At 62.0% G+C, this 111641-nt stretch carries 112 protein-coding genes, 1 tRNA gene, 1 rRNA gene and 1 pseudogene (2 of these 115 cut by a window edge); 57 read left to right on the forward strand and 58 right to left on the reverse strand.

Translation table 11 applies throughout. The annotated features are described in order from the left end of the window. A protein-coding gene (locus ALTERO38_RS18635; protein WP_159969290.1) for a bifunctional diguanylate cyclase/phosphodiesterase crosses the window boundary here: on the forward strand, window positions 1-1255 show its 3' portion. It extends 1118 nt beyond the left edge of the window; only the last 1255 of its 2373 coding nucleotides appear in the window; its start codon lies off the left edge, out of view; its stop codon occupies window positions 1253-1255. Window positions 1256-1351: 96 nt separating this feature from the next. Here ALTERO38_RS18635 and ALTERO38_RS18640 read toward each other — a convergent pair whose 3' ends face one another. Together ALTERO38_RS18640 and ALTERO38_RS18645 are read right to left on the reverse strand one after the other, a co-directional pair. Further along, on the reverse strand, window positions 1352-2749 hold the full coding sequence (locus ALTERO38_RS18640; protein WP_102837840.1) for a sigma-54 dependent transcriptional regulator: 1398 nt from the start codon (window positions 2747-2749) through the stop codon (window positions 1352-1354). Then, entirely contained in the window at window positions 2742-4229 is a 1488-nt protein-coding gene (locus ALTERO38_RS18645; protein ID WP_159969291.1) for an ATP-binding protein, read from the reverse strand. The genes ALTERO38_RS18640 and ALTERO38_RS18645 overlap by 8 nt, the downstream gene beginning before the upstream one ends. A 151-nt stretch (window positions 4230-4380) precedes the next feature. On the opposite strand from ALTERO38_RS18645, the gene ALTERO38_RS18650 reads away from it, so the two are divergent. Beyond that, window positions 4381-4773 (forward strand): DUF4168 domain-containing protein, encoded by a 393-nt coding sequence (locus tag ALTERO38_RS18650; RefSeq protein ID WP_148923983.1) that lies wholly within the window; start codon window positions 4381-4383, stop codon window positions 4771-4773. Between the two features lie 68 nt (window positions 4774-4841). On the opposite strand, the gene ALTERO38_RS18655 is transcribed toward ALTERO38_RS18650, so the two are convergent. Continuing rightward, a complete protein-coding gene (locus ALTERO38_RS18655; protein WP_148923984.1) occupies window positions 4842-5300 on the reverse strand; it encodes a DUF1456 family protein in 459 nt (152 codons plus the stop codon). Between the two features lie 272 nt (window positions 5301-5572). On the opposite strand from ALTERO38_RS18655, the gene ALTERO38_RS18660 reads away from it, so the two are divergent. From ALTERO38_RS18660 to ALTERO38_RS18670, 3 genes are all read left to right on the forward strand, one after another. Next, window positions 5573-6304, forward strand: coding sequence for a carbonic anhydrase (locus ALTERO38_RS18660; protein ID WP_148923985.1), 732 nt, complete (start codon window positions 5573-5575; stop codon window positions 6302-6304). A gap of 168 nt (window positions 6305-6472) precedes the next feature. Beyond that, a complete protein-coding gene (locus tag ALTERO38_RS18665; RefSeq protein ID WP_159969292.1) occupies window positions 6473-8092 on the forward strand; it encodes an NAD(P)/FAD-dependent oxidoreductase in 1620 nt (539 codons plus the stop codon). A 236-nt stretch (window positions 8093-8328) separates the two neighbouring features. Then, entirely contained in the window at window positions 8329-11142 is a 2814-nt protein-coding gene (locus ALTERO38_RS18670; RefSeq protein WP_159969293.1) for an AsmA family protein, read from the forward strand. 25 nt (window positions 11143-11167) lie between these two features. Here the strand turns inward: ALTERO38_RS18670 and ALTERO38_RS18675 are convergent, their stop codons facing one another. From ALTERO38_RS18675 to ALTERO38_RS18690, 4 genes are all read right to left on the reverse strand, one after another. Further along, on the reverse strand, window positions 11168-11896 hold the full coding sequence (locus tag ALTERO38_RS18675; protein ID WP_159969294.1) for an ABC transporter substrate-binding protein: 729 nt from the start codon (window positions 11894-11896) through the stop codon (window positions 11168-11170). Between the two features lie 16 nt (window positions 11897-11912). Then, window positions 11913-13256 (reverse strand): diguanylate cyclase, encoded by a 1344-nt coding sequence (locus ALTERO38_RS18680; protein ID WP_159969295.1) that lies wholly within the window; start codon window positions 13254-13256, stop codon window positions 11913-11915. Next, the gene (locus tag ALTERO38_RS18685) at window positions 13253-14020 is read right to left on the reverse strand and encodes an ABC transporter substrate-binding protein (protein ID WP_159969296.1); all 768 of its coding nucleotides are present in this window, start codon (window positions 14018-14020) and stop codon (window positions 13253-13255) included. Before ALTERO38_RS18685 ends, ALTERO38_RS18680 begins: the two co-directional genes overlap by 4 nt. A 328-nt stretch (window positions 14021-14348) precedes the next feature. After that, window positions 14349-15317, reverse strand: coding sequence for an AraC family transcriptional regulator (locus ALTERO38_RS18690; protein ID WP_159969297.1), 969 nt, complete (start codon window positions 15315-15317; stop codon window positions 14349-14351). A gap of 168 nt (window positions 15318-15485) precedes the next feature. Between ALTERO38_RS18690 and ALTERO38_RS18695 the strand changes: the two genes are divergently transcribed. From ALTERO38_RS18695 to ALTERO38_RS18705, 3 genes are read left to right on the forward strand one after another with little or no spacing between them, the layout of a single operon-like run. Then, window positions 15486-17651, forward strand: coding sequence for a TonB-dependent siderophore receptor (locus tag ALTERO38_RS18695; protein WP_159969298.1), 2166 nt, complete (start codon window positions 15486-15488; stop codon window positions 17649-17651). A gap of 48 nt (window positions 17652-17699) precedes the next feature. Continuing rightward, window positions 17700-18017 carry a DUF2218 domain-containing protein gene (locus ALTERO38_RS18700; RefSeq protein ID WP_159969299.1) on the forward strand — a complete coding sequence of 106 codons (318 nt, stop codon included), beginning with the start codon at window positions 17700-17702 and terminating at the stop codon, window positions 18015-18017. After that, entirely contained in the window at window positions 18014-18943 is a 930-nt protein-coding gene (locus ALTERO38_RS18705) for an alpha/beta hydrolase (RefSeq protein ID WP_159969300.1), read from the forward strand. Before ALTERO38_RS18700 ends, ALTERO38_RS18705 begins: the two co-directional genes overlap by 4 nt. A 72-nt stretch (window positions 18944-19015) precedes the next feature. On the opposite strand, the pseudogene ALTERO38_RS21880 reads toward ALTERO38_RS18705, so the two are convergent. Beyond that, window positions 19016-19096 (reverse strand): annotated as a pseudogene (locus ALTERO38_RS21880) (hypothetical protein); the annotation flags it as partial. A 216-nt stretch (window positions 19097-19312) separates the two neighbouring features. Here ALTERO38_RS21880 and ALTERO38_RS18710 point away from each other — a divergent pair. After that, window positions 19313-19759 carry a DUF2147 domain-containing protein gene (locus tag ALTERO38_RS18710; protein WP_159969302.1) on the forward strand — a complete coding sequence of 149 codons (447 nt, stop codon included), beginning with the start codon at window positions 19313-19315 and terminating at the stop codon, window positions 19757-19759. 156 nt (window positions 19760-19915) lie between these two features. Here the strand turns inward: ALTERO38_RS18710 and ALTERO38_RS21595 are convergent, their stop codons facing one another. Next, window positions 19916-20062 (reverse strand): hypothetical protein, encoded by a 147-nt coding sequence (locus ALTERO38_RS21595; protein WP_256663956.1) that lies wholly within the window; start codon window positions 20060-20062, stop codon window positions 19916-19918. Here ALTERO38_RS21595 and ALTERO38_RS21600 point away from each other — a divergent pair. Together ALTERO38_RS21600 and ALTERO38_RS21605 are read left to right on the forward strand one after the other, a co-directional pair. Continuing rightward, window positions 20033-20365, forward strand: coding sequence for a serine hydrolase (locus ALTERO38_RS21600; RefSeq protein ID WP_256663952.1), 333 nt, complete (start codon window positions 20033-20035; stop codon window positions 20363-20365). The two genes, ALTERO38_RS21595 and ALTERO38_RS21600, sit on opposite strands and share 30 nt — an antisense overlap. Then, on the forward strand, window positions 20362-20886 hold the full coding sequence (locus ALTERO38_RS21605) for a serine hydrolase (RefSeq protein ID WP_256663919.1): 525 nt from the start codon (window positions 20362-20364) through the stop codon (window positions 20884-20886). Before ALTERO38_RS21600 ends, ALTERO38_RS21605 begins: the two co-directional genes overlap by 4 nt. 221 nt (window positions 20887-21107) lie before the next feature. On the opposite strand, the gene rrf is transcribed toward ALTERO38_RS21605, so the two are convergent. Further along, a 5S ribosomal RNA gene (rrf, locus tag ALTERO38_RS18720) occupies window positions 21108-21223 on the reverse strand. A gap of 193 nt (window positions 21224-21416) precedes the next feature. Next, on the reverse strand, window positions 21417-21695 hold the full coding sequence (locus ALTERO38_RS18725; RefSeq protein ID WP_102837069.1) for a polyhydroxyalkanoic acid system family protein: 279 nt from the start codon (window positions 21693-21695) through the stop codon (window positions 21417-21419). A 164-nt stretch (window positions 21696-21859) separates the two neighbouring features. On the opposite strand from ALTERO38_RS18725, the gene ubiE reads away from it, so the two are divergent. The 10 genes from ubiE to ALTERO38_RS18775 all read left to right on the forward strand — a co-directional run bounded on the left by ubiE (window position 21860) and on the right by ALTERO38_RS18775 (window position 28306). Beyond that, a complete protein-coding gene (ubiE, locus tag ALTERO38_RS18730) occupies window positions 21860-22630 on the forward strand; it encodes a bifunctional demethylmenaquinone methyltransferase/2-methoxy-6-polyprenyl-1,4-benzoquinol methylase UbiE (protein WP_045422518.1) in 771 nt (256 codons plus the stop codon). Beyond that, window positions 22630-23253, forward strand: a complete 624-nt coding sequence (locus ALTERO38_RS18735; RefSeq protein WP_159969303.1) for an SCP2 domain-containing protein — start codon at window positions 22630-22632, stop codon at window positions 23251-23253. Before ubiE ends, ALTERO38_RS18735 begins: the two co-directional genes overlap by 1 nt. Next, complete coding sequence (gene ubiB / locus ALTERO38_RS18740; protein ID WP_159969304.1) at window positions 23250-24860, forward strand: ubiquinone biosynthesis regulatory protein kinase UbiB; 1611 nt, start codon at window positions 23250-23252, stop codon at window positions 24858-24860. Before ALTERO38_RS18735 ends, ubiB begins: the two co-directional genes overlap by 4 nt. A 49-nt stretch (window positions 24861-24909) precedes the next feature. Next, window positions 24910-25305, forward strand: a complete 396-nt coding sequence (gene hisI, locus ALTERO38_RS18745) for a phosphoribosyl-AMP cyclohydrolase (RefSeq protein ID WP_159969305.1) — start codon at window positions 24910-24912, stop codon at window positions 25303-25305. After that, entirely contained in the window at window positions 25298-25630 is a 333-nt protein-coding gene (locus ALTERO38_RS18750; RefSeq protein ID WP_019340500.1) for a phosphoribosyl-ATP diphosphatase, read from the forward strand. Before hisI ends, ALTERO38_RS18750 begins: the two co-directional genes overlap by 8 nt. A 24-nt stretch (window positions 25631-25654) precedes the next feature. Continuing rightward, on the forward strand, window positions 25655-25885 hold the full coding sequence (gene tatA, locus ALTERO38_RS18755; RefSeq protein ID WP_102837074.1) for a twin-arginine translocase TatA/TatE family subunit: 231 nt from the start codon (window positions 25655-25657) through the stop codon (window positions 25883-25885). A gap of 6 nt (window positions 25886-25891) precedes the next feature. Continuing rightward, complete coding sequence (gene tatB / locus ALTERO38_RS18760) at window positions 25892-26281, forward strand: Sec-independent protein translocase protein TatB (RefSeq protein WP_159969306.1); 390 nt, start codon at window positions 25892-25894, stop codon at window positions 26279-26281. Further along, on the forward strand, window positions 26278-27081 hold the full coding sequence (tatC, locus tag ALTERO38_RS18765; protein ID WP_159969307.1) for a twin-arginine translocase subunit TatC: 804 nt from the start codon (window positions 26278-26280) through the stop codon (window positions 27079-27081). Before tatB ends, tatC begins: the two co-directional genes overlap by 4 nt. After that, window positions 27078-27785 carry a 16S rRNA (uracil(1498)-N(3))-methyltransferase gene (locus ALTERO38_RS18770; RefSeq protein ID WP_159969308.1) on the forward strand — a complete coding sequence of 236 codons (708 nt, stop codon included), beginning with the start codon at window positions 27078-27080 and terminating at the stop codon, window positions 27783-27785. Before tatC ends, ALTERO38_RS18770 begins: the two co-directional genes overlap by 4 nt. Window positions 27786-27886: 101 nt before the next feature. Further along, entirely contained in the window at window positions 27887-28306 is a 420-nt protein-coding gene (locus tag ALTERO38_RS18775) for a UPF0158 family protein (RefSeq protein ID WP_159969309.1), read from the forward strand. 20 nt (window positions 28307-28326) lie between these two features. Here the strand turns inward: ALTERO38_RS18775 and dtd are convergent, their stop codons facing one another. Both dtd and pip read right to left on the reverse strand, forming a co-directional pair. Then, entirely contained in the window at window positions 28327-28764 is a 438-nt protein-coding gene (gene dtd, locus ALTERO38_RS18780; RefSeq protein ID WP_159969310.1) for a D-aminoacyl-tRNA deacylase, read from the reverse strand. After that, complete coding sequence (pip, locus tag ALTERO38_RS18785) at window positions 28764-29735, reverse strand: prolyl aminopeptidase (protein ID WP_159969311.1); 972 nt, start codon at window positions 29733-29735, stop codon at window positions 28764-28766. The genes dtd and pip overlap by 1 nt, the downstream gene beginning before the upstream one ends. Before the next feature lie 77 nt (window positions 29736-29812). Between pip and ALTERO38_RS18790 the strand changes: the two genes are divergently transcribed. After that, on the forward strand, window positions 29813-30244 hold the full coding sequence (locus ALTERO38_RS18790) for a hypothetical protein (protein ID WP_159969312.1): 432 nt from the start codon (window positions 29813-29815) through the stop codon (window positions 30242-30244). A 7-nt stretch (window positions 30245-30251) separates the two neighbouring features. Here the strand turns inward: ALTERO38_RS18790 and ALTERO38_RS18795 are convergent, their stop codons facing one another. After that, complete coding sequence (locus ALTERO38_RS18795) at window positions 30252-30800, reverse strand: isoprenylcysteine carboxylmethyltransferase family protein (protein ID WP_159969313.1); 549 nt, start codon at window positions 30798-30800, stop codon at window positions 30252-30254. 92 nt (window positions 30801-30892) lie between these two features. On the opposite strand from ALTERO38_RS18795, the gene ALTERO38_RS18800 reads away from it, so the two are divergent. The 6 genes from ALTERO38_RS18800 to ALTERO38_RS18825 are packed head-to-tail and all read left to right on the forward strand — an operon-like array spanning window position 30893 to window position 35275. Beyond that, on the forward strand, window positions 30893-31300 hold the full coding sequence (locus ALTERO38_RS18800) for a beta-hydroxyacyl-ACP dehydratase (RefSeq protein WP_148925899.1): 408 nt from the start codon (window positions 30893-30895) through the stop codon (window positions 31298-31300). Continuing rightward, on the forward strand, window positions 31293-32177 hold the full coding sequence (locus ALTERO38_RS18805) for an ABC transporter ATP-binding protein (RefSeq protein WP_159969314.1): 885 nt from the start codon (window positions 31293-31295) through the stop codon (window positions 32175-32177). The genes ALTERO38_RS18800 and ALTERO38_RS18805 overlap by 8 nt, the downstream gene beginning before the upstream one ends. Then, on the forward strand, window positions 32174-33361 hold the full coding sequence (locus ALTERO38_RS18810) for an ABC transporter permease (protein ID WP_159969315.1): 1188 nt from the start codon (window positions 32174-32176) through the stop codon (window positions 33359-33361). Before ALTERO38_RS18805 ends, ALTERO38_RS18810 begins: the two co-directional genes overlap by 4 nt. Next, window positions 33343-33612 (forward strand): acyl carrier protein, encoded by a 270-nt coding sequence (locus tag ALTERO38_RS18815; RefSeq protein WP_148925896.1) that lies wholly within the window; start codon window positions 33343-33345, stop codon window positions 33610-33612. Before ALTERO38_RS18810 ends, ALTERO38_RS18815 begins: the two co-directional genes overlap by 19 nt. Continuing rightward, on the forward strand, window positions 33609-34706 hold the full coding sequence (locus ALTERO38_RS18820) for a beta-ketoacyl synthase N-terminal-like domain-containing protein (RefSeq protein ID WP_148925895.1): 1098 nt from the start codon (window positions 33609-33611) through the stop codon (window positions 34704-34706). Before ALTERO38_RS18815 ends, ALTERO38_RS18820 begins: the two co-directional genes overlap by 4 nt. Continuing rightward, a complete protein-coding gene (locus ALTERO38_RS18825) occupies window positions 34703-35275 on the forward strand; it encodes a hypothetical protein (protein ID WP_148925894.1) in 573 nt (190 codons plus the stop codon). Before ALTERO38_RS18820 ends, ALTERO38_RS18825 begins: the two co-directional genes overlap by 4 nt. Here the strand turns inward: ALTERO38_RS18825 and ALTERO38_RS18830 are convergent, their stop codons facing one another. From ALTERO38_RS18830 to ALTERO38_RS18845, 4 genes are read right to left on the reverse strand one after another with little or no spacing between them, the layout of a single operon-like run. Then, window positions 35276-36274 (reverse strand): BtrH N-terminal domain-containing protein, encoded by a 999-nt coding sequence (locus ALTERO38_RS18830; protein WP_148925893.1) that lies wholly within the window; start codon window positions 36272-36274, stop codon window positions 35276-35278. It lies immediately after the preceding gene. Next, window positions 36271-36681, reverse strand: a complete 411-nt coding sequence (locus ALTERO38_RS18835) for a hypothetical protein (protein ID WP_148925892.1) — start codon at window positions 36679-36681, stop codon at window positions 36271-36273. The genes ALTERO38_RS18830 and ALTERO38_RS18835 overlap by 4 nt, the downstream gene beginning before the upstream one ends. Next, entirely contained in the window at window positions 36671-37834 is a 1164-nt protein-coding gene (locus ALTERO38_RS18840) for a beta-ketoacyl-ACP synthase III (protein WP_148925891.1), read from the reverse strand. The genes ALTERO38_RS18835 and ALTERO38_RS18840 overlap by 11 nt, the downstream gene beginning before the upstream one ends. A 21-nt stretch (window positions 37835-37855) precedes the next feature. Further along, window positions 37856-38770, reverse strand: coding sequence for a dialkylrecorsinol condensing enzyme (locus tag ALTERO38_RS18845; RefSeq protein WP_148925890.1), 915 nt, complete (start codon window positions 38768-38770; stop codon window positions 37856-37858). Between the two features lie 68 nt (window positions 38771-38838). On the opposite strand from ALTERO38_RS18845, the gene ALTERO38_RS18850 reads away from it, so the two are divergent. Continuing rightward, window positions 38839-39270, forward strand: a complete 432-nt coding sequence (locus ALTERO38_RS18850; protein ID WP_256663920.1) for a DUF2141 domain-containing protein — start codon at window positions 38839-38841, stop codon at window positions 39268-39270. 3 nt (window positions 39271-39273) lie between these two features. Here the strand turns inward: ALTERO38_RS18850 and ALTERO38_RS18855 are convergent, their stop codons facing one another. The 5 genes from ALTERO38_RS18855 to ALTERO38_RS18875 all read right to left on the reverse strand — a co-directional run bounded on the left by ALTERO38_RS18855 (window position 39274) and on the right by ALTERO38_RS18875 (window position 44466). Then, on the reverse strand, window positions 39274-39819 hold the full coding sequence (locus ALTERO38_RS18855; protein WP_148925888.1) for a lipocalin family protein: 546 nt from the start codon (window positions 39817-39819) through the stop codon (window positions 39274-39276). A gap of 9 nt (window positions 39820-39828) precedes the next feature. Further along, window positions 39829-40083 (reverse strand): outer membrane protein assembly factor BamE, encoded by a 255-nt coding sequence (gene bamE, locus ALTERO38_RS18860; RefSeq protein WP_148925887.1) that lies wholly within the window; start codon window positions 40081-40083, stop codon window positions 39829-39831. Window positions 40084-40182: 99 nt separating this feature from the next. Beyond that, window positions 40183-40785 carry a DUF924 family protein gene (locus tag ALTERO38_RS18865; protein ID WP_159969316.1) on the reverse strand — a complete coding sequence of 201 codons (603 nt, stop codon included), beginning with the start codon at window positions 40783-40785 and terminating at the stop codon, window positions 40183-40185. Window positions 40786-40788: 3 nt separating this feature from the next. After that, a complete protein-coding gene (locus ALTERO38_RS18870; protein ID WP_148925885.1) occupies window positions 40789-41799 on the reverse strand; it encodes a class 1 fructose-bisphosphatase in 1011 nt (336 codons plus the stop codon). Window positions 41800-42006: 207 nt separating this feature from the next. After that, window positions 42007-44466, reverse strand: a complete 2460-nt coding sequence (locus tag ALTERO38_RS18875; RefSeq protein ID WP_148925884.1) for a glycogen/starch/alpha-glucan phosphorylase — start codon at window positions 44464-44466, stop codon at window positions 42007-42009. 203 nt (window positions 44467-44669) lie between these two features. On the opposite strand from ALTERO38_RS18875, the gene ALTERO38_RS18880 reads away from it, so the two are divergent. From ALTERO38_RS18880 to ALTERO38_RS18890, 3 genes are all read left to right on the forward strand, one after another. Further along, on the forward strand, window positions 44670-45074 hold the full coding sequence (locus tag ALTERO38_RS18880) for a YkgJ family cysteine cluster protein (protein WP_159969317.1): 405 nt from the start codon (window positions 44670-44672) through the stop codon (window positions 45072-45074). Window positions 45075-45205: 131 nt separating this feature from the next. Next, window positions 45206-45658: a thioesterase domain-containing protein gene (locus ALTERO38_RS18885; RefSeq protein ID WP_148925883.1), complete on the forward strand. Its 453-nt coding sequence runs from the start codon at window positions 45206-45208 to the stop codon at window positions 45656-45658. Between the two features lie 251 nt (window positions 45659-45909). Further along, window positions 45910-46698, forward strand: coding sequence for an ABC transporter substrate-binding protein (locus ALTERO38_RS18890; RefSeq protein WP_148925882.1), 789 nt, complete (start codon window positions 45910-45912; stop codon window positions 46696-46698). A gap of 21 nt (window positions 46699-46719) precedes the next feature. Here ALTERO38_RS18890 and ALTERO38_RS18895 read toward each other — a convergent pair whose 3' ends face one another. Beyond that, window positions 46720-47415, reverse strand: coding sequence for a carbonic anhydrase (locus ALTERO38_RS18895; RefSeq protein WP_102837089.1), 696 nt, complete (start codon window positions 47413-47415; stop codon window positions 46720-46722). Between the two features lie 112 nt (window positions 47416-47527). After that, window positions 47528-48436: a glutaminase B gene (glsB, locus tag ALTERO38_RS18900; protein WP_159969318.1), complete on the reverse strand. Its 909-nt coding sequence runs from the start codon at window positions 48434-48436 to the stop codon at window positions 47528-47530. Window positions 48437-48741: 305 nt separating this feature from the next. Here glsB and ALTERO38_RS18905 point away from each other — a divergent pair, with 305 nt between their 5' ends. After that, window positions 48742-49137, forward strand: a complete 396-nt coding sequence (locus tag ALTERO38_RS18905; protein WP_159969319.1) for a hypothetical protein — start codon at window positions 48742-48744, stop codon at window positions 49135-49137. 81 nt (window positions 49138-49218) lie between these two features. Here ALTERO38_RS18905 and ALTERO38_RS18910 read toward each other — a convergent pair whose 3' ends face one another. From ALTERO38_RS18910 to ALTERO38_RS18925, 4 genes are all read right to left on the reverse strand, one after another. Then, window positions 49219-49521: a P-II family nitrogen regulator gene (locus tag ALTERO38_RS18910; protein WP_159969320.1), complete on the reverse strand. Its 303-nt coding sequence runs from the start codon at window positions 49519-49521 to the stop codon at window positions 49219-49221. Between the two features lies 1 nt (window position 49522). Further along, a complete protein-coding gene (locus tag ALTERO38_RS18915; RefSeq protein ID WP_102837096.1) occupies window positions 49523-50464 on the reverse strand; it encodes a sodium-dependent bicarbonate transport family permease in 942 nt (313 codons plus the stop codon). A gap of 66 nt (window positions 50465-50530) precedes the next feature. Beyond that, window positions 50531-52348 (reverse strand): sodium-extruding oxaloacetate decarboxylase subunit alpha, encoded by a 1818-nt coding sequence (gene oadA / locus ALTERO38_RS18920; RefSeq protein ID WP_159969321.1) that lies wholly within the window; start codon window positions 52346-52348, stop codon window positions 50531-50533. 11 nt (window positions 52349-52359) lie between these two features. Continuing rightward, window positions 52360-53775: an acetyl-CoA carboxylase biotin carboxylase subunit gene (locus ALTERO38_RS18925; RefSeq protein WP_159969322.1), complete on the reverse strand. Its 1416-nt coding sequence runs from the start codon at window positions 53773-53775 to the stop codon at window positions 52360-52362. A 250-nt stretch (window positions 53776-54025) separates the two neighbouring features. Here ALTERO38_RS18925 and ALTERO38_RS18930 point away from each other — a divergent pair, with 250 nt between their 5' ends. After that, the gene (locus ALTERO38_RS18930; RefSeq protein WP_178114650.1) at window positions 54026-54973 is read left to right on the forward strand and encodes a LysR family transcriptional regulator; all 948 of its coding nucleotides are present in this window, start codon (window positions 54026-54028) and stop codon (window positions 54971-54973) included. Here the strand turns inward: ALTERO38_RS18930 and ALTERO38_RS18935 are convergent. Beyond that, complete coding sequence (locus ALTERO38_RS18935; protein ID WP_159969324.1) at window positions 54915-55130, reverse strand: PA3496 family putative envelope integrity protein; 216 nt, start codon at window positions 55128-55130, stop codon at window positions 54915-54917. The genes ALTERO38_RS18930 and ALTERO38_RS18935 overlap by 59 nt on opposite strands. A gap of 114 nt (window positions 55131-55244) precedes the next feature. Next, window positions 55245-56111 (reverse strand): transcriptional regulator HexR, encoded by an 867-nt coding sequence (gene hexR, locus ALTERO38_RS18940; RefSeq protein ID WP_148925876.1) that lies wholly within the window; start codon window positions 56109-56111, stop codon window positions 55245-55247. Window positions 56112-56290: 179 nt separating this feature from the next. On the opposite strand from hexR, the gene zwf reads away from it, so the two are divergent. The 6 genes from zwf to ALTERO38_RS18970 all read left to right on the forward strand — a co-directional run bounded on the left by zwf (window position 56291) and on the right by ALTERO38_RS18970 (window position 63089). Beyond that, window positions 56291-57715, forward strand: coding sequence for a glucose-6-phosphate dehydrogenase (zwf, locus tag ALTERO38_RS18945; RefSeq protein WP_372239432.1), 1425 nt, complete (start codon window positions 56291-56293; stop codon window positions 57713-57715). A 657-nt stretch (window positions 57716-58372) separates the two neighbouring features. After that, window positions 58373-58906: a diaminobutyrate acetyltransferase gene (ectA, locus tag ALTERO38_RS18950; RefSeq protein ID WP_102837102.1), complete on the forward strand. Its 534-nt coding sequence runs from the start codon at window positions 58373-58375 to the stop codon at window positions 58904-58906. Then, complete coding sequence (gene ectB, locus ALTERO38_RS18955; protein WP_102837103.1) at window positions 58903-60177, forward strand: diaminobutyrate--2-oxoglutarate transaminase; 1275 nt, start codon at window positions 58903-58905, stop codon at window positions 60175-60177. The genes ectA and ectB overlap by 4 nt, the downstream gene beginning before the upstream one ends. A 10-nt stretch (window positions 60178-60187) precedes the next feature. Then, window positions 60188-60586, forward strand: coding sequence for an ectoine synthase (locus ALTERO38_RS18960; RefSeq protein ID WP_102837104.1), 399 nt, complete (start codon window positions 60188-60190; stop codon window positions 60584-60586). A gap of 69 nt (window positions 60587-60655) precedes the next feature. Beyond that, on the forward strand, window positions 60656-61564 hold the full coding sequence (gene thpD / locus ALTERO38_RS18965) for an ectoine hydroxylase (RefSeq protein WP_159969734.1): 909 nt from the start codon (window positions 60656-60658) through the stop codon (window positions 61562-61564). Between the two features lie 97 nt (window positions 61565-61661). After that, the gene (locus tag ALTERO38_RS18970; RefSeq protein WP_102837105.1) at window positions 61662-63089 is read left to right on the forward strand and encodes an aspartate kinase; all 1428 of its coding nucleotides are present in this window, start codon (window positions 61662-61664) and stop codon (window positions 63087-63089) included. A gap of 42 nt (window positions 63090-63131) precedes the next feature. Here the strand turns inward: ALTERO38_RS18970 and ALTERO38_RS18975 are convergent, their stop codons facing one another. Then, window positions 63132-63941 (reverse strand): cytochrome c oxidase assembly protein, encoded by an 810-nt coding sequence (locus ALTERO38_RS18975; RefSeq protein ID WP_159969326.1) that lies wholly within the window; start codon window positions 63939-63941, stop codon window positions 63132-63134. Then, entirely contained in the window at window positions 63938-64408 is a 471-nt protein-coding gene (locus ALTERO38_RS18980) for a DUF2243 domain-containing protein (RefSeq protein ID WP_218581732.1), read from the reverse strand. The genes ALTERO38_RS18975 and ALTERO38_RS18980 overlap by 4 nt, the downstream gene beginning before the upstream one ends. A gap of 184 nt (window positions 64409-64592) precedes the next feature. Between ALTERO38_RS18980 and yegQ the strand changes: the two genes are divergently transcribed. After that, window positions 64593-65963 carry a tRNA 5-hydroxyuridine modification protein YegQ gene (gene yegQ / locus ALTERO38_RS18985; protein WP_159969328.1) on the forward strand — a complete coding sequence of 457 codons (1371 nt, stop codon included), beginning with the start codon at window positions 64593-64595 and terminating at the stop codon, window positions 65961-65963. A 154-nt stretch (window positions 65964-66117) separates the two neighbouring features. Here yegQ and ALTERO38_RS18990 read toward each other — a convergent pair whose 3' ends face one another. Beyond that, a complete protein-coding gene (locus ALTERO38_RS18990; RefSeq protein WP_159969329.1) occupies window positions 66118-68958 on the reverse strand; it encodes a GGDEF domain-containing phosphodiesterase in 2841 nt (946 codons plus the stop codon). A 285-nt stretch (window positions 68959-69243) separates the two neighbouring features. Here ALTERO38_RS18990 and uvrD point away from each other — a divergent pair, with 285 nt between their 5' ends. The 6 genes from uvrD (at window position 69244) to ALTERO38_RS19020 (ending at window position 77438) form a co-directional block, all read left to right on the forward strand. Further along, on the forward strand, window positions 69244-71433 hold the full coding sequence (gene uvrD / locus ALTERO38_RS18995; protein WP_159969330.1) for a DNA helicase II: 2190 nt from the start codon (window positions 69244-69246) through the stop codon (window positions 71431-71433). Between the two features lie 56 nt (window positions 71434-71489). Beyond that, window positions 71490-72599: a TRAP transporter substrate-binding protein gene (locus ALTERO38_RS19000; protein ID WP_102837110.1), complete on the forward strand. Its 1110-nt coding sequence runs from the start codon at window positions 71490-71492 to the stop codon at window positions 72597-72599. Window positions 72600-72733: 134 nt separating this feature from the next. Next, the gene (locus tag ALTERO38_RS19005; protein WP_159969331.1) at window positions 72734-73579 is read left to right on the forward strand and encodes a Tim44 domain-containing protein; all 846 of its coding nucleotides are present in this window, start codon (window positions 72734-72736) and stop codon (window positions 73577-73579) included. A 400-nt stretch (window positions 73580-73979) separates the two neighbouring features. Then, complete coding sequence (gene selA, locus ALTERO38_RS19010) at window positions 73980-75389, forward strand: L-seryl-tRNA(Sec) selenium transferase (RefSeq protein ID WP_159969332.1); 1410 nt, start codon at window positions 73980-73982, stop codon at window positions 75387-75389. Further along, the gene (selB, locus tag ALTERO38_RS19015; protein ID WP_159969333.1) at window positions 75386-77302 is read left to right on the forward strand and encodes a selenocysteine-specific translation elongation factor; all 1917 of its coding nucleotides are present in this window, start codon (window positions 75386-75388) and stop codon (window positions 77300-77302) included. Before selA ends, selB begins: the two co-directional genes overlap by 4 nt. 40 nt (window positions 77303-77342) lie before the next feature. Then, a tRNA-Sec gene (locus ALTERO38_RS19020) sits at window positions 77343-77438 on the forward strand. Between the two features lie 164 nt (window positions 77439-77602). Here the strand turns inward: ALTERO38_RS19020 and ALTERO38_RS19025 are convergent. Next, window positions 77603-78676, reverse strand: coding sequence for a substrate-binding domain-containing protein (locus tag ALTERO38_RS19025; protein WP_159969334.1), 1074 nt, complete (start codon window positions 78674-78676; stop codon window positions 77603-77605). A gap of 161 nt (window positions 78677-78837) precedes the next feature. Between ALTERO38_RS19025 and ALTERO38_RS19030 the strand changes: the two genes are divergently transcribed. Genes ALTERO38_RS19030 through ALTERO38_RS19045 form a run of 4 tightly spaced genes read left to right on the forward strand, consistent with a single transcriptional unit; the run spans window position 78838 to window position 84124 of the window. After that, the gene (locus tag ALTERO38_RS19030; RefSeq protein WP_159969335.1) at window positions 78838-79347 is read left to right on the forward strand and encodes a formate dehydrogenase subunit gamma; all 510 of its coding nucleotides are present in this window, start codon (window positions 78838-78840) and stop codon (window positions 79345-79347) included. Then, a complete protein-coding gene (locus ALTERO38_RS19035) occupies window positions 79344-80912 on the forward strand; it encodes an NADH-quinone oxidoreductase subunit NuoF (protein WP_159969336.1) in 1569 nt (522 codons plus the stop codon). The genes ALTERO38_RS19030 and ALTERO38_RS19035 overlap by 4 nt, the downstream gene beginning before the upstream one ends. Further along, on the forward strand, window positions 80906-83818 hold the full coding sequence (gene fdhF, locus ALTERO38_RS19040) for a formate dehydrogenase subunit alpha (RefSeq protein ID WP_159969337.1): 2913 nt from the start codon (window positions 80906-80908) through the stop codon (window positions 83816-83818). The genes ALTERO38_RS19035 and fdhF overlap by 7 nt, the downstream gene beginning before the upstream one ends. 45 nt (window positions 83819-83863) lie before the next feature. Beyond that, window positions 83864-84124, forward strand: coding sequence for a formate dehydrogenase subunit delta (locus ALTERO38_RS19045; protein WP_148925860.1), 261 nt, complete (start codon window positions 83864-83866; stop codon window positions 84122-84124). A 230-nt stretch (window positions 84125-84354) separates the two neighbouring features. Here the strand turns inward: ALTERO38_RS19045 and ALTERO38_RS19050 are convergent, their stop codons facing one another. The 4 genes from ALTERO38_RS19050 to ALTERO38_RS19065 form a co-directional block, all read right to left on the reverse strand. Further along, window positions 84355-85245 (reverse strand): carbon-nitrogen hydrolase family protein, encoded by an 891-nt coding sequence (locus tag ALTERO38_RS19050; protein WP_148925859.1) that lies wholly within the window; start codon window positions 85243-85245, stop codon window positions 84355-84357. Beyond that, entirely contained in the window at window positions 85242-85838 is a 597-nt protein-coding gene (locus ALTERO38_RS19055) for a GNAT family N-acetyltransferase (protein WP_148925858.1), read from the reverse strand. Before ALTERO38_RS19055 ends, ALTERO38_RS19050 begins: the two co-directional genes overlap by 4 nt. Further along, complete coding sequence (locus tag ALTERO38_RS19060) at window positions 85838-86245, reverse strand: ketosteroid isomerase-related protein (RefSeq protein ID WP_102837119.1); 408 nt, start codon at window positions 86243-86245, stop codon at window positions 85838-85840. Before ALTERO38_RS19060 ends, ALTERO38_RS19055 begins: the two co-directional genes overlap by 1 nt. Window positions 86246-86421: 176 nt before the next feature. Further along, window positions 86422-86631, reverse strand: a complete 210-nt coding sequence (locus tag ALTERO38_RS19065) for a DUF6434 domain-containing protein (protein ID WP_159969338.1) — start codon at window positions 86629-86631, stop codon at window positions 86422-86424. Window positions 86632-86863: 232 nt separating this feature from the next. Between ALTERO38_RS19065 and cfaB the strand changes: the two genes are divergently transcribed. Beyond that, complete coding sequence (cfaB, locus tag ALTERO38_RS19070; RefSeq protein WP_148925857.1) at window positions 86864-88045, forward strand: C17 cyclopropane fatty acid synthase CfaB; 1182 nt, start codon at window positions 86864-86866, stop codon at window positions 88043-88045. Window positions 88046-88084: 39 nt separating this feature from the next. On the opposite strand, the gene ALTERO38_RS19075 is transcribed toward cfaB, so the two are convergent. The 3 genes from ALTERO38_RS19075 to ALTERO38_RS19085 all read right to left on the reverse strand — a co-directional run bounded on the left by ALTERO38_RS19075 (window position 88085) and on the right by ALTERO38_RS19085 (window position 92004). Then, the gene (locus tag ALTERO38_RS19075) at window positions 88085-88936 is read right to left on the reverse strand and encodes a universal stress protein (protein WP_102837121.1); all 852 of its coding nucleotides are present in this window, start codon (window positions 88934-88936) and stop codon (window positions 88085-88087) included. Between the two features lie 14 nt (window positions 88937-88950). After that, window positions 88951-90438, reverse strand: coding sequence for a SulP family inorganic anion transporter (locus ALTERO38_RS19080; protein ID WP_102837122.1), 1488 nt, complete (start codon window positions 90436-90438; stop codon window positions 88951-88953). A gap of 369 nt (window positions 90439-90807) precedes the next feature. Beyond that, window positions 90808-92004, reverse strand: coding sequence for an HD-GYP domain-containing protein (locus ALTERO38_RS19085; protein WP_159969339.1), 1197 nt, complete (start codon window positions 92002-92004; stop codon window positions 90808-90810). A gap of 202 nt (window positions 92005-92206) precedes the next feature. Between ALTERO38_RS19085 and ALTERO38_RS19090 the strand changes: the two genes are divergently transcribed. Next, window positions 92207-93970 (forward strand): ATP-binding protein, encoded by a 1764-nt coding sequence (locus ALTERO38_RS19090; protein ID WP_148925991.1) that lies wholly within the window; start codon window positions 92207-92209, stop codon window positions 93968-93970. 27 nt (window positions 93971-93997) lie between these two features. Continuing rightward, window positions 93998-95353 (forward strand): sigma-54 dependent transcriptional regulator, encoded by a 1356-nt coding sequence (locus ALTERO38_RS19095; protein WP_159969340.1) that lies wholly within the window; start codon window positions 93998-94000, stop codon window positions 95351-95353. 147 nt (window positions 95354-95500) lie between these two features. On the opposite strand, the gene ALTERO38_RS19100 is transcribed toward ALTERO38_RS19095, so the two are convergent. The 4 genes from ALTERO38_RS19100 to ALTERO38_RS19115 are packed head-to-tail and all read right to left on the reverse strand — an operon-like array spanning window position 95501 to window position 98228. Beyond that, the gene (locus ALTERO38_RS19100; RefSeq protein ID WP_256663921.1) at window positions 95501-96790 is read right to left on the reverse strand and encodes an RNA polymerase sigma factor; all 1290 of its coding nucleotides are present in this window, start codon (window positions 96788-96790) and stop codon (window positions 95501-95503) included. Window positions 96791-96793: 3 nt separating this feature from the next. Continuing rightward, window positions 96794-97150 carry a YciI family protein gene (locus ALTERO38_RS19105; RefSeq protein ID WP_159969341.1) on the reverse strand — a complete coding sequence of 119 codons (357 nt, stop codon included), beginning with the start codon at window positions 97148-97150 and terminating at the stop codon, window positions 96794-96796. A 60-nt stretch (window positions 97151-97210) separates the two neighbouring features. After that, window positions 97211-97678: a nuclear transport factor 2 family protein gene (locus tag ALTERO38_RS19110; protein WP_159969342.1), complete on the reverse strand. Its 468-nt coding sequence runs from the start codon at window positions 97676-97678 to the stop codon at window positions 97211-97213. A gap of 49 nt (window positions 97679-97727) precedes the next feature. Continuing rightward, window positions 97728-98228 (reverse strand): YciI family protein, encoded by a 501-nt coding sequence (locus tag ALTERO38_RS19115; RefSeq protein WP_256663922.1) that lies wholly within the window; start codon window positions 98226-98228, stop codon window positions 97728-97730. Here ALTERO38_RS19115 and ALTERO38_RS19120 point away from each other — a divergent pair. After that, window positions 98227-99420 carry a lactonase family protein gene (locus ALTERO38_RS19120; protein ID WP_159969343.1) on the forward strand — a complete coding sequence of 398 codons (1194 nt, stop codon included), beginning with the start codon at window positions 98227-98229 and terminating at the stop codon, window positions 99418-99420. The genes ALTERO38_RS19115 and ALTERO38_RS19120 overlap by 2 nt on opposite strands. Before the next feature lie 20 nt (window positions 99421-99440). Here the strand turns inward: ALTERO38_RS19120 and ALTERO38_RS19125 are convergent, their stop codons facing one another. From ALTERO38_RS19125 to flgB, 12 genes are read right to left on the reverse strand one after another with little or no spacing between them, the layout of a single operon-like run. Continuing rightward, window positions 99441-100472, reverse strand: a complete 1032-nt coding sequence (locus ALTERO38_RS19125; protein WP_148925849.1) for a hypothetical protein — start codon at window positions 100470-100472, stop codon at window positions 99441-99443. A 14-nt stretch (window positions 100473-100486) separates the two neighbouring features. Then, the gene (gene flgL, locus ALTERO38_RS19130; RefSeq protein ID WP_148925848.1) at window positions 100487-101401 is read right to left on the reverse strand and encodes a flagellar hook-associated protein FlgL; all 915 of its coding nucleotides are present in this window, start codon (window positions 101399-101401) and stop codon (window positions 100487-100489) included. Window positions 101402-101438: 37 nt separating this feature from the next. Then, window positions 101439-102806 (reverse strand): flagellar hook-associated protein FlgK, encoded by a 1368-nt coding sequence (flgK, locus tag ALTERO38_RS19135; RefSeq protein WP_159969344.1) that lies wholly within the window; start codon window positions 102804-102806, stop codon window positions 101439-101441. Further along, window positions 102803-103825 carry a transglycosylase SLT domain-containing protein gene (locus ALTERO38_RS19140; RefSeq protein ID WP_102837132.1) on the reverse strand — a complete coding sequence of 341 codons (1023 nt, stop codon included), beginning with the start codon at window positions 103823-103825 and terminating at the stop codon, window positions 102803-102805. The genes flgK and ALTERO38_RS19140 overlap by 4 nt, the downstream gene beginning before the upstream one ends. Before the next feature lie 5 nt (window positions 103826-103830). After that, the gene (locus tag ALTERO38_RS19145) at window positions 103831-104931 is read right to left on the reverse strand and encodes a flagellar basal body P-ring protein FlgI (RefSeq protein WP_159969345.1); all 1101 of its coding nucleotides are present in this window, start codon (window positions 104929-104931) and stop codon (window positions 103831-103833) included. A 21-nt stretch (window positions 104932-104952) separates the two neighbouring features. Continuing rightward, window positions 104953-105615 (reverse strand): flagellar basal body L-ring protein FlgH, encoded by a 663-nt coding sequence (gene flgH / locus ALTERO38_RS19150; protein WP_178114608.1) that lies wholly within the window; start codon window positions 105613-105615, stop codon window positions 104953-104955. A gap of 8 nt (window positions 105616-105623) precedes the next feature. Beyond that, on the reverse strand, window positions 105624-106409 hold the full coding sequence (gene flgG, locus ALTERO38_RS19155) for a flagellar basal-body rod protein FlgG (protein ID WP_159969347.1): 786 nt from the start codon (window positions 106407-106409) through the stop codon (window positions 105624-105626). Window positions 106410-106423: 14 nt separating this feature from the next. Beyond that, window positions 106424-107152 carry a flagellar basal-body rod protein FlgF gene (gene flgF, locus ALTERO38_RS19160; RefSeq protein ID WP_159969348.1) on the reverse strand — a complete coding sequence of 243 codons (729 nt, stop codon included), beginning with the start codon at window positions 107150-107152 and terminating at the stop codon, window positions 106424-106426. 9 nt (window positions 107153-107161) lie between these two features. Further along, window positions 107162-108349 (reverse strand): flagellar hook protein FlgE, encoded by a 1188-nt coding sequence (flgE, locus tag ALTERO38_RS19165; RefSeq protein WP_159969349.1) that lies wholly within the window; start codon window positions 108347-108349, stop codon window positions 107162-107164. Window positions 108350-108399: 50 nt separating this feature from the next. Continuing rightward, window positions 108400-109083: a flagellar hook capping FlgD N-terminal domain-containing protein gene (locus ALTERO38_RS19170; RefSeq protein WP_159969350.1), complete on the reverse strand. Its 684-nt coding sequence runs from the start codon at window positions 109081-109083 to the stop codon at window positions 108400-108402. Next, on the reverse strand, window positions 109083-109511 hold the full coding sequence (gene flgC, locus ALTERO38_RS19175; protein WP_148925840.1) for a flagellar basal body rod protein FlgC: 429 nt from the start codon (window positions 109509-109511) through the stop codon (window positions 109083-109085). The genes ALTERO38_RS19170 and flgC overlap by 1 nt, the downstream gene beginning before the upstream one ends. A 3-nt stretch (window positions 109512-109514) precedes the next feature. Next, a complete protein-coding gene (gene flgB / locus ALTERO38_RS19180; RefSeq protein ID WP_148925839.1) occupies window positions 109515-109880 on the reverse strand; it encodes a flagellar basal body rod protein FlgB in 366 nt (121 codons plus the stop codon). A 99-nt stretch (window positions 109881-109979) separates the two neighbouring features. On the opposite strand from flgB, the gene flgA reads away from it, so the two are divergent. Both flgA and lafA read left to right on the forward strand, forming a co-directional pair. Then, entirely contained in the window at window positions 109980-110783 is an 804-nt protein-coding gene (flgA, locus tag ALTERO38_RS19185) for a flagellar basal body P-ring formation chaperone FlgA (RefSeq protein ID WP_256663923.1), read from the forward strand. A gap of 340 nt (window positions 110784-111123) precedes the next feature. Then, window positions 111124-111641, forward strand: partial view of a lateral flagellin LafA gene (lafA, locus tag ALTERO38_RS19190; RefSeq protein WP_148925838.1) — the 5' portion only. It continues 325 nt past the right edge of the window; the window shows 518 of its 843 coding nt (coding positions 1-518); it begins with the start codon at window positions 111124-111126; its stop codon lies beyond the right edge, outside the window.

The following is a 111641-nucleotide window of genomic DNA, read 5'->3' on the forward strand; positions in this document are numbered from 1 at the left end:
GTTTCTAGACCTGGACAACTTCAAACAGGTCAACGATCAACACGGCCATGATGCCGGTGATGCGCTGCTGCGGATCTTTGCCCTGCGTGCACAGCGCGCGCTTGAACGGCATTGCGAATCCCGTCCGGAGACCGAAACGGCCTTCGCCCGGCTCTCCGGTGACGAGTTCGCCGTCCTGCTGTTGTCCCCGGCCGCCAACGACAGTCTGACCGAACTTACTGACGCCTTGCTTGGCTTGTGCCGCGGCGGCTTCCGGGTGGACGACCGCCTTTATCAGGTCAGCGTCAGCATCGGCACCGCCCGCTATCCCGACGACGCCGCCTCGGTCACCCAGCTGCTGACGCGCGCCGACAGCGCGATGTATCAGGCCAAGGCCATGGGCAAGAACTTTGCCGTGGCGTTCTCGGCAGAGCTGGAGCAGCGCGATCAGCGCATCCGCCTGATCGAAGAACAGTTGCGCACCCTCAACGGCGACGACCAATTTCGTCTGGTGTACATGCCGGCGGTGGACCGTGAAGGTGCGGTGGTCAGCTGCGAGGCATTGCTGCGCTGGCATTCACCGCTGCTGGGGACGGTCTCGCCTGGCGAGTTCATTCCCATCGCCGAGCGCGCAGGCCTGTTCCCGAAGATCGACAGCTGGGTGATCGACCACGCGTTGGGCGGTTACCCGCAACTGGTCAGCCTGTTCGGCGAGGGCGTCATCCTGGCGATCAACGTATCGTCGGCGCAACTGGACGATGACCGCCTGTGCAGCTACCTGACTGAACGCGCCGCGCACCATGGTATCTGCACCAGCCTCATCGAAATCGAGCTCACCGAAACCTTCGCCGCTGAACTCAGCAGCAGCACCATGGCGGCGGTGAGTGCCATTAGGATGGCCGGGTTCCGTGTCGCCATCGACGATTTCGGGGTCGGCTACACCTCGATCCAGCAATTGCTCGAATACCCGGCCGATACCATCAAGCTGGACATGGCGATCATCGAGCGACTGACCCGCCCGGAGATGCAGCAAAGCCTCACCGCGATCGTCGCGTTTTGTCAGGCCCAGGGCAAACGGGTCAATGCCGAGGGTGTCGACAGCCTGGAAAAACAATCCGCGCTGCTGCAGGCCGGCTGCGACCTGTTCCAGGGCTACCTGATTTCGCCGCCGCGTACGGTAGCGGCGCTGGCAGAGTGGGTAGCGGTGCGTACTCGGTCGGAGACCGAGTTGCGTCTGGAACGGTTGCCGCCGCGCACGGCGGTGCAGCCCAGCTAACCGGTGCCTCACCGCGAGCGACTCGTTTCGGGCGCTTGCGGACGATTACTCTCAGCCGGCGCATTGTCTGCCTTTAAAAGGTCCGGCACTGCTGCATCAGCCATTGTCGTCCTGCTCCTTTTCGCCCAGGCGGCGGTACAGCGTTCGCCGGCCGATGCCGAGCAAGGCCGCAGCGCGGCGCTTGTTGCCCTCGACCCGCTCCAGCACGTGCTGGATGTAGCGCAATTCCAGCTCGTCGAGGGTCGGCAAGAGGGGGCCGTCGATCATCAAGCCGAGCAGTTCGTCAGCCTGGCGCTCTGGCGGGTTGTCCTGAAAATTGCCGATGCGTGCCGGCAGGTGCTCCAGTTCGATACTGCGGCCATGGCAGAAGGTCACCGCCCGCTCCATGGCGTTCTGCAGCTCGCGTACGTTGCCGGGAAAGGGATAGCGCCTGAGCTGCTCCAGCGCCGCGGGGGACAGGCCCCGCACCGGGCGACCGTCACGTGCGGCAAAATGCGCGACGAAGCCGGCGGCGAGCAGTTCGCGGTCTTCCTCGCGATCGCGAAGCGGCGGCACCTGCAGGATGAAGGTTTCCAGACGAAAGAACAGGTCCTCGCGAAAGGACTCCCGGCCGGCGGCAGTTTCCAGCGGCCGGTTGCTGGCAGCGATGATGCGCACATCCACGTTCAATTCGCGCTCGCCACCCACCGGCCGGATGGTGCCCTCCTGTAGCACACGCAGCAGCTTGGCCTGCAGCGGCAGCGGCATCTCACCAATCTCGTCGAGAAACAGAGTGCCGCCATCGGCCTGCTGAAACAGCCCCTTGTGGGCGCGGCTGGCTCCGGTGAAAGCACCTGCGGCATGACCAAAAAACTCACTTTCCAGCAGTTCGGCCGGCAGCCCGGCGCAGTTGATGGCGAGAAACGGGCGCCCGGCCCTTTCGCTTTCGGCGTGCACGGCGCGCGCCACCAGCTCTTTACCGGTGCCACTTTCGCCGATCACCAGGACCGGCCCGGCGGCACGGGCCAACTGGCGGATTTGATCGAACAGCCCGCGCATCACCCGGCTGCGCCCGAGCATGCCGTGGAAACGGTCGTCGCTGAGCAACTGCTGAAAGCGCCGCACCTCATCGCGCAGATGGCGTGTTTCCAGGGCGCGCGATACGGCGAGGCCGAGGTGGTCGAGGTCCAGCGGTTTGGTCAGGAATTCATCAGCGCCTTCCTTGAGCGCCGCCACCGCCTGCTGAATGCTGCCGAAGGCGGTGATCACCAGAAACGCGGGCGCCGCCTGCATCGACTTGACCCGTCGCAGCAGCGCCATGCCATCGGCACCTGGCAGGCGCAGATCGCTGAGCACCAGATCCGGCTCCCAACCCTCCAACAACGGCACCGCCTCCTCGGCGCTGGGCACGGCTCTTACGCTGAGTTCACGATCCTCCAGCTCCTCGACCAGCAGCTGACGCAGGCCATCGTCGTCTTCCACCACCAGCACCCGCTGCGGTGTGCTGTCATCCATTTGCATCGCCATCCTCCTCACCGGCCAGCGCCAACGAAATACGAAATGCCGCGCCACCGAGCGAGCTCTCGACCAGTTCGATCCGCCCGCCGCACTCAGCAACCACGCCGTGCGCCACGGCCAACCCGAGGCCGCTGCCCTGACCCACCGGCTTGGTGGTGAAAAACGGCTCGAACAAAGCCGCACGGTGCTGCTCGGCGACGCCAGGACCGTCATCCTCGACCTGGAACAACAGACAGCCCTCTTCCCGCCACCAGCGCAGCAACACCTGGCCGCCGGGGCTGGCCTGGGCGGCATTGCGCAGCAGATTGGTCAATGCCTGCTCGAAACGAGGCGGATCGACCTCGCAGAACAACGGCTCGGGCGCTGCCTCCAACTGCAGGGTTACGTTCAGGACGGCCAGCTCATCCGCCACCGCGGCAGCCGATGAGTGCGCCAGCACCTCAGCAGGCATGCGTCGAACAGGTCGCCCGGCGGCACGACCGAAGTCGAGAAGCTGGCGGACAATCTCGCTCAGGCGCTGTACCTGGCTGCGGATCTGTAGCAGCCCTTTGCGCTGGCCATCTTCCAGCGTCTCGCTACGCAGCACCCGTTGCGCTTTGCCATCGATCACGCTGAGCGGGCTGCCCAGCTCATGGGCAACGCCTGCCGCCAGCCGCCCCACGGCGGCGAGTTGCTGGGAGCGCCGCAAGCGTGCTTCGAGCTCCGCCTCGCGCGTTTTCTGTTCGGCCATGCGCTGCTCGGAATCGGCGATGCTGTCGAGCATCTGATTCAGCGCCCGGCCGAGCACCGCGATTTCCTGCGGGCCGCTGCGCGGGGCGCGGTGTTTACGATCACCGTCAGCGACACGAGCCATGCTCTGCGTCAGTTGCTGCAGATGGCGGCCTATGGCCGACCAGTGCCCGAGCAGGACGATGCAGACGGCCGCCAGCGCCAGCACCGCCGCCGATATCCCGGCGATGAACCTAAGCCTTCGGGTGTCACGTTCGAAGTCGTTCCAGCGGCGGGTCACCTGCAGCAGCCCGTTGATGCGACCACCGCTCTGCTCTAGCGGCAGAAAGTAGGAATACACCTCACGCCCACGGATGCGCTGATAGCCGCCGCGGCGTTTGCCGTCGGCAGTGAGCTCCTGAATCGAAGTCTGGTCCTGGTCGGGCTCGATGGCGCCGGCGAAGGCCACCAGCTCGCCCTGATCGTCGTAGAGGTAGGCACCGTAGACACGACCAACGCCGAGAACGGATTCCAGCACCTGCTGCGAGGTGCGTTCGTGTTTCTTCTCCAGACTGTCACTCAGCGGCAGCCGAACCGCCCGCGCCACCAGCTCGACCTCTTCCTGCAGACGCCGCTCGCTGTTGCGCTCGACCGTCCACAGCATCAGATAACTGAAGCCGAGCATGATCGCGACCAGGGGAATCACCACCTTCAACAACAGCGCGCCGCGCAGGGTTGAGGTTCTTTGCCAAACTGCTACATGTGCCATTTTGGCACCATACAGAGCACCTCTCAGCCCGTCGAGGCAAACGGGACGAGCGGTGAAACTGCCTGCGAATCAACAGGTTATCTATTTATCATTGAGCTGGCATGGCTGATGCAACGCCCTAATCGTCTTTTTCAGAACCAGGATCAAGCTCATGACCATGCTCAAATCTCGCGTCGTTTCTGCCAGCCTTCTAGCCCTGTTCATGGCTGCGGGCAGCTCTCAGGTGTTGGCGCAGCAGGCCAGCCAGCCGCAGGCGCCGCAGACCGCACCAGCCATGCAGACCTCGGAAATCAGCGATAAGAAACTGGAGAAATTCGCGGAGTCTCTCGATCAGATCATGGAGATCCGCCAGGACTTCACGGCCAAGCTGGAGAAAACCGGCGACCCGGCAGAAGCCCAGCAGCTGCAGCAGCAGGCCAACGAGAAAATGCTGGAGACGGTGCAAAACAATGAGCTGAGCATCGAGGAATACAACGCCATCAACCAGGCGGTACAGAACGACCCTCAGCTGCGTGACAAGGTCATTTCGATGATCCAGAGCTAAGACTCGTCAGCGTGACCAAAAGCCCCGCTCATCAAAGCGGGGCTTTTCCATGGGCGCTCGACAGGCGTTCAGTTGGCCCGCTGTGCCAGGCCCTTGAGGAAGTTACGCAGCAACTGATCGCCACAGACACGGTAGTTGCTGTGCCCGGCCTTGCGGAACAGCGCGTTGAGTTCCGGCTTGGAGACCGGGAAGTCGACCGACTGGAGGATCGCATGCATGTCGTCTTCCTTCAGCTCGAAGGCGACGCGCAGTTTCTTCAGCACCATGTTGTTGGTCACCGGCAGCTCGATAGGCGGCGTCGGCCGGCTTTCATCCTTGCCGCGCTTGTAGATCACAAGGCCATCGAGAAAGTGCGCCATGATCCGATCGGGACAGGGTTTGAAGCCGTCCTCGTCTTCTTTCTTCAGGTAGGCCACCGCTTCGCTGTCGGGAATCTCGCAACCCGTAAGCCGAGTGATCTCGGCGATCTTGGCGTCGTTGACGTTGAGGATGTAGCGCACGCTGCGCATCACATCGTTATTGATCATGGGTCGCTCCGACTTCAGAACCTAAACAAGGCCCGCATGGTGAAGTTCGTTAACCAGAAAGGGAAGCGAAAAGCTCGCCGGCCCAATAACTGCCACACCCCGTCGGATCAGGCGAACACGGCCGGGCTTTGATCGACAAAATAGAAAGCAGTGAAAAAGCTGCAGCACCTGCGCCCCGAAACCATTGCGGCCGTGGATACCAACAGCGGACGACATCGAATATTGCCAGGCCGAAGATGGCAGCGCAGATACCCGAGCCGAGGAGAATCGACATGAAAACAATCACCCCGTCATTGGCCACCCTGTTGTTCTGCACCAGCGCGCTCGCCGTCACCCCCGGCACGCAATGGGATTACTCAGGCGAAAAAGGGCCCGAGAACTGGGCGACGCTCACCCCTGAATTCAACACCTGCGCCGGCGAAAATCAGTCGCCTGTCAACTTGCAGGGCTTCGTGGAAGCGGAGTTGAAACCCTTGGCAGTCGACTACAAGGCCGGCGCCAGCGAGGTCGCTAACAACGGCCATACAGTGCAAGTGGCCTACGAGCCGGGCAGCACGCTCACGCTGGATGGCGAGACGTTCCAGCTCATCCAGTTTCACTTTCATATGCCCAGTGAAAACCACATCAAAGGCCAGTCGTATCCGCTGGAAGGCCATCTGGTGCATGCCGACGAAAACGGCAAGCTGGCGGTCGTGGCAGTGATGTTCAAGGAAGGCCAGCAAAACGCTGTACTCGCCGACCTCTGGAGCGCACCACCGACAGGCGGTACGAAACAGCCCGTGGCGCAACAGGTGAACATCCGCGACATGCTGCCAGCGGATCTGGATTACTACCGGTTCAATGGCTCGCTGACCACACCGCCCTGCTCGGAAGGGGTTCGCTGGCTGGTGCTCAAGCAGCCCATCGTCGCCTCAAGCGCGCAAATCCAAGCCCTGACCGAGGCCGTTGGGCATGCCAACAACCGCCCACTACAACCGGTGAACGCTCGGGTAATCCTGCAGTAGCTTCCCGCTTAGGCGACCGGCCATCGCGTCCGCGGCGGCCGGCCCGCCTCACTCGATCCTCGTTCATGACAGTCTGACCCGCCGCAGCTAAACTGCGCGCCGCGCGAGCCACCCGGTTTCGCTGCGTCGCCACCTCACCTCTGCCGGGGCCACCGGCCAGGACCTGTCATGATTCGCATCAACGAACTGCAACTGCCGCTCGACCATCCCGCCGAGGCCCTTCGCCACGCCATTGTGGCGCGGCTGGGAATCAGCGATACCGAGCTGCTCGACTTCACGGTGTTCAAGCGCAGCTACGACGCGCGCAAGAAGAACAGCGAGATCACCTTTGTCTACATCATCGATGCCAGCATGGCGGACGAGCCGAAGGTGCTGGCGCGCCTGGCCGATGACCGCAACATTCGTGTTTCGCCAGACACCGGCTACTACCCGGTCGGCCAGGCGCCAGAAGGGCTGAGCGAGCGCCCGCTGGTGATCGGCTTCGGCCCCTGCGGCCTGTTCGCCGCGCTGACGCTGGCGCAGATGGGCTTCCGCCCGATCGTGCTGGAGCGCGGCCGTGATGTGCGCAGCCGCACTAAGGACACCTGGGCCTTGTGGCGCAAGAAGGTGCTGAGCCCCGAGTCCAACGTGCAGTTCGGTGAAGGCGGCGCGGGGCTGTTCTCCGACGGCAAGCTCTACAGCCAGATCAAGGACCCGAAGTTCTACGGCCGCAAGGTGATGCACGAGTTCGTCCGCGCCGGCGCGCCGGAAGAAATCATGTTTGTCAGCAAGCCGCACATCGGCACCTTCCGCCTGACCGGCGTGGTTTCAACGATGCGCGAAGAGATCAAGGCGCTCGGCGGCGAGGTGCGTTTCGACAGCCGCGTGGTCGATTTCATCATCGAAGACGGGCGCATCCAGGGCGTGCGCATGGCCGATGGTGAAGAGTTGCGTAGCCGCTACGTGGTACTTGCGCTGGGTCACAGCTCCCGCGACACCTTCCGCATGCTCCACGAGCGCGGCGTCTATATTGAGGCCAAGCCCTTCGCCGTGGGCTTTCGCATTGAGCACCCGCAGTCGCTGATCGATAACGCGCGGCTGGGCAAGTATGCCGGCCACCCGGAACTGGGCGCGGCCGACTATAAGCTCGTCTACCACGCCAAGAATGGCCGCGCGGTCTACAGCTTCTGCATGTGCCCGGGCGGCACGGTGGTGGCGGCAACCTCCGAGCCGGAGCGCGTGGTGACCAACGGCATGAGTCAGTACTCGCGCAACGAGCGCAACGCCAATGCCGGTATCGTCGTGGGCATCAACCCGGACGAGGATTTCCCTGGCGGCCCGCTGGCCGGCGTCGAGCTGCAGGAACGGCTCGAGTCACGCGCCTTCGAGCTGGGCGGTCGGGATTACTGCGCGCCGGGGCAGCTGGTGGGCGATTTCATTCGCGGCAAGCCGTCGAGCGAATTTGGAGAGGTCGAGCCGTCCTACAAGCCCGGCGTTAAGCTGGGCGACCTGGCGCCCTCGCTGCCCGACTACGTGATCGAGGCCATCCGCGAAGCACTGCCGGCTTTCGGCAAGCAGATTCGCGGCTTCGACCGCGCCGATGCGGTGCTCACGGGCATCGAGACACGCACCTCTTCGCCGGTGCGGATCAAGCGCGACAACGAGTCCCTGCAAAGCATCAACACCCGCGGCCTGTATCCCGCCGGTGAAGGCGCTGGATATGCCGGGGGCATCCTCTCGGCAGGTGTGGACGGCATCAAGGTCGCCGAAGCGGTCGCCACGGCAATGCTGGCCGATCTGCAGAGCTGACACCATTCAGCACGGGCGACGGCGATGCCGTTCGTCCGTGCTCCGTTCTCTGTTGCCTGCCCATCAAACCCTTTCGCTGCGCGCGGCGGCGGCGCTAACGGCTGCGCGCAGCGAGACGGCACGGCAAATTTGCAGTGACCTTTTTCGGTCCGTGAGAGGTCGACACCTTTACACGGCTGCTCCCGATGCAGCTGACCCTCTCTAAAAGCGCGAGCGGACCGGATCAGGAGGCAAGGGTGGCGAAGGCAGCAAAAATCATTGGCATCGTGCTGGCGGCCCTGGTGCTGCTGGTGGTAATCGCGGCAGTACTGGTACAAACCCAGTGGGCCCGCGAAAAAATCGAAGCCCAACTGAGTCAACGTCTGGATGGGCGCGCCGTTGAGATCGGCAGCCTCGACGTCGATTGGGGCTTTCCGCTGGGGATCAGCGTTGGCGACGTACAGGTCGCTAATCCCGAGTGGGCCGAACACCCCTATATGCTCAAGCTTGACGCCATGCAGGCAGAAATCGATGTGGGCGCACTGTTGACGGGTAACCTCAGTCTGCAACTGCTTGAGCTCGACAATCCCGAGGTTCATCTCGCACGACAGGAAGACGGGCGCTCCAACTGGGCAGCCTTGACCGGCAGCGAAAGCGACAGCAGCGAGCCGCCCATCCAACCGGAGACGATCCGCATCCAGAACGGCCAGCTGACCTATCGCGACGCCAAACTGGACGCACAGGTAGAACTCGACATCGAGACGACCGATAACGGCCCGGGGCAGCGCCAGTTGTCTATCGAAGGCAACGGCAATGTGCAAGGCAAGCCACTGACCCTGAGCCTGACGGGCGAGCCCCCGTCTCAGGCATTGGCCAGCGGTGCTCCCTATGCGGTATCGCTCGATGCGCAACTGGGCAAGATTCAGGCAAGCTTCAAAGGTGAAGCCAAACAGCTTCCAGCGCTTGATGCCCTACAGGGCAAACTGACGGTGAGCGCGCCAGACTCAGCCGAACTGATGAGCTTCGACAGCCCAGCCATCGACGTGCCGGCCTTCGACTTCAACGCCCAGCTCAAGCGTGATGGGCAGCGTTGGGCGTTGCAGGACATGGACCTCAACACGGGCGAAAGTCACCTCGCCGGCTCGCTCGTCCTGGAGCGTGGCGATACGCCCGAACTGACCGCAAAACTGCAAGGCAACAGACTCGACCTCAACCGTTGGGGCGTGATGCGCTTGCTCGACTCCGCACCGAACGGCGCACAGTCGCAAGCCAAGGACAACGAGCAGTCGCTGCAACAAAGCGCTCAAAACCTGCTGCAGCCTTTGCGTCGCTATCGCGGTGAGCTCGACCTCAATCTGGAGGAGCTCCTGTATGGCGATGCCGCACTGAGCGACATCGTGCTCAAGGCCAATCTGGCCGAGCAGCAGTTGAAGATCGAACGCCTGCACGCAGCTCAAGGCGAAGGGACTGTTGATGCCAGCGGCTCGCTTGATCTGACCAAGAATTCGCTGAGCGGAACGGTCGATCTGATCGTTGAACAGCTGGACTTGGGCCGCGCCCTTGCACCCTTGGGCTATCCCAGGCTCGGTACGCTGGACGGGGAACTGCACACCCGGCTGGCGCAGAACTCTGCCCGTCTCAACGACACGCACCTGCGCTATGAAAACCCGACACGGGATCTGCGGGTCGAGGTCGACGCGACTTCCACCGACTCCGGCCTGCAACTGACGGGCGATGCCTGGCGCAACGACGTACCGCTGCAGTTCGAGATCGATGTCGGCGCGCTGGAGGAACTGTTCGTTGATCAACCCTACCCCGTCGAAGGCACGGTCAAGTCGCGCGAAAGTCGGCTGACCGTAAAGGGCACGGTCACCAATCCATTGCAGTTGGAAGCGGCGGATCTCGCGATTTCGCTTGAGGGGCCGAACCCGGCCAACCTCAATCCTCTGACCGGGTGGAGCCTGCCGTCACTGGCCGGCTATCAGCTGAACGGTCAGCTGCTGTGGGAGAACCAGCAACTGCGCCTGCAGGATCTGCGCGCCAACTGGGGCGATAGCGACGTGAGCGGCGACGTTCGCCTCAGCCTTAGTGGCCGCCCGATGCTCTGGGCCAACCTGCACTCCGACACCCTCGAGACCTCTGATTTGAAGGCGCCCGATACGCCAACAGACCCGAATGACGGCCAGGTATTTTCCAGCGAGCCGCTGGGATTGGATGCCCTTCGCGACCGCGATGCCATCATTCGCTACGAGGCCGATCAGGTACTCGCAGAAGCAATTCCGTTGAATGCTGTCGACTTCAAAGCCGAGCTGGACAACGGTGTCTTGGTTGCCGAACCCCTGACCCTATCGATAGGCAAAGGGAAAGCCAATGGCCGGCTGCGACTGGACGTTCGTCCGCAGCAACCCACGGGCGAGCTGCGCCTGGATATCACCAGCGTCAACCTCTCCCCGATTCTGCGCGAGGCCGACCTGTCCAAGGTCGCGCAAGACTCCGCAGGCACCATCGGTGGGCAGCTGGACGTCACGCTCGAGGGGCAGTCGCTGGGCGAGATGGCGGCCAACCTCGACGGCAAACTGGAACTCGCCATGTCCGGAGGCAAGCTCGACATGCTGGCGGTGGAGCTGCTTGGCCTGGATGCAGGCGAAGCGGCACTCGCTGCCCTAGCCGATTCGGATCAGGTGGATATGAACTGCACATACCTGCGCTTCGACTCAACTGCCGGCACCGCCAAACTGGAGCAGTTCTTTATCAGCACGGCCGACAGCAACATCACCGGCGGCGGCACCATCAAGCTCGACAGTGAACGACTGAATCTTGCGTTCGAAGCTCGCGCCAAGGACTTCAGCCTGCTGTCCGGCAACTCACCCGTAGAACTGCAGGGCACCCTGAGCGACCCGCAGGTCAGCGTTGTGACTGGCGAGCTAGCCGCCCGTGCCATTGCCAGTGTGGTCGGCGCACTGGTCGCGCCGCCGTTGGCCATCTTGCCGTGGCTGGAAGCGGGCCTCGGTGAGGGCTCCGGCATCGGCTGTCGCAAGGCGCTCAATGAATTCGAGCAGAGCGGTAACTGAACCCGCAGACGACAGGTAGCGACGGTCAACGCGAACCGCCCATGAGGCGAGCGAGCGTACCGTCTGCCTGCAGCGTTTCGAACGCGGCCTGCGTGCGCAGGACGGTGGCATCGTCGGTCTGACGGCTGAACGCCATATACAGCTGCGTCGAATTTCCGGGGGAGAGCGTGCGCTCGACCTCGCTAGGATCCAGGCCGGCCTCTTTGCACTGCGCAAGCATGTCTCGCTCGGGCATCGGTATCAGATCAACCTGACCATTGAGCAGGCGTTTGAAGTTGTCGCTGTTGTGCGCCGTCACCACGATCTTCTTGAAACCGTTGGCCTGCAGATACTGATGGCGCACATCGTCGCGCAACACACCGACCCGATAGGCTTTCGCTGCCTCCAGGTCGGGCACCTTGATATCGTCTCGCTCACGTAATTTGTAGAAGTGATAGTCGATGCGCATGATCTCCCCCACCCAGCGGAACAACGCCTCGCGCTCCGAGGTGCGCGCGATGAGGTAAATCAGCACGCCAGGCTCCTGCAGCGCCATGTCGTAGGCACGCGCCCATGGATACAGACCGATCTGGTAATCATCCAGCCCTGCACGCTGCAAGGTCGTCTCGACCACTTCGGTGGCCGCGCCACTGACCTTGCCCGCTTGCAGGTAGCTGTAGGCCGTCTCCTCGGTCACCACCCGCAACGGCCCGGCATGTGCGACCGCGCCAAGTAACCCCAGGGAAACAGCGATCCAGGCAATTGGGCGCATCATGCGGTCCTCGCGATCATCAGTCGGAAATACGGTTGCGGCCCTGCGTCTTGGCTCGATAGAGAGCCTCGTCGGCGCGGCGCAGCAGTTGTTCGAATTGGTCCATGCTGTCCGCGTCGAAGCCGGCGAGGCCAACACTCAGCGTGACATGGGGCGAAACGGCCGAGGCCTCATGTGGCAACGCCCGCTCGGCCAGCCGCTGCTGCAGCCTTATCGCCGAACGATGCGCGGACTCGGCATCCACACCGGGCAGCAGTACGACGAATTCCTCGCCGCCGAGCCGCGCGACCACCTCGCCGGCACGGGCAAACACGTACCTGAGCGTATCGGCTACCCACTGCAAGCATTGGTCGCCCTGCGCATGGCCGTAGTGGTCGTTGTAACGCTTGAAAAAATCCACGTCGCACATCAGCACGGTTAGAGGCTGGCCGAGACGCATCGCGCGGCGGAATTCGACTTCCTTGATTTCGTCGAAATGCCGGCGATTGGCCAAGCCGGTCAGCGGGTCACTACGTGAAAGCTCTTCCAGCAGCACATTGGCAGCCCGCAATTCGGCAGTACGTTCCTCGACCAGCTCGGCGAGGCGGTCGCGGTGCGCGGCCAGTGCCAGCTCGTCCTGATGTTGCCGCTCGAGGTAAGCCGACAGTTTTAGCTGGACACTGTTGATGCCCGACTCCAGCAGGCTCAGCTCATCCTGGCGTTTTACCGACCGATCGAGGCGCAGGGTCTGGTCGAGATTTTCCGGAGTCAGGCGGGTGAGGTGCTGGGCGATCCGACGCACGTGCAGCGTGACCGTGCTGTTGAACATCCACATGATCAAACCGGCCAGCAGGAGCGACTGGATGACCTGGGTGATGATGATCTTGGTCACGTCGTCAACGAGCCGTTTCCAGAGCAGCCCTTCGTCGCCTTCGAGCCTGAGCTCGCCCACCGTCTCGAGGGCCCCGGCGTAGGCTTCGTAGGTCAGACGACGCTGCAGCACCGGCGCGCGGTGCTGAGGCTGCTGCTGCGGGCGTTGGCGTTGGATGACTTCCGGTGCGCGACCGGCGCGGAAGATCCGCAGTTCGACGCGGCCAACCGGCTCAGCCATGGCCACGCTGTCCAGCTGCGTTTCCAGTGCATCGCTGTCCATTTCCCAGATGGCTTTGGCCAGATTGCTCTGAAATACCTGGTCGATCAGCACCAACTCGGCATTCATTGCCGAGCGGCCATCCTCCCAGGCCAGCCAGGTCCGCAAACCCACGGTCGCGGCGGTAAACAACAGACAGAAGCCGAGCGTCGCCAGTACCAGACGACGCCCAAGCGAGCTGCTGGGCCGCTGCGCGCTCGCTGAGGTGACGGAGGCCGGTGTATTGACGTTCATTCCAACCAGCGTGCGGCGATAGTGTCATAGCGGCCATCGGCACGGACCCGCGAGAGCGCCTGGCGAAAGCGCTCGACCACCTCATCCGGCGTGTTGCGACTGAAGGCCATGCACAAGCCGTTCGCGCCGCCGAGGTCGTCCAGATTCAGTTGAGGGACCGCAGTATCGCCAGGGCTGCCACTGGCCTGACGGACCAGATAATGAGCGTTCAGCTCGTTGGAAATCCACAGGTTCACACGCCCAGCCTTGAGCTTTTCGTAGTTGTGCTCGTATTTGTTGCTCGACTGCAGGTTGCGGCCGATGACGAACCCCTTATCGATCAGGTACTGCTCACCGACATCCTCTTTCACGGTGGCGATCTGGTACTGGCGGGCGTCGTCGAGACTCTTGAGGTTGAACTCAGTGCCAGGCAGCGAGAACAGGAACCAGCGCGTGGGCGCGATAACACCTACCCACTTGAACAGACCCTCGCGCTGCGGTGTGCGGGCAATGGAGTAGATAAGAACATTCTCCGAGTTCAGCGCGATGTCGTACGCGCGTGCCCACGGCATCGATTGGATGCGCACAGCCTCTCCCACTTCATCCAGAACAGCCTGCACCACCTCGGTGGCCATGCCGGTGAGCTTGCCGTCAACTGTCATGTTGTAGGGTGGCAGTTCCTCCGTGACGACCGTGACACCGTGTGCACAGGCGGCCTGGACGCCGAATAGCGATGCGACTATCCACAAGGCTAGTGTCAGGCGGCGGAGCGAGGTTCGAAGCATCGGGCGACCTCCCGGACGACTAACGTCCGGCGAGCAACAGGAGAGGGCCATCATGATGGCATCATTCAAACGGCATCTGAGCACTCTTTAGTCGGCACAAGCGGGGCTGACTTGAACGCTGGGACGCTTCTACTTCAAGCCCGGCGACGGGCGGGAGGTGTGATCGTTCGAACGATCTGGAAAGAGCGCCCCGAGGCGCTTCTACACAACTTTACGGACTGCTCGGCCGGTCGCCTTTGCTTAACGCAATGTATGCCGTACCAACGTCACGATGGTCGGCATCCAGGCTCATCCGTCGTCGCAACGAAGTAGCAGCTCCGCTCAGCCCTCACACCCGTGAACGCACCTGCCGCGGACTGATGCCGAACTGCCGCTTGAAAGCAGTAGCAAAGTTGGCTGGGCTGTTGTAACCGGCGCGCCAAGCCGCTTCAGTGACAGTTGCGCCTTCTCGCTCCAGTGCCTCGCGTGCGCTATTCAGACGCCGCCCGCGCTGGTATTCGAATACCGTCATGCCCTTGAGCGAGCGGAACTGGCGCTGCAACGTCGTCGCGTTGACGCCCGTTTCGCGTGCGATGTGATCAAGGCTCCAACTGTCGGCTTCGCCGCTATCAAGCAGATCAACGAGGCGCTGCAGCCGGCGGTATTCCTGGGGCCGCAAACCGTGTTCTACCACGGTCGTCGCCTCGCCAAGGCTGGCAAGCGCTTCGCAGGCAATGTCCAGCGCCCGGCTTTCCAGATACAGGCTGGCCAGTAAGGCGTCGTAGCCCGGTGGATTGAGCATCTGGTCAGCCAATGTCAGCAGGCGCGACGAGGGTTTCCAGACACGAGGCGTCAGGTGACTGCCCATGAAGCGTCGAATTGCTCCGTCTGTCGCACCCACGCCTTCGCCACGCCCTTCGAACCAGTCGGGCGTCAGGCTCACCACCAACTTCCGAATATGACTACCGCGGCGAGCCTGACGGCGGAACTGAACCGGCTCGTTCATCGATACTGCGACGCCCTCAGGCGCATGCCGGCTTGAGGGATGACCGAGCGTCAACGAAAGGTCGTCATAGCTGACCTGACTCTGCCCCTGAAGAAAGAGCACAAAGGACACTCGCGGATCCACGGTGTTTTCGGTAACGAAGTCCTGCAGTTCCTCGCAATCGGACCAGTGCAGGGAAAGACCGTCACGCAGCTGTGCCCATTTCACCCGGCCATAGAACAGGCGGTCATCGCCGCCGTCTGGCAAGTGCAGACCAGTCCGGCTAGTCGCCGGCAGCTCGTCGCCACGGATGATGTGATCGGGTTGGTTCATGCAGCACTGCCTCTCGCACGCAATTGCAAAGCAAATACTCGGTTGCGCAAAGGTTCGCAAACCGGACGCATGGCAGACTACGCGCCGACATCTTTTGATGCAAATCGTTATCATTAAGCGCCGCGAATCTTTGCCATTTGCGCATTGCCCTGCGGCAGGAGCCGACCCATGGACAGAACCCCTCGCACCCTCAGCCTCGGACAACGTTCGCGGCGCCTGCTGCTGGCCGGCTTGCTTGCGCCTTTTCCGCTAAGCGCGCTGGCACAAAGCGTTTCCGTGCAGAACGAGCCGGTCGAATTGGAAAGCATCACGGTCGAGGGCAACCGCCTGTACGACATGCCGTCGTCGGAGCAGACCGGCGGCTACACGGTGCAAGCAGCAACGGTTGGCACAAAAACACCTGCCGAGCTGCGCGATATCCCGCAGTCGATCACCGTTTACACAGACGATTACATCAGGGATCGCCAGTTCGTGAACCTTGACGACCTGGCCAAGTACACCGCGGGCCTACGTACCCTGACCAACGACAGCGGTCGTTCGTCGATCTATGCCCGCGGCTATGAGTACGACGAGTTCAATATCGACGGTCTCCCTGCACCCATGGCCAGCATCCACGGCACGGTTCCATCGCTTTCGCCGTTCGACCGGGTAGAGATCATGCGCGGCCCTTCGGGCCTGTTCAGCAGTACCAGCGAAATGGGCGGCGTCGTCAATATGGTACGCAAGCGCCCAACGAGCGAGTTCCAGGGCAGCCTGACTGGCCGCTACGGCAGTTGGGACCAGAACTATCTGGAAGCCGACCTCTCCGGTCCGCTCGATGAAGCAGGCCACATACGCGGACGCACAGTTGTCTCTCGCGCCGACAGCAATGGCGAGGTGGATTACAACGAGAACACGAGTGAAAGCTTCTACGGCGCGCTGGACATCGACCTGAACGACACAACCTCGCTTTCGCTGGGACTGATTCACCAGACCAAGGACATCGCTCCCCACAATGGCTACCCCACCGATTCGGCCGGAAATTTGCTCGACTGGAGTCACTCGACCTACTTGGGCGTCGACTGGAACGACTTCAACGGTCGCACCACCGATGCAATCGCCGAGCTGACTCACCGCTTCGATACTGGCGGCTATGGCCGACTGGCCGTGCGGGGCTCCACGCGTGACACAGACTATCTGTACGCCTATACCGGCAGCGCTGTGGCGGCCAACGGCAACACGCGAATGGTCGCCGCCGGGCGTGACTTTCAGCAGGACGCACTGGCCGTCGATGCCAGCTACAGCCAGCCGTTCGAGCTGCTGGGCCAGGTCAGCGAATTCGTGGTCGGCAGCGATTTCAAACGCTACGACAGCGACTACCGCAACGGTAGTGCCGTCCTCGGCACGGTCGATATCTTTGGCTATCAGCCCAGGCGCTTTGCCAAACCGAACCTGAGCTATTCAACACGCCTCAGTAGCGACGATCAGGAAGCAGGTCTCTACGCCAAGCTGACGTTCCGGCCGATCGAAAGGCTGGCACTCATCGGTGGAGCTCGCGTCAGCTGGTATGAAGGAGACGCCACCTCAACGAATCTCAAAACAGGCGTCGTTGCCTCGGATGAGCAGCATGAGAACGGCCACGTCACGCCTTACGGTGGCTTGGTGTTCGACCTCGACGAACGGCATTCGCTGTACGTCAGCTACTCACAGGTCTTCAAGCCTCAATCCGAGACCGACGCTAACGGTCAGCTCATCGACCCGCGCGAAGGCGAGCAATATGAAGTCGGCATCAAGGGCAGCTATTACGGCGGGGATCTGAACGCCCGTGTCACCGCCTTTCAACTGACCGACGAGAACCGCGCTACCGATGCCGACGGATTGTCCGGAACTGCCGATTACGCAGCGGCTGGCAAGGCGCGTATCCGCGGTGGTGAATTTGAGGTCAGCGGTTACCTGACGCCTCAGTGGGAGCTGATTGCGGGCTACACCTACATGGAGACTGAAAACCTTGCAGGTGACGAGAACGTTCTGTTCGTACTCATGCCCACACACCAGGCTTCTTTGTGGAGCAAGTACACCCTGGCGGGCGGACCGCTACGTGGATTAGGGCTGGGCGCAGGTATCAGCGCCATGAGCGACTTTTCCTACGAACGCCAAGGGATAACCGTTAGCGCACCGGGGTATGCCGTGGTCGACGCCAAGCTGTCGTACCCGGTCACCGAGCAGCTCACTGCGACTTTCGATGTAAACAACCTGCTCGATCGCGACTACGTTTCGCGCGTTGGCAGCACCTCGACCTTCAATTTTCAGGGTCCGTCACGCAATTTCACCATCGGAGCGCGGTACGAGTTCTGATCCACTCGCCGCCGGCTTAGGTGTCGGCGGCGCTTAACGGAGACATTCATGCCCAAGTTTCATGCCCGCGTCGCAACACCACGCGCATCACGCAACATGACCCGCCTGTTCAAGCACTTTGCCCACAAAGGCGAAGTCCGACTCGAAGATCAACAAGCAGAGGTCGTGTTCGTCTTTGGTGAGTGCCGCATGTTTGCCGGACCTGATCAACTCTTGATCGATTGCCAGGCAGCGGCTGGGGAGGCAGAAAAACGCCTTCGTTTTGTGATAGCCGATCACCTCAACCGTTTTTCCGGTGACGAGGCGTTGCAGGTCGAATGGCAGGATGGCCCCCAGCCGGATGCGCCTGCCGAGTGGCCAGCATGAATGTCTTGATGGCGCTGCTGATTGCCAGCCTGGGACTCGGCTGTGCATCGGCTCGAGCCGCCGAGGCGGGCGGGTGGAAGCCAGTGGTGCTACCGCAAGCTGAACAACGCGACATACATTCGCACAACACCGGCGACGATTACAGGATCTTCATTTCCCAGCCTCAGCAGCCGGCGCCACCGGGTGGCTATCCGGTGCTCTACGTGCTTGATGGCAATGCGTTGTTTCCAATGCTGGCAGTTCAAGCCAATGCTCGTGAAAGCCGCCCGGATCCCGCAACACGCGCGTCGGTGGTAGTGGTGGGTATAGGCTATCCTGTCGACGCGCTGTATGACGTCGACAGACGAGCCAGAGACTACACTCCCCCAGCCCTAGCGGCGAATCATGAAAGGGACGATGCGCACTACGGTGGAGCCGACCAGTTTCTGGCTTTCGTGCAAACCGAACTGAAACCTCTAATCGAAGCCCGATACCCGATTGATCCTCATCGGCAGACGCTGTTTGGGCACTCTCACGGCGGACTATTCACGCTGTATACTCTGATGAACGAGCCTGACGCTTTCCAGAATTACCTGGCGGCCAGTCCCTCGATCTGGTGGAACGATCGTCAGCTGCTAGAACAGAGCGGCCCTCCGCTCTCCGAGTCGAACCTACAATCAAAGCGTCTGTGGATGACTGTCGGAGAGGCTGAGGAACCAGAACCGTTACTGGGTAAAGTTGCTACATCCGAGCGTGAGCAACGCCTTGTTGCCCGACGGATGCGCAGCAACGTCCAGGGATTGTTCGAGCGCTGGGCATCACTGGAGGGCCACGGTCTGAAGCGCACCCTGACCATCCACCCAGGCGCCGGCCATGGCGAGAACGCTACGCTCACGGCAGCCGAAGCGATCAATTTTGCACTGCAAGCTGACGCGCCTCTTCGCTAGGCGCGGTCTGCGAACCTCCAATCGCTCCTCAGCCAGCTGCCGTTCGCCCTGAAGCTCTATAAAGCGCCATTCACGGGCTACCAACTCACCAGGCTCGATGAATTCGAACGCCATGACGTGCAGGATCGCAGCTCGCACAAGCCTCTCCACCACTTCGCAGCGGTCGTGGCGCTGGCCGTTAGGGATCGACAAACACCGGAAGTGAGGTACAGCAAAGTGAGCGGCGTATCGCTGGCACGCTTGCTCGCCATCAAGCAGGTTTATTGCCGAAAGTCCTAGATCTTGGCGGTAACGACGCAAACTTGGGTGGCCAATACCGGTCCCATGTGATGTTAGAGTCGCAGCCCTCAACCATCCGTAGGAGAAACCATGCGCGCATTGTTTACCGCCGCCTTCCTGACATTGCCGATGACCGTTGCGTCGTTTTGCTTTGCCGCCGAATCGCCAGTCGGACGTTGGCAGACCATTGATGATGAAACCGGCAAGCCCAAGTCCGTCGTCCAAATACAGCAGGCGGCTGATGGTTCGCTTAACGGTGAAGTGGCGGAGATTCTGCGCTCCGAGCAGGGCCCGAACCCCTTATGTACGGCGTGCGAAGGTGAGCGCAAAGACAAGCCAATCGCAGGAATGACTATCCTATGGGGCCTGCAGCCGGATGGCGAGGGCGTCTGGAGCGGCGGCACTATCCTCGACCCAGCAAAAGGCAAGACCTATCGCGCCAAGGTCACCCTGCTTGAAGGTGGAGACAAGCTTGAGATGCGCGGTTACATCGGCATCGAAGCGTTGGGCCGCACCCAGACATGGGTACGTCAGTAGCTGGGGAGGCCTCGAGCCCAGCCGGTCATCCGGCATGGCCTGAACAGCTCAGCGGTGCTCCGCACGGCATAGCCGGTTCGCGGTCCAATTTGCATGCATTACTTCCCTTTCGCCCCGAAGCAGAGCCGGCAGGCGACGTATCGTGCTCTATGCATCCTATGCCTGCTCTGCATTGCTCCAACGTCCGTCGCAGACGAGAAGCTTGAAGCAATCGTCGATAATGCTGAACGGCTGGAGCAACTTGAGACGTTGATAGTGGCTCGTCATGGCGAGGTGCTGGCCGAGCGGGGTTACCGCGGTCATCGAACGAACTCTCCGACTAATATAAAGTCGGCGTCCAAGACGATACTCTCAGCCTTGGTTGGGATAGCCATTGATAAGGCTGTTCTTTCAGGCACTGACCAGCCGATCGCTGATCTGATCGGAGGCGATTTCCCAGCGAAGCCGGACGCTCGACTGCTGCAGGTCACTGTAGGCAATCTCCTATCAATGCAGGCCGGCCTCGGCTCACCTCAGGGCCTAATTATGGGTTATGGGTGGCGAGTCCGAACTGGGTACGCGCGGCACTGGCGCGACCGTTTGAGGCTGAGCCTGGCGAGGCAATGATTTATTCCACCGGATCAAGCCACCTGCTGTCAGCAATTCTCACCCGCAGTACCGGAAAAGCCACTCTACAGCTTGCGCGCGAGTGGCTGGCACCACTCGACGGCTTTGAAATCAGCGCCTGGACACGAGATCCGCAAGGCATCTACCTGGGCGGTAACGAAATGGCGATGACCCCTCACTCGCTGTTGGTCTTTGCTGAGCTATATCGACGCGGAGGCATAACAGCATCTGGGGATAGGCTGCTGTCACAGGACTGGATCGAAGCATCCTGGACGCCCCGCACCCGCTCGCGGTACACCGGTCATGGCTATGGTTATGGTTGGTTCATTACCGAGTTGGGCGGCGAAGATATCCGTTATGGTTGGGGCTTCGGCGGGCAGATGCTTTACGTGGTTCCGGGGCTCGATATGTCCGTCGTAATGACCTCTGATACCCGACCTTCCAGTGGCGCCTCAGGGCACCGCTACGCTCTGAATCAGCTTCTCGGCGACATTATTGAGGCGGTGCGCTCCGACAGTTAGAGCACCTAGGAACGGAAGCGCTGAGTTAGCTACAGCGCAACCAACGCCGCTCAACATAACTGTAACGCGCAGCCGCTTTAACTAGCTCAACCCAAAGCGTGCGCCTTCTAGCTGGCCGCGGGCCTTAATGGGACCATGTTCAAGCAAAAATGACCTCATATTTTTTACGCTCAAAGACAAACCCCCGATCCTCTTACGAAGATCGGGGGTTTGGTGTAGAAGCTTGACGATGACCTACTCTCACATGGGGAAGCCCCACACTACCATCGGCGATGCGTCGTTTCACTACTGAGTTCGGGATGGGATCAGGTGGTTCCAACGCTCTATGGTCGTCAAGCAATTCGGTTGGGGAGTCGGTGTTTAGTCGCTTCCCCTAATTGGGTATGTGATGGTGTTNTCCGGAAAACAAATCGTCTGTGCAGCGATGCGCAAGCTGCTGCACATCGCCTATGGGGTACTTAAATCGGGCCAGCGTTTCGACCCTCAACTGGCCCTTGCTCGGTAATGGGGAAGACGGTATCTACGCTACCTCAGGCCTGCAGCGCCTTGTCCAGCGCACGCTCGATCTGCGCCTGAACACTGGCGCCCATGGCCGACATCAGCAGGCCGAGGTTGAGCAACACGCGCACACGGTCTTCCTCGACCTCGATGCGGCCGTCCGCGCCGCTGCGGCGCACTTCCAGTACGTCACCTTGCCACTCGCAGCGCACGCCGAAATCGCGTTCCAGCTTCGCCGCCAGCTGCTCGGCCTTTACACGGGCGGCGTCCCGGCCAAGGCTGTGGTTGCGCTCGACGATGATGCGGGCCATGGCGACTCCTGACTGCTACTAAAAAAGGCGCGCACTATAGCAGCTGCCCAGCTGCCAGCCTGCCTCCGGTCAGCCATAGGCTGCGCTGACTTGCCGCTCGCGGCTTGGCGCTCGACGATGCTTTTAGGTTTAGAATGCGAGCACATTCTTCCGGTGACAGTGACATGACCGATCCCCGCAAAGAGCGTGACGCAGAAGCCACCACCCACTTCGGCTACAAGAACGTACCGGAGAGCGAAAAAGCGCAAAAGGTGGCCGAGGTATTCCATTCTGTAGCCGCCAAATACGACCTGATGAACGACCTGATGTCCGGCGGCGTGCATCGCCTCTGGAAGCGCTTTACCATTGAGCTGTCCGGTGTCCGCCACGGCAATCGCGTGCTAGATATCGCCGGCGGCACTGGTGACCTGGCACGCCAGTTCTCGCGCATCGTCGGCCCGACTGGCGAAGTGGTGCTTGCCGATATCAACGCCTCGATGCTCAAGGTCGGCCGTGACCGTCTGCTGGACAAGGGCGTGGCCGACAACGTCAAGTTCGTCCAGGCCGATGCCGAGAAGCTGCCGTTCCCGGACAACCATTTCGATGTGGTCACCATTGCCTTCGGCCTGCGCAACGTGACGCACAAGGAAGACGCCATCGCCTCCATGCTGCGCGTGCTGAAGCCCGGCGGTCGCCTGCTGGTTCTGGAGTTTTCCAAACCGACCAACCAGCTGTTTTCCAAAGCCTACGACGCCTACTCGTTCAGCCTTCTGCCGATGATGGGCAAGCTGATTACCAACGACTCCGAGAGCTATCGCTACCTGGCCGAGTCGATCCGCATGCATCCGGATCAGGAAACCCTTAAAGGCATGATGGCCGACGCCGGATTCGAGCGCGTCACTTACCACAACATGACCGGCGGCATCGTCGCTCTGCACCGCGGCATCAAGCCCTGATGTTGCGCGCTGCCCTGCTGGCCGGCACTGAGCGCGGCCTCAATGGCGTGTTGCGCCTGGACCCGACCGCCTTGCCGCGGCTGGCCAAGCTCAGCGGTCAGATCATAGAAATCGACTGCACGGCACCGGCGTGGAAGGTCTTCGTCCTGGCCGATGCCGATGGGCTGCGGTTGGCAACGCAATGGGGCAGCGAACCGGATTGCCGCCTGCGCGCTTCCGCCACGGATCTGCTGCGCCTGGCCACAAGCCGCAAAAAGACAGCGATCCTGCATGGTCCGGATGTCGAAATTGACGGCGACAGCGGTGTACTGATGAGCCTCGCCGAAGTGCTGCAGGATCTCGAGCTGGACTGGGAGTACGAGGTGTCGCGCTGGCTGGGTCCGGTCGGTGCGCATCTGCTCGGCTCCAGCGTTCGGCGTCAATCCGAATGGTTGCGACGAAGCGCTGACAGCCTGCAGCAGAACCTGGCTGAATACCTCAGCGAAGAATCACGCGCGCTGGTCGGCACAGACGAAGCTGAAACGCGCTTCGCTGAACTCGACCGCCTCAAGCTCGACCTCGACCGTCTCGACGCCCGCATCGAGCGGCTCACCCACTTCCAGAAACCAGACCGATCCGAATGAAGCTGTTCGCCGCGGCTCGCCGCCTGTTTCGCATCCTGCTGGTGGTGATCCGCTACCGCCTGGACGACATCATTCTTGACCTGCCGATGCCGTGGTGGCTGCGTGCGACCAGTTACCTGCTGCCATGGCGCTGGCTGCCACGCCGGCGCACCGAGCTCTCTCGAGGCGCTCGCCTGCGCCTGGCACTGGAGGGTCTGGGGCCAATTTTCATCAAGTTCGGCCAGATTCTTTCGACCCGACGCGATCTCCTGCCGCTCGACATCGCCGAAGAGCTGGCCATGCTTCAGGATCGGGTACCGCCGTTCGACTCGGCAGTCGCCACAGCGCTCATCGAACGGGAGCTGGGCGCTTCGGTGGGCGAGGTGTTCGCCCGGTTCGACAGCAAGCCATTGGCGTCCGCCTCCGTCGCCCAAGTGCATGCGGCCAAACTGCGCAGCGGCGAAGAGGTGGTGGTAAAAGTGGTGCGGCCGAACCTTCGCCCAATCATCAGCCAGGACATTGCCTGGCTGTTCCTGCTGGCGAAAACCGCCGAACGTGCATCGAACGAGGCGCGCCGCCTGCACCTGGTTGAAGTGGTCGACGACTACGCCAAGACCATCTACGACGAACTCGATCTGTTGCGCGAGGCGGCCAACGCCAGCCAGCTCAAGCGCAACTTCCAGGGTTCGCCTCTGCTCTACGTCCCGCAGGTTTATTGGGATTACTGCCGCCCGCAGGTTCTGGTAATGGAGCGCATCTACGGCGTGCCGGTGACCGACATGAAGCGCCTGGCCGAGCAGCGCACCGACATGAAACAGCTGGCCGAGCGCGGGGTGGAGATCTTCTTCACCCAAGTCTTTCGCGACAGCTTCTTCCATGCCGACATGCACCCCGGCAACATCTTCGTCAGCACGCATCAGCCATGGAACCCACAGTACATCGCGGTGGACTTCGGCATCGTCGGCAGCCTTACTCCAGAAGATCAGGACTACCTGGCGCGCAACCTGATGGCGTTTTTCCGTCGCGACTACCGCAAGGTGGCGCAGCTGCACATCGATTCGGGCTGGGTCCCGGCGGAGACCAAGGTCAACGAATTCGAGGCGGCGATCCGTACGGTCTGCGAGCCGATCTTCGAAAAACCCTTGAAGGACATTTCCTTCGGCCAGTTGCTGGTGCGCCTGTTCCAGGTCGCCCGCCGCTTCAACATGGAGGTCCAGCCTCAGCTGGTGCTGCTACAGAAGACGCTGCTGAACATCGAAGGGCTGGGTCGCGAGCTCTATCCTGAGCTGGATCTGTGGACCACGGGCCAGCCATACCTTGAGCGCTGGATGCGCGAACGGATGAGCCCCAAGCAGTTGCTGAAGAACGCCCAGGTGCAGATCGAACAGCTGCCGCACCTGGCCGGCATGACCCGCGAGCTGCTCGAGCGCATGTCGGGGCCCCATGCGAATAACCTGCCGCCGCCCTGGCGCGAGCACCATCACCACTGGCCACTGCGTCTGGTTGGCGCTGCACTGCTAGCCGGGGGCGCCACGCTGGCCGCAGCCGCTGAAAGCCTTTCCGTGCTGGCGACCTGGCCTGCCTGGTTGATGCTGGCGGCCGGCATCTACATCGTGGTGCGCCGATAGCCAGCGGTCGGGCAGGCTGGCACACTGCGCGTACAGAGGGGAGAATCCGATGAACTGGCTGGACCAAATCAACTGGAACGAAGATGGGCTGGTACCGGCGATTGCCCAGGACCATCAGACCGGTCGCATCCTGATGATGGCCTGGATGAACCGCGAAGCGCTGGAGCTGACGGCCGTGGAGAACCGCGCCATCTATTGGTCACGTTCGCGTGGCAAGCTGTGGCGCAAGGGCGAGGAATCCGGTCATGTGCAGAAGCTTCACGAGCTGCGTCTGGACTGCGACGCCGATGTCATCGTGCTGATGGTAGAGCAGGTCGGCGGCATCGCCTGTCATACCGGGCGCGAGAGCTGCTTCTACCGCGTCTTCGCGAAAGGCGATTGGAAAACCGTCGAACCGGTCCTCAAAGACCCGCAGGCGATATACGCGGAGCCCACACATGAGTGATACCTTTTCCCGTCTGGCTGAGGTGCTGGAAGCCCGCAAAGGCGCCGCGGCAGACAGCTCCTATGTGGCCAGCCTCTACCATAAGGGACTCAACAAGATTCTCGAAAAGGTCGGCGAAGAGTCGGTGGAAACCATACTGGCGGCAAAGGACGCTGCAGCCAGCGGTGACGCCAGCGACCTGATCTACGAAACCGCCGACCTCTGGTTTCACAGCCTGGTGATGCTGGCTGCGCTGGATCAGCACCCACAGGCGGTTCTGGACGAACTCGACCGGCGGTTCGGTCTCTCTGGGCACGCGGAAAAAGCCGCTCGCCCGCAATCCTGAAAACAACTTTCGGAGTACTGCAGCATGGGTTTTGGTGGAATCAGCGTCTGGCAACTCCTGATCGTTCTGCTCATCGTGGTCATGCTTTTTGGCACCAAGCGCCTCAAGGGCATGGGCTCGGATCTAGGCGATGCGATCAAGGGGTTCCGCAAGTCCATGGGCACCGATGAGGAAAAACCCGGTGTTGATGAGAAACAAAACCACACCATCGATGCCGAGGCCCGCAAGGTCGAAGAACCGACGAAGAAGAACTGAGGCGCTATGTTCGATATCGGTTTCACCGAACTGCTGCTGATCGGCCTGGTTGCGCTATTCGTACTTGGCCCGGAGCGGCTTCCCGGTGCCGTGCGTACCGCTGGCCTGTGGATCGGCCGGGCCAAGCGTAGCTTTGCCAACATCAAGTCGGAGGTCGAGCGCGAGATTGGCGCCGACGAGATTCGTCGCCAGCTGCATAACGAACGCATCCTCGACCTCGAGCGCGAAATGAAGCAAAGCATCATGCCCAGTTCGCCCAGCACCAACAGCACGCCGTCCCCGCAATCAGCCACACCGCCACCGGATGCCAGCCATCTCGAAGACGCAGCGCTCGCTGAAGCCAAACCCGCCGATACGGCGCCCGTACCTCGCCCGGACAAATTGCCTGAGCCATGAGCAATACTTCCACTGATGACCAGGAAATGCCGCTGGTTGCCCACCTGACAGAATTGCGCAAGCGCCTGCTGCGCTGTGTGGTGGCCATCCTGTTGCTGTTTGGCGGGTTGTTCTACTTCTCGCAGCAGATTTATGCGTTGGTGGCCGCGCCTCTGCGCGCCTACCTGCCGGAAGGCGCAACGATGATCGCCACTGGCGTGGCCTCGCCGTTCCTGACGCCGTTCAAGCTGACCATGATGGTCGCTCTGTTCCTGTCGATGCCGGTCATCCTGCATCAGATCTGGAGCTTCATTGCCCCCGGTCTGTACAAGCATGAAAAACGCGTAGCGGTGCCCTTGCTGATCTCCAGCATCTTCCTGTTCTACGGCGGCATGGCCTTCGCCTACTTCGTGGTGTTCCCCATCATGTTCGGCTTCTTTGCCAGCGTGACACCTGAAGGTGTGGCGATGATGACCGACATTGGTCAGTACCTGGATTTCGTCCTGACGTTGTTCTTCGCATTTGGTGTCGCCTTCGAGATTCCGGTGGCGACCTTTCTGCTGATCTGGGTAGGAATCGTCGATGTCGCGACCTTGCGCAAGAGCCGCCCCTACGTAGTGGTCGGCTGCTTTGTCGTCGGCATGGTGCTGACGCCGCCTGACGTGTTCTCACAGGCACTGCTCGCCATACCTATGTGGATACTGTTCGAGGCCGGGCTGATCTGCGGCAGCATGGTGAAGAAGCGCGAAGAGGAATTTCGCGGCGACGCCGATACTAGCGAGCCTCACCCCGGCGACCAGCCGCCCGCTTCACGTCCGTGAACCTGTTGCTGCTAGAGGCGGCCGACTTCGTCGCCGCCGATCGGGTAATCCTGCGTGACCGGCGCCTGAAGCACCTCCAGGAAGTTCACCGCGCGGAGGCGGGCGAATCCCTGCGGGTCGGGCTGTTAGGCGGGCAGATGGGCCAGGGGCAGCTGCTACGTCTGGATGCCCAGGAAGCGGAACTTGAGGTCCAGCTGCAGCAGGCACCACCCGCCAAGTTGCCCGTAACGCTGGTGTTGGCCTTGCCTCGACCAAAGATGCTGCGCCGCGTGCTACAGACAGTCGCCAGCATGGGCGTGCCCCGGCTTGTACTGCTCAACAGCTATCGCGTGGAAAAAAGCTTTTGGCAGACACCGTTTCTTGAGCCCCAGGCCATCCGCGAACAGCTGCTGCTGGGTTTGGAGCAAGCCCGCGATACCCTGTTGCCTGAGGTCATCATCGAGAAGCGCTTCAAACCTTTCGTCGAGGACCGTCTGCCACAGCTGGTCGCCGGCACTCTGGGCCTGGTGGGTCACCCAGGTGAATACCCTCCCTGCCCGCGCGCACTGAGCGAACCGGTGACACTCGCCATCGGTCCCGAAGGCGGCTGGATACCCTATGAAATTGAGAAGCTGACCGAAGCAGGGCTGCAGCCCGTGCAGCTTGGTGATCGCATTCTGCGCGTTGAGACCGCTGTCAGCGCCTTGCTGGCGCGCCTGTTCTGAAGAGTCGCTAGCCGAGATGCGACGCAGTACCGATGAACGTAGCGCACGCAAGCGGTGCACACAGGTCAGAACCTGTGAACCCCTCAATCATAGTTGTAGCCATGCGACCTTTGACTATAGATCTTCACCGTTTGGAGTACGCGCTGGAAAACCGTGATGCCAGTGAGCATTACCTGGACTTGGAGTCCGGCCAGATTCAGGCGGTTTTCCCAGGAGAAACCGTCCCGGGGGCCGACGAAAAATATGACGTGCAGGAGGATCGCTACCTGCATATCGAGCCACTCGGGCTGCCCCAGTCTATTGCGATGCGTGAGGCGTTCCTGTTCACCCAACACGACCCCAACGCCCATACCGTTCTCGCTCATGCTCTGCAAGGGCGCAAGCCGCTGCGAACCTTCGATTTCAAGCTGGAAGACTTCCCGGATGTTCGCCAAGCCTGGCTGGACTACCAGACCGTTCAGCTACGCGAGTACGCCATCACCTGGCTGCACGACAACGGACTCGAAGCCTCAAGCCGCTGACCGCCCCTGGCGTCGCTACCTCAGGCCCCCAGCAGGAAGGTCACCGGCCCATCGTTTTGCAGATACACCTGCATATCGGCACCGAAGCGGCCGCAGGCGACTTTCGCGTGCTGCAGGCGCGCCTGAACGACAAGATAATCGTAGAGTTCTTCGCCAAGTGCCGGAGGGGCTGCGGTTGAGAAGCTCGGCCTCAGACCACTGCCTGTGTCTGCCGCCAAGGTAAATTGAGACACCAGCAATAAACCACCACAGACGTCTGACAGCGAGCGGTTCATCTTGCCATCTTCATCGCTGAACACCCGGTATCGCAGTAGTTTGTGCAAGAGCTTATCGGCACGCGCCCGATCATCTTCTCGCTCTACACCGACCAACACCAGCAGCCCCTCATCAATCGAGCCGACCACCTCGTCTGCCACCTCGACCCGCGCCTGTCGCACGCGCTGGATCAATGCCTTCATCAGGCTTCCTCAGGGGGAAGGTCGAGCAGCCGTTGCGCTATATCGGCAGCAGCACGGACCAGCGCATCGCAGATGCCCGACTCGGAAGCCGAGTGCCCTGCTTCACGGATGATCTGCAGCTCGCTGTTGCTCCACGCCTCGTGGAGCGCCCAGGCATTATCCAGCGGGCAGATGACGTCGTAGCGGCCATGCACAATGATGCCTGGCAGGTGCGCGATCTTGTGCATGTCGCGCAAGAGCTGATCGGGCTCCAGAAAAGCCTGGTTGACGAAGTAATGACATTCGATACGTGCCATTGCGAGTGCACGATGTGTATCGGAGAAGCGGTCGACAACCTGGGTGTTTGGCCGCAAGGTGGCGGTACGCCCCTCCCAGCATGACCAGGCTTTGGCCGCATGCATCTGGGCGATCTGGTCGGTCCCAGTCAGACGCTTGTGGTACGCCTGCATCAGGTCACCGCGCTCCTCCGGAGGAATCGGCGCAATGAAATCCTGCCAATAGTCCGGGAACAGTCGGCTGGCACCATCCTGATAGAACCACTCGAAGTCCTTCGGCCGGCAGAGAAAGATGCCCCGCAGGATCAGCGCATGCACGTGTTCTGGAAAAGCCTGGGCGTAAGCAAGTGAAAGGGTTGAGCCCCAAGAGCCGCCGAACAGCACCCACTTATCAACACCCAGGAATTCGCGGATGCGCTCCATGTCGGCGATCAGGTGCGCTGTGGTGTTATTTTCCAGGCTGGCGTGCGGGGTCGAGCGACCGCAACCACGCTGATCGAAGGTAATGATGCGGTAAAGGTTGGGGTCAAAGAAACGACGACTCAGCGCATCACAACCACCGCCTGGCCCACCGTGGACGAAGACCACAGGCAGGCCCTCCGGCGACCCACTTTCGTCGACATAAAGCACATGCGGCGCTTCGACCGCCAGCTCATGTCGGGCGTAGGGTTTGATCTCCGGATACAAGGTTTGCATGGCACACTCCATGATCGGTACGCGGGTGAGGACCGCCTGACGTTTCCGGCATCATAACGAGGTTCGAGAGGTTAGGCATGCCCGTATGGAAATTAGCCGCCGCGTTCGTGGCGGTAGCGGTACTGCTGGTCGGATGTGGTCGCGATGATCCGGAAGCTGCGCTGCTGGCGGCGGTTGAATCGCTGCAGGAAAGCATCGAAAACAAGGACACCTCCGGACTGATGGACCTCATCCACGACGAGTTCAGCGCCAACCGAGAGTTGGACCGAGACTGGGCACGACGCACGGCTGCCTTGATGTTCCTGAGTCACCGCAACGTGGGCGTCATCGCGCTTAATCGCCGAAGTTGGCTAGATCCAACCTATCCGGACAAAGGCTACAGCGAGGCACAGGTCGCACTGACCGGCGCTGAGGGCTGGTTACCGCAGCGCCTCGGGCACTACGACGTGCGCCTCGAGTGGTGGCTTACGGACGGGGATTGGAAATTGGCACGATTGGACTGGGAATAGCTACGCGCTACATGACAAAGGGGATAAAGCGTTTGCTGTGCTGCATGTACCGACGGTAGGGCTCGCCGAAATGTGCCAGGCACTCCTCCTCGTCACGCCTCGCGGTCAACAAGAGGAAGAGGCTCGCGGTGAGCCCGCATAACAGGCCCATCAAGTCGATCTGTTTAAAGAAAATGCCCCATGTCAGCAGCAGCAGCGAGGTGTAGAGCGGGTGGCGGATGTAGCGAAAAATGCCGGTAGTGACCAAGGTCGAGGTTTTCTCGAAGGCGAACAGTTCAGGGTCGGCCCGGCTCCGGTCCGGCTTGCCAAGGCGTTGCAGCAGCGTTAAACCTGCGACCAGCACGCCAATCGAGCTGAACAGCAACGCCCATGAAATCAACTGATGCGGCGCGAAACGGTCTTCGAACCAGACAGGCGCATTGAGCACCAGCAGCGCCAGAATCGCTTCCCAGGCGAAAAATCGATAGAAGCCATGCGATTTCGGCTGCCTAAAGACCGAGCGTGAGAGCCAGACAAGCACGGCCGAACCCACCACGAACACTCCCAACTGCAGCATTGCTTGTCCTCTTCTACGACCGGCCCGGAAGCAAACCCCCTCAAGCCGATCTGCTACACTCCGGCCCCGCCTTTCCCAGCGCAGCCATGACGATGGATCGAACCCGCCTGCTCAGCCTGCTACCGCACCAGGGCCCGGCCCTGTGGCTGGATCGGGTGCTCGAACATGACGCTACCGACATCTGCGGCCTCACCGCCTGGTCATACCTTGAGCCATTCGGCGTCGATGCGTCGCCCTGCCTGCTGTTCGAAGCTGCCGCACAGTTATGCGGCGCGCATGGTGCCCTATACGGTGCCGACAAATCCATCGAGACGGCCCTGGTCGCCAAACTCAGTGCCGTGCAGCTGCATCATGAGCCAGTCGAGCGCCGCGGTGCGCTGCAGGTCAGAGCTAGACAGGAATCCCTGAGCCCGGCCGGCGCGCTCTATGCGTTCAGCATCTACAGCCATGACCGAATGCTCGTCGACGGCCGACTATTGCTGGTGCTGACCCATGCTTGAGCTGCGTGGCGTAGGCTTCAGCTATCCGAATGCCGAGCAGCCGGCCCTGGCCGATATCAACCTGCGGATCGCGCCGGGTGAATGCCTTGGCCTACTCGGCAGCAACGGAGCAGGCAAAACCACCCTGCTTTCGCTGATCGCTGGCTTGCGCCAGCCACAACTAGGTGAAGTTCGCTGGAGTGATCAGCGCAGTATTGGCCTGATCCCTCAGCAGCCAGCGTTCTACGGCGGACTTTCGGTACGTGAAAACCTGCAGCTATTCGCCGACCTCTACGGTTTGCGCAGCGCGAAGCGCGCGGCCCGCCTGGCGGCGTGCTTGCACAGCACGCGTCTGGAAAAGCTGTTGGAGCAGCGCGCCGCCAACCTGTCCGGTGGTCAACAGCGCCGCCTCAATTTCGCTATCGGCTTGCTACAGCCCGCCGCCCTTTACCTGTTCGACGAGGCCACGGTCGGCGTCGATACGCAGTCCCGTCAGCTGTTGCTCGAGGCGGTGGAACAGCTGACCGGCGAGGGTAGCGCTGTGATCTACACCAGCCATTACCTGGAGGAAATCGAGCGCTTGGCACACCGCATCCTGATCCTCGATGAGGGCAAGGTGCGCCTCGATCTGGACAAACGCCAGATGCTCGGCGACGACCACGGCCTTCTGCTCGAATGGCCTGGAGCCGCGCCCGGTGGACTCGATGCGTTGTTCGCCGAACTCAAACTGCTGCCTTTGGCGACGCCCAACGGCTGCCGTATCGAGCGCATTGATGCAGCCCAGTTGGCGTGTCTTTGTCAGTTCATCGCCAGCCAGCCACAACAGCCCAACCTGCTGCGTTTCGGGCGCCCCTCACTGGAACAGCTTTACCTGCATATCAACGGAGGCCAGGTATGAAGCTATGGGCGCTGGTACGTAAGGAATGGCTGCTACTGACTCGCGATTACCATGCCCTTGGCGTGCTGTTTCTCATGCCGGTGCTTTTCGTGCTGTTGATGGCCTCGGCCCTCGGTGAGATCAACCAGGACCGGCTACCCGCGCTACGCCTTACTGTTGAAGTGCCTTCGCCGGGGGAGGAAAGCGCCTTCTTTGACGCTGCACTGCGCCAGCAGCTGGATGACAGCGACGTAGTGGATGGTACAGACGAAGCCATTCCGCGCATCCGTCTCGCCGATAAGTTTGCAGAACAGCTGCTAGATACCGAACGTGTCAGCCTGAGCCTGATCTTTCCCGCCAGCAGTGATGCTATGACCCGCCAGCGCCTGCGTAGCGCAGCCGAGGTCGCGCTGGCACAGACACGCCTGATGGTGTTTCTGCTCGACAGTGGCGAACTGGACCCTGACGCCACGCTCAAGGAGCGGCTGGAGTTGATCAGACAGCGTACTGACATCCGCGTGGACGAGCAGATCCAGCTCGCCAGCGGAGAGCTCGACCACCGGGCCAACGCCACCCAGCATAGCGTGCCGGCCTGGCTGATCTTCGGCATGTTCTTTGTCATGCTGCCCATGGCCAATAGCTTTCAACGCGAGCAGCAAAGTGGAACCCTGCTGCGTTTCCGTAGCCTGGGGCTGGGCATGGGCACATTGGCGCTAAGCAAGCTGTTGCCGTATCTGGCAATCAACCTGTTGCAATTTGTCCTGCTGTTGGCAATCGGCGTCTGGGCTTTGCCGCTGCTCGGCCTGCCAGCTTTGCTATTACCGGGCAGCATCGCGGGCTACGTGCTGCTCGCCTTCAGCTTATCTGCCGCGGCCTGCTGCCTTGGGCTGGCCATCGCCAGTCTTGCCCGCAGCGGCGAACAAGCGTTGATGCTTAGCGGCGGTATCAACCTGATTCTCGCCGCGATTGGCGGCGTCATGGTGCCCAAGAGTGTAATGCCCGACGCCATGGCCCGCCTCGCAGAAGTGTCGCCTATGAGTTGGGCGCTGGACGCCTTTCTGGCGCTGCTGGTCGGTCAGGGAAGCCTGTCCGATGTAGCGTCCGACTGCGCCCGTCTACTCCTGTTCGCAGCCTTGGTCGGCATTGCAGCGCTTTCCCTGTTTAAGAAGAGATTGAACGACACCCAATGGACGACACACGGCTAAAACAAGCACTCAAGCAACTGCTGATTCGCGAATGTGACAAGCAGGACGACATCGACTGGCAAAGCATCGAGGATAGCGAGCCCCTGTTCGGCCAGCAGAGCCGCGTACAGATGGACAGCCTGGATGCCCTGCAGGTATCACTGGCCCTGCAGCAGCATTACGGTGTGCGTATAGAAGGCGCCAAGGATGGCCGCCGCGTTCTCAATACCATCGACAGCATCGCTGCATTCATCCGGCAACAGCAGCCGTGACACCGGTTTATCTGGCATCTGCGCAACTGTACAGCGCGCTGGGCGCCGATCTGCAAAGTGCCGCAGCAGCCTGCATCGAAGGTCGTTTGCCTACACCTGAATGGTTCATGCTCCGCGAGTTCAACCAGCAGCGTCCGTACCTGAGAGCGGTCGGCGCAGGAGTGCCGCTGCGTCAGCGACTGGGGACAATGATTGCCGAGCATGATGATGGCGGATTATCAGACTGCCTGTTGATACTCGCCTCGACTACGCTGGATATCTCAGGCATCGAGTGCCGAGTTGCTGCGGGCGAGACGCTGGGAAACGATATGGCCCCAGCGCTCGATACGCTGGCTGATGAGCTGCGCGGCGCCTGGGGTTTCGCCTCGGCATTTACGCTCAACACCGCCTGCACCAGTGCCGCAAACGGCCTCCTCTACGCTGCGCGTCTTGTCGCCGAAAATCGCTACAGACGTGCCTTGGTACTGGCTTTCGAAAGCCCGAGCCAAGTGACCCGACAGGGCTTCGCCGTGCTCGAGCTGACCAGTGCCAGTGGCGCTTATCGGCCCTTTCATCCCGAGCGCGACGGACTGATTCTCGGCGAAGCCTATGCGGCTGTCATGCTCAGCCGCGAGCCTGGCCAGGCGCCGCTGGGGCGCCTGCTTGGAGGGTTCAGCGCCTGCGATACCAGTAGCCTGACCAGCACCCTCGAAGACGGCAGCCACATCGACTGGGTCATACGTCGAGCATTGCAGGATGCAGAGCTAACGCCAGCGCAAATTGGCGTAGCCAAGCTGCATGGCACCGCGACCCAGGCCAACGACCGTGCCGAGAGCAATGGCATGCGACGCACCTTCGGAGAGGCATTACCGCCGATGTGTGTGCTGAAACCTTACTTGGGCCATACCCTAGGAGCCTGTGGTCTGAGCGAAACCTTGCTGATGCTTCAGGCGCTGCGCCAGGGCCCATTGCCCGCGGTAGGCTATGGCGAGCATGCGCTGTTGCCGCTAACGGCAGAACCACTTCGCGTGCCCGCCGACAGCCTGCTGCTGGCCAACTATTTCGGCTTTGGCGGCAACAACGCGAGCTTGGTGTTGCAGGGAATTGCAGCATGAAGGTGGTAGCCGCCTCACGTATAACCGGCCGAGGCGTTTCCGACGCAGCGCTGAAGCAGGGCCTGAGCCCATACGTATCAAGCCCTCCCCGCCGGATCGACCGTCTCTCGCTGTTGGCGTTACTTGGCGCGGCCCCGCTTAAGCCCGTGCTGCAGATCGACAGCGCGGTCTATCTCGCGGCGACTTACCCGGCGCGACCAAACATGTTCGCCTTGCTCGATGCCGTGTGCGTGCACAACAGGCTTCCCAAACCCTTTGAGTTCGTTAACAGCGTCAGCAATGCGGCCGGGTTTCATGTTGCTCAACAGCTGGGGATCAACGGCCCAAACCTCTTTATTGGTGCGGGGGCTCAGGTGTGGCGCGACCTACTTGAACTCGCCAGCTGCGACCTCGAGTCGGCCCAGGTCCAGCAGGCACTGTTGCTGCTCGTCGACGAAGATCATGACGAGGGGTTCAGCGTGCAGAGCCTGGTGGTCGAAAGCGGTGGGGACGCGCTTGTCAGCGACAGCTTCGAGCGGCTGACCAGGGGTATCGAAGTGCTGCGTTTCGAATTGGGCGGCGACACTTGATCAGCGGCGCTTCACCCAATCAGCCAACTGACGCACCAATGCCCGCTCCTGCAGCGCGATGGCATCAAGCATGGTCGCGATAGCTGCAAAATCTCCACCGCCGTCCTTGTTGCGACACTGCCGGACGCAAGCAGAGGCAAACTGACGCCAGTCATCGCCAATCGCCGTCAGTCGGGCAGCGGCTTCGTTGAGTGTCGCATCACCGAGCAGGGCGCCGGATTCCTGCAGGAAACTCGCGTACATGAAGCGGAAACCGGCACCACCGGTACCAATCTCTTCCTGCATGCGCACGATATGGGTCAGGTAGAGCCGGTTGTGTTTGACCTGGTTCGGGTCGAGCTTGCGAACCTGGGTGGCGAGATGGCGAATTCCACGGATACCGATCCAGGGCAGCGGCATGCCGTCGAGGATACGTGTGGTGGACAACACGCTCCGACGAATCAGACGCTCCCAATCCGGCGCTTGAGGCACGTCATCAACCCAGTACATCAGCCCTTTGGCCGCCAGCGCGCCCTTGGCGAAACGCGCTTTCTGCAAGTCCACTGCAGGACAGCGCACCGGCTCCTCGAACACTGGGTCGCTGAGCAGGTAATCGTCCCCGTCGCGCCCGTAGGCCAGCAGGTTGTGCGCATTGAAATGAAAGCGCATCTCCGGCGGAAAGTACGGTAACCAGAACACCGAGCTTTGCAGACCAGCCAGCCGTCCGGCGGCCAGCGCATGGTCGAGCGCCAGGCGGCCTTTCTCCGGATCGTTGAAGGTCGCGGTGTGCAGCCTGGCACCGAGGCGTTTGCTCAAGGTCTTGATGATGTGTTTCGGCGGCATGCGATAGGCAATCAGCGGCATGCCGCCAAGCTTGATGATCGGCAGGTAGGCGAACGCCAGCCCAGACGCCAGGCCGAAGGCCATCGGCTCGCTCATCGGCAGGCCAGCGTGGGTGAGCAGATTGGCCATCACCCCGCTTTCGCAGTGGGCGCTTTGCCGGTGCTGAAAAGCACTCATCGTGGTGGCTCCTGCTGATAGCGGATCAGATCGGCGACATCCAGGCCAAAGGCATCGGCGTAGCGCCTCAGAATGCCGACACCGAGACGGCGGTAGTCGGCAGGACGGAAATGCCGGCGGATGCGCCACTGCCAGAGCCCGGTGATCTGTGCCAGCGCAGCCTCGTCGAGGCGATAGCGATACATCAGACACTTGAGCGGTGAGGCTTGTCCTGCCTTCCATTCGGCAAGGGCGAGGGCTTCCTGTTCTTCCAACTCACTTACGGCAAGCTGGGTAGAAAATGCCTCGGCTTCCCAGCCGTCGCTACGCGTCTCGCAATAGCGGCCTTGTTCGTCAGTGGCATACACCAGCTTGCGATGGCCACCGTAGGTGCTGCTGTGGTCCTGCGGAACGTCCTCAAGCCTCATCGAGGTCGCCCTGCACAACGGTCATCTGCAAAAACGCACTGGAGAATCGCCCGCTTTCAGGCACATAGCCGAGCAAGCGCTGGCCGGGCTCGAGCCGGCCGCTGTGAAACAGCTCTTCAAGCATGATGAAGAACGAGGCCGCGCCCGTGTTGCCCTTGCTGGTTAAGTTGGTAAACCAGCGCGACTGCGGTATCGCAAAGTCTATGCGGGCCAGGCCGTCAGCAAGCCGATCGCGGAAAAACTCCGATGAATAATGAGGTAGGAACCAGTCGATATCACCAGGATCCAGATCGCGGCGCTTGCGAATACGCTGCAGCGCCTGCTCAACGGTCACCTCGACGATGTTCTCGTTGAGCAGTTTCACGTTCTGCTTGATCGCCATCACCGAGCGGCGGTTGCGCTCATCGCCATCCATGCGGCTCCAGCCGACCAGCTGCTCATCCTGCATTTCCGCGCCAGCGTACATACAGGCTGGAAACTGATCGGCGAACGAAAGGATGTCGATCCAGTCGATGCGTAGACTTAGACCCGTAGCGTTCGGCTGATTCTCGAGCCACACCGCGCCGGCACCATCGGAAAGCATCCAGCGCAGAAAATCCTTTTCGAAGGCCAGTTCGGGGCTGCGCTCCAGATCGTCGGCAACGCTGTCGATCTCGCTGGAGAAGTTACGTGCCTGCATCAAGGCCGAGGCGACTTCCGAGCCACAGGCCACGGCGTTACTGCTCTCGCCGCTGGCGACGCTGAGCCAGGCATATTTCAGTCCGCTGACCCCACATAGGCAGATGCCGGCCGTGGTGACCACCTCACAGGGTGGGTTACCTAGCTCGCCATGCACCATCACTGCGTGGCCGGGCATGATCTGATCGGGGGAGGAGGTGCTGGCAACCAGGCACTGAATATCCTGCAGCTCGGCTGGGCTCGCCAGGCCACGAATGGCAGCGGCGGCGAGTTGGGCATTGGTCATGCTCGGCTGGCCACTAATCGGATCAATCACATAGTGGCGCTGGCGGATGCCGTTGCGTCGCAAGACGATGGAACGCGCGCGCGATGGACGCTCGCCAACCTGGCCGAGACGCGCCTCCATGTCTTCGTTGCTCACAGGAGCATGAGGCAGACAGGCACTGATGCGGTTGATGTAAACGGGGCGGGTCACTGGCGGCAGTCCTCGATACGGTTACTCACCGGATGGCGCGGCGAAGTAGGCTTTTTCACGCTTGATCCGTTTCTGGGTCAGCGGACTGAGTAAGCGCTTGAGCAGGGCCGTGATCGGAACCACGGTGACGATCAGGCTCAGCAAGAAGATGATGTAGACGATCAGCCCGACACGCCGACGCAGGCTCCGTTGCGGGCCGAGGGCTGCCAACAACGTGCCCCACGCTTTGAAGCTGCGCGTGCCGACACGCTCGCTGGCGATCAGTTGTTCATTTATCCGAACCGCACCGAGCCCCTGCAGCATGGGTTGTTCGATTGCACCGGGTGAGGCCAGACGGTCGGCGATGGCAATGCCAAAGCGCTGCGCCCCAGCGATTTCGGCCTCACTGATTCCCGCCTTCGGCAACCAGGCAATGGGCTGGCGGCGTCCGGTGAACATCCACAGCGGTGTCGCCAGAAAGCTCGCGGCGCTGCCACATTCATCGACCAGCGCGATGTTGTCGACCAGATGCGCGCCCAGTTCGTCGAGACGGCCCTTGAGTTTTTCCTGAGCCATCAACCACATGTTGCGACAGCCAATCAGGGTGACCACCGGCGTGTCCCGGAGCAGACGCGACGCTTCTGGAGACGCGAGAAAACTGGTGATCGGCCGCGACGGTGCAAGGAACCAGACCTGGTAAGCGAGGATGATCAGGTCATAACGCTTGTCAGGGTCGACCTGCAGGGGCTGCAGCGGCTCGGGCCGCATCAGTACCGTCTCGGGGAAGATGCTGAAAAAGGTGAGAAATGGCCAGGGAAAGGGGTAAGGTGTCGCCGGCTGCACTGTCAGATAGTCCACCTGCAGACCGTCGTGCCGCATCAGCGGCGCGCAGACCGACCGCACTAGCCGATCGAGCTGACCCGTTTGCGAATAGTGGACGACCAATACCTGGCGCATTGAACTTTCTGACCCTGAAAATGGTCGCGATTATGCCACAGCGCTTTCATCGAAACGTAACGTACCGCTTGCTGGCGCTCTGGCTACCGACGCTCGGTACGTCCGCAGCACAGGCCGCCGACATTCGCGTGCAACTGAACGGCGACCGTCCCGGTGTCGTGCATGCCTCGCTGCACGCAGCAGACGACCACGACTGGACGTCGCCACTGAGGCAGATCCGAGGTAACAGCGACGGCATTATTTTCGAGGACGTATCGCCGGGCCGTTATGCCGTTCAGCTGTTTGTCGACAGCAATGGCAACGGGCAGCTCGATGTCAGCCCGCGCGGTATTCCGCAGGAGCCGGTGGGTTTTTCAGGAAATCCAGGGTTATTCAGAGGCAAGCCCGACACACAAGGAAGCGCATTCGAGCACGGCGACGGAGAGAGTCAGGTCGCTATCAGAATGCGTCAGCGGCGACCGGCTGCTCCTGCCCGCGCGCAGCCGGGCCATGGCGGCTGAAGCTCAGCCCGCCTCGCCACGCCAGATCAGCTCGCTGGTGTCATAGCCCCGCTTACGCGCTTCGTCGAGCAGCTTGTCGCGCGTATTGGCGTCGATTTCTTTGTCTCGCGACAGTAGCCAGAGGTTGTCTCGGTCCGGGCTGCCGACCAGTGCGACGCTGTAGTCGTCGGCCAGATATAGGATCCAATAGTGACCCTTGGTCAGGCCTGGAAAAATATTGCTGAACCAGTTGTCGAAGCGAACCCAGAGCTTGTCTGTCTTGCCTTGCTGCTGCGGCACGGCCTCACCGCGCGCCTCTTGCTGCTCACCGTCTTCGGTTTCGCAACGATTGGTCACCGCCACACTGCCGTCGTCCTGCAGGCGGTAGTTCGCCTGCGATCGCACGCAGTTGCGCTGAAAAAACATCGGCAGGCGCGCCTGCTCGTACCAAGTGCCTTGATAGCGTTCCAGATTGACCTTGCCAGCGGTTTCCGGCTCGTCCGCACTGCTACCGGCACCGGCGCATCCGGTGATCAGCAGTGCAGAAAAAAGCGCAGCGCCCAGACGCATAGGGACTCCCTATTTCAGGCCTTGGCCCGAAAACATCATGACTTTGTCACCAGCGAACTGGATGCTGATAAAACGGTTTTTCTGCCCCCAGGTACAGCTCGACATGCCTAGCGCGCCAGCGCACTCGCCCGGTTTGCCTAGCACTTTTTCGACCTCGGCACGGGACATTCCCGCCTGCAGTTTGGCGAAGTTTTCCTGGGTGACCGGGCTGCACGCAGCCAACAGCACAACAGCAACGATCAACGATAGATAACGCAACGACATGGCAGATTCCTTTATTCCGAGTCAGCGGCGGGCCTTGCTTGGCCTTGCCTTGCGGTAACAGATAGAAAACAAGCCGCCCAGGAAGGTTCCTCGGCAAAGCTAGAAGCGGGAGCCAGGCTCAGTGAGAAAAGCCCGTTCAGCCTCGCTAGAGCTGCGCCCAAGAATCGCATTGCGATGGGGGAAACGGCCGAAACGCGCAATGACTTGCCGGTGGCGCTCAGCGAAGTCGAGAAAGCCGGCAAAAAGGTTTTGCTCATCGGCATCGGCTATGCCCAGAAGCTGCTCGAACTGCTGCACGGCCTGATCCTGCACGCTGAGGTTTTCAGCGTGTTCTAGCACCAGATAGATGAATACTCGCTGGAGCGGCGCCAGCAGAACATCGCCGCCATGAGCCATGCCCTCCCGCACGAGCTGCAGCGCTCGTTCGTCGCCGGCATAGGCCCTCGGTGTGCCGCGATAGATCATGCGTGGGAGTTGATCAAGCATAAGGACGAGCGCGAGCCAGCCATGCGGCGACTCAGCCCACTCGCTCAACTCACCAGCGAGCGCGCGCTCAGTCAGATCACCGAAACGCTCGCGGGCTTCGGCATCCTGTTCGGGCTTGTAACCGAACCAGAGGCCGTTTTTTGCGTCAGCTATATCACGAGCGGTAGCGCCCTCACCGAACCACCAGTCCAGCAGGTCCTGCGAGGGCAAGCTCACCTGTCAGGCCTTGTGGTAGGCAGTGACGCGCTCGACTTCTTCCTTCGAACCCAGGAACACCGGCACACGCTGGTGCAGCGACTCGGGCTGAACGTCGAGGATACGCTGAATGCCGGTGGTTGCTGCGCCACCGGCCTGTTCGATGATGAAGGACATCGGGTTGGCTTCATACATCAGGCGCAGCTTGCCAGCCTTGCCCGGCTCGCGAGAGTCCTTGGGATACATGAACATGCCACCGCGGGTCAGGATGCGGTGCACGTCGGCCACCATCGAGGCGATCCAGCGCATGTTGTAGTTCTTGTTCAGCGGGCCTTCGTTGCCGGCCAACAATTCACCCACGTAGCGCTGAACCGGTGCCTCCCAGTGGCGCTGGTTGGACATGTTGATAGCGAATTCAGCGGTGCTTTCCGGAACGCGGATGTTCTCATGGGTCAGCACGAAGCTGCCCAGTTCGCGGTCGAGGGTAAAGCCCATGACGCCGTTGCCCAACGTCAGCATCAGCATGGTTTGCGGTCCGTAGATCGCATAACCCGCAGCGACCTGCTTGGTGCCCGGCTGCAGGAATGCTTCCTCACCGAGCGCATCGTTCTGCGTGAAGCATTCACCGGGGCAGCGCAGCACGGAGAAGATGGTGCCGACCGACACGTTGACATCGATATTGCTGGAGCCGTCCAGCGGATCGAAGACCAGCAAATAGGCGCCTTTCGGGTACTTGCCAGGAATCTGGTAAGCATTGTCCATCTCTTCAGACGCCATGCCGGCCAGATGGCCGCCCCATTCGTTGGCCTCGAGCAGGATCTCATTAGAGAGCACGTCGAGTTTCTTTTGGACTTCGCCCTGGATGTTCTCGGTTTCGGTCGCGCCGAGAACGCCGCCCAGCGCGCCCTTGGAAACGGCGTAGCTGATCTCCTTGCACGCTCGAGCCACTACTTCGATAAGGAAGCGCAGATCTGCAGGGGTGTTGTTGCTGCGGGTCTGCTCAATCAAGTAGCGACTCAGGGTTACGCGTGACATGGAATGGCTCCGGAGGATGGATAAGCCCGCGCAGTTTAGCAGGCCGGGGGGAAACTAACCCTCCCTCAGACCGTCCGACAGGCCCCAGAGTTCAGCGAAGCGGCAAAGTGCCTGCAGGCACCCTTTCGCCAATCTGGAGCCACGTCCCCTACGCGGAGGCGGCATCGGTCCAAGCAGCCATGCCGACAAGCCGCCCCACATCGCCCGTCAGAGCACCTTCCAGATCTCCTGAGCGTACTCACGGATAGTACGGTCCGACGAGAACCAGCCAGTACGCGCCGTATTGAGCACTGCCGAGCGCCACCAGCTGTCGGCGTCGCGCCAGCGCGCTTCAACCTCCAGCTGCGCCGCCCAGTAGGCTTCGAAGTCGGCACACACCATGAAGGTGTCGTGCCATTTCAAGCCGTCAATCAAGGCGGTATAACGACCCGGGTCTTCAGCCGAGAAGGCGCCGTTGCGGATCGCCATCAGGACTTCGTTGAGCCGCGGCGAACCGATAATGGTGGCTTCGGCGTTGTACTCGTTGGCCTGTTTGCGCGCCTCGACTTCCTGCGCGGTCATGCCAAAGATGAACATGTGGTCGGCACCAATCTGCTCGCACATCTCGACGTTGGCGCCATCCAGCGTTCCGATGGTCAGCGCGCCGTTGAGGGCGAACTTCATGTTGCTGGTCCCCGACGCCTCGAGTCCGGCGGTGGAGATCTGCTCGGACAGATCCGCGGCGGGGATGATGCGCTCGGCCAGACTGACGTTGTAGTTCGGCAGGAACACGACCTTCAGCAGACCACGCACGGTCGGATCATCGTTGATGGTCCGCGCGATATCGTTGGTCAGTTTGATGATCAGTTTGGCCGTGTGATAACTGGCCGCCGCCTTGCCGGCAAAGATCTTCACGCGCGGCACCCAATGGCCGCCCGGATCCGAGCGAATCGCCTGATACAACGCGACGGTATGCAGCAGGTTCAGCAGCTGACGCTTGTACTCGTGGATGCGTTTGACGTGCACATCGAACAGCGCATTTGGGTCAACACTGATCCCCAGCCGCTCCTGAATCATGCGCGCCAGCAACTTCTTGTTGCCCAGGCGCTGGGCGGCGAAGCGGGCGCGGAAGTCCGGCTGATCGGCGTAGGGCTCCAACTGACGTAGTAGTGTCTCCGGCGAGTCGAGCAGTTCCTCGCCGATATGCTCGACCAGCAGACGGGTCAGCTGCGGGTTGGCCTGATACAGCCAGCGGCGGAAGGTGATGCCGTTGGTCTTGTTGCTGATCCGCTTGGGGTACAGCGAATGCAGATCGGTGAACACCGTTTCGCGCATCAGGCCGGTGTGCAGCGCTGATACACCGTTGACGCAATGCGAACCGAGAAACGCCAGGTTGCCCATACGCACGCGACGGCCGTGGCCTTCTTCGATCAGCGAGACCGAGCGCAGCAGGTTGACGTCATGGATGCCGCGCTCACGCAAGGCATCGAGATGCTGGGCGTTGATCAGATAGATGATCTGCATGTGCCGCGGCAGCAGGCGCTCCATCAGCCCGACAGGCCAGGTTTCCAGCGCTTCGGGCAGCAGCGTGTGGTTGGTGTAGGACAGGGTGCCAACCGTCAGCTCCCACGCCTTGCGCCACGGGATGTCGTGCACGTCCACCAGCAGGCGCATCAGCTCGGCAACGGCAATGGCCGGGTGCGTGTCGTTGAGCTGGATCGAAGCGAATTCGGGCAGGTTCATCAGTGTGCCGCGCTGGTCTAGATGCCGGCGCAAGAGGTCCTGCAAGGATGCCGCAACGAAGAAATACTCCTGCCGCAGGCGCAACTCCTGCCCGGCTTCGGTGCTGTCGGCGGGATACAGCACGCGCGAAATACTCTCAGCGCGTGCTTCCTCGGCGACCGCACCGATGTGATCGCCCGCGTTGAAGCGCTCCAGATGGAAGTCCGCCTCCGCCCGCGCACGCCAGAGGCGCAGCGTGTTGACGCTAGCACCGCGCCACCCCACCACGGGCGTGTCATAGGCAATCGCGCGAACCCCTTCGGCCCAATGCCAGAAATGCTTGGGTTGATCGCTGCTGCTGCCATCGGAGGGCATCGCCGCCACGCTGCCGCCAAAGCCGATCAGGTAGCTGACTTCCGGACGCTCGAACTCCCATGGATTGCCGAAGTTCAACCAGGTTTCGGTCTGCTCGTGTTGCCAGCCGTCGACGATGGCCTGGCGGAACAGGCCATGGTCGTAGCGGATGCCGTAGCCATGCGCGGCCACACCGAGGGTCGCCATGCTTTCCATGAAGCAAGCCGCAAGCCGACCCAACCCACCATTGCCCAGTGCAGCATCAGGTTCCAATGTACGGATGCGCTCGAAGTCGATGTCTACGCCGGCCAGCGCCTCGCGCGCCACATCGAGCAGGCCCAGATTGCTGAGACTGTCGGTAAGCAGGCGGCCGATGAGAAATTCCAGCGAGAGGTAATAGACCCGCTTCTTCCCTTCACGGTAACCCTGCCGAGTACGGTCCATCCACTGGTCGATCATGCGGTCACGCGTCGCCAGCGCCACCGCCTCGAACCAGTCATGGTCGGAGGCATGCTCGGGGTCCTTGCCGATCGAGTAGGTCAGCTTGCTGATCACGTTTTCCCGAAAAGCGGCGACCTCGTCAGCGTTGGGAGCAGTCGTTTCTTGCGTCATGGACAGACCTCATGCAGCGGGTGAAGGGATATGAAGGATTCATGGCAGCGCCAGGCCACCTCGGAAAAACCGCACTACAGACAGGTTTGCAGGTTTCTGCAGCATCCGGGCGACCGTCTGTCCGGCGTTCGACTCGTTGGTTTCACTGGAAATTCCACCCCGTGTCGCTATGATCGCGCGCCGCCATTACCGATACCCTCGCCGTGAAGACACGTTTGATCGCCTCTGCCGACCCCGAACGCCTGGAAACCTGGGCGCGCTACAGCAACGGCCTTTGCCGAGATTGCCACGCCACGTGTTGCACTTTGCCGGTCGAAGTACGCATTGATGACCTGATCCGTCTCGAGGTGGTCGATGCCTTCGAGCGTGACGAGCCGCTGAAGAGTGTTGCCAAACGCCTGGGCAAGGAAGGCCTCATCGAACACTTCAATCAGAAGCACGGCATTTTCACCCTCACGCGACTGGCCAACGGCGACTGTCTCTACCTCGATCGCAAGACTCGCTTGTGCACGGTCTATGCCAAGCGCCCGGACACTTGCCGCAACCACCCGCATGTCGGTCCACGGCCCGGCTACTGTGCCTATCAGCAGAAAACCGCAGCGCGCTGATTGCAGCTTGCGGGTCATCCGGAACGGCGACTCGAGGTCGCCAAAAAGCGTTGCGGAAACTGGCAATATCGTGACTCAGCAGTCATGCTTGACGTCTGCCTGTATCCGCACACGTTAGGAATCCACCCGGCATGAGCCGCGATAGCCGCTACCTGGAAGCCATTCTGCACCACGACATCCCACTGACCCGGGCGATGGGCCTGCGCGTCGAGCATTGGGAAAACCATGAGCTGCGTGTAAAGGTGCCGCTGCAAGCGAACATCAACCACAAAAGCAGCATGTTCGGCGGCAGTCTTTACTGTGCCTCCGTACTGGCTGGCTGGGGCTGGCTGCACCTACGCCTGCGCGAGGCCGGGATCGACGACGGTCATATCGTCATCCAGGAAGGCCAGATCGACTATCCGTTGCCAGTGGTGGATGATGCCACTGCTATCTGCTCGGCGCCGGACGAGGGTGCCTGGGAGCGATTCGAGACGATTTACCGTCGCCGCGGCCGCTCACGCCTGACCCTGCACAGCCGCATTCTCGCTGCGGATGGCCGCGACGCGGTGCGCTTCACCGGCCAGTTCGTGCTGCATAAGTAATCGCCCAGCCGTTCCATCTGCACTGCCGGGGTGCGCGCAGCTTGTTGAGCGCGCGGACGCCCCGGCGTCGCTGAATCCTCGGGCGCCACCGCAAACGCTTCAATGACGCATGATTACCGCTGGCTGCGCTGCGATCTGTTGATTATGCCCGCCTCGCCTGCGCTCACCCTCCAAGCGCTGGCATGCAAGCCCGCAACAGACTACGCTCCAACCGCCAACAATAAAAAAAACAGCGTCAAGGAGCCGATGCCATGGGCCTGCCCCGTATAGCCATCCTATTGCTCAGTATTCTGCTCGCCATCAGCGGTGAGGCGCATGCCGAGTTACCGAAGAACTATCAGATCATCCTGCAGACCGACAACTTCCCACCCTTCAACATGGGGCCCAGCCACAAGAACTTCGCACGTGGTGATGAGGTTCAAGGCATCGCCACCGACACCGTTCGGGAAATCTTCAAACGTGCCGGCATCGGCTATAGCCTGACGCTGCGCTCCCCTTGGGACCGCGTCTACACACAGACATTCACGGACAGCGGTCATGGGCTGTTTTCCGTCGCCCGTACGCCGCAGAACGAAGGGCAGTTCAAGTGGGTAGGCCCCTTGGCCCGCTATGAAAGCGTACTGCTCGCGGCCGCAGACAAGCGCATCGACCTGAGCACCCTGACGCAGGCCAAGGGGTTGCAGATCGGCGCACAGAAAAGCAGCGGTGTCAGCCAGTATCTGGAGAGCCAAGGCTTGCGGCCGACCGACAGTCTCAGCGAAGAGGAAAACCTGCGCAAACTGCTCAGTGGCCGCCTCGATCTATGGGCCACGGCCGATCCAGTCTGGCGTTATCACGCCAAGGAGCAGGGAGCAGAAGGCCTCACGCAAGTGCTGAGTTTTCGCGCTGAAGACCTGTACCTTGCGCTGCACAAGGACACGCCTAACGAAGCCGTCGAGCGTTTGCAGGGCGCCCTCAATGAGGTGATCGGTGAGGGGTATGCCGGCTGCAGCAAGACCCCTGACCTCTGCTACCTGATCCGTGACCGCAAGGTGCCGTGACCGCAACGGGTCACTTCAAGCTCACACGTAGCGCGACTTGGGCGTAGCCATGGGCAACGGGCCGTCGCCGATCAGACGGAACTCGCCCTTGGACGCATCATAGGCGCGAATTTCGCTGGTGCCGATGTTGTAGACCCAACCGTGAATGAACAGCTGCCCACTGGCCAACCGCGCCGCGACCGAAGGGTGTGTGCGCAGGTGATCAAGCTGCGCAAGGACGTTTTCCTCGGTCAGCACGCCCAGCGTGTTGTGGTCGGCGCAGCCGCAATTTTCTTCGACCACGGTGCGGGCCACTTCAGCGTGACGCAGCCAGCTGCGTACGGTCGGCATGCCGTCGAGGCTCGAAGGGTTCAGCACCGCTTTCATCGCGCCGCAATCGGAATGCCCGCAGACAATGATGTGATGCACACCGAGCGCCATCACCGCGAACTCGATGGCGGTCGACACGCCGCCGTTCATGATTCCGTAGGGCGGCACGATATTGCCGACATTGCGGGTCACGAACAGGTCGCCCGGCGAGCTCTGGGTGATCAACTCGGGCAGGATGCGCGAGTCTGCACAGGTGATGAACATCGCCCGCGGCGTCTGCTCGTGGGCAAGCTTGTTGAACAGCTCACGCTGCTCCGGATAGATGTCTTCGCGGAACTGAATAACCCCTGCGATCAGGTTGTCGAGCGCCTCCTGCGCTGTTTCGGTCGTCTTCTCATCGAGACTCATAACACGATCTCTCTTATGGTTTGGTTAGGTACGACGTTGCACGTTCAAGGCCGGACACTGCACAGATGTGACAGACCGTAACGAACGCCGGAGCCTGGCCCGGCGTGATGAATTAGAAGATAGACCAGCCAATGCGCTGCGAGAGCTTCTCCAGTGCCGCCATGCCAATCAGCGAATTGCCTGCCTGGTTCAGCTCCGGCGACCAGACGCAGACCGTGAAGCGCCCCGGCACGACCGCCACGATGCCACCGCCGACGCCACTCTTGCCGGGCAACCCGACGCGGTAAGCGAAGTTGCCAGCCTCGTCATACAGGCCGCTGGTGGCCATGATCGCATTGACCTGTTTCGCTTGGCGCGGCGTCAGCACCGGCTCGCCGCCCGCCAGGCATGCGCCGTCGCGGGCCAGAAAGCCAAACGCGCGGGCCAGGTCGACGCAGCTCATGCGCAGCGCGCAATGGTGGAAGTAGCTGCGCAACACCGCCTCGACATCGTTATGGAAATTGCCGAATGCCTGCATCAGATACGCCATCGCGGCGTTACGCGCACGGTGCTGGTACTCCGAATCAGCCACTACCGAGTCGGAGATAATCAGTGGGTTGCCCGACAGATGCCGAACAAAATCACGCATGGACAAGGCGGGTACGGCGAAGCGCGACTGGTTGATGTCGCAGATCACCAGCGCCCCGGCATTGATAAAAGGGTTACGTGGCTTGCCGCGTTCGAACTCCAGCTGCACCAGCGAATTGAACGGTTGCCCTGACGGCTCGTGCCCCAGCCGCTCCCACAACGACTCACCACCATGCTGAATCGCCTGCACCAGGCTGAAGACCTTCGAAATACTCTGGATCGAAAACGGCGTTTTCGCATCCCCAGCTTGATAGAGCTCACCTTCGGCGCTGTACACCGCGATCCCCAGCTGATCAGCCGGCACGTGCGCCAGCGCCGGAATGTAGCTTGCTACCTTGCCCTGCCCAAGTAACGGGCGGACTTCAGCAAGGATTTCACTCAGCAGGTCCTGCATGACAACCCCATGTAAGTTGCACGAAACACATTAGGCTACTAGACGCCAGAGCAGCCCCGGTCATCACAGTGCGAACAGATGCGCCTGTTTCCATGAATCGTTCTCCGCCGCCTGCTCGCGACCTACCGCCTCGCACCTTGAGCAAGCGCGGAAGACCCAGCGCTGTTGAGAAGTCACCGCACACCGGCGGGTTTGTACGACATATAGCACCCTGTTTTCGCGATCGTGATGGGCTCCGGTATAGTGCCGCCCGCTTCACGGGGCACGGCCTGTGCCTCGGGCATCACGACAAGGAAAGAAAACAGATGAAACTGAAACGTTCGGCGGGCCTGCTGGCGCTCGCGATCGCAGTCAGCGGCTGCTCTACCGCGACTTACTTCAAGCTGCCCGAGAACAGCAAGGTCTCCGTCTATGAGCGGCCTCAGCAATACCCTCAAGGACTGGTCAAGACGCGTCCGTTCTTCTGGACCGCCGCTGGCGGCATTCCCTACAAACTCAGCAGCGAAAACGGAGAGCTGCTGCAGCAAGGCAAACTGCGTGCGCGCTTCCGTGTCGCCTCCATTTTCTGGCCGCCGGGCGGCATCATCTATTGGCCGATGGGCTTCGGTCAGCGCTGCTACGACCTGACCGGCGCCGCGCCGCTCAGCTGCACTCAGGGCGACCTGAAGGATCTTCGCAGTCAGCGCCGTCTCGACCGCTAGCTCCAGCGGCGCATCGCCCCGGCACACACCGGGGCGGTGCTCGATCCAGCCGTCGACCCGCGAACACGCGCATCAAATCGTCTAAAACTTTTCAGGCCGCAACACTTCAACCTCAGCCAGATAGCTGACCATGGCGAAGTTATCGTAGTAGCGAACCTGCAGGTGCTCGGCGATGCGCTCGGCGAGTTCGCGGTTGCAGATGACTTCCAGCCGTATATTGCTTTCGGTGTCCCACTCGGCACTGCGCACGCCGCGACTGCCGCGGCCGCGCGCTTCGGACAGGGTCCAGCCCGGTGCGCCGAGGTGGTCGAGATCGGCTACCAGTTTCTTTTCCAGTGCTGCTTCGCAGATCACAGTAAGCAGCGTTCGGGTCGCGGTCGTCATGTCAAAGTCCCCAGGCGATCAAGGTTTCGGCCAGCGCGAGATACAGCGGAATACCAATCAGGATGTTGAACGGAAAGGTAATCCCCAACGACGCCGTCAACGACAGCGAGGGATTGGCTTCCGGCAATGCCAGGCGCATGGCAGCCGGCACGGCGATATAGGAAGCGCTGGCAGCCAGCGTAGCGAGCATCGCAGTGCCGCCGAGCGACAGGCCCATCAGCCGAGCCAGCAATGCACCGATCACCGCGCCAATCAGCGGCATGCCAAGACCGAACACCGCCAGACGCAGGCCATAACGCTTCAATGAGCCCATCTGGCCGGAGGCGATAAGCCCCATCTCCAACAGAAAAAGCGCCAGCACCGGCTTGAACATGCTGGTGTAGAACGGTTCAAGCGGCTTGATGCCTTCCTTGCCGGCGATGGCGCCAATGATCAAACCGCCCAGCAGCAGCATGATGCTCTTGCCCAGGAAGATCTCGCGCCCCAACTCCTTCCAATGGGTATCACGGCTGATGCCCTTGGCGAGGATGATGCCGATGAGAATCGCCGGGATTTCCAGGATCGCCACGAACAGCGGCATGTAGCTCTCAAAGGCAATCTTGTTGGCCAGCAGAAAGGCGACCACCACGGCGAAGGTACCGGCACTGACCGACCCGTAGTGCGCCGCGACGCTGGCTGAGTCGACGCGAGAAAAGCCCAGCAGGCGCAGCAACGGAAACGCCAGCAGCGGCAGCATACAGCCAAGCAGCAGGACCAACGCCGACTGGCCCAGCAATGCCGCACTGGCCTGCTCGGCCAGCTCGACGCCGCCGTGCAGACCGATGGCCAGCAGTAGCAGGATGGACAGCGTTTCGTACAACGCCGGTGGCAGTTTCAACTCACTCTTCACCAACCCGGCAAACAGGCCGAACAGGAAGAACAGCACTACTGGGTCGAGCCCCATCGATACCTCCCGGATGCGTTAAACAGGCAAAAAAAGGGAGCCTTTCGGCTCCCTGGTGACAATTGCTTAGGCCTCGATCTCGATCAAAAGATCGCCGGGAGTCACCCGATCACCCTTGGCCACGTGCACCGCTTTCACCTTACCTGCAATCGGAGCCTGAATCTCGGTTTCCATCTTCATCGCTTCGCTGATCAGCACGGCCTGGCCGGCCTTGACCGTGTCGCCTTCCTTGACCAGCACATCCACGACATTGCCCGGCATGCTGGTGCTGACGTCGCCTGGGCCATTGGCCTGCTTGCGCTGACCACCGCTGCTGCCACCAACGAAGTTGTTCAACGGCTCGAAGACCACCTCTTCCGGCATGCCGTCGATGGAGAGGAAGAAATGTCGCTTGCCCTCGCCTTTGACGCCTACACCAGTGATATCGACGCGGTAGGTCTCGCCGTGGACGTCGATGACGAACTCGGTGGGCACGCCTTCGCCGCTGGCCGCAGTCGCCGTGCTGCCGTCGGGAATCGGTAGCAGTACCTCCGGCTGCAAGGTGCCGGCCTCGCGTTCCTCGAGGAACTTGCGCCCGATGTCGGGGAACATGGCGTAGGTCAGCACGTCTTCTTCGCTATGAGCCAGCGCACCGATTTCCTGGCGCAACTTGTCCAGTTCCGGCTTGATCAGGTCGGCCGGGCGCACCTCGATGACTTCCTCGCCGCCGATGGCCTGGCGCTGCAGTTTGGTGTCGATGGCGCCCGGCGCCTTGCCGTAGCGGCCCTGCAGGTAGAGTTTCACCTCGTTAGTGATGGTCTTGTAGCGCTCGCCCGCCAGTACGTTGAAGAACGCCTGGGTACCGACAATCTGCGAGGTCGGGGTTACCAGCGGCGGATAGCCCAGATCCTTGCGCACGCGCGGGATTTCGGCGAGCACTTCGTTCATGCGGTTGAGAGCACCCTGTTCCTTGAGCTGGTTGGCCAGGTTGGAAATCATCCCGCCCGGAACCTGATTGACCTGCACGCGGGTATCGACACCCGTGAATTCGCTCTCAAACTGGTGGTATTTCTTGCGCACCGCATGGAAGTACAGGCCGATCTCCTGGATCAGTTCCAAGTCGAGACCAGTGTCATAGGGCGTACCGCGCAGCGCGGCAACCATGGATTCGGTGCCCGGGTGGCTGGTGCCCCAAGCCATGGAAGAAATCGCCGTGTCGATATGATCGGCGCCGTTTTCGATGGCCTTGAGCTGACACATGCTGGCCACACCGGCGGTGTCATGGGAGTGGATGAACACCGGCAGGTCGATTTCGGCTTTCAGCGCCCGCACCAGATCGCCGGTGGCAAACGGCGTGAGAAGGCCGGCCATGTCCTTGATCGCAATGGAGTCGACGCCCATGTCGCGCATCGCCCGGCCCTGCTCGACGAACAGCTCGACGGTATGCACCGGGCTGGTGGTATAGGCGATGGTGCCCTGGGCATGCTTGCCGGTCTTCTTCACCGCCCGGATGGCGGTTTCAAGGTTACGTACATCATTCATTGCATCGAAGATGCGGAACACGTCGATGCCGTTCTCGGCCGCCTTGGCGCAAAAGGCCTCGACCACGTCATCGGCGTAGTGCCGGTAGCCAAGGAGATTCTGTCCGCGCAGCAGCATCTGCAGGCGCGTGTTGGGCAGCGCCGCTTTGAGCTGGCGCAAACGCTCCCAAGGGTCTTCCTTGAGGAAGCGCACGCAGGCGTCGAACGTCGCGCCGCCCCAGACTTCCAGCGACCAGTAACCGACGCGGTCGAGCTTGTCGCAGATCGGCAACATGTCTTCGGTGCGCATGCGGGTGGCGATCAGCGACTGGTGGGCGTCACGCAGGATGGTGTCGGTAACGGTAATTTTCTTCTGAGCAGTCATTGGTTCGTTCCTCACAGGCCTGCGTGGGCGGCGATGGCGGCGGCGATGGCCAGGGCCAGTTCGCCCGGCTTGCGTTTGATCGAGTAGTTCAGCAGTTCCGGATGGTTATCGACGAAGCTGGTATTGAACTGCCCGCTGCGGAAATCCGGATTTTCGAGAATCTTCTGGTAGTAGCTGGCGGTGGTTTTCACGCCCTGCACGCGCATGTCGTCCAGCGCGCGCGAGCCACGCGCCAGCGCCTCTTCCCAGGTCAGTGCCCAGACGATCAGCTTCAGGCACATGGAGTCGTAGTACGGCGGAATGGTGTAACCGGTATAGATTGCCGTATCGGTGCGCACACCCGGCCCGCCGGGGGCGTAGTAACGCGTGATCTTGCCGAAGCACGGCAGGAAGTTGTTTCGCGGCTCCTCGGCGTTGATCCGAAACTGCAGGGCGAAGCCGCGGTACTGAATGTCTTCCTGCTTCACCGAGAGCGGCAGGCCGGAGGCGATACGAATCTGCTCGCGGACGATGTCGATGCCGGTGATTTCCTCGGTGATGGTGTGTTCCACCTGCACCCGGGTATTCATTTCCATGAAGTACACCTCGCCATCGGCGAGCAGGAACTCCACGGTACCGGCGTTCTCGTAGCCCACCGCTTTGGCCGCGCGCACCGCCAGGTCGCCGATGTAGGCGCGCTGTTCCGGGGTGAGTTGCGGGCTCGGGGCGATCTCGATGAGCTTCTGGTTGCGGCGCTGAATCGAGCAATCGCGCTCGAACAGGTGCACGGTGTTGCCGAACGAGTCGGCAAGAATCTGCGCCTCGATGTGCTTGGGCTCGACGATGCACTTTTCGAGGAACACATCGGCGGAACCGAAGGCCTTCGTCGCCTCGGAGATCACCCGTGGATAGGCCTGGGCCAACTCGTCCCGCGAGTTGCAGCGACGAATTCCGCGGCCGCCACCACCGGAGGTCGCCTTGAGCATGACCGGATAGCCGATGCGCTCGGCCTCCACCAAGGCTTCGTCGACATCCGCAACGTTGCCTTCGGTGCCCGGCGTGACCGGCACACCGGCCTTGATCATGCTGCGCCGCGCCTCGGTCTTGTCGCCCATGCGGCGAATCACTTCGGCGCTCGGGCCGACAAAGCGGATACCACGCTCGGCGCAGATTTCCGCCAGTTCGGCGTTCTCGGACAGAAACCCATAGCCGGGATGCAGGGCATCACAGCCCGTTTCTACCGCCAGGTTCACCAGCTTGCGCGGGTTGAGGTAACCGGCAAGTGGGTCGTCGCCAATGAAATGAGCCTCGTCAGCGCGTTTGACATGCAGGGCATGGCGGTCGGGCTCGGCGAACACCGCCACCGAGCGCACGCCCATTTCGGCACAGGCCCGCACGATGCGGACGGCAATTTCACCGCGGTTAGCGATCAGCAGCTTCTTGATCACGCTGTCATTCCCTCGGTCGATGAGCAGAAGGCCGCCGGGTGGGGCCACGTCACGCCTGCACATCGTGCAGGCCTATAAACCCTACGCCTGCCGGTACGATTACTGAAAATGAATAATAGTTTGACCTTGGATAAGTAATTACTTATACGTCCAGCCAGGGCTGGGATAGGAAGGCTTGAACGGCTCTTTCATTTAAGACAGATGCAGCAGATCACAGACAAGAGCGGCGGCAGCGATGCGAAAAAGCATGATGCGGATAACCTTGCGCCAGCTGCAGGTGTTCCGGGCGGTATGTGAAAGTCGCTCTTACAGCCGAGCGGCAGAAGAGATGGCGCTGACCCAGCCAGCGGTGAGCTTGCAGATTCGCCAACTCGAGGAGCTGATCGGTCAGCCCCTGTTCGAGTATCTGGGCAAAAAACTCTATCTGACGGCAGCAGCCGAAGCGCTCCAGCGCGCCAGTACCGACATCTTTGGGCGTCTGGACAGCCTGGACATGCAGCTGTCCGACATGCAGGGCTCGCTACAGGGCCAGCTGAATCTCGCGGTCGAGTCGAGCGCCAAATACATCACGCCGCACCTGTTTGCCGCCTTCAAACGAAAGCATCCGGAGGTCAGCCTGGAGCTGGTCGTGGTCAACCACGCGCAGGCGGTCAAGCGCCTGTCGATCAGCCGTGACGACCTGCTGATCATGTCGCAGGTGCCGACCGACATGGACCTTGAATTCTTGCCGTTCCTGAACAACCCGATCGTGGCGGTTGCACCGACGGATCATCCGTTGAGCCAGGCAGACACGCTGACGCTGCAGGACCTGACCGCCTATCCGCTGCTGATCCGAGAGCCCGGCTCAGGCACCCGCAAGGCGGGTGAGGATTACCTGCGCCAAAAGCGTGCGCATTTTGCTCAGACCATTCAGGTGGCGTCGCTGGATGCCCTGCGTGAAAGCGTCGTGGCGGGGCTCGGCGTGGCGCTGATGCCACGCCATGCAGCTCACTTAGAACTGACTCATGGCCTGTTGCGAGAGCTGCCGGTCCAGGAGCTCCCGCTGTACCGCAGCTGGTGTGTGGTGCATCCGCGGGGTAAGCGGCTGAGCCCGGTGGCTCAGGCGTTCTTCTCGTTTATCCGTGAAGAGCGTGCCCAGATCAGTGCCCTGGCTGCGCGCTTTGATGGCGCACAGGCAAACCCTCAAGCAGCGGGCTGACCATCAATAGATCAGGAAACTCCACCAGTTGTGCGTGCAGCTGGCGCTGCTCGTCGTAGCTTTCAATGGCGCGGCGGAAGTGCATGCGGCGCTCGTCCTGTAGTTTGCGGCGGGCACGGGCATCGAGGTTGACGTAGGCTTCACGGTGCTGGGACATGCGCGGTCTCCGGAACGGGTGTCGGGAGAGCCCAGCATCTGAGGCCTGGGTGACGCTATGAGGTCAAACAGATGACGGAGCGATGAACACCGCTCCAGCGGTCGTCGGTCACCGTCAGTCGTCGTGGTGCTTTGTCGACTTAGGCGACAGACGAAGGCTGCGCAAGCTGCGCTTGACGCTCTTGAGGTGGTTGACCAGGCTCGGTCCTCGGGCCATGGCGACGCCCATGGCCAGCACATCAATCACCACCAGATGGGCGATCCGCGAGGTCAGCGGGGTGTAGATCTCAGTGTCTTCCTGAACGTCGATGGCCAGGTTGATGGTGGCCAGCTCAGCCAGCGGGGTCTGGCTCGGGCACAGAGTGATCAGCGTGGCGCCGGACTCGCGCACCACGTTGGCGGTAATCAACAGATCCTTGGAGCGCCCAGACTGGGAGATACAGATCGCCACGTCGGTGGGTTTCAGCGTCACCGCCGACATCGCCTGCATGTGCGGATCGGAATAAGCCGCCGCGCTGAGCAGCAGGCGGAAGAACTTGTGCTGGGCATCGGTAGCAACTGCGCCGGACGCGCCGAAGCCGTAGAACTCCACTCGTTCAGCCTTCGCCATCGCCGCAACGGCGCGCTCCAGCGCATCGGAGTCAAGCTTCTCGCGCACTTCCATCAAGGTATGCAGAGTGGTGTCGAAAATCTTCAGCGCAAAATCGGTGACCGAATCGTTCTCACTGATGGCGAACTGGCCAAAGCTGGCGCCGGCAGCGAGACTCTGGGCCAGCTTCAACTTGAGATCCTGAAAGCCCAGGCAACCGATGGCGCGGCAGAACCTCACGATGGTGGGCTCGCTGACCCCGACCGTATGGGCCAGATCGGCCATTGAGCTGTGCATCACGGCAGCCGGATCGAGGAGCACATGGTCGGCCACCTTGAGCTCCGACTTGCGTAACGAACTTCTCGATTGGGCAATGTGTTGCAGCAGGTTCACGTGGGGGACTCGCTATGATCAAAACTCGGCAAGAATGGTCGAACGCTGCGGGTGTGCTCGCATCCGTCCAGCCGGCTGGGTTGTAGTGGGCTTGTAGTTATACTACAAGCTTCGCAGTATCGCCCACCTATCGAGTCTGTCCACCTTCTAGGAGTGACGCTGTGTCCATTTCCTGCGACATGCTGGTATTTGGCGGTACCGGCGACCTGGCGCTACACAAACTCATCCCTGCGCTGTATTACCTGCATCGCGAGCATCGGCTGCATGCTGATGTCCGCATCCTGGCGATCGCCCGTCAGGACATCGACCGCAATGCCTACCTGGCGCTGGCCGAGCGTCACCTCCGAGCGCAAATTGCGCGCACGGACTTCGAGGCTGAGATATGGAAAGCGTTCAGCCAACGCCTCGACTACTTCCCCATGGACGCCACTCAACGGGGTGAATACATCCGCCTCGCGCACCACCTTGGAGAAGCCGAAGGTCGCGTACGGGTGCATTACCTGGCGACCGCGCCCAACCTGTTCGAGCCGATTGCCTCGAACCTCGAAAGCGCGGGGCTTGCCGGAGAAGACGCGCGCATCGTCCTGGAGAAGCCCATCGGCCATTCCCTCGAATCAGCCCTTGAGATCAACGAGGCCATCGGTAACGTCTTCCCGGAGTCGAGGATCTATCGGATCGATCACTACCTGGGCAAGGAAACCGTGCAGAACCTCATGGCGCTGCGCTTTGCCAATGCGCTGTTCGAGCCGATCTGGCGCAGCGGCCACATCGATCATGTGCAGATCACCGTCGCCGAGACCCTTGGCGTGGAGGAGCGCGGTAGCTACTACGACCATGCCGGCGCCATGCGCGACATGCTGCAGAATCACCTGCTGCAGCTGCTCTGCCTGGTGGCGATGGAAGCCCCGGTGCGCTTCGACGCCAAGTCGATACGCGGTGAGAAGGTGAAAATTCTCGAAGCGCTCAAGCCCATCACAGGCAATGACGTGCAAGACAAGACCGTACGGGGCCAATACGCAGGTGGGCGCATCGGCGGTCATGACGTCCAGGCCTACTATTTCGAGAAAGACGTCGATAACGACAGCGACACCGAAACCTTCGTCGCTGTGAAAGTGGAGATCGACAACTGGCGCTGGGCAGGCGTGCCTTTCTACCTTCGTACCGGCAAGCGCATGGCGAAGAAGCGCTCGGAGATCATCATCACTTTCAAACAGGTACCCCACATGCTCTTCACCAAGGGCGAGGTCAACCGCCTGGTGATTCGCCTGCAGCCCGAGGAGAGCATCAGTCTGCAGCTGATGGCCAAGGCACCGGGCAAAGGGATGCAGCTGGAGCCCGTGGAGCTCGACCTGAACCTTGCGCACGCATTCAGCAGCACGCGTCGCTGGGAGGCCTACGAGCGGCTGTTGCTGGACGTGATCGAAGGCGACTCGACCCTGTTCATGCGCCGTGATGAGGTGGAAGCGGCCTGGAACTGGGTCGACCCGATCCTTTGCGGCTGGCAGAGCCATTACCGCAAACCCAGACCTTATCCGGCCGGAACCGACGGTCCTGAGCAAGCGCACCAACTGATCGAGCATCAAGGACGCCAATGGTGGCGCTGAGCCAGCCGAACGACTCAGCGGTCACAGCACCGGCACGAGTTGCAGCACCCGAGCTAGAGCTGTTCTGCGCGAGTAGCTGCAACTAACGCATAGGCGTCTCACAACTACCGTATGAACTTCGCAGTCTCGGCATATTGTTGAGCTGAAAGAAAAAATTAACCAAATGCGATGAAGTCGCCATCTCCGCGAAGCGGATCGCCGATATCCAGCCCCGATATCGGCGATTGAACTTGCCACGACAGCCTCGATAATTCAGCCCTCGATCCAGGTGGAACTTCGGCGAGTTCCAACCTCGTTACCCCGCCCGTTATCCACATCGCACCCGGCCTCGCATCAACCCGCGCAAAGCCCCGTTTCATGGGAACTAAGCCCTGTTTACTGCAGGCCTTGAGGCGCTCTTGCGGCGCAACTGAATCAAGTAGCGCAACTACCCCAGCGGAGACGTTTGATTTGACGCTGATATTCGCCGATATATCCGCGCCCAGCCGGCGGGGAACATGGCGACCGGCGAGCAAGTTCAACTTTCGCGATAAACGGTGAACTTCGGAGATATCAGCGGCGAATCAATGCCCATGATCGGCGACTTGGGTTGAGATTAATTTTTCGATGTGTTTATTCTAGAAAAGGATTTCAATCAGCAACCCCAAAGGTCTTGTTTTGAGTATTCCTACCGTAACGCTCCGTCGCCCAACCGACGGCGACGGTTATCCCCTTCATGAGCTGGTAGCACGCTGCCAACCTCTGGACACCAATTCGGCGTACTGCAACCTTCTGCAATGCTCCGATTTCGCCGACACCTCCATTGCCGCCACAAACGCGGATGGCCAATTGGTAGGTTTCATTTCCGGTTACTGCCCCCCTGCTCGCCCAGACACCTTGTTCGTCTGGCAAGTCGCCGTCGACGCTTCGATGCGCGGCCAGGGTCTGGCGCTGCGCATGCTGATGGCATTGATCGCACGGGTCGCCAGAGAGCAGGGCGTCGCTAACCTGGAAACCACCATCTCGCCGGACAACGGGGCATCCCAGGCGCTGTTCAAAAAGGCCTTCGCCAAACTTGGCGTCGACTACAGCACCCGCACCTTGTTCTCCCGCGCCGAACATTTTGCCGGCAAGCACGAAGACGAAGTGCTCTACCGCGCCGGCCCGTTCGCCGCACCCAATTCAGAAGAAGAACTAGAGGAAAACGCATGAAAACTTTCGAACTGCACGAATCTGGCGTTCGCAGCTACTGCCGCTCCTTTCCAGTGGTCTTCAAGCAGGCCCGTGGCGCTGAACTCACTACCCGCGAAGGCAAGACGTATATCGACTTCCTCGCCGGTGCCGGCACGCTAAACTACGGCCACAACCATCCGGTACTCAAGCAGGCGCTGCTTGATTACATCGAGGCCGACGGCATCACGCACGGCCTGGACATGTACTCCGAAGCGAAGGAGACCTTTCTCTCCACCTTCGATCGCCTGATCCTCAAGCCGCGCAACATGGACTACGTCATGCAGTTCACCGGCCCGACCGGCACCAACGCGGTAGAAGCCGCGCTGAAGCTGGCGCGCAAGGTGACCGGCCGCAATAACATCATCAGCTTCACCAACGGCTTCCATGGCTGCAGCATCGGCGCGCTCGCTGCGACCGGCAACAAGCATCACCGTGGCGCCGCCGGCGTTCCGCTGACCGACGTCAGCCGTATGCCCTACGCCAACTACTTCGGCGACAAGGTCAACACCATCGCGATGATGGACAAGTTGCTGACCGACCCATCCAGCGGTGTCGACAAGCCGGCTGCGGTGATCGTTGAAGTGGTCCAGGGCGAAGGCGGTCTGAACGCCGCCTCGGCCGAGTGGGTGCGCAAGCTGGAGAAGCTGTGCCGCAAGCACGAAATGCTGCTGATCATTGACGACATCCAGGCCGGCTGTGGCCGGACTGGCACCTTCTTCAGCTTTGAAGAGATGGGCATCAAGCCGGACATGATTACCCTGTCCAAATCGCTTTCAGGCTATGGCCTGCCATTCGCCATGGTGCTGCTGCGCAAGGAACTGGACCAGTGGAAGCCGGGCGAGCACAACGGCACTTTCCGTGGTAACAACCACGCGTTCGTCACCGCTGCTGCTGCCATCGAGCACTTCTGGAAAGACGACGAGTTTGCCAACAGCGTCAAGGCGAAGGGCAAGCGCATCGCCGACGGCATGAACAAGATCGTCCGCCGCTACGGCCCTGACTCTTTGTTCGTCAAAGGTCGCGGCATGATGATCGGCATCAGCTGCCCGGACGGCGACACCGCCGCCGCCATCTGCCGTCACGCCTTCGAAAACGGCCTGGTCGTTGAAACCAGCGGCGCTCACAGCGAAGTGGTCAAGTGTCTCTGCCCGCTGATCATCAGCGAAGAGCAGATCGACAAGGCCATGAGCATTCTGGACAAGGCGTTCGCCGCCGTGATGTCCGATCAAGCCGCCACTCAGGCCTCTTAAGGAGAATCAGATGATCGTACGTACCCTGGCCGAATGCGAGCAGTCCAACCGCAAAATCAAGACCGACACTTGGGACAGCACCCGGATGCTGCTCAAGGACGACAAGATGGGCTTCTCGTTTCACATCACCACCATCTACGCCAACACCGAGACGCACATCCACTACCAGAACCATCTGGAATCGGTGTACTGCATGAGCGGCAACGGTGAGATCGAAACCATCGCAGACGGCAAGATCTACAAGATCGAGGCCGGCACGCTGTACATCCTCGATAAGCACGACGAGCACCTGCTCCGTGGCGGCAGCGAGGACATGAAGATGGCCTGCGTGTTCAACCCGCCGCTCAACGGCAAAGAAGTGCATGACGAAAGCGGTGTGTATCCGCTTGAAGCCGAAACCGTAGTCTGATGCGACTCCGCAGGGCGGCTGCACCCCGCCCTGCGACACCCGATTCAAGGAGAGTTTAAAGTGAACCCCGTGCAAGCCGACCTGTACCCTTCGCGCCAGCACGACGAACCCAGCTGGCAAGAGCGTCTGGACCCGGTCGTCTACCGCAATGACCTGGCTAACGCCCCAATTCCTCCGGACCAGATCGAACGCTTCGAGCGTGACGGTTACCTGGTCATCCCCAATCTGTTCAGCGCCGAGGAAGTCGCGGTATTCCGCGAAGAGCTCGACCGCATGCGCCAGGATCCGGCCGTTGCCGAATCCGGCAAGACCATCAAGGAACCCGATAGCGGCGCGATCCGCTCGGTGTTTGCCATCCACGCCGATAACCCGCTGTTCGCCCGTGTCGCCTGTGACGAGCGCATTGCTGCTATCGCCAGTTTCATACTCGGCGGTGACATCTATGTGCACCAGTCGCGGATGAACTTCAAACCCGGCTTTACCGGCAAGGAGTTCTACTGGCATTCGGATTTCGAAACCTGGCATGTCGAAGACGGCCTGCCGCGCATGCGCACCCTGAGTTGCTCGATCCTGCTGACCGACAACGAAGCTCACAATGGTCCGTTGATGCTGGTGCCGGGATCGCACAAGCACTACATCCGCTGCGTCGGCGCGACGCCGGAGAACCATTACGAGAAGTCGCTGCGCAAGCAGGAGTTCGGCGTACCCGACCATGACAGCTTGACCCGCTTGGCGGACCGTTACGGCATTGACACGGCCACCGGCCCGGCAGGGAGCGTGGTGTTTTTCGACTGCAACACCATGCACGGCTCCAACAGCAACATCACCCCCAGCGCGCGCAGCAATCTGTTCTATGTCTACAACCATGTAGATAATGCCGCGCAGGCCCCGTTCTGCGGCCTCTCGCCACGCCCGGCCTTTGTCGGTGAGCGCGAGAATTTCGAGCCTCTGCAGATCAAGCCACAACAGTATCTCTGACGTATCCATCAGGCCCGCATACCGGGCCTGATCTTTGTTGGCGGCCGAGAGGCGGCCCAGGGATGAAAATTCACCCCCAAGACGGGACGATGAATCGATGCATACCGTAGAAAAGATCGGCGGCACATCCATGAGCCGCTTCGAAGAACTGCTCAACAACATCTTTATTGGCCATCGCACAGGCGACGAGCTCTATCAGCGCGTCTTCGTCGTATCGGCCTACAGCGGCATGACCAATCTGCTGCTGGAACACAAGAAGACCGGAGAACCGGGCGTCTACCAGCGCTTCGCCGATGCCCGCAGTGAGGGCGCCTGGCTTGATGCACTGGAAACCGTGCGCACACGCATGCTCGACAAGAATGCCGAGCTGTTTAGCGCGTTCGAGCTGCGCGCTGCCAACCAGTTCATCAACTCGCGCATCGACGATGCCCGCGAGTGCATGAGCAGCCTGCAACGTCTCTGCGCCTATGGCCACTTCCAGCTCGACGAGCACCTGATGAAGGTGCGCGAGATGCTCGCCTCGCTCGGCGAGGCGCACTCAGCCTTCAACTCGGTGCTGGCGCTCAAGCATCGCGGCATCAACGCGAAGATGGTCGACCTCACCGGCTGGCACCGCGACGCACCGCTGCCCTTCGATGAAATGGTGCGCCACAGCTTCGAAGAGGTGGACCTGTCCCGCGAACTGGTAGTTGCCACCGGCTACACGCATTGCAGCGAAGGCCTGATGAACACCTTCGACCGCGGCTACAGCGAGATCACCTTCGCGCAGATTGCTGCTGCCACCGGCGCCCGCGAAGCGATCATCCACAAGGAATTTCACCTCTCCTCCGCCGACCCGAATCTGGTCGGCGCGGACAAGGTGGTCACTATCGGCCGCACCAACTACGACGTGGCCGACCAGCTGTCGAACCTGGGCATGGAGGCGATCCATCCGCGTGCAGCGAAGACCCTGCGACGCGCCGGCATCGAGCTGCGCATCAAGAATGCCTTCGAACCCGAGCACGCCGGCACCCTCATCAGCCAGGACTACAAGAGCGAGCGGCCTTGCGTCGAGATCATCGCCGGGCGCAAGGACGTCTTCGGCATCGAGGTGTTCGATCAGGATATGCTCGGTGATGTCGGCTACGACATCGAGATCAGCAAGCTGCTCAAGCAGCTGCGTCTCTATGTGGTGAACAAGGACTCCGACGCCAACAGCATCACCTACTACGCCTCGGGGTCGCGCAAGCTGATCAACCGCGCCGCGCGGTTGATCGAGGAAAAGTACCCGGCGGCGGAAGTGACCGTGCACAACGTCGCCATCGTCTCGGCGATCGGCTCTGACCTCAAGGTCAAAGGGATCCTTGCCAAGACCGTGGCTGCACTGGCCGGCGCTGGCATCAGCATCCAGGCGGTGCATCAGTCGATCCGCCAGGTCGAGATGCAGTGTGTGGTCAATGAGGAAGACTACGACGACGCCGTCGCAGCCTTGCACCGCGCGCTGATCGAGCCAGAAAACCACGGAGACGTGATTGCCGCGGCGTAACCACTCCGCCCCCGCAACACCGACCGCCGGATCTGGCTCGCGCTAGCTCCGGCGGTTTGCCGTCTGCCATTCGCTGGCCGATTCGGACAGCTTGCGGCGCCGATACCAGCCGGCGAAGAACACCAGCGCCAGGATCAGCTCGGCCAGGTCGCCGCCGTAGTACATCAGCTGCGCCGCCGCTTCGATCTCGGCCAGTTCAAGGCCCGCGTCTCGGGGAAATCCATAGGCATACATCAACTTGCCAAGCACCGCGTGAGCGGCGATAGCGGCGAACAGTACGAGCAACCGCAAACGCATCCCCGGCCGATGGGGCGCCGGATCCGGGCCGGCAATGGACCAGCTGAACAGATAGCCGGCAAGCACGAAGTGCAGGTGCAGCCAAATGTGCAGCGAGGGCTCACTGAAGCTCAGCTGAAACAGCGGCGTAAGGTAGAGCAGGTACAGCGCACCGATATCCAGAAACAATGCAGTGACAGGGTGGCTCAGGCAACGCACCGGCACCGTCGCCGCAAAATCGGTGATGCGTCGTGCGGTGGTTACCGGCACGCTGCGCAGCAACAGGGTGCCCGGCGCCCCTAGCATCAGGGCGATGGGGGCGAACATGCCAAGCAACAGGTGCTGGGCCATGTGCCCACGCAGATCCGAGTGCCCCCACTCGACCATCGGCGGCGAGAAGGCCACCACTAACAACCCGCACCCCAAGCTGAAACTGGCCAACCGCCAGCAATGCCAGACCTTGCGACGCCTGCGTTGTGCACGGACGCCCAGCACATAGGCAAACCACAGCCCTTGCGTCACCAGCACCAGCATGAAGGTCCCGGCGAGAGTCAACAGATGAGCGTCATGACTCACAGGCTGCTTACCCCGCGCTGCTGCAAGCTGGCGCCGGCCCTACGCCAGATAAAGAACCCAACCGCCAGCAGCAATACGCCGAAGCCGTTCCAGGCCAGGTCGTATGGCCAGAGATTGTCGACGTAGCGCACCTGGTGCAAGCGCAGCACCTTGTGATCGACAATGCCGTCGAACAGCTGGAAGCCTCCGGCTCCGAACAACAGCCCCGCCCAGGCGTGCCAGCGCGACACCGTTTGATGACGAATCAGCCGAACGAACAGGTAAAACCCGGCCGCCAGCATCAGCAGCTCAGCCGAGTGCAACAGGCCGTCGGACAGGATCGAGATCGCAGGCGTTGAGCGGTCGAAAAAATGGTGCCAGGCGAGGATCTGGTGAAAAACGATCTCATCGATCGCCGCCATCAGACCAATCCCGAGAAAGCTCGTCGCGGTCAGGCTGCCTCTGGCATCGACAGTGTTAGCGCTCAAGATGGCCTCCGGTGGTAACGGGTTGGCCTGCATCGGAACTCGGTGCGCTCGACTCAAGCCCTGTTTAAAAGTGACTGGGGCCCGCCGCAGGAGTTCGCCATCGAATTGACCTGACGGGGCGAAAAGCGCGGGCCAACTCAGTAGAATCCGCACACTTTTTGTCGGTATACAGAGCCACCGCACCATGACTCACCCTCACACCGAACTGCTGTCGCCCGCCGGCACCCTGAAATCCATGCGCTACGCCTTTGCCTACGGCGCCGACGCGGTCTATGCCGGGCAGCCGCGCTACAGCCTGCGCGTGCGCAACAACGAGTTCGATCACGCCAACCTGCGTCTGGGCATTGATGAAGCGCACGCCCAGGGCAAGCAGTTCTACGTGGTGGTCAACATCGCGCCACACAACGCCAAGCTGCGCACCTTCATCAAGGACCTGGAGCCGGTGGTGGCGATGGGCCCGGATGCGCTGATCATGTCCGATCCCGGCCTGATCATGCTGGTTCGCCAGCATTTCCCTGAGATGACCATTCACCTTTCGGTCCAGGCCAACGCGGTGAACTGGGCCAGCGTCGAGTTCTGGCGCCAGCAGGGGCTGACCCGCGCGATCCTTTCCCGCGAGCTGTCGCTGGAGGAGATCGGCGAGATCCGTGAAAAGGTGCCGGGCATGGAACTGGAGGTCTTCGTCCACGGTGCGCTGTGCATGGCCTACTCAGGACGCTGTCTGCTCTCGGGCTACATCAACAAGCGCGACCCCAATCAGGGCTCCTGCACCAACGCCTGCCGCTGGGAGTACAAGGCTCACGAGGGCAAGGAAGACGAGCTGGGCAACATCGTCCAGCAGTACCAGCCGATTCCGCTCCAGCAGCTTGATCAGGGTCGGAACCAGCCCACACTCGGCGCGGGTGCGCCCACCGATCAGGTATTTCTGCTGGAGGACAGCAGCCGTCCCGGCGAGATGATGGAAGCCTTCGAGGACGAGCACGGCACCTACATCATGAACTCCAAGGACCTACGCGCTGTGCAGCACGTCGAGCGGCTCGTGCAGATGGGCGTGCATTCATTGAAGATCGAAGGCCGGACCAAATCGCACTACTACGTGGCGCGCACCGCACAGGTCTACCGCAAGGCCATTGACGACGCGGTCGCTGGCAGACCCTTTGACAAGTCGCTGATGGACACCCTGGAGTCCCTGGCCCACCGCGGCTATACCGAGGGCTTCCTTCGTCGTCACGTGCATGACGAGTACCAGAACTACGAGCGCGGCTTCTCGCTGTCGGACCGCCAGCAGTTCGTCGGCGAACTGACCGGCGAGCGGCGCAACGGGCTGGCTGAGGTGATCGTCAAGAACCGCTTCGCCGTTGGCGACCGCCTGGAACTGATGACACCTCAGGGCAACCTGAACTTCCGCCTGGACGCGCTGGAGAACAAGCGCGGCGAACGTGCGGAAGTGGCACCCGGCGACGGACACGTGCTTTACCTGCCAGTCCCGGAAACGGTGGATCTGCGGTATGCCCTGGTGATGCGGGAGCTGGACGGCGGCACCACCCGCGGCTAGCCGCCAGCACGGCGCCGGCTCAGGACCCGCTCCGCCGCCGCCGCGTGGCGGGTTCTGCGGCGACAACCGTAGGGTGGGCTTTAGCCCACCAGCAGTTGGTGTGACGCAGAGCAAGCGGTGGGCTGAAGCCCACCCTACAGGCAGAAAAAGACCATCAAACCAAGAGTTTGACGAACTCCTCAGGCGGCACTGGCCGGCTGATCAGGTAACCCTGCATCTCGTCACAGCCGTGAGCCTTGAGGAAATCCGCCTGTGCCTGGGTTTCGACACCCTCGGCGACAACCTTCAGTTCCAGGCTGTGGACCATGGCGATGATGGCTCGAACGATGGCCGAATCCTCGCCGACCTGATCCAGTTCGGAAATGAAAGACCGGTCTATCTTCACGTAGTCCACCGGGAAGCGCTTGAGGTAACTCAGCGAGGAATAGCCGGTACCGAAGTCGTCGATGGCCAGCTTCACGCCCAGCGCGCGCAACTGGCGGCTGATGTTGATGGCATTGTCGATGTCATCGAGCAGCTGGCTTTCGGTCAGTTCCAGCTCGAGCCGGTCGGCTGGCAGCCCGGTCTCCTCCAGCACCTGGCGCACCAAGCTGACGAAATTACCCTGGCGTAACTGCTTGACCGACAGGTTCACCGAAACCCGAATCGCGGCCAGTCCGTCGAGCTGCCATTGACGCGCCTGCCGGCAGGCCTCGCGCAGCACGAACTCGCCGAGCGGGATGATCAGCCCGGTTTCCTCGGCCAATGGAATGAAAAAGCCCGGCGCAATCAGGCCTTTCTGCGGATGCCGCCAGCGCACCAACGCTTCGGCCGCATCCAGGCTGTCTTCCTTCACGCTCAACCGAGGTTGATAGAAGACTTCCAGCTGGCCTTCCTCGACGGCGCGACGCAGCTGGTTTTCCAGCTTGAGATTTTCCAGGCTCGACACCTGCAAGCGCTCGGTGAAGAACTGCAAGGTGTTGCCGCCCAGATGTTTGGCATGCTGCATGGCCATGTTTGCCTGCAACAGCAGCGAGGTCGCCTCCCGTGAGTTGTCTGGCATGAGGCTGACACCAATGGACGCACTGATGACCAGCTCCTGATCGTCGATCTGAATGGGTTTGCTGATGCGCGACAGCAGACGGCTACCGCTGTGCGCCAGGCTGGCCAGGCTACCGTACCCTTCGAGCACCACCACGAACTCATCACCGGACAAACGGGCAATGGTGTCGGCGTCTGACAGGGTGTGGGACAGACGGCGCGAGACCTCACGCAACAGCTGATCAGCCGCCTCGTGCCCCAGGCTTTCATTCAGCGTCTTGAAACGATCGAGATCGATATAGAGCACCGCCAGCCCACGGTTACTGCAGCGACTACGCTCACAGGCGCTGTGCAGACGTTCCTTGAGCAAGCTGCGATTGGCCAGCCCGGTCAGCTCGTCGAAGTGGGTCAGGTAACGCAGACGCTCCTCGACCTGGCGCCTGACGCTGAGGTCGGAAACAAATGCGACCACGTTGCAAACGTTGCCTTGCCGGTCGTGCACCACGCGCATCTGCGCCCATTGCGGGTAGACCTCGCCGTTTTTGCGGGTTTCGATCAGCTCGCCTTGCCAGCTGCCGTGCTGCGCCAGGCTTTCGCGAATCACCGCATATTGCTGGCGACTGTCCTCGGAGCTGGCCAGCAGGGCGACGCTTCTGCCGATCAATTCGGCTCGGCTGAAACCGGACAGGTCGCAGCAAGCCTGATTAACCGCGAGCAGATTGAACTCGGGGTCCATGATCGCCATGCCCTCACCCGCCGCCTCGAACACCGTCGCGGCCAACCGCAATTGCTCGGCCTGACGATGGCTCTCGCTGATGTCTCGCCGGGTTCCAATCATGCGCAAGGCACGGCCACTGGCATCGCGCTCGGTGACGCGACCACGGTCTTCGATCCATACGAAGCTACCGTCGCTCAGCATCGCCCGATATTGCACGGCATAGCTGTCGGTCTTGCCCTTCAAGTGATCGATCATGTCCTGCCGGACACGCGGGCCATCTTCCGGATGCACCTCAGGACGCTGCTGGTCGACCAGCAGCAGTCGGTCACTCAGGCCTACACCAAAAACCACGTCCATTCTCGAATGGAGGACCTCGCCATTGGCCATGTCCCAATCCCACATGCCCAGCTCGCTGGCTTCCAGCGCCAGGCTCAGGCGTGCCTCGCTTTCATGCAGCGCAGCAGTGCGCTCGATCACGCGCCGCTCCAGCCCATCGAAAGCCTCCCGTAGCCGGCACTCGGCATGACGGCGTTGCTCGATTTCCCGGCCCAGTTCGCCGTTCAGCTCGATGGCTTGCCCGCGCATGTTTTCCAGCCGCCGGATCAGCAACTGATTGTGCAGACGCTGGGCCAGGCTGGCCGTAACCACTCGGTTCATTTGCCAGGCGATCATACTCAGCGTGAGCAACACGATCGCCGCCAGCACACCCCATCCCTGCAGTTGGGGCTCACCGCTGCCCAGCAGCACAACCGCTGCGGGAAGCAGCCCTGGGATGGCAAACGCGCCGAACGCCCGGAGCGACACGCCGCAGGCCACGCACCCGGCAAAGAACACCGAGGCAAGCGAGCCGAGCAGTATTGTCTGCTGTAAAAACGGCCCGTCCAGCGCCAGCTCGATGATGGCGTAGTCCAGCGTCATCGCACTGGCGACACTGGCTAGTAGAAAGGTTCGATACCAGCGAGGATGCTGCTGCTCCTCTGCGCTGGCTTTGGCAAAGCGGCGCGTCTGCTGCAGCCGCAGCAGGGCGAGCGCAAAAGTCACACCCGACCAGATCGCCGTTTGCAGCTTCGGCCCTTCCGCCCAGAGCACGACGGGAAACACCAGGCTGGTGATGATCATCAGCAGCAGCGCGAGTCGTGAGCCCTCATAGAGCAGCCGCGTGCGCTCGGCCCGCTGGTCGCTCTCTGCAAGATTGAAAGCGGCGTGGTCCTCCATGGCCATTGACGCCGACGGATTAGCTTGTGCGGAATCGATCATCGGGCTGTTCTTGTAATGGATGTCTGGAGCATTAAGCGTGCCTTGAGGTACGCCCCGATAATGGCACGATGCTAGCGCCCGGTCATCGTCTGTCCGACCAAAGACCATATTGACGATACGCAGGTATGGATCAGCTGGATATTTACAGGCTCTGTGATCCAGGGCCGGCCCGGCGCATGGCGCTGTCTCGGCTGTAACAGACAAGCCCGCACTCTGCCGTTGACCCTCTAGCACCCCATCCGTTGCACGAGCGGGTCAGTCAGATTTCCGGCTAGAATGGCGCCCATGCATGACGATCTCTCTCTTCTCCTGAACTCCCTCAACGATGCCCAGCGCCAGGCCGTAGCCGCGCCGCTGGGTCGTCAATTGGTCCTCGCCGGTGCCGGCTCGGGCAAGACCCGCGTGCTGGTGCACCGTATCGCCTGGCTGCACCAGGTCGAGCGCGCATCTTTGCACTCGATTCTTTCAGTAACCTTTACCAACAAAGCCGCCGCCGAGATGCGCCAGCGCATCGAGCAGCTGATGAAGGTCAACCCGCAAGGCATGTGGGTCGGGACCTTCCACGGCCTGGCCCACCGCCTGCTGCGCGCGCACTGGCAGGAAGCCAAGCTGGCGCAGAATTTCCAGATCCTCGACTCCGACGACCAGCAACGGCTGGTCAAGCGGGTGATCCGCGAACTCGGCCTCGACGAGCAGCGCTGGCCGGCGCGCCAGGCCCAATGGTGGATCAACGGGCAGAAGGACGAAGGCCTGCGGCCCAAAAACATCCAGCCCAGCGGCGACCTGTTCCTGGCAACGATGCTGAGCATCTACCAGGCCTATGAAGAAGCCTGTGCCCGCGCCGGGGTCATCGACTTTTCCGAGTTATTGCTGCGCGCGCTGGACCTCTGGCGCGATAACCCAGGCCTGCTGGATCACTACCAGCGCCGCTTCCGGCACATCCTGGTGGACGAGTTCCAGGACACCAACGCCGTGCAGTACGCCTGGTTGCGCCTGCTGGCCAAAGGCGGCGACAGCCTGATGGTGGTGGGCGACGACGACCAGTCGATCTACGGCTGGCGCGGCGCTCGGGTGGAGAACCTGCACCAGTTCAGCGAAGACTTCCAGGACGCCGTAACAATCCGCCTCGAGCAGAACTACCGCTCCACCGCTTGCATCCTCAAGGCCGCCAACGCCCTGATCGCCAACAACCAGGGCCGCCTCGGTAAGGAACTGTGGACCGAAGGCTGCGAGGGCGAGCCGATCAGCCTCTACGCCGCCTTTAATGAACACGACGAAGCGCGCTACGTCGTCGAGAGCATCGAGAAAGCCATCCGCGAGGGCATGAGCCGCAGCGAGATCGCCATCCTCTATCGCTCCAACGCCCAATCGCGGGTCCTCGAAGAAGCCCTGCTGCGCGAACGCATTCCCTACCGGATCTACGGTGGCCAGCGCTTCTTCGAACGTGCCGAGATCAAGAACGCCATGGCCTACCTGCGCCTGATCCAGGCGCGGGACAACGACGCGGCACTGGAACGGGTAATAAACGTGCCGGCACGTGGCATCGGCGAGAAAACCGTCGAAGCCCTGCGCCAGCTGGCGCGCCAGCAGGAAACCTCGATGTGGGCCGCGCTGCACCAGGCGGTCGGCACCAAGGTGGTATCGGGCCGTGCAGCGAGTGCACTGAACGGCTTTGTTGAGTTGATCGACGGTCTCGCCCTGAAAGTCGAGGGCATGCAGCTGCACAACATGGCGCAGCTGGTCATCGAGCAGTCCGGACTGCTGGCCTACCATCGTGACGAAAAAGGCGAGAAGGCTCAGGCACGGGTGGAGAACCTCGAAGAACTGGTCTCCGCTGCGCGTGCTTTCGACAATTACAGCGAAGATCAGGATGACGAGCAGACCCCGCTTGCCGCCTTCCTCGATCACGCGTCGCTGGAGGCCGGCGAGCAGCAGGCCGGCGACCACGAAGACAGCGTGCAGCTGATGACGTTGCACAGCGCCAAGGGCCTGGAGTTTCCGTTGGTGTTCCTGGTCGGCATGGAAGAAGGCCTGTTCCCACACAAGATGAGCCTGGAAGAACCCGGCCGCCTCGAGGAAGAACGCCGCCTGGCCTATGTCGGCATCACCCGCGCCATGCAGCAGCTGATCGTCACCTATGCCGAAACCCGTCGGCTGTATGGCAGCGAGACCTACAACAAGATCTCGCGCTTCATTCGCGAACTGCCGCCCGCGCTGATCAGCGAAGTGCGCTTGAGCAATACCGTCAGCCGCAGCTTCAATACCCGCGGCATGAGTGGTGGCTCGCTGTTCGATGGAGCCAATGTGCCGGATACCCCGTTCAACCTTGGTCAGCGCGTGCGTCATTCGCTGTTCGGCGAGGGCACCATCCTCAACTTCGAAGGCTCCGGGGCGCAGGCCCGGGTGCAGGTGAATTTCGAAGACGAAGGAAGCAAGTGGTTGATGCTCAGTTATGCCAAACTGGAAGCGCTATGACGTTTACGTCAACCTGTACCGATACTAATAAAATTCGCCAAAGGAAATAGCCATTCATGAAACGCCGTCACTTGTTTGGTGTTGCCGCTGCCCTGCTTGCCTCCCTCAGCCTTGCAGGCTGCAACGACGAAAAGAAAGTCGAACCCACCGCCGAGCCCAAGGCTGCCGCCAGCGAAGCGCCCGAGACTTATAACTGGAAGATGGTCACCGCCTGGCCAAAGAACTACCCGGGTCTGGGTACTGCCGCCCAGCGTCTGGCCGATCGGGTCGAGGCCATGAGTGATGGCCGCCTGACCATCAAGGTCTACGCCGCCGGTGAGCTGGTCCCCGCCCTGGAAGTATTCGACGCCGTTTCCCGTGGCACCGCCGAACTCGGCCATGGCGCGGCCTACTACTGGAAGGGCAAGGTGCCGACCGCGCAGTTCTTCACCTCAGTGCCGTTCGGTCTGTCGACCAGCGAGATGAACGCCTGGCTGACCCGCGGCGGCGGCCAGGAATTCTGGGACGAAGCCTATGCGCCCTACGGTGTGAAGCCGATGGTAGTCGGCAACACCGGCATGCAGATGGGCGGCTGGTTCAACAAGGAAATCAATTCACTGCAGGACCTGCAGGGGTTGAAGATCCGGACCCCCGGCCTGGGCGGCGAAGTGCTGACCCGTCTCGGCGCGACCACCGTCAACATGCCCGGCGGCGAAGTGTTCACCGCCCTGCAGACCGGCGCCATCGACGCCACCGACTGGGTCAGCCCGTACAACGACCTGGCCTTTGGTCTGCACAAGGCTGCCAAGTACTACTACTACCCCGGCTGGCAGGAGCCTCAGGCCGTGCTCGAGCTCCTGGTCAACCAGAAGGCCCTCGACAGCCTGCCGGACGACCTGCGCGCCATCCTCACCGAGGCCGCCGGCGCCGCCAGCCGCGATATGATCGACGACTACGTCTACAACAACGCCATGGCACTCGATCAGCTCAAGCAGCAAGGCGCGCAACTCAAGCGCTTCCCTGACGAAGTATTGAGCGCCATGCGTGAGCAGTCTGATGTCGTTCTAGGCGAACTGGCCGCACAAAGCGAGCTGAACGGCCGTATCTGGGCGTCGATGAAGGCGTTCCAGGCGCAGGTCAAGCCGATGCAAGAGATCTCCGAGAAAGAACTGTACAACTGGCGCTGAGTCAGATGAGCCGCTGTGCTTGCCTAACCCGGTAAGCGCAGCGGAGCAAAAGCCCGAAACACTCTGCAACTGGCGCGCCCGCACTGGGGCGTGCACCATCCGCTTCGTATCTTCGTCCAACCCAGGAATACCAAATGCAACGTGTGCTCAGCATTTTCATGGCGCTGTGTATCGGCCTGACCCTCAGCCTCGACGTTCATGCCAAGCGCTTCGGCGGTGGTAAGAGCTTCGGCTCGGCGCCCAGCCATCAAACGCGCCAGGCGCCGCAACAGACCCAGGCCGCGCCAAACCAGGCAGGTCGTCAGACACCTGCCGCCGCCAGTGGCGCCTCGCGCTGGTTGGGCCCGCTGGCCGGCCTCGCCGCCGGTGGCCTGCTGGCATCCATGTTCATGGGTGACGGCTTCGAAGGCATCCAGTTCATGGACATCCTGATCTTCGGCGGCATCGCCTTCCTGCTGTTCCGCTTCCTTGCCGCGCGCCGTCGCCAGCAGCATCCGGCCATGGCCGGACACGGGAATGCGCCGATGCAGCGCGAAATGCCTGCACAGCAGTCGATCTTCGGCGGCAGCAGCGCCGCTCGTCCGGCTGCTGCTCCAGTGATCAACGCCCCAGCCTGGTTCAACGAGCAGAACTTCGTGACGGCCGCGCGCGAACACTTCCTCTCGCTGCAGCAGCATTGGGACGCCAACGAGATGGACAAGATCAGCGAGTTCGTCACGCCGCAACTATTCGAGTTCCTCAAGCGTGAGCGCGCCGAGATCGGCGATGCGTACCAGTCCACCTACGTCGACGACCTGCAGATTCAGCTTGATGGCGTAGACGACCAGGCCGACAAGACCGTTGCCACGCTGACCTTCGTCGGCGTGTCGAAGAACTCACGCTTCGACCAGGGCGAACCGTTCAGCGAAAGCTGGCGCATGGAGCGCGCCCAAGGCGAGAACCAGCCTTGGCTGGTGGCCGGTATTCGCCAGAACGCCTGAGCCGCTACCTGGGACGACTCCGCTCTGTTCTGAGTCGCTCGCAAAAGCCTCGCCGCATGGCGGGGCTTTTTTGTTTCTACACCACCGCTGTTTCCCGAGCGCAACGAACGGGCCGCGCCGTAGCGTTGAACGGGGTCGACCGCCCTGCTCGAGTGCACCAATGGCCGAATAACCTAGCCCTAAGGCAGCAACTTGCACGCCCATCCGCACCACCGCGAATGCCTCTATCCTGTGCCCAACGTGGCAAACATCGGCTGAACCCTGCTCGCAAATGGGCGTCTATGCTGTTCGGATAACAGTAATAGTCCAGAGGTCCTGCGTGTCAGGCAGCATCGAAACAAGGAATGGAGCCGCCGCTGCGCTCGTTCAGGGCGACCTGCCCACTGCACGCCAATCCACGATGACCAGCGTTCGCCTGCCTTCTATCGACAAGCTCCTGCGCGCGCCCGCCTGCGCCCCGCTGCAGCAGCGTTATGGCCGCAACGTTCTGCTCGACACGCTGCGCGACCTGCTCGACGAGCTGCGGGAGCCGGCTCGCCACGGTCAGCTGGCCGCGCTTGAGCTGTCCGAAGCCGTGCTAGCCGGCCGCGCCGGTGAACGTCTCGCCAACCAACACCGCAGCCGCGTGCGCCGCGTGTTCAATCTAACTGGCACAGTGCTGCACACTAATCTGGGTCGCGCCCTGTTGCCGGATGAGGCCATCGAGGCGATCACCCTGGCGGCGCGCTATCCACTGAATCTGGAGTTCGACCTGGCCACCGGCAAGCGCGGCGATCGCGATGACCTCATCGAAGGGCTGATTCGCGAGCTGACCGGCGCCGAGGCCGTCACGGTGGTCAACAACAATGCAGCGGCCGTGCTGCTGGCATTGAACAGCCTTGGCGCCCGCAAGGAAGGCATCATTTCCCGTGGCGAGCTGATCGAGATCGGCGGCGCTTTCCGCATCCCCGACATCATGGCCCGCGCCGGTGTGAAGCTGCATGAGGTGGGCACCACTAACCGCACCCACGCCAAGGATTATGAAGCCGCAATCAATCCGCGCAGCGGCCTGTTGATGCGCGTACACACCAGCAATTACAGCGTGCAGGGTTTCACTGCCAGCGTCGGCACTGCCGAGCTGGCGCAGATTGCCCATGCGCACGGCTTGCCGTTGCTCGAAGACCTCGGCAGCGGCAGTCTGGTCGACCTTTCCCGCTGGGACCTGCCCAACGAACCCACCGTGCAGGAGGCTCTGCGCGACGGCGCCGACATCGTCACTTTCAGCGGCGACAAGCTGCTCGGCGGCCCGCAATCAGGGCTGATCGTCGGCAACCGCGAGCTGATCCAGAAGATCAAGAAGAACCCGCTCAAGCGCGCCCTGCGTGTCGACAAGCTGACCCTCGCCGCGCTGGAAGCGGTACTCAACCTCTATCGCGACCCGGATCGCCTGGCCGAACGACTCACCAGCCTGCGCCTGCTCAGCCGGCCGCAAGCGGATATCCGCATCCAGGCTAAACGCCTGGCACCCGCGCTGGCCAGCGCTCTGGGCGAGCCCTGGCAGGTCACTGTCGAGGAGGCGCTGGGCATGATTGGAAGTGGCGCACAACCGGTGGCGCGCCTGCCCAGCGCAGCCTTGTGCATTCGCCCGCAGCAGCCCCGGCGCCTGCGCGGCCGCAGCCTGCGCTTGCTGGAAGAGGCGCTGCGCGAATTGCCTATCCCGATCCTGGGCCGGGTCGCTGACGACGCGCTCTGGCTCGACCTGCGTCAGCTGGACGATGAGCCGGCGTTGCTCGCCCAGCTTTCGCACCTGCAGCAGGCGCTGGTGCCATGATCATCGGCACCGCGGGGCACATCGACCACGGCAAAACCGCCCTGCTCCAGGCATTGACCGGACAGGCAGGCGACCGTCGGCAGGAAGAACGCTTGCGCGGCATCACCATTGATCTCGGCTACCTCTACGCCTCGCTGGGTGAGCCCGACCTGACCGGCTTCATCGACGTCCCCGGTCATGAACGCTTCGTGCACAACATGCTCGCCGGCGCCTGCGGTATCGACTGTGTGCTGCTGGTCGTCGCCGCAGACGACGGCGTGATGCCGCAGACCCGCGAGCACCTGGCGATCGTCGAGCTGCTGGGGATTCGCCGGGCCCTGGTGGCGCTCACGAAAATCGACCGGGTTGAGCCATCCCGTATCGCCGAAGTCCAGCGGCAGGTAGAAGCCCTGCTGGAAGCTGGGCCGCTGTCCGGTGCGCCGATTTTTCCCGTGTCCAGCGTGTCCGGCGAAGGCATCGACGCGCTTCGCGCCCGCTTGCTCGAACATGCGACCGAAGTGCAGGCGCGCCGCGAAGACGGACATTTCCGCCTGTCCATTGACCGGGCATTCAGCGTGACCGGCGCAGGCGTGGTCGTAACCGGTACCGCCATCGCTGGTCGAACCCACGTGGGGGACGAACTGAGCCTGGGGCCGTCCGGCCGCAAGGTTCGCGTCCGCGGGCTGCATGCGCAGAACCAGACAGCCCAGGCGGCTCAAGCGGGCCAGCGCGTCGCCCTCAACCTCAGCGGCGAGCGGCTTTCAGTGGCCGATATCAGTCGCGGCGATTGGCTGGTAACGCCCGAGCTGCAGGATGGCACCCAGCGCATCGATATCGAATTCACGCTCTTAGCCAGCGAAGCCCGCGAATTGCGCCACTGGACGCCGGTGCACATCCACCTCGGCGCCCAGGATGTCACCGGCCGCATCGCCCTGCTCGAAGGCGAATGCCTAGCGCCCGGTGGCCACGTGCACGCGCAGCTGCTGCTCAATGCGCCAGCCCATGCGGTGCATGGCGACCGCGTGGTCCTGCGCGACCAGTCCGCCCAGCGCACCCTCGGCGGCGGCCGCGTACTCGACCCTTTTGCGCCGCCCCGCAACCGTCATCGTCAGGCACGCCTGGCGGTGCTACGCGCGCTCGCCGGGGACACGCTGGAAGATGTGTTGCCAGGGCTGCTGCCCAGCGCCCTCAACGGCCTCGATCCGGCCTTGCTGGAACGACAGTTCAACCGACCCCGGAAAACCTGGCGGCTTCCAGACGAGGCGCTGGAGATCACCACGCGGCTCGGCCCTAGACTGTTCGAACGCGGCACCTGGGACTACCTCGGCAAGAGCCTGGTGGCCGCCCTGCAGCGCTTTCATGACAGCCAGCCGGACGAGCTCGGCCCGGATCGCGACCGCCTGCGCCGGTACGCTCTGCCGTTACTGGAGCGTCCTATATTCATTGCCTTATTGGAACAGGCCCTGGCCGAGGGCAAGGTTGAAGCCAGTGGCCCCTGGCTGCACCTGCCTGGCCACCGGGTACGCCTGACCGACGAGGAAGAGGCACTGAAAGCCCGACTCTGGCCGCTGCTTGCCGCCAGCTGCTTCAACCCGCCCTGGGTGCGCGACATCGCCCGTGAGCTGGACGTCGAGGAAGAGCAGGTCCGCCAGCTGTTGCGCAAGCTGGCTCGCCTTGGCGCGCTGCAACAGGTAGTGAAAGACCTCTTTTATCCCGAGCAGACCATCCGCCTGCTGGCCAGCCAGGTTCTGGAGATGGAACGCCAGAGCGGCGTCATCCGCGCCGCAGCCTTCCGCGACCAGATCCAGCTCGGCCGCAAACGCAGCATCCAACTGCTCGAACATTTCGACCGAATCGGCTTCACCCGCCGGTTCGGCAACGAACGCAAGGTGCGACGAGACAGCGCCTTGGCCTCAGAGGATGAGGTCAGTTAGGCTGTCGCACGTTTTGTGACCAACAGGCCAACGTCATCTTGGAAGGCAATCGCACCCGGTGGTGCGGCCGGGCTTCAAACCCGGTTGGGGGCGGCAGCCGTCCCTGGGTGGGTTCGACTCCCACTGCCTTCCGCCATTCCTGCCTTTCCGTGTTCGTATCAGTGGCACATCGACTCGGCCGGCTCCGAGGTAACGCTGACGCTGAACCAGCAACGCCACATAATTTGTCGAACTTCAAAAATTTGACCGGCGGCCGACGAAAGGTGAGATTGCCCTGGAAACAGCGGTTGGCCGTTCTGGCTAACCGCAGCTGTCTTTCAAAAGTTCGTCAAAGGTGCAGATCTCGCCGCACTTATCAGGCGCATAGCCGGCCAGCTTGTCGATGTCTGCCAGAAACTCGTCCGATGTCATGGCCTGTAGCAACTGGCGCACGTTGTGCTGGCGTAGCTGCGTTTCGTGGCAGACCAGCAGGTAGTGTTCGGTCGCCAGGCTGATGAACTCCAGCCCGAACTGCGCGGCTGCCGCCTCGACACCGAAGCCGACATCGGCCATGCCCGCTGCGACGTAAGCGGCCACGGCGGTGTGGGTGAATTCTTCCTGGGCACCACTGGCGATCTGGGCTTTATCGATCTGGTGCTCTTCGAGCAGCAGGTTGAACAGGACACGGGTGCCGGAATGCTCGTCGCGATTGATGAAGCGAATCTCAGGACGGGTCAGATCAGCCAGTCCATGCACGTGCTTGCGCGTAGAGGCGCGCAAGATCAAGCCCTGCCGCCGCGTCACGAAGCGAATGACGCGAAGGTCCTGGCCGGCGAGGAGTGCTTGATAAACGGCTAAGACTCGCTTGGCCAGCGGAGGGAACGTGGGGAGATGGAAGCTGGCAAGGTCGCAGTCTCCCCGGTTCAGGGCACTGAGCGCTTCCTGCGGATTGCAATAGCGCAGGTTCAGCTCTCCAGGCAGATCAGCCAGGAGGGCGACCGCGTACCCATGACTCGCATGCAGCCGCAGCACCGGATGCGCGCCCTCAAGCAACTGCTGAAGCTGGTGGTTCAACTCGGAGGCCATGCTGTCGAGCTGAGGCTCCAGCCGCGCGCGCAGGCGTTGTTCGGACCACAGCAACTGTTCTCCCAGCTGCGATAACCGCGTGCCGTGCCCCTTACGCATCAACACCATGGGCATGCCGAAAAATTGCTCGCCACGGGTAAGCAGATTCCAGGCATGACGGTACGAGATATCCGCCTTATGAGCCGCCTGGGTCAGCTTGCCGGTGTCATGGATACCTTCGAGCAAGGCAAAGATGATCGGATCCAGCAATTCGCCGTTGCCATTTCTGAATAACCAGGTGGGCGTGATATGCAGCCTTGAGTTAAGCATTTTCGTTCATATTTTTTGGGTCAAATGGGTATGTTAGTTTGCTGATCACCTGATTAAAGCTTAACCCAATTAAGAATAATTATTCATATCTGATCGAACACAAGCTGTCGGTTGCCTGACCCTGACCGGCACGTTCGACTACCTGATGAGGCAACCAGGTCATGTCCACTACCATCTCGTCAGCTACCGGTGCCTGGACGCCGGCCCTGATCCAGCAAGTGATCGACGACCATAAGTCGATGCCCGGCGCCATGCTCCCTACTCTTCATGCCATTCAGGATCGCTTCGGCCACATTCCGGACAGCGCGGTTCCGCTTATTGCCGACTCCCTGAGCTGCACGCGGGCCGACGTACACGGCATCATCAGCTTCTATCATCACTTTCGCACCCAGCCTGCAGGGCGCAACGTGATCCAGATTTGCCGCGCCGAGGCCTGCCAGGCCGTGGGCAGCCGTCAGCTGGAAGCGCATGTCAAAGCCTCGTTGAAGGTGGATTATCACCAGACCACTCAGGATCGCGAAATTACGCTGGAGCCCGTGTACTGCCTGGGCAACTGCGCCTGCGGTCCCGCCGTGCAGATCAACAACGACGTCCATGGCCGCGTAACGCCAGAGCGTTTCGATGAACTGGCCGATGAGCTGAAGACTGTTGCGGTGGAGGTGAAGTGGTGACTATTACCGTTTATGTACCTTGTGATACCACGGCTCGTTCGCTGGGTGCCGACAAGGTTGCTCAGCGTATCGAGCGCGCCGCTGCAGCTCGCTCGCAAGAGCTGCGCGTTGTGCGTAACGGCTCACGCGGCCTGTTCTGGCTGGAGCCACTGGTTGAAATCGATACGCCAGATGGTCGGGTCGCCTACGGGCCGGTAACCCCCGAGGCGGTAGAAAGCCTCGTCGAGGCCGGTTTGTTTGAAGGCCGGCAGGACCATGCCCTGGCGCTCGGGCTTACCGAGGAGATCGAGTACCTCAAGCGTCAGCAGCGGCTAACCTTTTCGCGCATCGGTATCACGGACCCGCTATCGATCGACGATTACACGGCACTGCGTGGATTCAATGGCCTCAAGGCTGCGCTCTCCCGTAACGGCCAATCCATCGTCGACGAAGTCAAAACGTCCGGCCTGCGTGGCCGTGGCGGCGCCGCCTTCCCGACCGGCATCAAGTGGCAGACCGTGCTCAACGAGCCCGAGGGTCAGAAGTACATCGTCTGCAACGCAGACGAAGGGGACTCGGGGACCTTCGCCGACCGCCTGGTGATGGAATGCGACCCTTACATGCTGATCGAAGGCATGACCATCGCCGGTCTCGCTGTCGGCGCCGACCGCGGTTACATTTACCTGCGTTCGGAATATCCGCTGGCCAAGGCGATTCTTGACGAGGCCATACGCCGTGCAGTCAAAGCCGGCTACCTGGGCGATGATCTGCTGGGCTCCGGCAAGGGGTTCAACTTGGAAGTCCGCCTCGGCGCGGGCGCCTACATTTGCGGCGAAGAAACCTCGCTGCTCGAAAGCCTTGAAGGTCGCCGCGGTCTGGTGCGCGCCAAGCCACCGCTGCCGGCCATCGTTGGGCTGTTCGGTCGCCCGACCGTGGTCAACAACGTACTGTCCTTCGCCGCTGTGCCGTACATCATGGATCAGGGCGGCCAGGCCTACGCCGATTACGGCATGGGTCGCTCGCGTGGCACGCTGGCCGTGCAGCTAGCGGGCAACGTGAAGCGCGGTGGGCTGATCGAACTGGCATTCGGTATCAGCTTGAAAACGCTGATGGAAGATTTCGGCGGCGGCACGCGCAGTGGCCGCCCGCTCAAAGCCGTTCAGGTGGGCGGGCCTCTTGGGGCCTACCTGCCGGAAAGCCAATGGGACAACCCGCTCGACTACGAAGCCTTTGCCGCATTCGGTGGAGTGGTAGGGCATGGCGGCGTCGTGATGTTCGATGACACCGTCGACATGGGCGAGCAGGCCCGTTTCGCCATGGAGTTCTGCACTGTCGAATCCTGTGGTAAATGCACGCCGTGCCGGATCGGCGCCGTTCGCGGCGTTGAAGTCATCGACCGGATCCGTGCTGGTGAAAATGCCGAGATGAACCTCGAACTGCTGTCGGATCTGTGCGAGACCATGGTCGATGGTTCGCTCTGCGCCATGGGCGGCATGACGCCGTTCCCGGTGCAGAGCGTGATGAAGCATTTCCCTGATGATCTGACACCTCGACACGCCCTGGTGGCGGGAGGCATAGCATGCTGAACCATTTCGATCCCAAGCAATATCTGAAAGGCCAGGTCAACAGCTTCGACCCGGCCCTGTTCGACCGTGACCTGGGCACTCCGGCACGGACGTCCGAGACGACCATTAGCCTGGTAATCGACGGCATTCAGATCAGCGTGCCGGAAGGCACCTCGGTCATGCGCGCTGCCGCCCTGGCAGGCATCACGGTGCCCAAGCTGTGCGCGACCGACAACCTGGAAGCCTTCGGCTCCTGCCGGATCTGCGCGGTAGAAATCGAAGGGCGCCGCGGCTATCCCGCTTCGTGCACCACGCCGGTCAGCGAAGGCATGTCGGTCACCACGCAGAACGGCAAGCTGGCCAAGCTGCGTCGCAACATCATGGAGCTGTACATCTCCGACCACCCGCTGGACTGCCTGACCTGCCCAGCCAACGGTGATTGCGAGCTGCAGGACATGGCAGGCGCCGTCGGCCTGCGCGAAGTGCGCTACGGGTTCGAAGGTGCCAACCATCTGCATGCCGAGATCGACAACTCCAACCCCTATTTCAGCTTCGATCCGAGCAAGTGCATCGTCTGCTCGCGTTGTGTGCGTGCCTGCGCTGAAGTTCAGGGCACCTTTGCCCTGACCATCGACGGCAGGGGCTTCGACTCGACCGTATCGGCCAGCCAGAATCAGCCGTTCATGGAGTCGGAGTGCGTATCCTGCGGGGCGTGCGTGCAGGCGTGCCCGACCGCGACCTTGATGGAAAAGAGCGTCATCGAAGAAGGCGTGCCCGAGCACAGCGTAGTCACCACTTGTGCCTACTGTGGCGTGGGCTGCTCGTTCGAAGCGCAGATGAAAGGCGACAAGCTGATCCGCATGGTGCCTTACAAGGGTGGCGACGCGAACCACGGCCACTCCTGCGTCAAGGGGCGCTTCGCCTTTGGTTACGCGACCCACAAGGACCGCATCCGCGAGCCGATGATTCGTGATTCGATCGATCAGCCGTGGCGTGCCGTTTCCTGGGACGAGGCGCTGACTTTCGCTGCGCGGCGTCTGCGTGAAACCCAGGCGACCTACGGCCGGGACAGCGTCGGCGGCATCACGTCCTCGCGCTGCACCAACGAAGAAACCTATCTGGTTCAGAAACTGATTCGCGCCGCCTTCGGCAACAACAACACCGACACCTGCGCCCGTGTCTGCCACTCGCCGACAGGCTATGGCCTCAAGGCTACCCTGGGCGAGTCCGCTGGCACCCAGACCTTCGACTCGGTGATGAAGTCCGACGTCATTCTGGTTATTGGCGCGAACCCAACGGACGCGCACCCGGTCTTTGCCTCGCAAATGAAGCGCCGCCTGCGCCAGGGCGCCACCCTGATCGTCGCCGATCCACGGCGTATCGACCTGCTCAAAACGCCGCACGCGGAAAAGGGTCTGCACCTGTCGCTCAAGCCGGGCACCAACGTCGCGCTGGTCAACGCACTGGCACATGTAGTCGTCACCGAAGGGCTGGAAGACAAGGCATTCATCGAAAGCCGTTGTGAAACCAACGCCTACCAGAAATGGCGCGACTTCATCAGTGAGGCCCGCCATGCACCGGAAGTCTCCGAAGCGGAAACCGGCGTGCCGGCCGGACTGGTCCGCCAGGCAGCCCGCACCTACGCGATGGCCGGCAATGGGGCCATCTACTACGGCCTGGGCGTGACCGAGCACAGCCAGGGCTCCACCACCGTCATGAGCATCGCCAACCTAGCGATGGCGACCGGCAACATCGGCCGTGAAGGCGTGGGTGTGAACCCCTTGCGCGGTCAGAACAACGTGCAGGGTTCCTGCGACATGGGCTCTTTCCCCCATGAGCTGCCGGGCTACCAGCACGTTGCCGATCCGGAAGTGCGTCAACGCTTCGAGAGCGCTTGGAATACCACGCTCGATGACGAGCCGGGCCTGCGTATTCCCAACATGTTCGATGCCGCCGTGGCAGGCACCTTCAAGGCGCTCTATGTGCAGGGCGAGGACATCGCTCAGTCCGACCCGAACACTCAGCACGTCGAGGCGGCGCTGTCGGCGCTGGATTGCCTGATCGTTCAGGACATATTCCTCAACGAGACCGCCAAGTACGCCCACGTGCTGCTGCCCGGAGCGACCTTCCTCGAGAAGAACGGGACCTTCACCAACGCGGAACGACGCATCAACCGGGTACGTCGCGTCATGCCGCCGGTTGCCGGCATGGAGGACTGGGAAGTCACCCAAGCGCTTTCCAATGCGCTGGGATACCCCATGAACTACAGCCATCCGTCCGAGATCATGGACGAGATCGCGCAGCTGGCACCGACCTTTACCGGCGTCAACTACAGCAAACTCGAAGTGCTGGGCAGCATCCAGTGGCCGTGCAACGATGACTACCCGATGGGCACGCCGACCATGCATGGCGTGGACTTCCCGATCGGCAAGGGCAACTTCGCCATTACCGAGTACGTGGCCACCGAAGAGCGCGTCAACCGTCGCTACCCGCTGTTGCTCACCACCGGGCGCATCCTGAGTCAGTACAACGTGGGCGCTCAGACCCGTCGGACCGCCAACAGCGCCTGGCACGATGAAGATGTGCTGGAAATCCACCCGAACGACGCCGAGGATCGCGGCCTGAAAGATGGCGACTGGCTGGGTATTCGCAGCCGGGTCGGGCATACCGTGCTGCGTTGCCTGGTCAGCGATCGCATGGCTCCGGGCGTGGTGTACACCACCTTCCACCACCCAGGCAGCGGTGCGAACGTCATCACCACCGATAACTCGGACTGGGCGACCAACTGCCCCGAGTACAAGGTGACGGCCGTTCAGGTCGAGAAGGTAACGCAGCCCTCAGACTGGCAGCAGCGCTTCCAGGACTTCGATCAGAAGCAGCTGGGTTACCTGGAAAATGCCGAGACTGCGGAAGTGGCACTCAAATGAGTGCCCGCTTCATGGGCGATGGCACCGGACAGGAGGATGCCTCGAATGAATGAAATGGATACGCTGATCAAGATGTTGAATCAGATCACCGTGAACAACCGGCATCATCAGGACGATGCGGCAGCGGCCGAACAGATCGCGCTGCACCTGAAGAAATTCTGGGCGCGTCGGATGAAGGAACAGATCATCGACTACGCCGAGAACGACGGCAGCGCCCTGGAGCCGATTGCTCGCCTGGCCGTGCTGCGACTCAAACGGATGTCGGACGAGGTTCGAGACTGGGCCGAGACGTCCGATGCGGGATAGCAGGTTGTAGAACAGTTTTTTTGGCCACCTACAGGTGGCCTTTTTTTGTCTGGACGTCCAGCGTCAAGCATGGGGCAGAGTAAGAGAGGGAACGCGGAGCAAGGCGCCTGAGCGTCTGGTCGTGCAGGCACGACAGATCCAACACCCATCACCTGAAGCCCATACCTGGGCTGCAACCCGGCACATGTGGGCAAGCGCCCCGCTTCAACGCGTCAGCATTTCAATGGCTGTCAGGAGAAAGCGGCCTGCTCCGGCCCCTTCAACGCCAACTGCTTTGGCCAGTCTCGGTGGTTGAACACCTGACCCTCTGCGCGTATCCGAGCAAGCTCACGCAGGTCGAGGGTCGCAAACACCCAGTTCGCCTCATCATCCGCGCCTTCGACCAGGATGCCGTTATCCGGAAAACCATAATCCACCGGCGTATACACGCTGGCGCGGCCCGTATTGATATCAACCGCTTCGGACCAGGGCGCAAGGCCGGTGGTAGGCGACTGGACCACATAACACTGGTTTTCCAGCGCCCGTGCCTGGCAACCGATACGCACCCGATGAAAACCGGCCTGGGTATCGGTGCAACTCGGAACCAGCAGCAGCTCGGCACCGGCCGTAATCTGCTGACGGGCAATCATCGGGAATTCCGAGTCATAGCAGATCAGGATGCCGATACGGCCGAGTTCTGTATCAATGACACCAATACGTTCACCAGCACGAATGCCCCATTGCTCGTTCTCGAAACGAGTCATGATGAGCTTGTCCTGATGACCCAGGATCCCTTCTGGCCCGAACAGCGTCGCCCGGTTCACGACATGGCCAGCCTGCAATTCCGTCGGGAATGAACTGGCCAGAATCAGGACATCGTGACGGCGGGCCAGCGCCTGATGCAGGTCGCGCCACTTCGGCAGCAAGGTCTGCATCGCCTGGAGCTGCTGCTGCAAATCGCTGTACACCGCTTGGCCGAATAGCGAAGCCAGTTCCATGCTGCCGTATTCAGGAAATACCAGCAGCTTGGCATCTTGCTGTACGGCACTGGCGACCCAGCGTTCCAGCTTGGCCGTGAAGTCATCCCAATGAGAGAAAAAGCCGATGTCGTATTGGGCTGTCGCCAGGGTAAACGCACTCATGGCAAAGGCTTCATCCAGAAGGTCATGGGTTTGAGCGACTCGTGTGAATCGCCGAGGTCTTTCCAGCTGAACTGCGTGGCCAGTTCTGGGTGCCTTTCGTACCCACGGTGCTGCCAGAACTCATCCAGTGGCTGATAACCTGCAGGCCGAGCTGGGTGCGTAACAGGCCGCTCCACCGCACAGAAGCATGAATGCTTCATGCCGCCAGTCTCGCGCGCATGGTCTTCACGGTGTTCGAAGAACGCCACACCGGCACCCTGCCCTCGGTAGTCGGGCAGCAATACGGATTCGCCACAATAGAAGATCGTCTCAACGGCATAATCCGCCTCGCGGAAGGGCTGCTGGACCTCCTCCGTTTCATGAATCAGCGGCAGCCCCGAAGAAGCGCCCACCACCCGGTCGCCATCGAACGCCAGCACGATCACGCTGTGCGGCGCCTCGACATAGGTTTGCAGATAGCGCGCCTCGTATTCCGGATCGCCGTCGTACAGGTACGGAAAGTCTCGGAATACACGCATGCGCAACCGGGCCAGTTCAGGAATGTACCGATGAAGCGTGGCGCCGGATAAGCGCTGGAAGGTCAGCCGGGCCATCACGCGGACACTTGAGCAACCCAGTCTTCAAGGTTGTAGTAGTTGGTCACTCGCGCCACCTGCCCATCCCGAATGGCGAAGAATGCCCCCGCCGGGAGCCGGTAAGTCTGGCCGTTCGCTTCCGGTAGCCCTTCATCGGTCGCCAGGTATTCGCCCAGTACGGTGAACTCGACGGCCGCCCGGTCACCCGCTTCGTTCGTGGTGATCGAAAGATCCACAATTTTCTCCCGGTAGTTGCGGTTCATGCGCTGCATGAACTGTTCAAAGGCCGGCTTACCCACTTCTCGCCCGCTCTGATTGATGTCATGGATCACGTCATCGGTGAGAAGCGACAGGAAGGTGACCATGTCACCCGCATTGAAGGCGTCGTAGTAGCGTTGCAACAGCTGAGCGGTGGCCTGGTGCATCGAAAAATCTCCTGAAGGGGCGGAAATTTCGATAGTAGACAGTCTCGCCAAGCTGACGAAAGCGCGACACAAGGTGACTGGCAGAATCAAGCATGAGGCGGTCGTACCTGGAGATATCGACGGTCGTGACCAGCCTTGCCGTCCTATTCGGCGCTTTGGATAGGTAGCGCGTCGATTCAAGGCTGATGCCGTCTCAGCCATTCGCCAGCAACCTGTCCCATGGTCTTGGATGTTCCATCTTTCACCCAGGCCATGATGTCCTGATCAAATCTGAAGCCGGGCCCGCACGCCTCGATCATGAATCTTCGTACGTTCTGCGTGTTTCGATAGGTGTCGGTTACCGGTGTTTCATCAGTTATCCGGTCCTTATGCCAATCAAATTTCATCGCGGTCACCTTCGTATGCCAGACGGGTGCGAGAAGGTAAGCGGCAAGAGCGACGCAGAGATCTCGCTTCCGGCACAACGGCCCCAGGGCTATGCCTGCAAAGGTCCCGCGTCGCGATTCTGATGAATAGCCTTTCTCCCATGGTTACATAGCAAAAAACAATCGAACGGACGGCTGCAGGTCTCGCTCCTTCGTCTACCTTATTCGGAATGCTTGGAAGAGGAGCATGCGCATGTTGACCACATTGCTGCCAGCCCTTCGAGACTTGGAATTGCCTTTGCGCCTCAGGCTATGGGACGGCAAGGAAATCGACATGGGGCCCGCGCCCAGTGTGACGCTGGAGATTCGCGACCCAGGGCTGATACCTCGCCTGGCTCATCCCAGCCTGGCGCTGTTAGGCGGCGCTTATGTCGAGGGAAAGCTCGATCTGCACGGGCCGCTTGAAGAGGTGATCCGCATCGGTGACGAGATCAGTCGGGCATTGGGAGACGCACATCCGCAGCTGCCGGTGCGTGAAGCCCATGACAAGGCCACTGACGCCGAAGCGATTTCCTATCACTACGACCTGTCCAACGCCTTCTATCAGCTCTGGCTCGACCGCGACATGGTCTACTCCTGCGGCTATTTCGAGACGGGCAGCGAAGACCTCGATCAGGCGCAGCAGGCCAAGCTCCGGCACCTGTGTCGCAAGTTGCGCCTGCAGCCCGGCGATCGGCTGCTGGATGTAGGCTGTGGCTGGGGTGGTCTGGCGCGGTTTGCGGCGCGGGAATATGGCGCTGAGGTGGTCGGCATCACGCTCAGTCGCGAGCAGTTGAAGCTGGGCCGCGAGCGGGTCGCCGCCGAAGGGCTTGAGCACCAGGTACGGCTGGAGGTGATGGATTACCGCGATCTACCCAAGGACGCCCAGTTCGACAAGGTGGTCAGCGTCGGGATGTTCGAACACGTCGGGCACGCGAACCTGCCGATGTATTGCCAGCAGCTGGCCGCGGTGGTGCGCCCGGGCGGTCTGGTCCTCAACCATGGCATCACTTCGCGGCATACCGATGGCCGGCCGGTCGCACATGGCGCGGGCGAGTTCATCGACCGCTACGTCTTTCCTCACGGCGAGTTGCCGCATCTGGTAGAGATGGGTGCCTGCATCAGCGAATCGGGACTGGAAATCGTCGATGTGGAAAGCCTGCGTCTGCACTATGCGCGCACGCTGCAGCTATGGAGCGAGCGCCTGGAGTCACGGCTGGAGGAAGCGCAGCAGCTGATCCCCGAGCGGGCGTTGCGCATCTGGCGGGTATACCTGGCAGGCTGCGCCTATGGCTTCCGCCGCAACTGGATCAACCTGCACCAGATCCTCGCCAGCAAGCCGCTGCCCGACGGCTCCCACGAGCTGCCCTGGACGCGCGCGGATCTCTATCAGTAGCACTGCAGCCTCGCACCGATGCGCCAGGCTGACACGGACTCAGCGCAACAGCAGGAGCGGCGTGGTGGTCGAGCGAATCATGCTAGTGGTGGTGCTGCCAACGAGGAACTGACGAATCCGTGAGTGCCCGTAAGCGCCCATCACCAGCAGGCCAATACCGTGCTCGGCCTGGTAGGCATGCAGGGTGGGTTCGACTTCGCCGCCACGAATTGCGATCTGTACCTCGAAGCCTGCCGCCGACAGGGCATCGCGGGCCGCATAGAGCAGCGCGCGGTTGTCACCGGTGTCCTCGCCGACCATCACCAGATGGATCGGTATGCCTTTGAACAGCGGACTGGAGGCCAGCATTTCCACACCTTTGCGGGAAGTGGCGCTGCCATCAAACGCGAGCATGACGCTTGTCGGCACGGTGAAGCTGGCCGGGGTGACCAGGATCGGCCGGTGCAGGGTGCGAATCACGCTTTCCAACTGGCTGCCAATCAGCTGCAGGTCGGTGCCGCTGTCCTCGCCCTGCTTGCCGATCACCAGCAGCCGGGTGTCGGATTCCAACTCGCGCAGGCTTTCCACCAGATCGCCGTGCCGTTGCCGCACCTCCGGCTGCACCACCCCGGCAGTCAGGACGCGCTGCTTCGCTGAGTCGAGCATCATCCGGCCTTCTTCGAGCGCCAGCTTGCTGCGCTTTTCGTCCAGTGCGGCGAGTTCTTCGAGCAGGTATTCGCGGCTACCCAGGCCGATGATGCCGCTGAGGTTGCCGGCTGCCGGGTACTGCTGCTGGTCGAGGACATGCAACAGAGTCAGCGGTGCATCCAGCTGCAGACTGGCCCAGGCGGCGCAATCGCAAACGGCCGCAGCCTGAGGGGAACCGTCGATGCAGGCCAATACGTTGTTCATTGTTGTGCTCCTGGTCAGTGGCTCATCAGATCGTCGATGGCTTCGGGTTTGTCGTGCACACCGAAACGGTCGACGATGGTTGCGCTGGCTTGGTTCAACCCCAGCACTTCGACCTCGGTGCCTTCACGGCGAAGCTTGACGACGACCTTGTCGAGCGCCGCAACGGCAGTGATGTCCCAGAAATGCGCATGGGTCAGGTCGATGATGACGCTCGAGAGCGCTTCCTTGAAGTCGAAAGCGGACGTGAATTTGTCGGACGAGCTGAAGAACACCTGGCCGACCACACGGTAGGTGCGGCGGTTGCCTTCGGCGTCCAGCTCCGAACCGATATGCAGGTAATGGCCGACCTTGTTGGCAAAGAACAGCGCCGCCAGCAGCACACCGGCCAGCACGCCGAACGCCAGGTTGTGGGTAAAGACCACCACCACTACGGTGACCACCATGACGATGTTGGTCGACAGCGGATAGCGCTTGAGGTTACGCAGCGAATCCCAGCTGAAGGTGCCGATGGAAACCATGATCATCACCGCGACCAGCGCTGCCATGGGGATCTGGCCGACCCAGTCACTGAGAAACACCACCATCAGCAAGAGCACGACACCGGCAATCAGCGTCGACAACCGCGTGCGGCCGCCGGATTTCACGTTGATCACCGATTGGCCGATCATCGCGCAACCCGCCATGCCGCCGAACATGCCGGACACGATGTTGGCGACACCCTGGCCCTTGCACTCGCGGTTCTTGTCGCTGCCGGTATCGGTCAGGTCATCGACGATGGTCGCCGTCATCAGCGACTCCAGCAGACCGACCACAGCCAGGGCTGCGGAGTAAGGAAAGATGATCGCCAGCGTCTCGAAATTCAGCGGCACTTGCGGCCAGAGGAAGATCGGCAGGGTGTCAGGCAGCTCGCCCATGTCGGCGACAGTGCGGATATCCAGCCCCAGGTACATGGCGACGGCGGTCAGAGACAGGATGCAGACCAGCGGCGACGGGATGACCCGGCCAATCTTCGGCACATAGGGGAACAGATAGATGATGCCCAGGCCCGCCGCGGTCATCGCATAGACGTGCCAGGTGACACCTGTCAGTTCCGGAAGCTGGGCCATGAAGATCAGGATCGCCAGGGCGTTGACGAAGCCGGTGACCACCGAGCGCGAAACGAAGCGCATCAGCGAACCGAGGCGCAGGTAGCCGGCGCCGATCTGCAACAGACCGCAGAGCAGCGTCGCCGCCAGCAGGTATTGCAGGCCGTGCTCGCGCACCAGCGTCACCATCAGCAGCGCCATGGCACCGGTGGCGGCGGAAATCATCCCCGGTCGGCCTCCAACGAAGGCGATCACCACGGCAATACAGAAGGAGGCGTAGAGGCCGACGCGCGGGTCGACCCCGGCGATGATGGAGAAGGCAATCGCCTCTGGAATCAGCGCCAGGGCAACGACGAGGCCGGCGAGCACGTCGCCGCGGATGTTGCAGAACCAGTTTTGTTTGAGCGAATGAAGCATGGTGAATTCCGGAGCAAAGGCATCACCGGCAGACCGGAGGCGGCACGCGGTTGATACAAGGCTAGTTTCTGGATTTGAACAGGGTGCAATTGCGTGCATGAAATGCGACGCGCAGGCTACCGACCGCCTGTATGGCAAGGTGGTCGCGCTGGGGTGACGACAGGCGCTAAGGCGGAGTGGGCAGCCGGATCATGCGAAGAGACAGACTCGATTTAGGGCTCAGATCGCTCGAAGCCGCTTGAAACAGGCCGCGGATGATAGCGCAGCAAGCCCCCTGGCGCGACCCAAAGGGGCAGCCCAGGCGCCGCCGGCTGTCATGCCAGAGGCGGCCGAGACGCCGGTTTGTGCTCGCCCAGACAGGCGTCAGGCCTACCGCCAGAAGTCGTCGAGATTGTTGAAGCCCCATTGCGCCGGATCTTCGCGCCCGACGATGCGGTCATTCGACCCCCGCCGCGAAAGGTCCAGGTCCAGCTGCTGGATCGGCGTCTTGGCTTTGGCCGAAAAGAACACCCGCACCAGCGGTTCGGTGAGCTTTTCCGGGTGCTGATCGATCACCACGCCGAGCCGGCCAGACTCCAGGCGCACCAGGGAACCGAGCGGATAGATACCCACCGAGCGCACGAAGGCATGAAATATCTGGGTATCGAAGTGGCCGGTCCACTGCGCCATGCGGGCCAGCGATTCGGCCGGGTTCCAGGCTTTCTTGTAGGGACGGTTGGAGGTGATGGCGTCATACACATCACACACAGCGCCCATTCGCGCGAACAGGCTGATGTTCTCGCCGGCCAGCCGGAACGGGTAGCCGCTGCCATCGAACTTCTCGTGGTGATGCAGGCAGACGTCCAGCGCCGAGGCAGGCAGCGACCCCGCCGCGAGCAGCAGCGCATGCCCCCGCTCGGGATGGCTGCGCATGACAGCAAATTCGGCATCTGTCAGCGCGCCTGGTTTGTTGAGTACCTCTGTCGGCATGACCATCTTGCCGACGTCGTGCAGCAGCCCGGCCAGCCCGGCCTCGCTCACGGCGTCCTCGTCGAGGCCCAGCTGCCGGGCCAGGGAGACCATCAAGGCACAAACTGCGACCGAGTGCAGGTAGGTGTACTCGTCCTTGTGCTTGAGCCGCGCCAGGCCGATCAGTGCGGAGCTGTTGCGCGCCAACGAGTCGCTGATATCCGCGACCAGCGGCAGACAACTCTCGACACTGATGGCATTGCCCAGTCGCGCCTCGTTGAACAGCTCAGTGATCGCCTTTTTTGAGCGGCTGAGCACGCGAGCGGCGCGCTGCAGTTCATCGCGCGCACTGCACCGCGCAACGGCTGGAGCGCGCGGGTCTTCAGGCGGAGGAATAGAAGCCGGCGTTGACAGCACAACCGCCTGGTCGGCCACGTCGACGCCCTTGCTGATGTTGATCCAGACGCCCGTCAGCCCGCTCTGGCGCAGGCGCTGAAGATCTTCAGGGTCATCGATGATGAACTTGTTTTTCCAGAACGGATGCGCCAGCCAGCTGCCTTCGATGGCATGGAGATACATGCCTAAACGCACCGCATCAGTAGGAATTTTCTTCAGCATGGGCGCCTCGAGACGACAAGGGTTGGTCGAGCTGATCTCGTTGTAACCTGGCGTCCCTGCTGGCCGGCCCATTGTTTCGGGCGTCAATGACGCTAAAGTGCCACCATCCAGCCGTACTTGTACATTAGTCGAAAGATGTACACGTCTTGGAATCCGACGCACGGCCTGCTTTACCATGCGATTCCGCTATCGCGAGCCGATCATGATTGCCCTGTCCAGCCGCTACCGCGTCGCCCTCATCATCTCGCTGATTCTGGCCGGCCTGCTGCTGAGCATGTACTGGGCTGGGCGCATCGCCGAGCAACGCGCCTGGACCGAGCGCAGCCAGGAGGCCGCCGGCCAGCTCGAACTCTACGCCCAGGCGATTCATATCCAGGTGCAGCGCTTCCGTTCAGTTCCGGCGCTGCTGGCGCTCGACAGCGATATCCAGACATTGCTGAACAACCCCGGCAATCAGGCCCTGCGCGAGCAACTCAACCACCGATTGGAAGAGCAGAACCAGGCTGCCGGCTCCTCGGTGCTCTACCTGCTCGACCGCCACGGCGAAACCCTGGCGGCCAGCAACTGGCGCGACTGGAGCAGTTTCGTCGGCAATAACTACGCTTTCCGGCCCTATTTCATCGATGCGGTAGCGAACGACTCGGGGCGATACTTCGCGGTCGGCGTGACCACCGGCATCCCCGGCTATTTCCTCTCCAGCTCGGTCAAGAATGCCGAGGGCGAGGTGATCGGCGTGCTGGTGGTCAAGCTCGAACTCGAAGACATGCAGCGTGAATGGGTCGGGCAGTCCGGTATCCTGCTGATCTCCGACTCACTGGACATCGTCATCCTGACCAACCGTCCGGCCTGGCGCTTCCGCTACCTGCGCCCGCTGAGCGAGGCGGTGCGCGACCGTCTCGTCGCGGTCCGCCGCTACGCCGAACAGAATCTGCAGCCGTTGACGAGCCAGAACCTGCAGCAGATCGACGAGAACAGCGAGCGGCGCCTGGTCGACGGGCCCGATGGCCGCCGCGACTACCTCTGGCAACGTCTGGAACTGCCCGAGGAAGACTGGACCCTGCACCTGCTGCAGGAGCCGCAGCTGGTAGCCGCCAACGTCCGCAGCTACCGCCTGGCCGCTGCCGGCGTCTGGATGACGCTCGCGTTCCTGCTGCTGTACCTGGCCCAACGGCGCAAGACCCGCCGCGTGGAACGCCGCAGCCGCAACGAGCTGGAGCGTCTGGTAGAAGAGCGCACCCGCGAGCTGAACACCGCGCAGGATGAACTGGTGCATGCCGCGCGGATGGCCGCGCTGGGGCAGATGTCTGCCGCCCTCGCCCACGAGATCAACCAGCCCCTGACCGCCCTGCGCATGCAGCTCGCCAGTCAGCGGCTGTTGCTCGACAGCGGCCGCACCGACGCCGTGCGCGAAGGCATCGGCCAGGTTGAAGGCCTCCTCGAGCGCATGGCGGCGCTGACCAGTCACCTGAAAACCTTCGCCCGCAAGAGCCCCGCCGGGCTGCGCCAGCGTTTGAGCCTGGCCGAGGTCTTGGACCAGGCGCTGCAGCTGCTCGCCCCGCGCATTCGCAGCGAAGGGGTTGCGGTGGTGTGTCAGGTGCCGCACCAGGCCTGGGTCAGTGGCGATGCGATTCGCCTGGAGCAGGTGCTGATCAACCTGCTGACCAACGCCCTGGACGCCATGTGGAACGCCGAGAGCAAAGCGCTGCGCATCCTCTGCCAGCCAGAAGGCGACGGCTGGACGCTGAGCGTTGCCGACAGCGGTGGCGGCATCGCCGAGGAACATCTGGATCAGGTGTTCGAGCCCTTTTTCACCACCAAGCCGGTTGGCCAGGGGCTCGGCCTCGGGCTTGCCGTTTCCTACGGCATCGTGCGCGACCTTGGCGGCAGCCTCAGCGTGCACAACGATGCGCAGGGCGCGGTGTTCGAACTGCATATGCCAGCGGCCGAATCGCCCGGCGCCGAGTAGACTGGCCACTCGCAGGAGGAGTGACAGATGAGCGGTCAGGTGATTTTCATCGATGACGAAGCGGCAATCCGCCAGGCGGTGCAGCAGTGGCTGGAGCTGTCCGGCTTCAGCGTGCAAACCTGCGCCCGTGCCCACGAAGCGCTGGCTATCGTCGACCGGGGCTTTCCCGGCGTGCTGATCAGCGACGTGCGGATGCCGGACCTGGACGGCCTCGGCCTGCTGGAAAAGCTGGTGGCGCTGGACCCGGAGCTGCCGGTGATCATGGTGACCGGCCATGGCGATGTGCCGATGGCGGTGCAGGCGCTACGCCAGGGCGCCTACGATTTCATCGAGAAACCCTTCACCCCGGAACGCCTGCTCGACAGCGTGCGCCGCGCTCAGGACAAGCGCCGGCTGGTCTGCGAGAACCGTCAGCTGCGCGAGCAGTTCACCCGCAAAGGCCGCATCGAATCGATGCTGCTGGGCGTCTCGCGGACAATGGAGAACCTTCGCCGTCAGGTGCTGGAACTGGCCGGCACCGACGTCAACGTCTTGATTCGCGGCGACACCGGCAGCGGCAAGGAGCAGGTCGCGCGCTGCCTGCATGATTTCAGCCCGCGGGCACGCAACCCTTTCGTTGCACTCAACTGCGCGGCGATTCCGGAAACCATCTTCGAAAGCGAGCTGTTCGGCCATGAGAGCGGGGCGTTCACCGGCGCCCAGGGCAAACGCATCGGCCGCATCGAACATGCCCACGGCGGCACCCTGTTTCTCGACGAGATCGAGAGCATGCCGCTGGCTCAGCAGGTCAAACTGCTGCGCGTGCTCCAGGAAAAGACCCTGGAGCGGCTGGGCTCGAACCGCAGTATCGAGGTCGACCTGCGGGTGATCAGCGCCGCCAAACCGGATTTGCTGGAAGAGGTACGCGGCGGGCGCTTCCGTGAGGACCTGCTGTACCGCCTGAACGTCGCCGAACTGCACATTCCGCCGCTGCGAGACCGACGCGAGGATATCCCGCTGTTGTTCGATCACTTCGCCACCCAGGCCGCGCAACGCCACGGCCGAGATCCGCTGCCGGCCAGCCCGGCCGAACTGGCGCAGCTGCTCAGCCACGACTGGCCGGGAAACGTCCGCGAACTGATCAACGCCGCCGAACGCCATGCCCTGGGCCTGACCCCGCCTGCACCCGCCACGGCCCCAGCCGCCGTCGCCGGCACCTCACTGGCCGACCAGATGGAAGCCTTCGAAGCCCAGTGCCTGCACAGCGCCCTGCAACAGCACAAAGGCAACATCAGCGAAGTCATGGCGCAACTGCAGCTGCCCCGCCGCACCCTCAACGAAAAGATGCAACGCCACGGGCTGAGCCGCAGCGACTACCTGCCGGCGGGTAGCAACGACAGCTGATCCCGCACCCGGGACCCTGCATAGCGAATGTGGTGGGAGTGTCGATACAGGGCGATTGATCGTGGCGATAACCGCGGACTCATGAAGATCCCTAGCGCTGCTTCGGGAGCGTCATCCTTGTAGGAGCGAGCTTACTCACGATCGCTTTCAAGCCTTGCGCTGCTCGGCATCCAGCTCATCGAGGCGCTGCTGCAAAAAGCGCTTTTCCGGCTCCAGCTGAGCCAGGCCCAACGCGGTTCGGTAGGCTTCACGGGCTTCGTCCAGGCGGCCCAGTCGACGGCAGAAGTCAGCGCGGGCGGAGTGCAGCAGGTGGTAATCGCGCAGTCCGCCGCGGACCAGCAGTTCGTCGATGGCAGCCAGCCCGACCCCGGCGCCGTCACGCATCGCCAGGGCTACCGCGCGGTTGAGTTCGATGACCGGCGACGGGCTGATGCGCAGCAACAGGTCGTAAAGCCCGACGATTTGCGCCCAATCAGTCTGCGCAGCACTGTGCGCCTCGGCATGCACGGCAACGATGGCGGCCTGCACGGTGTAAGGGCCGAAGCGCCTGGAGGCGAGCGCCCGCTCTACCAGCGCGGCGCCTTCAACAATCTGCGCCTGATTCCAGCGGCTGCGGTCCTGCTCATCGAGGCGCACCAGCTCGCCCGCCTCATCGGTACGCGCGGCGCGGCGGGAGTCATGCAGCAGCATCAGGGCCAGCAACCCCATCAGCTCAGGATCGGGCAACAGCTCAAGCAGCAGACGCCCGAGCCGGATAGCCTCGGCGCAGAGGTCGGCACGGGTCAGCTCGCTGCCGCGGGAGGCGGAATAGCCTTCATTGAAAACCAGGTAGATCACCCGCTTCACGTTATCCAGCCGAGCCGGCAGCTCTTCGTGTGTGGGTACTCGGTAGGGAATGCCCGCGTCGCGAATCTTCTGCTTGGCGCGGACGATGCGTTGGGCAATGGTGCTGGGTGAGGCAAGAAAGGCTCGGGCAATCTCTTCGGTCTTGAGATCGCAGACTTCGCGCAGCGTCAGCGCCACCTGCGCATCGGCCGGTAACGCCGGGTGGCAGCAGGTGAAGATCAGCCGCAGGCGGTCGTCTTCGAGGTCTTCACGCTCCCACTCAAGCTCGTTGTGGCTGTCCAGCTGATCGGCCAGCAGGCTCAGGGATGCATCGAAACGTGCCCGCCGGCGCAGCCCGTCGATGGCCTTGAAGCGACCAGCCGAGACCAGCCAGGCACGAGGATTGGAAGGCAGACCGTCACGCGGCCACTGCTGCACCGCCGCGATAAAGGCGTCATGCAGGGCTTCCTCGGCCAGCTCGAAATCGCCCAACAGGCGGATTAGCGTCGCCAACACCCGCCGCGATTGCGTGCGGTACAGGGTGTCGATTTCGGCCAGCGTCGGCCCAGCACCGATGTGCTCGGTCGAGGGCGGCCTGCCCCGCTCAGGCATCGATCAACGATCAGGTAACTGGCGCAACGGGCGAACTTCAATGCTGCCCAGCTGCGCGGGTGGGATCTTCGCCGCCAGGTGCAGCGCTTCATCCAGATCCTGCGCTTCGATCAGATAGAAGCCTGCCAGTTGCTCGCGGGTTTCGGCGAACGGGCCGTCGACGACCGACACCGCGCCCTCACGAACCCGTACGGTTTTGGCAGTACGCACTGATTGCAGCGGCTCGCCGGCCAGGAACTGGCCGCTTTCCTTCAGCCGCTCACTGTTGGCAACGCATTGCTCGACCAGCGCCGCCCACTGCTCGTCAGTCATTGAATCCACACGCTGCTCGTCGTAATAGATCAGGCACAGGTATTTCATGTCCTTCTCCGGTAGCGCCCGCCGGCTGCCGTGCGGGCAGCGACGGGACGAAGGGGTCGATCAGCTGGCGATGCCAGCCCGTGGTTCGGGTTCGATGCCGAAGTTGACCTGACCACTGGCCATGTCGAATGGCATCGAGAAATGCTCATGGACGACCTTCCAGTCGCCGTCCTGCCGACGCCAGCAACGGCTGCCGCGCATCCATCCGGACTGCATGTCGCCTTTTTCATCGGTGCCGCCGCAATGGCTCAGAAAATGACTATAGGCCAGGTCTCCGCTGACGTTGACTTCGAGCTCACTGATTTCGAAATAGCCCTCGCCCTGGCAAAAATCAAAGCAGTTCTGCCAGTGCTGGCGGTACGCATCGGCGCCCTTGAATTGCAGCGGACCGACCGCATCGAAGGCCCGTACGTCTGCGGCGTACTGCGCCATGATGGTGTCCAGGTCCTTGCGTACAGTGGCCTTTTCGAAGGTTTCGGTGAGTTGGCGAATCCGGGTTTCGTCCTGCGTTTGGCTGGGGCTGTTCATCTCGCTGTCCTCTTGGTTGATGATTCGGCTCAATCACACTCGCGGCGTATCAAGGCGGCGCCCGTGCCCCCAGCGCACGCACCTCGACGCTGCCCAGCCGTGCCGCCGGCAGGCGCGCGGCCAGACGGATCGCATCATTGAGGTCCTGGGTCTCGAACAGATAGATCGCCGCGGGCTGCTCGGAGCCGTCGCGCACCGGCCCGTCGCGCAGGAGCAGGCGGTCGCCCTGGCGGCGCAGGGTGGTAGCGCTCAACACCGGCTGCAGCGCTTCAGCGACGATCAGCTCGCCGCTGCGCCGCAGCTGCGCGTGGTACTCACGGCACTCGGCATCGAGCGCGGCGTGAAGACCTGGCGACAGTGCCGCCACGGCGTCTTCATTCAGGTAGACCAGGCACAGATAGCGCATCGCGGCATCCCCGAGGACGATTGCTGTTTTCTCTGGTCGACCGGCGATGGGAGAAATCGACAATGTCGGGAAAACTTTTTCCGCTTCCGCGCTCCAATCCAGATCAGGGGCGCACGCCCCATCGACATGACGGGAGCAGCCCATGCGCAGTCCATTGCGCGGCCTACTGCGGCGGCAACGCCTCGGCATTGCCGCCGCCCTCTTGGCATTCAGCACCTCGGGAGCAGCAGCACCCATGTATCAAGTATTGATCGGTAGCTACACCAGTGAAGGCAACAGCGAAGGGATTTACCGCATGCAGTTCGATGCCGAAACCGGCCTGATCGAACCGCAACCGCTGCAGGTCGTACGGACCCACAACCCGTCCTGGCTGACCCTGGACCTGAACCGCAACCGGGTCTACGCGGTAAACGAGAACGGGCCGGGACACCCTGACCCGGTGGGACGTGTGAGCGCTTTCATCCTGGCGCCGACCAGCGGCAAGTTATCGGTTCTGGAGCAGCAGATCACCCTGGGCGACGAACCCACCCACCTGAGCCAGAGCCGTGACGGACGCTACCTGTTCGTCTCCAACTACGGCTCGCGAGCAAACCCGGGTGGCAGCCTCGCGGTGGTGCCGCTGGCCAAGGATGGGACGCTTATGCCGGTCACCCAGATCGCCACGCACAAGGCCAGCGAAGCGCACCCGGAGCGCCAGCAATCGCCTCACGTTCATTCGGCGGTGATGTCGCCGAATGGCAAGACCCTGTTCGTCAGCGACCTGGGCGCCGACAAGATCTTCGTCTATCGCTACGACCCGGCCAACGCCGAGCGCCCGCTGTCGCCGGCCGATCCAGCCTTCATCAGCCTGCCGGACGGCAGCGGACCGCGTCATCTGGTGTTCAGCCCGGACGGCAGCCAGGCCTACGCAACCCTGGAGCTGAGCGCTCAGGTGGCGCGCTTCGACCATGTCGACGGCAGCCTGGTGCAGCGTCAGCTGGTGGATCTGGCGGCCGGCGGCGACGTCAGTCAGCATTCGCCCGGCGCCATCCATCCTTCGCCGGACGGTCGCTTTCTCTACGTCAGTGACCGCGCCGAGAAGAACCGCATCATGGTCTACGCCATCGAGGAGAACGACACCCTGCGCGAGATCCAGCAGCGCGACAGTGAAGGCCGCGAGCCGCGGGAGTTCGCCATCGACCCGAGCGGCCAGTTCATGCTCATTGCCAATCAGAAGAGCGATGCACTGGTGGTACTGGCGCGCGACCCCGACAGCGGCAAGCTGGGCGATACCGTGCAAACGCTGCCGATGGGCCGGCCTTCGGATGTGAAATTTATCGATCGCACCGGGCCCTAACAGGCCCGGCGCAGCATCGATCAGGAGAGCAGACTGACTACCGCAAAGCGGCTGATGGTCGCCTGTGCCACAACGGTCTGGGTGACCGCCGCGTAGCTGGAAGGGCTGCGCTGCATCAGGTTGAACACCGAGCGGGAGAAGTCCATCGCCCACTGCTTCTCATCGGCATGAGCCTGACGGGCAAGAAACTCGCGGATTTCCTGCTGGCGGTTGCTCAGCTGCTCGCGCAGCGAGGTGACCTTGTCGAGCCCGGCCACCACCGAGTCAAGCAGTCGCCGCAGTTCGCGGAAGGAGTCGAGCTGCAGCTCTTCGGGGAAGCTCAGCAGTTGCTCGTCCTCGCTCTGCACGCGGACGTATCGGCCTTTGTCGAACAGCTTGCCTTCGCCCTGCACCGCCAGTTGATCCTTGAGCTTTTGCCAGTCGCCTTCGCGGGCGGAAAACATCAGCTCGCCGTTCTGATCCAGTTCGGCGCGAATACCAGCCTGGCCCAGGCTGCCGTTGAAACGGCGCAGAATCTGCTCGTCGCTCATCTCGTCGTCGAGCACCACGGCCACCGGCTCGGCCAGTTGCCGACCGCCACTGAACAGCAGCGTCTCGCGGCCGGACTGGCGAATCTTGTCCAGCGACTCCAGCCCTTGCAGACTGAAACGGCTGCGCACCGGCTCGGTCAGTCGCAGTTTGAGATTGGCGTCCAGGGAATTGCCGGAGCGTTTGCTGCGCTCTTTGAGCAACTCGCCGACCTGCTGCACGGTCTGGCGAATGCTCTCCTCGCCGTTGGGCTGCGGCGAGCTGATCTGGCGGCTGAGGTTGAGCTTGAGTTGCGACAGACGCGTTTGCAGATCGCCGAGGTAGCTGTCGGCCGACTGCATCGAGGACAGTTGCTGATTGAGCTGCAGGCTGAAGCTGGTGTTCTTGCTGGGCGTCGTCTCGGTGTGCGGCGTTTCGGCCGGCGCACCGGCCCGCAGCGGCGCAGGCGCATCCCTCAGCAGCGCCTCGCGGCGTTCCTGTGGGTTGATTGCGGAAACAGCGGGGAGCTGCTTGCCAATCTTCATTCACGCTACCTCGGTCAGAGCATGCCGAACAGCGACAGCCCGTTGATCTTCAAATAGGTTTTCTGCGTCGCCTGCAGCGACAGCTGATAGTTGTTCAGGTCGATGCTGGCCGTGGCGTAATCGAGTTGCGACAGCTCGCCGTCGATTTTCTGGTTTACCAGCGAGACGTCCTCGTTGCTGCTCGACAGCAACGTCAGGGTGTTCTGCCGCCCGCCCAGCTCCGACACTGCACCGAGCAGGTCGCCGTGGGTCTTGTCGAGGCTGTTGAGCGTGGCGCTGATCGAGGCCTGCACCGCCGGATCGTTGGCGTCCAGCGCCGGATCGGCGAGCATTTTCACCAGGGTGTTGAGGTCGTTGAGCATACCGACGCCGCCACCGAACACCTGCGCAGCGGTGACATTCTCCTCGACCAGTACACCATTGGCGACTGCCGCCTGGCGGTATTGATCGTTGCCGGTCAGCCCGTAGCTCTGGGTGGCAGCGTCGAAGGTAATGGCCGGTCGGTCGCTGAGGGTGCCGGAGAAGAGGTAACGACCTTCTTCGTCGCGCACGTTGGCGAAGCTGAGGATGGTCCTTTCCAGATTGCCCATTTCGTTGGCGATGGCGGCCAGGTCTTCACTGGTGTTGCTGCCGTTGGCGGCCCACAGCAGCAGGTCGCGCACGTTGAGCATGGTGTCCGACGCCGCCTTGAGGTTGGCTTCCTGCTTGGACAGGTTGCCGGACACGTTGGCGATGTTGGTGCGGTACTGGGTCAGCGTCGCTTCTTCGCGCTGGATGCGCAGCACGCGTACGGCGGAGATCGGGTCATCCGAGGGCATCAACATGCGCTCGCCGGTGGCCATCTGCTGCATCAGCTTGCCGAGCTTCTCGGAGCTGGTGTTCATCGAGCCGTGCATCATGGCGGTGATCTGGGCGTTGGAGATGCGCATGGTGTCTTTCTCGTCAGTCGAACCGGCTCGCGCCGGCTCAGAACATCGCCAGTACGGCGTTGAACAGATCGTTGGAAGTGCTGATGACTTTCATGTTGGCCTGGTAGGCCTGCTCGTAAGCCATGAGGTTGACGGCCTCCTCGTCCAGGTTGACCGCGCTGACACTGTCGCGCTGGGCCTGGGCCTGCTCGGCCACGGTGGTCGCAGCGCGCAGGTCCGCCTGGTTCTGCCGGCTGGCACTGGCAACGCGGCCCACAAGGCCGGCGTAGGCGTCGTTGAGCGGTACGGTGTTGCCGGCAACCGTGACACCCGCCGACTTGAGATCAAGCATGGTGAGCAGGGTCTTGTTGTTGCCGACTTCGCCAGCGGCGCCGGAGAACGCCAGTTCCGAAGCGCCCAGGGCGTTGACCGCCAGCATGCCGCTGGTGCTGCTGGCGTTGTAGCTGAACAGGGGCTGGCCGGGATTACCGTTCAAATCGAAGCCACCGGCAAGGGCGTCATTGATCATCGTCGCCACGGCCGAGGCCATGTCGTGCAGGTCCTGCTGGGCCGGGCGCAGCGCGCCGTATTCCATGTCGTAGAGGCCGCCGAGTGAACCACCGATGCCCTGCTGGTTGAGCGGAAAGGTGGTCTTGGCGAAGACCAGCGTCATCTCCTGCTCACCGGCGAGGTTCGCGTTGATCTTCAACTGCCCCGCCGTTGCCCCGGCCACCAGTGGCTGACCGTTGGCCAGCGAGACATTCAGGGTGCCGTCAGCGGCTTCCTGCACGCGGATACCAGCATACTGGCTGAGATCCTTGACCAGATTCTCGCGGTAGTCGCGCAGGGTCGCCGTGTCGCGGCCCGAGGATTCCATTTCGCGGATTTGCGCGTTCAGCTCGGCGATGTTGCCGGACAGCCCGTTGATCTCGCTGGTCATCGCCACGCGCTGGCCCTGCAGGGCGTTGAGCTGGGTGCCGATGTTGCTGTTCAGCCCGTTGAAACGCTGCGCCAACTGCTTCGACTCGCCGATGATCTGCTGGCGCAAGGCGATGGATTCGGGGGTCGAGCTGGCTTCGCTGAGCGCGGCGAAGAAGTTGTCCAGGCCAACGCTGACGCTCGAGCCTTCGCTGTCGATCAGGCCTTCGAGGGCGGTCAGGTACTGCTGGCTGGTATTGAAGTAGTTCTGGTCGGTGCCGGCGCGCCAGAGCTGCTGATTCTGGAAGTCGTTGGACAGGCGCCGGATGCTGCCGACCTGCACGCCGCCGCCAATGCTGACCGAAGTCTGCCCGCCGAGCGATTGCAGGTCTGGTCGCAGGCGGCTGAAGCCGGGCGTGTTGACGTTGGCGATGTTCTGCCCGGTCGCCGAGAGGGCGATCTGCGAGGCGCGAACGCCGCTGTAGCCAATTTGACCAAGAATACTCACGACACGATTTCCTTCGGCTCGATCCGGATCGGTTGCGCAAACGCCACCGAGAGGTGGGCGCCAGCAACACTGCGCCCTGTAGAAAGAGCGACCGGATCGGCGACGGAATTAAGCGGCGATGGAGCAACAGGCGGAACGGCCTGCAACTGGGCCCGTGGTTCGCTCGGCGCCGGCGAAGCGGCACTGAGATCGTTGAGGATGTTGCGGGTGTAATTTCGCGTTTCCGCAAAGGGGATCTTCTGCACCCAGGCGCCCGTGCCGATCTCGCCCTTGCGCGGGTCACCGTGGCTCTTCAGCCATTCGTCCACCCGCCCGGGACCGGCGTTGTAGGCCGCCAGCGCCAGCGCCTGATGACCGTCGTAGCGATCGAGCATCTTGTTCAGGTAAGCGCTGCCGAGACGCTTGTTGTATTCGGCGTCGGTGGTCAGCCGCGCCTCGCTGAAGGGCAGGCCGAGCTCGGCTGCCATGTCCCGTGCGGTGCCGGGCATCAGCTGCATCAGGCCACGCGCGCCCTTGGGCGAGACGGCGGCGATGTTGCCACTGGACTCATGCTTGATCACGCTGTCGACCAGCGACTTGAAGCCGGCCTTGCCGCTTTCCCAGGCGCTGTCCAAGGCATCGACGCCGCGCTGCCAGGTGCCACGCAGCGCGTGCAGGCCACCGCTTTGCAAACCACTGCCAGCGTGACCGGCCAGTGCCGTCGGCGCGGGCGCGCCGACGGCCTCACCACTGAGCTGCTGCACCAGCATATCGGCGATCCCGGTCTGGCGTTTGCCGGCCAGGGTGTCAGCAAGGACTTCGTCGTAGAAGTCGCGCATGGTGTCCAGCTCGCGGCTGCGCATCGGGTTGCCGGCACCGAGCACATCGCCGGCCTTGCGCATCTGCTTGAGGATTTGCTGCAGGAACATCGCCTCGAACTGCTCGGCGACGACTTCAAGCTGCTGGCGCCGGGCTGCGGTTGGGCCGTCCTGGCGGTTGCGCAGGGTGTTGAGGTGTTGGGGGAGGGATACGATGCTCATAGTCGTTACATCACGATCAGTTCGGCGTTCAGTGCGCCGGCGCGTTCCAGCGACTGCAGGATGCTCATCACGTCGTCGGGTGTGGCGCCGAGACTGTTGATAGTGCTGATGATGCTTTCCAGACTGGCACCCTCGGGCCACTTGAACATGGCCTTGCGGTCCTGCTCGATGGTGACGTCCGACTGCGGCGTGACCACGGTTTCGCCGCCGGCAAAGGCATTCGGCTGGCTGACCTGGGGGTTCTCGCTGATGGTGACCGTCAGGCTGCCATGCGCCACGGCTGCAGCCTTGACCCGTACACCCTCACCCACCACCACCGTTCCGGTACGGCTGTTGAAGACCACCTTCGGCCGGGTGCGCCCTTCTTCCACTTCAAGGCGTTCGAGCATGGCCATGAAGCTCATGCGCTGGGTGCTGGTGAGCGGTGCCCGGATCGACACCTTGGTGGCGTTCAGCGCAGTCGCAGTGCCTTTGCCAAAGTAGGCGTCCACCGCATCGACCACGCGGGTAACGGTCTGGAAGCTAGGCTGGCGGACGTTGAGCATTACCTCGGGGCGTTCGGTAAAGTCGCTGGGAATCATCCGTTCAACCGTTGCGCCGTTCGGGATCAGGCCGGTGTTGGAGGTGTTGATGGCGACCTTGGAGCCACTGGCGCCCTCGGCATTGACGCCACCGACGATCACCGCGCCCTGTGCAAGCGCGTAGATCTCACCGTCGACACCCTGCAGCGGCGTCATCAGCAGCTGGCCCCCTCGCAGGCTCTTGGCATCACCCAACGAGGATACGGTGACGTCCACGGTCTGGCCGGCGCTGTAGGACGGCGGCACGGTGGCGGTGATGGTCACCGCGGCGACGTTCTTCAGTTTGGGGTCGACGTTCGGCGGCAGGTTCACGCCGAACTGCTTGATCATGTTAGTCACCGACTGGCTGGTGAACTTGACCTGATTCTTGTCGCCGGTGCCGTCCAGGCCTACTACAAGCCCGTAGCCGATCAGCTGGTTGCCACGGATGCCCTCGACATCCACCAGATCCATCAGCGGCACAGCATGGGCCGGCAGTTGCCAGCACAGCGCACAGGCGGCGAGAAACAGCTTGAGCGATTGCATCGGGCTACTCATGTTCAAGGCTTAAAGAGGGAACAGCGGCGACGCGAAGAACCGCGTCAGCCAGCCGGCCGAGTTGCTGTCGTTGAGCACGCCACGACCAGCGTAGGAAATCTTGGCGTTGGCCACGCTCTGCGAGGACACCTGGTTGTAGCGGTTGATGTCGTCGATGCGCACCAGCCCGGTCAGGCGGATGAATTCGTCCCCCTGGTTCAGGCGCAGGGCTTTTTCGCCCTTGATCAGCAGGGTGCCGTTGGGCAGCACGCGGTGCACGCTGACGGCGATGGAGCCGCGCAGGGTGTTCTGCTGTGAACTCTTGGCCGAGCCCTTGAAGTCGCGTTCGGCACCGGCAGAGGTCGCCACGTCCGGATAGGCCTTGCCGAGCACCGTCGGCACGTCGACGCCGATGCTCGATTCCTTGCCGAAGCTGGTGCCGGCGCTCTTGCTCGACTGGGTCGATTCGTCCAGCACCACGGTAAGGATGTCGCCCACTCGCACGGCACGCCGATCGCTGATCAGCGAGCCGGTGTAGCCGGAACGGAACAGGCCGCCACCAGTGGTCGGCGGCAGGCTGTAATCCAGCTCCAGCGGCTCGTACTCGGTCGAAGGCGCTTCCGGCAGCATTTCGTTGAAGCTGGCGCAACCGCCGAGCAAGGCCAGCACGACGAGCAGAATGGGCGTACGCATCACGATTCTCAGACGGTCTGGTTGAGGAACTGCTGCATGCCGCTGGCGGCATCGAGAACCTTGGCGTTGGCCTCGTAGGCGCGCTGGATGGCGATCATCGCCACCATGGCCTCGACCACTTGCACGTTGGAGCCTTCCAGTACGCCTTGCTTGAGCTGGCCGAGGCCTTCTTCGCCCGGTACGCCTTCGACGGCTTCGCCGCTGGCAACGCTTTCGCGGTAGAGGTTGCCGCCGAGGGCTTCCAGGCCACCCGGATTGGTGAAGTTGACCAGCGTGATCTGGCCCAGCTCCGACGGCAGGGTGTCACCGGCCAGCACAGCGGTAACGATGCCATCGGCGCCGACGGTGAAGCCGGTACTGCCCTGCGGCACTTCGATGGCCGGCGCCAACGGCAGGCCTTGAGCGTTGACCATCACACCTTCAGCGTTAAGCTGGAACTGACCGTTCTCGGTGTAGAGGATGTCACCGTTAGGCGACTCGACCTGAAAGAAGCCTCGGCCGACAATCGCCAGGTCCATCGGCTGACCGGTGGTCTGGATGCTGCCTTCGGTGAAGACCTTCTGGGTGCCGGCAACACGCACGCCGCTGCCCAGCTGGATGCCCGACGGCACGGTGTTGATCTCGTCCGCCTGAGCGCCGGGCTGCTTGTCGATGCTGTAGAACAGGTCTTCGAAGACCGCGCGGTCGCTCTTGAAGCCGTTGGTGTTGACGTTGGCCAGGTTGTTGGCGACGGTCGCCATCGCGGTGTCCTGGGCGGCCAGGCCGGTCTTGCTGACCCAAAGTGCGGAATTCATGCGTTATCTCCCGATCAGCTGCCGCGGATCATTCGGTTGCCGGCGTCGGAGAGGTCCTCGGCGGCTTTCATCATCTTTACCTGGGTTTCGAACAGGCGGTTGAGGCTCATGGTCGAGGCCAGTTCGTCGATCGCCGAGACGTTGCTCGACTCGAGATAACCGCTGGCCAGGCGCACGTCTTCGCTGGGCGCGGCCGGTTCGCCGTTGCGCGTCACCAGCAGGCCAGCCTCGTTCTTCGTCAGGTCGGCAGCCGCAACGTCGACCAAGCGGATGCGGTCCACTTCGGCCATCATCCAATCGCCCGGCGCCATGATCGACACGGTGCCGTCGTTTCCGATTTCTACCCGCTCATGCTCAGGCAGTTCGATCGGCCCGCCCTCGCCCATAACGGCGCGACCGTTCAGGGTCAGGCGACCTTCAGCATCGATCTGCATGCTGCCCTGGCGGGTGTAGGCCTCGCCTTCGCCATCCTGCAAGACGATCAGCCCGTTGCCCTTGACCGCGAAATCCAGAGCGCGCCCAGTGGCGACCATCGGGCCAGCCGCCAGGCTCACGCCGTTGTTTTCCACCACGGCCATGTGTCGGCTGTCATAGCCGTAGCCTTCGACCGCCACGGCCTCGGCGCGCTCGAGGTCTGCACGAAAACCCGGTGTGTTGACGTTGGCGAGGTTGTTGGAGCGCACCTGCAGCGACATCATCGTGCGGCTGGCGGCGGTCATCGCCGTGTATCCCAAACGATCCATGGATCAGCCTCAGAGTGCGCTAAACAGAACCTGGGTCAGTTCCTTGTTAGTGGAAATGACCTGGGTGTTGGCCTGGTAGTTACGCTGGCCTTCCATCAGGCCTACCAGCTGCTGGGTGAGGTCGACGTTGGAGCTTTCCAGCGCGCCGCTGGCCAGGCTGCCGTACTGGCCGACGCCCGGCGCACCGAGCATGGCCGCGCCGGAAGCAGCGGTTTCAGTCCAGGCGGTGCCGCTGATGTTCTTCAGGCCTTCGGCATTGACGAAGCTGGCCAGCACAACCTGGCCCTGGAGCAGACGCTCACCGTTGGAATAGCTGGCGTAGACCTTGCCGTCCTTCTCGACGCTCATGCCGGTCTGCTCGCCCGCCGAATAGCCGGTGGCGCGGTTGCTGGTGACGCTGAATTTCGAGCCGTACTGGCTAGTGCCGCTGTAGTCGAGCTGAATGGCCAGCGGATCGACGCCGCCGGTCAGAGCGGCGTTCAGCGGGACCTTGCCAATGGGCGCGGCCAGCGTGCCAGCGCCGTCAAAGGTCAGCGCTTGCGGGCCGGCGATGGCGGCGCCGTCGACGTAATAGTGAGCGTTCCAGCTGTTGTCAGCGGTCTTGGCGAAGTACTGCGTCAGGGTATGTTCCTTGCCCTGGGAGTCGTACAGCTTGGTGGTGTAGGTGGAGTTGTAGCTGTCGGCAACCAGCGGATCGAAGGCTACTGCCGGTACGTCCTGGTTAGCATCCAGGTTGGCGACAAAGCTCAGCTCGTCAGTGGCCTTGGCGGGCAGTCCGCCGGCCTTGAGCTGCAGGTCGCTGACGGTACCGGTTTGCAGGTTGCCGGTGGCGTCGGCCGGGTAGCCCTGCAGGCGCTGGCCGAGGCTGTTGGTCAGGTAGCTGTCCTTATCGGTGCCGAACACCCCGGCACGGGTGTAGCTCACATCGCCGTTGCTCGCACGGGTGACGAAGAAGCCGCCGCCGGAAATGGCCAGGTCCATGCTGCGGTTGGTGGTGGTCAGGGCGCCGCCCTGGCTGATGCTCTGGCTGGTGCCGGTGACTTCGACGCCCATGGCCTGGCTCTCGGCGTAGAGGCTACCGAAGTTGGCGCGCGAGGACTTGAAGCCCACGGTGCCGGCGTTGGCGATGTTGTTGCCAATGGTGTTGAGTTGTTCGTTGACGGCGGACAGGCCGGTCAGGGCGATATTGAAGCTCATGGGCTGATCTCGTACTTAAAAGGAAATGAAGACTGGCGAGCCCAGGGGACTCAGCCGCCGAGCAGCCCGGCGTCAGCCTGGGCGAATTCGAGGATGTTGTAGAAAGGCACCGAACCGACGCCCTTCACTTGCAGCACCGGGCCTTCGGCGCTGACGCGCACGTTGGAGACCTGACCGGCGACTTCCACCTGGGGGAATTCGCCGTTTTCCGACTCGATGCTGATGCTGTACTGGCCGTCGCGCAGGCCGTGCTTGGCTGGATCGATGACGAAAGGCACCTTGCCAGCGGACTGCGCGCCCAACTCGATACGGGTCTGGGTGCCATTGGAGTCGGTCAGCAGCAATGCGGTGCGGGGCGAGGCATGACTCAGGTCGAAGCCGCCTCTGACGGCCTGCCCACCGAGATCCAACGACTCGACTGCAACACTGACTTGCTGGCCAACCAGGCCAGCGGCCGTCAGGGTCTGCAGGTTGTCGGTCAAGACCAGGTTGTTCTTCGCCACGGTGGCGAGGTTCTCCATGCTCTTGACTTGGGACATGGCCGAGAACTGGTTGAGAAACTCGGTGCTGTCGACCGGTTTGGTCGGGTCCTGGTACTTGATCTGCGCAACCATCAGGCTGATGAAGTTGTTTTCCATCTGTGTGGAATCGCTGACGTTCACCGCCTGCTTGGGCAGGTCACTGGCATGGCTGCCGGACAGACCGCTGCCCTGAAGGTTATTGGTCACCGCCATCAGGATTCTCCCAGCCGCAGCAGGCTCTGCTGCATGCTTTTGACCCGGTTGAGTACCTCGACACCAGTCTCGAAGCTGCGCGTGGCCGACATCATGTCGGTCATCTCTTCGATCTCGTTGATGTCGGGGTAGTAGACGTAGCCTTTGCCATCCGCCAGCGGATTGCCCGGCTCGTAGCGGCGCTTGGGCTCGGCGCCGGAGGTGACCACGTCGAGTACCTGCACATGAGCGCCGCCGAGGCCGACGCCGCGGGTCAGCGAGTTATTCTCGTACACGGCCGCGAACATCGGCTTGCGCGCCTGGTAAACGTCGGCGGCGTTGTTGGCGGCCGAATCGGTGTTGGCCAGGTTGCTCGCCACCGTGTTCAGACGCACGGTCTGGGCGTTCATTGCCGAGCCGGCGATGCGGTAAATGGAATCGAATGACATGACTTAACGGCCCTCGATGGCTTGCTTCAAACCACGAAATTTCATCGTGACGAAGGTCAGGCTGGTCTGGAAATCCATCGAGTTGCGCGAGAACTGCGCCTGCTCGGTCGACAGCTCGACGGTGTTGCCGTCCTGCGAGGCCTGTCCCGGCACGCGAAACAGCAGGCGCGGATCGGTTCCGGCGAGGCTGGCGCGCGGCGAGGTGCTGCTGTCGAGCCGCTGCATTTCCTTGCTGAAATCGATGTCCCGCGCCTGAAAGCCCGGGGTGTCTTCGTTGGCCAGGTTCGCCGCGAGAATCTCGCTGCGCTGCATGCGCAAACCGAGGGCGCGCTCGTGAACGCCCAGCGCCTCATCAATCCGTATACTCATTTACCGATACCCTTTGCAGCCTGTGCAGGCTGAACCCAGCCCGCTGCTTTCAAGACGTTTTGCAGAAAGCGTGCCGAACCCACAGATACAGGTAAGCCATTGATTTACAAAGCTGAAAAAGCCACCGAACCAGAACGCAACAAGCGCTTTCTTCCGCTTGGCGAAGGGCAAGCATGCGGAAGCGGAAAAGCGTCTTCCGCATGGTCGGTCGTCATCCTCCTGCTGTTGAGTGTCACGTCGCAGGCGCACGCGGACGCCACAACGCAGGTTCAGCAGGCAGTGGAGAATCACCTGCGACTGATGCTCGAACAGCAGGCCGCGCGTCAGGGCTGGCAAGGCATGCAACTGCGCTACGAAATCAGCGTGCCGGCCAGCGCAGCCAACCTGCCGCCTTGCTCTGACGTACTGCGGGTCCAGGCAACAGGCGAAGCGCCGTCTGCCATGGAACGACAGAACCTGCAGATTCGTTGCGTCGACACACCCGGCTGGTCAACGAACGCCACAGGCCAGGCCCATGTCTTCCTGCCTGCCGTTCACGCCGAAGGCATCATCGACCGCGGCCAGACGCTGACGGCGGGCGACCTCAAGCTGCAGCGCATCAACGTCGCCAAGGCCCGGCGTGGGTACTACAACCGAATCGAAGAGGTGGTCGGCCTCGCTGCCAAACGCCGCATCCGCGCAGGACAGACCATCACCCCGGCGCTGCTCGAACAGGCCATGGCGGTCAAACGCGGCCAGCCGGTGAAGATCGTCGCCAGCAACGACGGCATCCAAGCCTCCACCTCCGGCGAAGCCTTGGCCGATGGTCAGCCAGGCGACGTTATTCGGGTTCGCAATGTCGGTAGCGGCAAGGTGATCGACGCGAAGGTGATTGAGAGCGGGGTGGTCACTAGTACGTTTTAGAACGGACTCGGAAAGAGGCCGATCGTGGAGCCCCCTCTGGTAACGCCCATGTACGGAGCATCATCAACGCTCTAAAGCATGCCCTGCAGGCGCGACCTTGCTCGCGATGATCGGAGCGGCAGCTCCAATCGCCAGCAAGCTGGCTCCTACATGAACGAGAATTGACGCCGTTTTTTGCATCGGACAAACAAGTCCCAACCGACTGATTGGACCTGTCCAACACCAACTAACAATATTTTTTGACGTCAGGATTTAATCCCTTGCGCGGTGCTGTCGCCCTTCCCTTTCAGCAGGCAGTCAAGCCAGCTCCTAACAGCCCAATGCAAAAAGGATCATCTTCATGGCACTGTCCATTCACACCAACTACTCCGCGCTGACCACTAACACGGCACTGAACAAGTCGAACAGCTCCCTGGCCACCAACCAGCAGCGCCTGGGCACCGGCCTGCGCATTAACTCCGCTGCCGATGACGCCGCCGGCCTGCAGATCGCTACCCGCCTGAACGCTCAAAGCCGCGGCATGAGCGTCGCCATGCGCAACGTAGGCGACGCAACTTCGATGTTGCAGACCGCAGAAGGCGCCTTCAGCGAAGTCACCGACATTCTGCAGCGCATGAAGGATCTGTCGACCCAGGCCGCGAACGACACCAACGGCGTATCCGACCGCACCTCGCTGAAGTCCGAGTACGACGAGCTGGGCAAAGAGCTGGTCAACATCGTCAGCAACACAAAGTACGCCGGTGAAGCACTGTTCGCAGCTGGCGGCAAGTTCTCCGCAGCAGTCAACTTCCAGATCGGTGCTTCCGCTGCCGAGAAGCTGACCATGGACGTTACCGCCGACATGACGGCACTGCGCAC

This window comes from Pseudomonas sp. 9Ag (assembly GCF_902506445.1).
GTDB classification, from domain to species: Bacteria; Pseudomonadota; Gammaproteobacteria; order Pseudomonadales; family Pseudomonadaceae; genus Stutzerimonas; species Stutzerimonas stutzeri_AB.

Excerpts from the sequence above, each read along its gene's own strand:
- ALTERO38_RS18640 (WP_102837840.1), bottom strand. The coding sequence starts at position 2,749 with ATGGATGACAGCACACCGCAGCGGGTGCTGGTGGTGGAAGACGACGAT.
- ALTERO38_RS18645 (WP_159969291.1), bottom strand. The coding sequence starts at position 4,229 with ATGGCACATGTAGCAGTTTGGCAAAGAACCTCAACCCTGCGCGGCGCG.
- ALTERO38_RS18650 (WP_148923983.1), top strand. The coding sequence starts at position 4,381 with ATGACCATGCTCAAATCTCGCGTCGTTTCTGCCAGCCTTCTAGCCCTG.
- ALTERO38_RS18655 (WP_148923984.1), bottom strand. The coding sequence starts at position 5,300 with ATGATCAATAACGATGTGATGCGCAGCGTGCGCTACATCCTCAACGTC.
- ALTERO38_RS18660 (WP_148923985.1), top strand. The coding sequence starts at position 5,573 with ATGAAAACAATCACCCCGTCATTGGCCACCCTGTTGTTCTGCACCAGC.
- ALTERO38_RS18665 (WP_159969292.1), top strand. The coding sequence starts at position 6,473 with ATGATTCGCATCAACGAACTGCAACTGCCGCTCGACCATCCCGCCGAG.
- ALTERO38_RS18675 (WP_159969294.1), bottom strand. The coding sequence starts at position 11,896 with ATGATGCGCCCAATTGCCTGGATCGCTGTTTCCCTGGGGTTACTTGGC.
- ALTERO38_RS18680 (WP_159969295.1), bottom strand. The coding sequence starts at position 13,256 with ATGAACGTCAATACACCGGCCTCCGTCACCTCAGCGAGCGCGCAGCGG.
- ALTERO38_RS18685 (WP_159969296.1), bottom strand. The coding sequence starts at position 14,020 with ATGCTTCGAACCTCGCTCCGCCGCCTGACACTAGCCTTGTGGATAGTC.
- ALTERO38_RS18690 (WP_159969297.1), bottom strand. The coding sequence starts at position 15,317 with ATGAACCAACCCGATCACATCATCCGTGGCGACGAGCTGCCGGCGACT.
- ALTERO38_RS18695 (WP_159969298.1), top strand. The coding sequence starts at position 15,486 with ATGGACAGAACCCCTCGCACCCTCAGCCTCGGACAACGTTCGCGGCGC.
- ALTERO38_RS18700 (WP_159969299.1), top strand. The coding sequence starts at position 17,700 with ATGCCCAAGTTTCATGCCCGCGTCGCAACACCACGCGCATCACGCAAC.
- ALTERO38_RS18705 (WP_159969300.1), top strand. The coding sequence starts at position 18,014 with ATGAATGTCTTGATGGCGCTGCTGATTGCCAGCCTGGGACTCGGCTGT.
- ALTERO38_RS18710 (WP_159969302.1), top strand. The coding sequence starts at position 19,313 with ATGCGCGCATTGTTTACCGCCGCCTTCCTGACATTGCCGATGACCGTT.
- ALTERO38_RS21595 (WP_256663956.1), bottom strand. The coding sequence starts at position 20,062 with ATGACCGCGGTAACCCCGCTCGGCCAGCACCTCGCCATGACGAGCCAC.
- ALTERO38_RS21605 (WP_256663919.1), top strand. The coding sequence starts at position 20,362 with ATGATTTATTCCACCGGATCAAGCCACCTGCTGTCAGCAATTCTCACC.
- ALTERO38_RS18725 (WP_102837069.1), bottom strand. The coding sequence starts at position 21,695 with ATGGCCCGCATCATCGTCGAGCGCAACCACAGCCTTGGCCGGGACGCC.
- ubiE (WP_045422518.1), top strand. The coding sequence starts at position 21,860 with ATGACCGATCCCCGCAAAGAGCGTGACGCAGAAGCCACCACCCACTTC.
- ALTERO38_RS18735 (WP_159969303.1), top strand. The coding sequence starts at position 22,630 with ATGTTGCGCGCTGCCCTGCTGGCCGGCACTGAGCGCGGCCTCAATGGC.
- ubiB (WP_159969304.1), top strand. The coding sequence starts at position 23,250 with ATGAAGCTGTTCGCCGCGGCTCGCCGCCTGTTTCGCATCCTGCTGGTG.
- hisI (WP_159969305.1), top strand. The coding sequence starts at position 24,910 with ATGAACTGGCTGGACCAAATCAACTGGAACGAAGATGGGCTGGTACCG.
- ALTERO38_RS18750 (WP_019340500.1), top strand. The coding sequence starts at position 25,298 with ATGAGTGATACCTTTTCCCGTCTGGCTGAGGTGCTGGAAGCCCGCAAA.
- tatA (WP_102837074.1), top strand. The coding sequence starts at position 25,655 with ATGGGTTTTGGTGGAATCAGCGTCTGGCAACTCCTGATCGTTCTGCTC.
- tatB (WP_159969306.1), top strand. The coding sequence starts at position 25,892 with ATGTTCGATATCGGTTTCACCGAACTGCTGCTGATCGGCCTGGTTGCG.
- tatC (WP_159969307.1), top strand. The coding sequence starts at position 26,278 with ATGAGCAATACTTCCACTGATGACCAGGAAATGCCGCTGGTTGCCCAC.
- ALTERO38_RS18775 (WP_159969309.1), top strand. The coding sequence starts at position 27,887 with ATGCGACCTTTGACTATAGATCTTCACCGTTTGGAGTACGCGCTGGAA.
- dtd (WP_159969310.1), bottom strand. The coding sequence starts at position 28,764 with ATGAAGGCATTGATCCAGCGCGTGCGACAGGCGCGGGTCGAGGTGGCA.
- pip (WP_159969311.1), bottom strand. The coding sequence starts at position 29,735 with ATGCAAACCTTGTATCCGGAGATCAAACCCTACGCCCGACATGAGCTG.
- ALTERO38_RS18790 (WP_159969312.1), top strand. The coding sequence starts at position 29,813 with ATGCCCGTATGGAAATTAGCCGCCGCGTTCGTGGCGGTAGCGGTACTG.
- ALTERO38_RS18795 (WP_159969313.1), bottom strand. The coding sequence starts at position 30,800 with ATGCTGCAGTTGGGAGTGTTCGTGGTGGGTTCGGCCGTGCTTGTCTGG.
- ALTERO38_RS18800 (WP_148925899.1), top strand. The coding sequence starts at position 30,893 with ATGGATCGAACCCGCCTGCTCAGCCTGCTACCGCACCAGGGCCCGGCC.
- ALTERO38_RS18805 (WP_159969314.1), top strand. The coding sequence starts at position 31,293 with ATGCTTGAGCTGCGTGGCGTAGGCTTCAGCTATCCGAATGCCGAGCAG.
- ALTERO38_RS18810 (WP_159969315.1), top strand. The coding sequence starts at position 32,174 with ATGAAGCTATGGGCGCTGGTACGTAAGGAATGGCTGCTACTGACTCGC.
- ALTERO38_RS18815 (WP_148925896.1), top strand. The coding sequence starts at position 33,343 with ATGGACGACACACGGCTAAAACAAGCACTCAAGCAACTGCTGATTCGC.
- ALTERO38_RS18825 (WP_148925894.1), top strand. The coding sequence starts at position 34,703 with ATGAAGGTGGTAGCCGCCTCACGTATAACCGGCCGAGGCGTTTCCGAC.
- ALTERO38_RS18830 (WP_148925893.1), bottom strand. The coding sequence starts at position 36,274 with ATGAGTGCTTTTCAGCACCGGCAAAGCGCCCACTGCGAAAGCGGGGTG.
- ALTERO38_RS18835 (WP_148925892.1), bottom strand. The coding sequence starts at position 36,681 with ATGAGGCTTGAGGACGTTCCGCAGGACCACAGCAGCACCTACGGTGGC.
- ALTERO38_RS18845 (WP_148925890.1), bottom strand. The coding sequence starts at position 38,770 with ATGCGCCAGGTATTGGTCGTCCACTATTCGCAAACGGGTCAGCTCGAT.
- ALTERO38_RS18855 (WP_148925888.1), bottom strand. The coding sequence starts at position 39,819 with ATGCGTCTGGGCGCTGCGCTTTTTTCTGCACTGCTGATCACCGGATGC.
- bamE (WP_148925887.1), bottom strand. The coding sequence starts at position 40,083 with ATGTCGTTGCGTTATCTATCGTTGATCGTTGCTGTTGTGCTGTTGGCT.
- ALTERO38_RS18870 (WP_148925885.1), bottom strand. The coding sequence starts at position 41,799 with ATGTCACGCGTAACCCTGAGTCGCTACTTGATTGAGCAGACCCGCAGC.
- ALTERO38_RS18875 (WP_148925884.1), bottom strand. The coding sequence starts at position 44,466 with ATGACGCAAGAAACGACTGCTCCCAACGCTGACGAGGTCGCCGCTTTT.
- ALTERO38_RS18885 (WP_148925883.1), top strand. The coding sequence starts at position 45,206 with ATGAGCCGCGATAGCCGCTACCTGGAAGCCATTCTGCACCACGACATC.
- ALTERO38_RS18890 (WP_148925882.1), top strand. The coding sequence starts at position 45,910 with ATGGGCCTGCCCCGTATAGCCATCCTATTGCTCAGTATTCTGCTCGCC.
- ALTERO38_RS18895 (WP_102837089.1), bottom strand. The coding sequence starts at position 47,415 with ATGAGTCTCGATGAGAAGACGACCGAAACAGCGCAGGAGGCGCTCGAC.
- glsB (WP_159969318.1), bottom strand. The coding sequence starts at position 48,436 with ATGCAGGACCTGCTGAGTGAAATCCTTGCTGAAGTCCGCCCGTTACTT.
- ALTERO38_RS18905 (WP_159969319.1), top strand. The coding sequence starts at position 48,742 with ATGAAACTGAAACGTTCGGCGGGCCTGCTGGCGCTCGCGATCGCAGTC.
- ALTERO38_RS18910 (WP_159969320.1), bottom strand. The coding sequence starts at position 49,521 with ATGACGACCGCGACCCGAACGCTGCTTACTGTGATCTGCGAAGCAGCA.
- ALTERO38_RS18915 (WP_102837096.1), bottom strand. The coding sequence starts at position 50,464 with ATGGGGCTCGACCCAGTAGTGCTGTTCTTCCTGTTCGGCCTGTTTGCC.
- oadA (WP_159969321.1), bottom strand. The coding sequence starts at position 52,348 with ATGACTGCTCAGAAGAAAATTACCGTTACCGACACCATCCTGCGTGAC.
- ALTERO38_RS18930 (WP_178114650.1), top strand. The coding sequence starts at position 54,026 with ATGCGGATAACCTTGCGCCAGCTGCAGGTGTTCCGGGCGGTATGTGAA.
- ALTERO38_RS18935 (WP_159969324.1), bottom strand. The coding sequence starts at position 55,130 with ATGTCCCAGCACCGTGAAGCCTACGTCAACCTCGATGCCCGTGCCCGC.
- zwf (WP_372239432.1), top strand. The coding sequence starts at position 56,291 with ATGCTGGTATTTGGCGGTACCGGCGACCTGGCGCTACACAAACTCATC.
- ectB (WP_102837103.1), top strand. The coding sequence starts at position 58,903 with ATGAAAACTTTCGAACTGCACGAATCTGGCGTTCGCAGCTACTGCCGC.
- ALTERO38_RS18960 (WP_102837104.1), top strand. The coding sequence starts at position 60,188 with ATGATCGTACGTACCCTGGCCGAATGCGAGCAGTCCAACCGCAAAATC.
- ALTERO38_RS18970 (WP_102837105.1), top strand. The coding sequence starts at position 61,662 with ATGCATACCGTAGAAAAGATCGGCGGCACATCCATGAGCCGCTTCGAA.
- yegQ (WP_159969328.1), top strand. The coding sequence starts at position 64,593 with ATGACTCACCCTCACACCGAACTGCTGTCGCCCGCCGGCACCCTGAAA.
- ALTERO38_RS18990 (WP_159969329.1), bottom strand. The coding sequence starts at position 68,958 with ATGATCGATTCCGCACAAGCTAATCCGTCGGCGTCAATGGCCATGGAG.
- uvrD (WP_159969330.1), top strand. The coding sequence starts at position 69,244 with ATGCATGACGATCTCTCTCTTCTCCTGAACTCCCTCAACGATGCCCAG.
- ALTERO38_RS19000 (WP_102837110.1), top strand. The coding sequence starts at position 71,490 with ATGAAACGCCGTCACTTGTTTGGTGTTGCCGCTGCCCTGCTTGCCTCC.
- ALTERO38_RS19005 (WP_159969331.1), top strand. The coding sequence starts at position 72,734 with ATGCAACGTGTGCTCAGCATTTTCATGGCGCTGTGTATCGGCCTGACC.
- selA (WP_159969332.1), top strand. The coding sequence starts at position 73,980 with ATGACCAGCGTTCGCCTGCCTTCTATCGACAAGCTCCTGCGCGCGCCC.
- selB (WP_159969333.1), top strand. The coding sequence starts at position 75,386 with ATGATCATCGGCACCGCGGGGCACATCGACCACGGCAAAACCGCCCTG.
- ALTERO38_RS19025 (WP_159969334.1), bottom strand. The coding sequence starts at position 78,676 with ATGCTTAACTCAAGGCTGCATATCACGCCCACCTGGTTATTCAGAAAT.
- ALTERO38_RS19030 (WP_159969335.1), top strand. The coding sequence starts at position 78,838 with ATGTCCACTACCATCTCGTCAGCTACCGGTGCCTGGACGCCGGCCCTG.
- fdhF (WP_159969337.1), top strand. The coding sequence starts at position 80,906 with ATGCTGAACCATTTCGATCCCAAGCAATATCTGAAAGGCCAGGTCAAC.
- ALTERO38_RS19045 (WP_148925860.1), top strand. The coding sequence starts at position 83,864 with ATGAATGAAATGGATACGCTGATCAAGATGTTGAATCAGATCACCGTG.
- ALTERO38_RS19050 (WP_148925859.1), bottom strand. The coding sequence starts at position 85,245 with ATGAGTGCGTTTACCCTGGCGACAGCCCAATACGACATCGGCTTTTTC.
- ALTERO38_RS19055 (WP_148925858.1), bottom strand. The coding sequence starts at position 85,838 with ATGGCCCGGCTGACCTTCCAGCGCTTATCCGGCGCCACGCTTCATCGG.
- ALTERO38_RS19060 (WP_102837119.1), bottom strand. The coding sequence starts at position 86,245 with ATGCACCAGGCCACCGCTCAGCTGTTGCAACGCTACTACGACGCCTTC.
- ALTERO38_RS19065 (WP_159969338.1), bottom strand. The coding sequence starts at position 86,631 with ATGAAATTTGATTGGCATAAGGACCGGATAACTGATGAAACACCGGTA.
- cfaB (WP_148925857.1), top strand. The coding sequence starts at position 86,864 with ATGTTGACCACATTGCTGCCAGCCCTTCGAGACTTGGAATTGCCTTTG.
- ALTERO38_RS19075 (WP_102837121.1), bottom strand. The coding sequence starts at position 88,936 with ATGAACAACGTATTGGCCTGCATCGACGGTTCCCCTCAGGCTGCGGCC.
- ALTERO38_RS19080 (WP_102837122.1), bottom strand. The coding sequence starts at position 90,438 with ATGCTTCATTCGCTCAAACAAAACTGGTTCTGCAACATCCGCGGCGAC.
- ALTERO38_RS19085 (WP_159969339.1), bottom strand. The coding sequence starts at position 92,004 with ATGCTGAAGAAAATTCCTACTGATGCGGTGCGTTTAGGCATGTATCTC.
- ALTERO38_RS19090 (WP_148925991.1), top strand. The coding sequence starts at position 92,207 with ATGATTGCCCTGTCCAGCCGCTACCGCGTCGCCCTCATCATCTCGCTG.
- ALTERO38_RS19095 (WP_159969340.1), top strand. The coding sequence starts at position 93,998 with ATGAGCGGTCAGGTGATTTTCATCGATGACGAAGCGGCAATCCGCCAG.
- ALTERO38_RS19100 (WP_256663921.1), bottom strand. The coding sequence starts at position 96,790 with ATGCCTGAGCGGGGCAGGCCGCCCTCGACCGAGCACATCGGTGCTGGG.
- ALTERO38_RS19105 (WP_159969341.1), bottom strand. The coding sequence starts at position 97,150 with ATGAAATACCTGTGCCTGATCTATTACGACGAGCAGCGTGTGGATTCA.
- ALTERO38_RS19110 (WP_159969342.1), bottom strand. The coding sequence starts at position 97,678 with ATGAACAGCCCCAGCCAAACGCAGGACGAAACCCGGATTCGCCAACTC.
- ALTERO38_RS19120 (WP_159969343.1), top strand. The coding sequence starts at position 98,227 with ATGCGCAGTCCATTGCGCGGCCTACTGCGGCGGCAACGCCTCGGCATT.
- ALTERO38_RS19115 (WP_256663922.1), bottom strand. The coding sequence starts at position 98,228 with ATGGGCTGCTCCCGTCATGTCGATGGGGCGTGCGCCCCTGATCTGGAT.
- ALTERO38_RS19125 (WP_148925849.1), bottom strand. The coding sequence starts at position 100,472 with ATGAAGATTGGCAAGCAGCTCCCCGCTGTTTCCGCAATCAACCCACAG.
- flgL (WP_148925848.1), bottom strand. The coding sequence starts at position 101,401 with ATGCGCATCTCCAACGCCCAGATCACCGCCATGATGCACGGCTCGATG.
- ALTERO38_RS19140 (WP_102837132.1), bottom strand. The coding sequence starts at position 103,825 with ATGAGCATCGTATCCCTCCCCCAACACCTCAACACCCTGCGCAACCGC.
- ALTERO38_RS19145 (WP_159969345.1), bottom strand. The coding sequence starts at position 104,931 with ATGCAATCGCTCAAGCTGTTTCTCGCCGCCTGTGCGCTGTGCTGGCAA.
- flgH (WP_178114608.1), bottom strand. The coding sequence starts at position 105,615 with ATGCGTACGCCCATTCTGCTCGTCGTGCTGGCCTTGCTCGGCGGTTGC.
- flgG (WP_159969347.1), bottom strand. The coding sequence starts at position 106,409 with ATGAATTCCGCACTTTGGGTCAGCAAGACCGGCCTGGCCGCCCAGGAC.
- flgF (WP_159969348.1), bottom strand. The coding sequence starts at position 107,152 with ATGGATCGTTTGGGATACACGGCGATGACCGCCGCCAGCCGCACGATG.
- flgE (WP_159969349.1), bottom strand. The coding sequence starts at position 108,349 with ATGAGCTTCAATATCGCCCTGACCGGCCTGTCCGCCGTCAACGAACAA.
- ALTERO38_RS19170 (WP_159969350.1), bottom strand. The coding sequence starts at position 109,083 with ATGGCGGTGACCAATAACCTTCAGGGCAGCGGTCTGTCCGGCAGCCAT.
- flgC (WP_148925840.1), bottom strand. The coding sequence starts at position 109,511 with ATGTCATTCGATTCCATTTACCGCATCGCCGGCTCGGCAATGAACGCC.
- flgB (WP_148925839.1), bottom strand. The coding sequence starts at position 109,880 with ATGAGTATACGGATTGATGAGGCGCTGGGCGTTCACGAGCGCGCCCTC.